At 61.2% G+C, this 111,699-nt stretch carries 117 protein-coding genes, 1 tRNA gene and 1 pseudogene (2 of these 119 running past the window's edge); 77 read left to right on the forward strand and 42 right to left on the reverse strand.

Going from position 1 to position 111,699, the window contains the following annotated elements:
• Window positions 1-839, reverse strand: the beginning of a protein-coding gene (gene alaS / locus OIM99_RS09765) for an alanine--tRNA ligase (protein ID WP_311850145.1). It extends 1,843 nt beyond the left edge of the window; 839 of the gene's 2,682 nt are visible here — the first part of the coding sequence; its start codon is at window positions 837-839; the stop codon falls past the left edge of the window.
• A 463-nt stretch (window positions 840-1,302) separates the two neighbouring features.
• Complete coding sequence (gene recA, locus OIM99_RS09770) at window positions 1,303-2,370, reverse strand: recombinase RecA (protein WP_311850146.1); 1,068 nt, start codon at window positions 2,368-2,370, stop codon at window positions 1,303-1,305.
• 276 nt (window positions 2,371-2,646) lie between these two features.
• On the opposite strand from recA, the gene OIM99_RS09775 reads away from it, so the two are divergent.
• From OIM99_RS09775 to OIM99_RS09790, 4 genes are all read left to right on the forward strand, one after another.
• Window positions 2,647-3,135 carry a hypothetical protein gene (locus OIM99_RS09775; RefSeq protein WP_311850147.1) on the forward strand — a complete coding sequence of 163 codons (489 nt, stop codon included), beginning with the start codon at window positions 2,647-2,649 and terminating at the stop codon, window positions 3,133-3,135.
• 119 nt (window positions 3,136-3,254) lie between these two features.
• Window positions 3,255-3,737: a hypothetical protein gene (locus OIM99_RS09780; protein WP_311850148.1), complete on the forward strand. Its 483-nt coding sequence runs from the start codon at window positions 3,255-3,257 to the stop codon at window positions 3,735-3,737.
• Between the two features lie 78 nt (window positions 3,738-3,815).
• A complete protein-coding gene (locus tag OIM99_RS09785; protein ID WP_311850149.1) occupies window positions 3,816-4,118 on the forward strand; it encodes a hypothetical protein in 303 nt (100 codons plus the stop codon).
• A 161-nt stretch (window positions 4,119-4,279) separates the two neighbouring features.
• The gene (locus OIM99_RS09790) at window positions 4,280-4,768 is read left to right on the forward strand and encodes a MarR family winged helix-turn-helix transcriptional regulator (protein ID WP_311850150.1); all 489 of its coding nucleotides are present in this window, start codon (window positions 4,280-4,282) and stop codon (window positions 4,766-4,768) included.
• 7 nt (window positions 4,769-4,775) lie between these two features.
• Here the strand turns inward: OIM99_RS09790 and OIM99_RS09795 are convergent, their stop codons facing one another.
• The 4 genes from OIM99_RS09795 to cckA all read right to left on the reverse strand — a co-directional run bounded on the left by OIM99_RS09795 (window position 4,776) and on the right by cckA (window position 9,970).
• Window positions 4,776-5,759 carry an aromatic ring-hydroxylating dioxygenase subunit alpha gene (locus OIM99_RS09795; RefSeq protein ID WP_311850151.1) on the reverse strand — a complete coding sequence of 328 codons (984 nt, stop codon included), beginning with the start codon at window positions 5,757-5,759 and terminating at the stop codon, window positions 4,776-4,778.
• Between the two features lie 6 nt (window positions 5,760-5,765).
• The gene (locus tag OIM99_RS09800; RefSeq protein WP_311850152.1) at window positions 5,766-6,749 is read right to left on the reverse strand and encodes an ABC transporter substrate-binding protein; all 984 of its coding nucleotides are present in this window, start codon (window positions 6,747-6,749) and stop codon (window positions 5,766-5,768) included.
• A gap of 165 nt (window positions 6,750-6,914) precedes the next feature.
• Window positions 6,915-7,277, reverse strand: a complete 363-nt coding sequence (locus OIM99_RS09805; protein ID WP_311850153.1) for a hypothetical protein — start codon at window positions 7,275-7,277, stop codon at window positions 6,915-6,917.
• 113 nt (window positions 7,278-7,390) lie between these two features.
• The gene (gene cckA / locus OIM99_RS09810) at window positions 7,391-9,970 is read right to left on the reverse strand and encodes a cell cycle histidine kinase CckA (RefSeq protein ID WP_409371490.1); all 2,580 of its coding nucleotides are present in this window, start codon (window positions 9,968-9,970) and stop codon (window positions 7,391-7,393) included.
• A 299-nt stretch (window positions 9,971-10,269) separates the two neighbouring features.
• Here cckA and OIM99_RS09815 point away from each other — a divergent pair, with 299 nt between their 5' ends.
• Window positions 10,270-11,217, forward strand: coding sequence for a flagellar biosynthetic protein FliO (locus tag OIM99_RS09815; RefSeq protein ID WP_311850154.1), 948 nt, complete (start codon window positions 10,270-10,272; stop codon window positions 11,215-11,217).
• An 84-nt stretch (window positions 11,218-11,301) separates the two neighbouring features.
• Here the strand turns inward: OIM99_RS09815 and dksA are convergent, their stop codons facing one another.
• Both dksA and OIM99_RS09825 read right to left on the reverse strand, forming a co-directional pair.
• A complete protein-coding gene (dksA, locus tag OIM99_RS09820) occupies window positions 11,302-11,724 on the reverse strand; it encodes an RNA polymerase-binding protein DksA (protein WP_311850155.1) in 423 nt (140 codons plus the stop codon).
• A 161-nt stretch (window positions 11,725-11,885) separates the two neighbouring features.
• Window positions 11,886-13,100 (reverse strand): NADP-dependent isocitrate dehydrogenase, encoded by a 1,215-nt coding sequence (locus OIM99_RS09825; RefSeq protein ID WP_311850156.1) that lies wholly within the window; start codon window positions 13,098-13,100, stop codon window positions 11,886-11,888.
• Window positions 13,101-13,386: 286 nt separating this feature from the next.
• Here OIM99_RS09825 and OIM99_RS09830 point away from each other — a divergent pair, with 286 nt between their 5' ends.
• The 6 genes from OIM99_RS09830 to OIM99_RS09855 all read left to right on the forward strand — a co-directional run bounded on the left by OIM99_RS09830 (window position 13,387) and on the right by OIM99_RS09855 (window position 21,895).
• Complete coding sequence (locus OIM99_RS09830) at window positions 13,387-14,961, forward strand: ABC transporter substrate-binding protein (RefSeq protein ID WP_311850157.1); 1,575 nt, start codon at window positions 13,387-13,389, stop codon at window positions 14,959-14,961.
• Window positions 14,962-15,197: 236 nt separating this feature from the next.
• Entirely contained in the window at window positions 15,198-16,748 is a 1,551-nt protein-coding gene (locus OIM99_RS09835) for an ABC transporter substrate-binding protein (RefSeq protein WP_311850158.1), read from the forward strand.
• Between the two features lie 99 nt (window positions 16,749-16,847).
• Window positions 16,848-18,398 carry an ABC transporter substrate-binding protein gene (locus OIM99_RS09840; RefSeq protein WP_311850159.1) on the forward strand — a complete coding sequence of 517 codons (1,551 nt, stop codon included), beginning with the start codon at window positions 16,848-16,850 and terminating at the stop codon, window positions 18,396-18,398.
• A gap of 274 nt (window positions 18,399-18,672) precedes the next feature.
• Window positions 18,673-20,151, forward strand: coding sequence for a DEAD/DEAH box helicase (locus tag OIM99_RS09845; protein WP_311850160.1), 1,479 nt, complete (start codon window positions 18,673-18,675; stop codon window positions 20,149-20,151).
• Window positions 20,152-20,265: 114 nt separating this feature from the next.
• Window positions 20,266-21,144: an RNA methyltransferase gene (locus tag OIM99_RS09850; RefSeq protein WP_311850161.1), complete on the forward strand. Its 879-nt coding sequence runs from the start codon at window positions 20,266-20,268 to the stop codon at window positions 21,142-21,144.
• Between the two features lie 25 nt (window positions 21,145-21,169).
• Window positions 21,170-21,895 (forward strand): alpha/beta hydrolase, encoded by a 726-nt coding sequence (locus OIM99_RS09855; RefSeq protein WP_311850162.1) that lies wholly within the window; start codon window positions 21,170-21,172, stop codon window positions 21,893-21,895.
• Between the two features lie 144 nt (window positions 21,896-22,039).
• Here OIM99_RS09855 and OIM99_RS09860 read toward each other — a convergent pair whose 3' ends face one another.
• Window positions 22,040-22,273, reverse strand: a complete 234-nt coding sequence (locus OIM99_RS09860; RefSeq protein WP_311850163.1) for a hypothetical protein — start codon at window positions 22,271-22,273, stop codon at window positions 22,040-22,042.
• A 200-nt stretch (window positions 22,274-22,473) separates the two neighbouring features.
• Here OIM99_RS09860 and OIM99_RS09865 point away from each other — a divergent pair, with 200 nt between their 5' ends.
• Window positions 22,474-22,926, forward strand: a complete 453-nt coding sequence (locus OIM99_RS09865; protein ID WP_311850164.1) for a DUF805 domain-containing protein — start codon at window positions 22,474-22,476, stop codon at window positions 22,924-22,926.
• Here OIM99_RS09865 and murD read toward each other — a convergent pair whose 3' ends face one another.
• Entirely contained in the window at window positions 22,927-24,234 is a 1,308-nt protein-coding gene (gene murD / locus OIM99_RS09870) for a UDP-N-acetylmuramoyl-L-alanine--D-glutamate ligase (RefSeq protein ID WP_311850166.1), read from the reverse strand.
• Window positions 24,224-25,576, reverse strand: coding sequence for a hypothetical protein (locus OIM99_RS09875; RefSeq protein WP_311850167.1), 1,353 nt, complete (start codon window positions 25,574-25,576; stop codon window positions 24,224-24,226). Before OIM99_RS09875 ends, murD begins: the two co-directional genes overlap by 11 nt.
• A 156-nt stretch (window positions 25,577-25,732) precedes the next feature.
• Between OIM99_RS09875 and OIM99_RS09880 the strand changes: the two genes are divergently transcribed.
• Window positions 25,733-26,179, forward strand: a complete 447-nt coding sequence (locus OIM99_RS09880) for a DsrE family protein (protein WP_311850168.1) — start codon at window positions 25,733-25,735, stop codon at window positions 26,177-26,179.
• Window position 26,180: 1 nt separating this feature from the next.
• A complete protein-coding gene (locus OIM99_RS09885; protein WP_311850169.1) occupies window positions 26,181-27,182 on the forward strand; it encodes an NADP-dependent oxidoreductase in 1,002 nt (333 codons plus the stop codon).
• A 1-nt stretch (window position 27,183) separates the two neighbouring features.
• Here the strand turns inward: OIM99_RS09885 and OIM99_RS09890 are convergent, their stop codons facing one another.
• A complete protein-coding gene (locus OIM99_RS09890; RefSeq protein ID WP_311850170.1) occupies window positions 27,184-27,696 on the reverse strand; it encodes a helix-turn-helix domain-containing protein in 513 nt (170 codons plus the stop codon).
• A 94-nt stretch (window positions 27,697-27,790) separates the two neighbouring features.
• Here OIM99_RS09890 and OIM99_RS09895 point away from each other — a divergent pair, with 94 nt between their 5' ends.
• Window positions 27,791-28,363, forward strand: coding sequence for a dihydrofolate reductase family protein (locus OIM99_RS09895; protein ID WP_311850171.1), 573 nt, complete (start codon window positions 27,791-27,793; stop codon window positions 28,361-28,363).
• Between the two features lie 10 nt (window positions 28,364-28,373).
• A complete protein-coding gene (locus OIM99_RS09900) occupies window positions 28,374-29,027 on the forward strand; it encodes a glutathione S-transferase family protein (RefSeq protein WP_311850172.1) in 654 nt (217 codons plus the stop codon).
• Between the two features lie 210 nt (window positions 29,028-29,237).
• On the opposite strand, the gene OIM99_RS09905 is transcribed toward OIM99_RS09900, so the two are convergent.
• Entirely contained in the window at window positions 29,238-30,290 is a 1,053-nt protein-coding gene (locus OIM99_RS09905) for a hypothetical protein (protein WP_311850173.1), read from the reverse strand.
• Window positions 30,291-30,660: 370 nt separating this feature from the next.
• On the opposite strand from OIM99_RS09905, the gene rpsD reads away from it, so the two are divergent.
• Complete coding sequence (rpsD, locus tag OIM99_RS09910; RefSeq protein WP_311850174.1) at window positions 30,661-31,278, forward strand: 30S ribosomal protein S4; 618 nt, start codon at window positions 30,661-30,663, stop codon at window positions 31,276-31,278.
• 60 nt (window positions 31,279-31,338) lie between these two features.
• Here the strand turns inward: rpsD and OIM99_RS09915 are convergent, their stop codons facing one another.
• Window positions 31,339-32,022, reverse strand: a complete 684-nt coding sequence (locus OIM99_RS09915) for a TetR/AcrR family transcriptional regulator (protein ID WP_311850175.1) — start codon at window positions 32,020-32,022, stop codon at window positions 31,339-31,341.
• 95 nt (window positions 32,023-32,117) lie between these two features.
• On the opposite strand from OIM99_RS09915, the gene OIM99_RS09920 reads away from it, so the two are divergent.
• Genes OIM99_RS09920 through OIM99_RS09935 form a run of 4 tightly spaced genes read left to right on the forward strand, consistent with a single transcriptional unit; the run spans window position 32,118 to window position 35,597 of the window.
• Complete coding sequence (locus tag OIM99_RS09920; protein WP_311850176.1) at window positions 32,118-33,203, forward strand: amidohydrolase family protein; 1,086 nt, start codon at window positions 32,118-32,120, stop codon at window positions 33,201-33,203.
• A gap of 29 nt (window positions 33,204-33,232) precedes the next feature.
• Window positions 33,233-34,093 carry an alpha/beta hydrolase gene (locus OIM99_RS09925; RefSeq protein ID WP_311850177.1) on the forward strand — a complete coding sequence of 287 codons (861 nt, stop codon included), beginning with the start codon at window positions 33,233-33,235 and terminating at the stop codon, window positions 34,091-34,093.
• A 36-nt stretch (window positions 34,094-34,129) separates the two neighbouring features.
• Window positions 34,130-35,092: a tripartite tricarboxylate transporter substrate binding protein gene (locus tag OIM99_RS09930; RefSeq protein ID WP_311850178.1), complete on the forward strand. Its 963-nt coding sequence runs from the start codon at window positions 34,130-34,132 to the stop codon at window positions 35,090-35,092.
• A 34-nt stretch (window positions 35,093-35,126) separates the two neighbouring features.
• The gene (locus OIM99_RS09935; protein ID WP_311850179.1) at window positions 35,127-35,597 is read left to right on the forward strand and encodes a cupin domain-containing protein; all 471 of its coding nucleotides are present in this window, start codon (window positions 35,127-35,129) and stop codon (window positions 35,595-35,597) included.
• A 190-nt stretch (window positions 35,598-35,787) separates the two neighbouring features.
• Here the strand turns inward: OIM99_RS09935 and OIM99_RS09940 are convergent, their stop codons facing one another.
• The gene (locus tag OIM99_RS09940; RefSeq protein WP_311850180.1) at window positions 35,788-36,243 is read right to left on the reverse strand and encodes a cupin domain-containing protein; all 456 of its coding nucleotides are present in this window, start codon (window positions 36,241-36,243) and stop codon (window positions 35,788-35,790) included.
• Window positions 36,244-36,323: 80 nt separating this feature from the next.
• Window positions 36,324-36,977: a glutathione S-transferase family protein gene (locus OIM99_RS09945; protein ID WP_311850181.1), complete on the reverse strand. Its 654-nt coding sequence runs from the start codon at window positions 36,975-36,977 to the stop codon at window positions 36,324-36,326.
• Between the two features lie 101 nt (window positions 36,978-37,078).
• On the opposite strand from OIM99_RS09945, the gene OIM99_RS09950 reads away from it, so the two are divergent.
• Window positions 37,079-38,290 (forward strand): polyhydroxyalkanoate depolymerase, encoded by a 1,212-nt coding sequence (locus OIM99_RS09950; RefSeq protein ID WP_311850182.1) that lies wholly within the window; start codon window positions 37,079-37,081, stop codon window positions 38,288-38,290.
• On the opposite strand, the gene OIM99_RS09955 is transcribed toward OIM99_RS09950, so the two are convergent.
• The 4 genes from OIM99_RS09955 to OIM99_RS09970 form a co-directional block, all read right to left on the reverse strand.
• Window positions 38,287-39,003, reverse strand: a complete 717-nt coding sequence (locus OIM99_RS09955) for a cytochrome c biogenesis CcdA family protein (protein WP_311850183.1) — start codon at window positions 39,001-39,003, stop codon at window positions 38,287-38,289. The genes OIM99_RS09950 and OIM99_RS09955 overlap by 4 nt on opposite strands.
• Window positions 39,004-39,016: 13 nt before the next feature.
• On the reverse strand, window positions 39,017-39,415 hold the full coding sequence (locus tag OIM99_RS09960; RefSeq protein ID WP_311850184.1) for a thioredoxin family protein: 399 nt from the start codon (window positions 39,413-39,415) through the stop codon (window positions 39,017-39,019).
• A gap of 107 nt (window positions 39,416-39,522) precedes the next feature.
• Window positions 39,523-40,530: a hypothetical protein gene (locus OIM99_RS09965; protein ID WP_311850185.1), complete on the reverse strand. Its 1,008-nt coding sequence runs from the start codon at window positions 40,528-40,530 to the stop codon at window positions 39,523-39,525.
• Window positions 40,531-40,563: 33 nt separating this feature from the next.
• Window positions 40,564-41,115, reverse strand: coding sequence for an alpha/beta fold hydrolase (locus tag OIM99_RS09970; RefSeq protein WP_311850186.1), 552 nt, complete (start codon window positions 41,113-41,115; stop codon window positions 40,564-40,566).
• Window positions 41,116-41,237: 122 nt separating this feature from the next.
• On the opposite strand from OIM99_RS09970, the gene OIM99_RS09975 reads away from it, so the two are divergent.
• A complete protein-coding gene (locus OIM99_RS09975; protein WP_311850187.1) occupies window positions 41,238-41,678 on the forward strand; it encodes an HPP family protein in 441 nt (146 codons plus the stop codon).
• Between the two features lie 21 nt (window positions 41,679-41,699).
• Here OIM99_RS09975 and purB read toward each other — a convergent pair whose 3' ends face one another.
• Window positions 41,700-43,007: an adenylosuccinate lyase gene (gene purB / locus OIM99_RS09980; protein ID WP_311850188.1), complete on the reverse strand. Its 1,308-nt coding sequence runs from the start codon at window positions 43,005-43,007 to the stop codon at window positions 41,700-41,702.
• 388 nt (window positions 43,008-43,395) lie between these two features.
• Between purB and carB the strand changes: the two genes are divergently transcribed.
• The 3 genes from carB (at window position 43,396) to OIM99_RS09995 (ending at window position 48,617) form a co-directional block, all read left to right on the forward strand.
• Complete coding sequence (gene carB / locus OIM99_RS09985; protein WP_311850189.1) at window positions 43,396-46,896, forward strand: carbamoyl-phosphate synthase large subunit; 3,501 nt, start codon at window positions 43,396-43,398, stop codon at window positions 46,894-46,896.
• A 219-nt stretch (window positions 46,897-47,115) separates the two neighbouring features.
• A complete protein-coding gene (greA, locus tag OIM99_RS09990) occupies window positions 47,116-47,589 on the forward strand; it encodes a transcription elongation factor GreA (RefSeq protein ID WP_311850190.1) in 474 nt (157 codons plus the stop codon).
• 68 nt (window positions 47,590-47,657) lie between these two features.
• The gene (locus OIM99_RS09995; RefSeq protein ID WP_311850191.1) at window positions 47,658-48,617 is read left to right on the forward strand and encodes a mitochondrial fission ELM1 family protein; all 960 of its coding nucleotides are present in this window, start codon (window positions 47,658-47,660) and stop codon (window positions 48,615-48,617) included.
• A gap of 3 nt (window positions 48,618-48,620) precedes the next feature.
• Here OIM99_RS09995 and OIM99_RS10000 read toward each other — a convergent pair whose 3' ends face one another.
• Window positions 48,621-49,295: a 2OG-Fe(II) oxygenase gene (locus OIM99_RS10000; protein ID WP_311850192.1), complete on the reverse strand. Its 675-nt coding sequence runs from the start codon at window positions 49,293-49,295 to the stop codon at window positions 48,621-48,623.
• A gap of 203 nt (window positions 49,296-49,498) precedes the next feature.
• Between OIM99_RS10000 and OIM99_RS10005 the strand changes: the two genes are divergently transcribed.
• Complete coding sequence (locus OIM99_RS10005) at window positions 49,499-50,431, forward strand: alpha/beta hydrolase (protein ID WP_311850193.1); 933 nt, start codon at window positions 49,499-49,501, stop codon at window positions 50,429-50,431.
• Here OIM99_RS10005 and OIM99_RS10010 read toward each other — a convergent pair.
• Window positions 50,425-52,080, reverse strand: a complete 1,656-nt coding sequence (locus OIM99_RS10010) for a thiamine pyrophosphate-requiring protein (RefSeq protein WP_311850194.1) — start codon at window positions 52,078-52,080, stop codon at window positions 50,425-50,427. The two genes, OIM99_RS10005 and OIM99_RS10010, sit on opposite strands and share 7 nt — an antisense overlap.
• Window positions 52,081-52,134: 54 nt before the next feature.
• Window positions 52,135-53,337, reverse strand: a complete 1,203-nt coding sequence (carA, locus tag OIM99_RS10015) for a glutamine-hydrolyzing carbamoyl-phosphate synthase small subunit (RefSeq protein WP_311850195.1) — start codon at window positions 53,335-53,337, stop codon at window positions 52,135-52,137.
• Between the two features lie 159 nt (window positions 53,338-53,496).
• On the opposite strand from carA, the gene OIM99_RS10020 reads away from it, so the two are divergent.
• A complete protein-coding gene (locus OIM99_RS10020) occupies window positions 53,497-53,946 on the forward strand; it encodes a GatB/YqeY domain-containing protein (protein WP_311850196.1) in 450 nt (149 codons plus the stop codon).
• 30 nt (window positions 53,947-53,976) lie between these two features.
• Here the strand turns inward: OIM99_RS10020 and OIM99_RS10025 are convergent, their stop codons facing one another.
• On the reverse strand, window positions 53,977-54,276 hold the full coding sequence (locus OIM99_RS10025) for a hypothetical protein (protein WP_311850197.1): 300 nt from the start codon (window positions 54,274-54,276) through the stop codon (window positions 53,977-53,979).
• Between the two features lie 250 nt (window positions 54,277-54,526).
• On the opposite strand from OIM99_RS10025, the gene dnaG reads away from it, so the two are divergent.
• From dnaG to OIM99_RS10055, 6 genes are all read left to right on the forward strand, one after another.
• Window positions 54,527-56,467 (forward strand): DNA primase, encoded by a 1,941-nt coding sequence (gene dnaG / locus OIM99_RS10030; protein WP_311850198.1) that lies wholly within the window; start codon window positions 54,527-54,529, stop codon window positions 56,465-56,467.
• Window positions 56,468-56,633: 166 nt separating this feature from the next.
• Window positions 56,634-58,688: an RNA polymerase sigma factor RpoD gene (gene rpoD, locus OIM99_RS10035; RefSeq protein ID WP_311850199.1), complete on the forward strand. Its 2,055-nt coding sequence runs from the start codon at window positions 56,634-56,636 to the stop codon at window positions 58,686-58,688.
• Between the two features lie 72 nt (window positions 58,689-58,760).
• Complete coding sequence (locus OIM99_RS10040; protein WP_311850200.1) at window positions 58,761-59,036, forward strand: HlyU family transcriptional regulator; 276 nt, start codon at window positions 58,761-58,763, stop codon at window positions 59,034-59,036.
• A gap of 198 nt (window positions 59,037-59,234) precedes the next feature.
• Window positions 59,235-59,651 carry an acyl-CoA thioesterase gene (locus OIM99_RS10045; RefSeq protein WP_311850201.1) on the forward strand — a complete coding sequence of 139 codons (417 nt, stop codon included), beginning with the start codon at window positions 59,235-59,237 and terminating at the stop codon, window positions 59,649-59,651.
• 213 nt (window positions 59,652-59,864) lie between these two features.
• A tRNA-Ile gene (locus OIM99_RS10050) sits at window positions 59,865-59,940 on the forward strand.
• A 376-nt stretch (window positions 59,941-60,316) separates the two neighbouring features.
• On the forward strand, window positions 60,317-60,604 hold the full coding sequence (locus tag OIM99_RS10055) for a hypothetical protein (RefSeq protein WP_311850202.1): 288 nt from the start codon (window positions 60,317-60,319) through the stop codon (window positions 60,602-60,604).
• Between the two features lie 89 nt (window positions 60,605-60,693).
• Here OIM99_RS10055 and OIM99_RS10060 read toward each other — a convergent pair whose 3' ends face one another.
• On the reverse strand, window positions 60,694-61,629 hold the full coding sequence (locus OIM99_RS10060; protein WP_311850203.1) for a flagellin: 936 nt from the start codon (window positions 61,627-61,629) through the stop codon (window positions 60,694-60,696).
• 225 nt (window positions 61,630-61,854) lie between these two features.
• On the opposite strand from OIM99_RS10060, the gene flgB reads away from it, so the two are divergent.
• From flgB to OIM99_RS10215, 31 genes and pseudogenes are all read left to right on the forward strand, one after another.
• A complete protein-coding gene (flgB, locus tag OIM99_RS10065; RefSeq protein ID WP_311850204.1) occupies window positions 61,855-62,268 on the forward strand; it encodes a flagellar basal body rod protein FlgB in 414 nt (137 codons plus the stop codon).
• Window positions 62,269-62,270: 2 nt separating this feature from the next.
• Complete coding sequence (gene flgC, locus OIM99_RS10070) at window positions 62,271-62,693, forward strand: flagellar basal body rod protein FlgC (protein WP_311850205.1); 423 nt, start codon at window positions 62,271-62,273, stop codon at window positions 62,691-62,693.
• Between the two features lie 23 nt (window positions 62,694-62,716).
• Entirely contained in the window at window positions 62,717-63,028 is a 312-nt protein-coding gene (locus tag OIM99_RS10075) for a flagellar hook-basal body complex protein FliE (protein WP_311850206.1), read from the forward strand.
• 8 nt (window positions 63,029-63,036) lie between these two features.
• The gene (flgG, locus tag OIM99_RS10080; RefSeq protein WP_311850207.1) at window positions 63,037-63,825 is read left to right on the forward strand and encodes a flagellar basal-body rod protein FlgG; all 789 of its coding nucleotides are present in this window, start codon (window positions 63,037-63,039) and stop codon (window positions 63,823-63,825) included.
• A 25-nt stretch (window positions 63,826-63,850) separates the two neighbouring features.
• A complete protein-coding gene (flgA, locus tag OIM99_RS10085) occupies window positions 63,851-64,312 on the forward strand; it encodes a flagellar basal body P-ring formation chaperone FlgA (protein WP_311850208.1) in 462 nt (153 codons plus the stop codon).
• Window positions 64,312-65,409, forward strand: a complete 1,098-nt coding sequence (gene flgI / locus OIM99_RS10090; RefSeq protein WP_311850209.1) for a flagellar basal body P-ring protein FlgI — start codon at window positions 64,312-64,314, stop codon at window positions 65,407-65,409. The genes flgA and flgI overlap by 1 nt, the downstream gene beginning before the upstream one ends.
• Before the next feature lie 203 nt (window positions 65,410-65,612).
• Window positions 65,613-66,305, forward strand: a complete 693-nt coding sequence (locus tag OIM99_RS10095) for a hypothetical protein (RefSeq protein ID WP_311850210.1) — start codon at window positions 65,613-65,615, stop codon at window positions 66,303-66,305.
• Window positions 66,289-67,026 carry a flagellar basal body L-ring protein FlgH gene (gene flgH / locus OIM99_RS10100; RefSeq protein WP_311850211.1) on the forward strand — a complete coding sequence of 246 codons (738 nt, stop codon included), beginning with the start codon at window positions 66,289-66,291 and terminating at the stop codon, window positions 67,024-67,026. The genes OIM99_RS10095 and flgH overlap by 17 nt, the downstream gene beginning before the upstream one ends.
• A gap of 14 nt (window positions 67,027-67,040) precedes the next feature.
• Window positions 67,041-67,547: a flagellar basal body-associated FliL family protein gene (gene fliL / locus OIM99_RS10105; protein WP_311850212.1), complete on the forward strand. Its 507-nt coding sequence runs from the start codon at window positions 67,041-67,043 to the stop codon at window positions 67,545-67,547.
• A complete protein-coding gene (gene fliP, locus OIM99_RS10110; RefSeq protein ID WP_311850213.1) occupies window positions 67,544-68,287 on the forward strand; it encodes a flagellar type III secretion system pore protein FliP in 744 nt (247 codons plus the stop codon). Before fliL ends, fliP begins: the two co-directional genes overlap by 4 nt.
• A 182-nt stretch (window positions 68,288-68,469) precedes the next feature.
• Window positions 68,470-69,399, forward strand: a complete 930-nt coding sequence (locus OIM99_RS10115) for a flagellin (protein WP_311850214.1) — start codon at window positions 68,470-68,472, stop codon at window positions 69,397-69,399.
• 125 nt (window positions 69,400-69,524) lie between these two features.
• Window positions 69,525-71,177, forward strand: coding sequence for a flagellar basal-body MS-ring/collar protein FliF (fliF, locus tag OIM99_RS10120; protein ID WP_311850215.1), 1,653 nt, complete (start codon window positions 69,525-69,527; stop codon window positions 71,175-71,177).
• Entirely contained in the window at window positions 71,174-71,797 is a 624-nt protein-coding gene (locus tag OIM99_RS10125; protein ID WP_311850216.1) for a hypothetical protein, read from the forward strand. The genes fliF and OIM99_RS10125 overlap by 4 nt, the downstream gene beginning before the upstream one ends.
• 8 nt (window positions 71,798-71,805) lie before the next feature.
• Window positions 71,806-73,143, forward strand: coding sequence for a flagellar motor protein MotB (locus OIM99_RS10130; protein ID WP_311850217.1), 1,338 nt, complete (start codon window positions 71,806-71,808; stop codon window positions 73,141-73,143).
• The gene (locus OIM99_RS10135) at window positions 73,140-74,303 is read left to right on the forward strand and encodes a hypothetical protein (protein WP_311850218.1); all 1,164 of its coding nucleotides are present in this window, start codon (window positions 73,140-73,142) and stop codon (window positions 74,301-74,303) included. The genes OIM99_RS10130 and OIM99_RS10135 overlap by 4 nt, the downstream gene beginning before the upstream one ends.
• Window positions 74,300-75,850: a flagellar hook-length control protein FliK gene (locus tag OIM99_RS10140; protein WP_311850219.1), complete on the forward strand. Its 1,551-nt coding sequence runs from the start codon at window positions 74,300-74,302 to the stop codon at window positions 75,848-75,850. The genes OIM99_RS10135 and OIM99_RS10140 overlap by 4 nt, the downstream gene beginning before the upstream one ends.
• Window positions 75,851-75,932: 82 nt before the next feature.
• Window positions 75,933-76,394: pseudogene (locus OIM99_RS10145) on the forward strand (transglycosylase SLT domain-containing protein); the annotation flags it as partial.
• Between the two features lie 55 nt (window positions 76,395-76,449).
• Window positions 76,450-77,703 carry a flagellar hook protein FlgE gene (locus OIM99_RS10150; RefSeq protein ID WP_311850221.1) on the forward strand — a complete coding sequence of 418 codons (1,254 nt, stop codon included), beginning with the start codon at window positions 76,450-76,452 and terminating at the stop codon, window positions 77,701-77,703.
• Between the two features lie 128 nt (window positions 77,704-77,831).
• A complete protein-coding gene (flgK, locus tag OIM99_RS10155; protein ID WP_311850222.1) occupies window positions 77,832-79,304 on the forward strand; it encodes a flagellar hook-associated protein FlgK in 1,473 nt (490 codons plus the stop codon).
• A gap of 4 nt (window positions 79,305-79,308) precedes the next feature.
• Complete coding sequence (locus OIM99_RS10160) at window positions 79,309-80,355, forward strand: flagellar hook-associated family protein (RefSeq protein ID WP_311850223.1); 1,047 nt, start codon at window positions 79,309-79,311, stop codon at window positions 80,353-80,355.
• 29 nt (window positions 80,356-80,384) lie between these two features.
• Window positions 80,385-80,732: a flagellar biosynthesis regulator FlaF gene (gene flaF / locus OIM99_RS10165; protein WP_311850224.1), complete on the forward strand. Its 348-nt coding sequence runs from the start codon at window positions 80,385-80,387 to the stop codon at window positions 80,730-80,732.
• A 7-nt stretch (window positions 80,733-80,739) separates the two neighbouring features.
• Window positions 80,740-81,165: a flagellar biosynthesis repressor FlbT gene (gene flbT / locus OIM99_RS10170; protein WP_311850225.1), complete on the forward strand. Its 426-nt coding sequence runs from the start codon at window positions 80,740-80,742 to the stop codon at window positions 81,163-81,165.
• A gap of 37 nt (window positions 81,166-81,202) precedes the next feature.
• Complete coding sequence (gene flgD, locus OIM99_RS10175) at window positions 81,203-81,598, forward strand: flagellar hook assembly protein FlgD (protein WP_311850226.1); 396 nt, start codon at window positions 81,203-81,205, stop codon at window positions 81,596-81,598.
• A 1-nt stretch (window position 81,599) separates the two neighbouring features.
• A complete protein-coding gene (locus OIM99_RS10180; RefSeq protein WP_311850227.1) occupies window positions 81,600-81,872 on the forward strand; it encodes a flagellar biosynthetic protein FliQ in 273 nt (90 codons plus the stop codon).
• A 75-nt stretch (window positions 81,873-81,947) separates the two neighbouring features.
• Window positions 81,948-84,038: a flagellar biosynthesis protein FlhA gene (gene flhA, locus OIM99_RS10185; RefSeq protein ID WP_311850228.1), complete on the forward strand. Its 2,091-nt coding sequence runs from the start codon at window positions 81,948-81,950 to the stop codon at window positions 84,036-84,038.
• Entirely contained in the window at window positions 84,038-84,790 is a 753-nt protein-coding gene (gene fliR / locus OIM99_RS10190) for a flagellar biosynthetic protein FliR (RefSeq protein ID WP_311850229.1), read from the forward strand. The genes flhA and fliR overlap by 1 nt, the downstream gene beginning before the upstream one ends.
• 66 nt (window positions 84,791-84,856) lie before the next feature.
• Complete coding sequence (locus OIM99_RS10195) at window positions 84,857-85,195, forward strand: hypothetical protein (RefSeq protein WP_311850230.1); 339 nt, start codon at window positions 84,857-84,859, stop codon at window positions 85,193-85,195.
• A gap of 59 nt (window positions 85,196-85,254) precedes the next feature.
• Window positions 85,255-85,752, forward strand: a complete 498-nt coding sequence (locus OIM99_RS10200; protein WP_311850231.1) for a rod-binding protein — start codon at window positions 85,255-85,257, stop codon at window positions 85,750-85,752.
• 23 nt (window positions 85,753-85,775) lie between these two features.
• Complete coding sequence (locus OIM99_RS10205) at window positions 85,776-86,195, forward strand: flagellar protein FlgN (RefSeq protein ID WP_311850232.1); 420 nt, start codon at window positions 85,776-85,778, stop codon at window positions 86,193-86,195.
• Window positions 86,192-86,644 carry a hypothetical protein gene (locus tag OIM99_RS10210; RefSeq protein ID WP_311850233.1) on the forward strand — a complete coding sequence of 151 codons (453 nt, stop codon included), beginning with the start codon at window positions 86,192-86,194 and terminating at the stop codon, window positions 86,642-86,644. Before OIM99_RS10205 ends, OIM99_RS10210 begins: the two co-directional genes overlap by 4 nt.
• Window positions 86,645-86,669: 25 nt before the next feature.
• On the forward strand, window positions 86,670-87,122 hold the full coding sequence (locus OIM99_RS10215; protein ID WP_311850234.1) for a hypothetical protein: 453 nt from the start codon (window positions 86,670-86,672) through the stop codon (window positions 87,120-87,122).
• A 63-nt stretch (window positions 87,123-87,185) separates the two neighbouring features.
• Here the strand turns inward: OIM99_RS10215 and OIM99_RS10220 are convergent, their stop codons facing one another.
• Window positions 87,186-87,716 carry a hypothetical protein gene (locus OIM99_RS10220; protein ID WP_311850235.1) on the reverse strand — a complete coding sequence of 177 codons (531 nt, stop codon included), beginning with the start codon at window positions 87,714-87,716 and terminating at the stop codon, window positions 87,186-87,188.
• Between the two features lie 407 nt (window positions 87,717-88,123).
• Here OIM99_RS10220 and OIM99_RS10225 point away from each other — a divergent pair, with 407 nt between their 5' ends.
• Window positions 88,124-88,816 carry a response regulator transcription factor gene (locus tag OIM99_RS10225; protein ID WP_311850236.1) on the forward strand — a complete coding sequence of 231 codons (693 nt, stop codon included), beginning with the start codon at window positions 88,124-88,126 and terminating at the stop codon, window positions 88,814-88,816.
• 166 nt (window positions 88,817-88,982) lie between these two features.
• On the opposite strand, the gene OIM99_RS10230 is transcribed toward OIM99_RS10225, so the two are convergent.
• From OIM99_RS10230 to OIM99_RS10245, 4 genes are read right to left on the reverse strand one after another with little or no spacing between them, the layout of a single operon-like run.
• Window positions 88,983-89,498 (reverse strand): hypothetical protein, encoded by a 516-nt coding sequence (locus tag OIM99_RS10230; RefSeq protein WP_311850237.1) that lies wholly within the window; start codon window positions 89,496-89,498, stop codon window positions 88,983-88,985.
• Window positions 89,499-89,524: 26 nt separating this feature from the next.
• Window positions 89,525-90,889 (reverse strand): flagellar protein export ATPase FliI, encoded by a 1,365-nt coding sequence (fliI, locus tag OIM99_RS10235; protein ID WP_311850238.1) that lies wholly within the window; start codon window positions 90,887-90,889, stop codon window positions 89,525-89,527.
• Window positions 90,886-91,611, reverse strand: coding sequence for a flagellar basal-body rod protein FlgF (gene flgF / locus OIM99_RS10240; protein ID WP_311850239.1), 726 nt, complete (start codon window positions 91,609-91,611; stop codon window positions 90,886-90,888). The genes fliI and flgF overlap by 4 nt, the downstream gene beginning before the upstream one ends.
• 2 nt (window positions 91,612-91,613) lie before the next feature.
• Complete coding sequence (locus OIM99_RS10245; RefSeq protein ID WP_311850240.1) at window positions 91,614-92,399, reverse strand: DUF1217 domain-containing protein; 786 nt, start codon at window positions 92,397-92,399, stop codon at window positions 91,614-91,616.
• Between the two features lie 131 nt (window positions 92,400-92,530).
• Between OIM99_RS10245 and motA the strand changes: the two genes are divergently transcribed.
• The 7 genes from motA to OIM99_RS10280 all read left to right on the forward strand — a co-directional run bounded on the left by motA (window position 92,531) and on the right by OIM99_RS10280 (window position 98,158).
• Complete coding sequence (gene motA, locus OIM99_RS10250; protein ID WP_311850386.1) at window positions 92,531-93,400, forward strand: flagellar motor stator protein MotA; 870 nt, start codon at window positions 92,531-92,533, stop codon at window positions 93,398-93,400.
• 6 nt (window positions 93,401-93,406) lie between these two features.
• Window positions 93,407-94,342, forward strand: a complete 936-nt coding sequence (locus tag OIM99_RS10255) for a FliM/FliN family flagellar motor switch protein (RefSeq protein ID WP_311850241.1) — start codon at window positions 93,407-93,409, stop codon at window positions 94,340-94,342.
• A gap of 45 nt (window positions 94,343-94,387) precedes the next feature.
• Window positions 94,388-94,696 carry a flagellar motor switch protein FliN gene (gene fliN, locus OIM99_RS10260; RefSeq protein WP_311850242.1) on the forward strand — a complete coding sequence of 103 codons (309 nt, stop codon included), beginning with the start codon at window positions 94,388-94,390 and terminating at the stop codon, window positions 94,694-94,696.
• A gap of 42 nt (window positions 94,697-94,738) precedes the next feature.
• Complete coding sequence (locus tag OIM99_RS10265; protein WP_311850243.1) at window positions 94,739-95,725, forward strand: flagellar motor switch protein FliG; 987 nt, start codon at window positions 94,739-94,741, stop codon at window positions 95,723-95,725.
• A gap of 43 nt (window positions 95,726-95,768) precedes the next feature.
• A complete protein-coding gene (flhB, locus tag OIM99_RS10270; RefSeq protein ID WP_311850244.1) occupies window positions 95,769-96,884 on the forward strand; it encodes a flagellar biosynthesis protein FlhB in 1,116 nt (371 codons plus the stop codon).
• A gap of 64 nt (window positions 96,885-96,948) precedes the next feature.
• Window positions 96,949-97,290 (forward strand): hypothetical protein, encoded by a 342-nt coding sequence (locus OIM99_RS10275; RefSeq protein ID WP_311850245.1) that lies wholly within the window; start codon window positions 96,949-96,951, stop codon window positions 97,288-97,290.
• Window positions 97,291-97,708: 418 nt separating this feature from the next.
• Window positions 97,709-98,158, forward strand: coding sequence for a hypothetical protein (locus tag OIM99_RS10280; protein WP_311850246.1), 450 nt, complete (start codon window positions 97,709-97,711; stop codon window positions 98,156-98,158).
• A 180-nt stretch (window positions 98,159-98,338) separates the two neighbouring features.
• On the opposite strand, the gene OIM99_RS10285 is transcribed toward OIM99_RS10280, so the two are convergent.
• Complete coding sequence (locus tag OIM99_RS10285; protein ID WP_311850247.1) at window positions 98,339-99,247, reverse strand: dienelactone hydrolase family protein; 909 nt, start codon at window positions 99,245-99,247, stop codon at window positions 98,339-98,341.
• Between the two features lie 201 nt (window positions 99,248-99,448).
• Window positions 99,449-100,186, reverse strand: coding sequence for a helix-turn-helix domain-containing protein (locus OIM99_RS10290; protein WP_311850248.1), 738 nt, complete (start codon window positions 100,184-100,186; stop codon window positions 99,449-99,451).
• Window positions 100,187-100,419: 233 nt separating this feature from the next.
• On the opposite strand from OIM99_RS10290, the gene OIM99_RS10295 reads away from it, so the two are divergent.
• The gene (locus OIM99_RS10295) at window positions 100,420-101,409 is read left to right on the forward strand and encodes a tripartite tricarboxylate transporter substrate binding protein (RefSeq protein ID WP_311850249.1); all 990 of its coding nucleotides are present in this window, start codon (window positions 100,420-100,422) and stop codon (window positions 101,407-101,409) included.
• A gap of 210 nt (window positions 101,410-101,619) precedes the next feature.
• Window positions 101,620-102,969 (forward strand): NADP-specific glutamate dehydrogenase, encoded by a 1,350-nt coding sequence (gene gdhA, locus OIM99_RS10300; protein WP_311850250.1) that lies wholly within the window; start codon window positions 101,620-101,622, stop codon window positions 102,967-102,969.
• A gap of 1 nt (window position 102,970) precedes the next feature.
• On the opposite strand, the gene OIM99_RS10305 is transcribed toward gdhA, so the two are convergent.
• The 9 genes from OIM99_RS10305 to soxY all read right to left on the reverse strand — a co-directional run bounded on the left by OIM99_RS10305 (window position 102,971) and on the right by soxY (window position 110,027).
• Window positions 102,971-103,252, reverse strand: a complete 282-nt coding sequence (locus OIM99_RS10305; protein WP_311850251.1) for a hypothetical protein — start codon at window positions 103,250-103,252, stop codon at window positions 102,971-102,973.
• Between the two features lie 54 nt (window positions 103,253-103,306).
• Window positions 103,307-103,699 carry a c-type cytochrome gene (locus OIM99_RS10310; RefSeq protein WP_409371492.1) on the reverse strand — a complete coding sequence of 131 codons (393 nt, stop codon included), beginning with the start codon at window positions 103,697-103,699 and terminating at the stop codon, window positions 103,307-103,309.
• A 138-nt stretch (window positions 103,700-103,837) separates the two neighbouring features.
• The gene (locus OIM99_RS10315) at window positions 103,838-105,109 is read right to left on the reverse strand and encodes an NAD(P)/FAD-dependent oxidoreductase (protein WP_311850252.1); all 1,272 of its coding nucleotides are present in this window, start codon (window positions 105,107-105,109) and stop codon (window positions 103,838-103,840) included.
• A gap of 20 nt (window positions 105,110-105,129) precedes the next feature.
• Window positions 105,130-105,420: a c-type cytochrome gene (locus tag OIM99_RS10320; RefSeq protein ID WP_311850253.1), complete on the reverse strand. Its 291-nt coding sequence runs from the start codon at window positions 105,418-105,420 to the stop codon at window positions 105,130-105,132.
• Window positions 105,421-105,449: 29 nt separating this feature from the next.
• Window positions 105,450-106,127 carry a cytochrome c gene (locus OIM99_RS10325; RefSeq protein WP_311850254.1) on the reverse strand — a complete coding sequence of 226 codons (678 nt, stop codon included), beginning with the start codon at window positions 106,125-106,127 and terminating at the stop codon, window positions 105,450-105,452.
• A complete protein-coding gene (soxC, locus tag OIM99_RS10330) occupies window positions 106,111-107,385 on the reverse strand; it encodes a sulfite dehydrogenase (RefSeq protein WP_311850255.1) in 1,275 nt (424 codons plus the stop codon). Before soxC ends, OIM99_RS10325 begins: the two co-directional genes overlap by 17 nt.
• 43 nt (window positions 107,386-107,428) lie before the next feature.
• Window positions 107,429-109,126, reverse strand: a complete 1,698-nt coding sequence (soxB, locus tag OIM99_RS10335) for a thiosulfohydrolase SoxB (RefSeq protein WP_311850256.1) — start codon at window positions 109,124-109,126, stop codon at window positions 107,429-107,431.
• 87 nt (window positions 109,127-109,213) lie between these two features.
• The gene (soxZ, locus tag OIM99_RS10340) at window positions 109,214-109,540 is read right to left on the reverse strand and encodes a thiosulfate oxidation carrier complex protein SoxZ (RefSeq protein WP_311850257.1); all 327 of its coding nucleotides are present in this window, start codon (window positions 109,538-109,540) and stop codon (window positions 109,214-109,216) included.
• A gap of 22 nt (window positions 109,541-109,562) precedes the next feature.
• Entirely contained in the window at window positions 109,563-110,027 is a 465-nt protein-coding gene (soxY, locus tag OIM99_RS10345) for a thiosulfate oxidation carrier protein SoxY (RefSeq protein ID WP_311850258.1), read from the reverse strand.
• Between the two features lie 271 nt (window positions 110,028-110,298).
• Here soxY and soxA point away from each other — a divergent pair, with 271 nt between their 5' ends.
• Together soxA and soxX are read left to right on the forward strand one after the other, a co-directional pair.
• On the forward strand, window positions 110,299-111,063 hold the full coding sequence (gene soxA, locus OIM99_RS10350; protein ID WP_311850388.1) for a sulfur oxidation c-type cytochrome SoxA: 765 nt from the start codon (window positions 110,299-110,301) through the stop codon (window positions 111,061-111,063).
• A 14-nt stretch (window positions 111,064-111,077) separates the two neighbouring features.
• Window positions 111,078-111,699 carry the 5' portion of a sulfur oxidation c-type cytochrome SoxX gene (gene soxX / locus OIM99_RS10355; protein WP_311850259.1) on the forward strand. The gene runs 8 nt beyond the window's last position, so 622 of the gene's 630 nt are visible here — the first part of the coding sequence; it begins with the start codon at window positions 111,078-111,080; its stop codon lies beyond the right edge, outside the window.

The following is a 111,699-nucleotide window of genomic DNA, read 5'->3' on the forward strand; positions in this document are numbered from 1 at the left end:
AGATGGTCGGCGATGACGCGGTGGCTCGCCTGCTGCGGACCATCGGGATCGACGCCCGTCGCATCGGCGACGGCGCGAATCAGCGCCCGCATCAGGTCGATGTCGTAGTTGGAATGGACGCCTTGCAAGATCGCGGCGATGCGCTCGAGGCCCATGCCGGTGTCGATCGAGGGGCGGGGCAGCGGCACGCGATCGCCGGGCGCGATCTGGTCGTACTGCATGAACACCAGGTTCCAGAATTCGAGGAAGCGGTCGCCGTCCTCATCGGGCGAACCCGGTGGTCCACCTTGCAGGGCCGGGCCCTGGTCGTAGAAGATTTCCGAACACGGACCGCAGGGGCCGGTGTCGCCCATCTGCCAGAAATTGTCGCTGGTCGGGATGCGGATGATGCGATCGTCGGAGAAGCCGGCGATCTTGCGCCACAGCGCATGGGCCTCGTCGTCGGTGTGATAGACGGTGACGAGCAGGCGGCTCTTGTCGAGGCCGAATTCTTTCGTGATCAGCTTCCACGCCAATTCGATGGCGTGTTCCTTGAAATAGTCGCCAAAAGAGAAATTGCCGAGCATTTCAAAGAAGGTGTGGTGGCGCGCCGTATAGCCGACATTGTCGAGGTCGTTGTGCTTGCCGCCGGCGCGCACGACCTTCTGACTGCTGGTGGCGCGGTTGTAGGGCCGCTTCTCGACGCCGGTGAAGACGTTCTTGAACTGCACCATGCCGGCATTGGTGAACATCAAGGTCGGGTCGTTGCGCGGCACGAGCGACGACGACGGAACGATCTCGTGACCATTCTTGGCGAAGTAGTCGAGGAAGGTCGACCGGATTTCGTTAACGCCGCTCATCTTGGGAAACTAAACCTCACCCGTCGTTGCAATTGGCTGCGGCCCCAAGCAGGCGGCATGCCGGGCGGGCTTGCGCTGATCATGGTCGCAGGGGTGCTTGGCGGAGCCTGGCACCGCCGGAAGCGGCCCGTTCTAGCGTGGTTTGGAGGAAAATGAAAAGGCCGCTGTTTCGGGGCTGTTTGCCGGGGAAGGCTGGACCCGATGGCTTTCAGAAAAGCCGCGATTGCAGCGCCCGTGAGCAGGCAAAAAGGCCGAGGGGCTAAAAAAGGGGGGGCGAAACGGGAGCACGCCGGACATACGCTCCGGCGACGCGCTCCCGTTTCGCAAGACGGGTGGGACAGGGAGGGGCCTGTAGAGGGGACCGTTCCACAAAACCGATGCGAAAACGTGTTGGCGGCACTGCTTCACGTTTTCGATGCGACCCTGCCCGCGCCCGTATTCAGCGCAAAGAGGGATCTTTGCCTTATTCGTCGTCTTCCTCGGCAGGGCCAGCGTCGATCTGCTCGGCGATCAGACCGGCATTTGCCCGAATGGCGGCCTCGATGCGGTTGGCGACATCGGGATTGTCCTTCAGGAAGGTTTTGGCGTTCTCGCGGCCCTGGCCGAGGCGCTGGGAATCATAGGAGAACCAGGCGCCGGATTTCTCGACCACGCCGGCCTTGACGCCAAGGTCGACCAGTTCGCCGTTCTTCGAGATGCCTTCGCCATACATGATGTCGAATTCGACCTGTTTGAACGGCGGGGCGACCTTGTTCTTGACCACTTTGACACGGGTCGAGTTGCCGATGACCTCTTCGCGGTCCTTGATGGCGCCGATGCGGCGGATATCGAGGCGCACCGAAGCGTAGAATTTCAAAGCGTTACCACCGGTGGTCGTTTCCGGGCTGCCGTACATCACACCGATCTTCATGCGGATCTGGTTGATGAAAATGACCATGGTCTTGGAACGCGAGATCGAGCCGGTGAGCTTGCGCAGCGCCTGGCTCATCAGGCGCGCCTGCAGGCCGGGCTGTACCTCGCCCATTTCGCCTTCGATTTCGGCGCGCGGCGTCAGGGCCGCCACCGAATCGATGACGAGGACGTCGATGGCGCCGGAGCGCACCAGGGTGTCGGTGATTTCGAGCGCCTGTTCGCCGGTGTCGGGCTGGGAAATCAGGAGATCGTCGAGCTGCACGCCGAGCTTACGGGCATAGACTGGGTCGAGCGCATGTTCGGCGTCGACGAAGGCGCAGACGCCTCCGCGCTTCTGCGCCTCGGCGATGACATGCAGGGTGAGGGTGGTCTTGCCGGACGATTCCGGACCATAGATTTCGACGATGCGGCCGCGCGGCAGGCCGCCGACGCCGAGCGCCACGTCGAGGCCGAGCGAACCGGTCGGCACGGTCTCGATTTCGACCGCCTGCTGGTTCTTGCCCATCCGCATGATGGAGCCTTTGCCGAAGGCGCGCTCGATTTGGGAGAGGGCGGCGTCCAGCGCCTTAGTTTTGTCCACGGAACTACCTTCCACGAGGCGGAGATTGGCTTGGCTCAAGGGTCTGCTCCTTCTGGCACGATGCCGGCAAACAGCGCAACGGCGGGCGTTTCTTTGTCTGTGGAGGAGAGTGTACGCTGTTTGTTCTCACTCGCAAGTTCTTTTTTTGTTCCTGCCACTTGCTCCTGACAGGAAGTGTCAGGATATGGTTAAGACTTAGCTGGTGAGCATTCATCATTCGGGATCATTGCAAGGCTCTGTTAGGCACGTCTTCTTGCTTGGCTGGCATGTGCGCGAGACGTCACCCACATTAGGTCGTGAACCGAGGTTGCTCTCGTGGATGAAACTGGCTTCAAGCTCTTCGACTGGCTGTTCAAGTCTCTGCTGCAGGACGCGCTCTGGTATTGCCTTAAACGTCCTTGGCTGCCGGCCATCATTTTTTTCCCGCCGGTGATTTTTGGCGACCGGATTTTCGCGAGCGGTTTCAGCACTGCCTTGTATTTGAGCGGAGTGGTGGTCCTCATCGTCTGGAACTGGTGGCGGGAGAAGCAGCAACGGGCACCACACGCTACAGGGCCAAGTCGAACAAATTCCAAGCGCTCCTTCGCTCATCTCTTAGCCGAAGTGGTCGGAAGCGCCTTTGCTCTGGTTCTGATAGGCCTTGCGATCGTCTATCTCGACCCTTGGACGATGGTGGGAATCCTGGGCCTGCCCTTTGTGGCTTTATTGATCTGGGGGTATTGGCAGCAGCGTCGTGCCGAGCAGCGTCTTGCCAATCGGCCGCCGCTCGACAATGCGATCCGGCGATCCGTCGATGAAAGATAGGTCAAATTTTGCGACCGCTTCTGCGGACCAATGGTAACTCGGTCTTAGGCAAATCGGGGCATGGCGCTAGATTGAGGGCCGAGGATCTTCACTGTTCCAGACTTGGCTGGATTGCTTGGATGCGAGCACTGCTTAAGTACCTCACAGGCCGTCCGGCTCTGCTCTGGATCGTCTTTGGTGCGCCTGTCTTCTTTGCCGTTACGCAAATGCTGCCGGCCTCGACCATGGGAACGGCCATCATATGGGGCGCATGGGGGCTCGTCCTTGTGGGCTGTATCGTTGGGGCTCGTGTTGCGAAGCTCGATAACGCCGATCTCGTCGCGTTCAATCAGCACTACATCGCCAAGCGATTTCCTCGGCTCAACGCGGTTGTAGATTGGGGAATGGACTTCGCGATTATCGGTTTTGGTATCTACTATCTTCTAAGCGCAGCCGAGCGTGGAGTGATTGGTGAACTTGGTCGTGGGGGCCACATTGAAGTGATGTTCCGGGACCATCCCATTGAGTTCTTGTTCACCTTTGGTTTGTTGCTTCTTTTCATCTTGCTTGGAATTTGGAGATTTGTCCGTTTGTTCCGGCGGCGATCGGAAGAAAAGCAGTGAAACGTTTGCAGGCCACGTGATCGCCATCGACGCAGGCAAAGAAAGACGCAGTCCCTGTTGATCGCATCGAGGCTTGGTATGGCTTTGTTGAAATATATCGCCGGGCGTCCCTACCTGATGCTCTTCATTGGGATCGTTGTACTCGTGGTGTTCTTTGAAATGCAATCGGTGCCACGCCCGTTTGCGGCTCTGATCCTTGCGATGTATGCCGTTGTGAGTGTGGCAAACATTTTAAAGATGCGCCCGCCGAGCACGGCGACCTTCTTTGATCACATTGTTACCTTCGTCAATCGCAATGGTTTCATCACTGGATTGATCATCGCTTGCGTGTTTGGTGTTGTTATATGGCTAACCGGCGCATTCAATGGGCCGCTCCGATAAGCGCGATTAGGCGGCGTTGGCTGAAGCCAAGAGAAAGGGCGCCTGTCGTGTCCCACCGAGAAAGACGTCTCGCTTAATCTTCAATCCGCACAGCCCGATCATATGATATCCAGTTGCTTCTTTTAGTCTTGAGTCTGACCGTTCTTTCCATGGTGGGAAACATGTACGCCCGCACTCGCTCGCTCGGCTTCGTCGTCAATCAGGCCGCCCGGCTCATGCATAAGGTCATGCGGGCGCAGCTCGATATGAAGGGCATGCAGCCGGCCTTCGTGCCGGTGCTGCTGTGGCTGTCGGAAAGCGACGGGCTGACGCAGATGGAGCTGAGCCGGCTTGCTGCCGTCGAGCAGGGCTCGATGGCCGAGATCGTCAAGCGGATGGAGAGCGAGGGCTTCATCGAGCGGCGGCAGGACAAGAGCGACGGCCGCAAGCAGACCCTTCATCTCACCGTGCGGGCGAAGCGGCTCAATCCGAAGGTGAAGGACTGGCTCGATGCCAATAATGCGAGCTTGGCTGTCGGCGTGTCCGAGAAAGATCTCGACACCTGTTTCGACGTGCTGGGCCAGATCATCGGCAATCTCGAAGCGCAGCTTCCCACCGATGCCGGCAAGGCGAAGACGGTGCGCAGGCGGCGCGCCTCCTCGGCCGATTAATCCGCCATCAGTTTGATTTGTGCCGTTCGGCCATGATCGCCTGCGCGCGGGCGATGGCCTGATCCTGGCGCAGGTTCATGTCGCGCATCTCGGGAAAGGCCAGAATGGTCTTGTGCTGCGCTTCGACCATATCGCGATCCTCATCATGCACTTTGGCGTTTTCCGCATCGAGCTTTTGGGTGAGTTCGGCATCGTCGATGAGGAAGTTGCGCGAGATGGCGACGAAATAGTGATGGCTCGTCGCGCTCTCCGGCGTGATGAAATGATCGAAGCGCAGATCGAGCGCGCCGTCCGCATCTTCATTGCGCACGAGGATCAGCACATTGCCGGGCGGCTGCCATTCGGAGATAGAGCTGCGATCGACGAGGCCCTTGAAGTCACGCCAGATGCGGTGCGCCGGCGGCGGCTCGACATCCTTGAAAATGCGCGTGCAGCGCACGCGATCGGCAAAAGCTTCGACGACCAACGGGTCTTCGGCCAGGCGGTTTTGCGCGAAGGCGATGGTGCGCGCATGGACAAAGGCGACATGGGAGAGATCAAGGAGATTGTTGGTGACGAGTTCGCCTGGTGCGCGCACATGCAGATATTGCGCGAGTTCGGCATTCCACGTCTCGTCCTCGCGCCACGGCAGCGCTGGGAGATCGGCATCCGGTTCGCCCGCATCCGGCCAGATCCAGATCAGGCCGTAGCGTTCGATCACCGCATAGGCGCGAGCTTTCAGCGTTGAGGGAATGCGGCTCTGCGCGGGAATATGTTCGCATGTGCCGTCGCCGGAAAATTGGATGCCATGATAGGGGCAGGCGATGGTCTCGCCGATGACATGGCCCATCGACAGCGGTGAGCGCCGATGCGGACACACGTCGGCCAGCGCCGCGACGCGCCCCTTTTCCGTGCGGAAGAGAACGACAGCTTCGCCGAGAAGAGTGCGCGCCAGCGGTTGGTTGGTGAGTTCGCCGCTGGTGGCGGCAACATACCAGTAGTTCTTCAACATGGGGCTTCAACCGCCGACGAATTGATTGGTGAAGAGATCAGCGACCGGCGTCGTCTTCTCGATCAGGCCATTGGCGAGATAGAACTCCTGCACTTTGGCGACGCGGGCCGGATCGAACTGGCCCAAGGGAATGCCGTTGCTCGCCGGATAGACTTTCTGCGCATAGAAGTTGAGGATTTTGGCGATCGAGGGCAATTCGCTGTCGGGGCGGCCGATTTCCTTCAGGTAAGTCGCGGCGCCGTCCTGCGGATTGGCGGCGACGGCAGCGACGCCTTTCAGCACGGCGCTGACGAAACGGCGCACGAGATCAGGCCGCGCCTTGATCGTCGCGTCGCTCGTCAGAATGGCTTGCGCCATCGCCGGGAAGGCGCTGTCGATTTGATAGGTTTCGATTTCGACCGCATTGTTCTCGAGCGTGACGGCCCATTCGGGCGCACCGACGATGGCGTGCAGATTGCCGCTCGCCATCAAGGCGGTGATGCCTGTCGGCCCCACAGCCTGAATATCCGCGGCGCTCTTGTCGAGGCCGACACTCGCGAGCACGCCAAGCAGATTGTAGAACGAGGTATCCTGATAGCTGACGACGCCGAGCTTCTTGCCCTTCAGATTGGCGAAGGTGCGGATGCCTGCATCCTTGCGCACGATGAGTTGATGCAGGGCGCGGCCGCCCAGCAGCGCCACGGCGCGCACGGGAATGCCGTTCGGGCGCAGGATGATCGAGGTATCACCGATGCCGCCGGCGAGATCGGCATTGCCGGCGCCGACCTGTTTGGCGCCATCGACACCGCCCTTGGCCGCCTGGAATGTCACGTCGAGATTCTCGGCAGCGAAGAAACCCTTGGCCTTGGCCACCTGAAAGGGCGCGAAGGCCGGCAAAGTCGGGATCGTCGGGAACAAATAAAGCAGTTTGTCGGCGGCGAAAGCCGGCCGCGTGCTGAGGCAACCCGCGGCCAGGAGGCCGCCCGTGAATGTTCTTCTGTTCAGGTTCATGACGCAGCCTCGAAAAGCGGGGAGGCTTGAAGGTGATCATGAGACTAAATCTAAGTCAATAGGACCCTATGTATTTTGGCCGACGCCAAATCCCATGCGGCTGCGGCGGCGTTTCACCGCTATGTAAAGGCGCGTCAAAGCGTGAGAGGCCGGAAGACAGCCCCGTTAGCGGCCGGTTTTGACTTCCCGGAAGCCGACATAGTCCTGTGGCGCGGCGCGTTCGATTTCGCGAAACGTGCCTTGCGGGGGCTGTTGTTGCGGCGGGTGCTGCACGGGCATCGGGCGGATCGAGCCGACCGGGATGGGATCGGGGCTCCGGTTCGCTGTCGCGGTGGAGGCCGGCACGGGAATGAGTTTGATGGTGTGCCGGGTTGGCCCGTTGGCTGGTGTCGGGCGGATCAACAGGAGGGCGGTGACCGTGCCCAGCACCGCGAGACTGATCAGCACCAGTCTTGCCCGGGCGCCGGGCTGCTGGCGGCGACGATAGCTCTGGCGAGGTCGGGGCAATTCCTGAAAGAAAACGGGCAAGGTGCTCATCCTGGCGGGGCGTGTGACACGCAGGCCGCCACAGCTTCCCGCAACATGGTGAACAAAGCCTTGCCGAAAGCGCCGCGCAAAATCTTGGGCGGCGCGAAATCGCGCTAGCCCATCGCTGCCTTCACCGTTTCGATGAGCTGTTTCAGCGGGAAGGGTTTTGGCAGGAAGCCGAAATCCTCGCCGGCCGGCAGGTTGCGGGCGAAGGCATCTTCCGCATGGCCGGACATGAAGACGATTTTCGCCGTCACGCCGCGCTTGCGCAGTTCGCCGAGCATGGTCGGCCCGTCCATCACGGGCATCACCACGTCGGAAACGATCAGATCGATCTGGCCGCCGACCTCGCTGACGATGTCGAGCGCATCCTCGCCATTGCTGGCTTCGTGCACCGTATAGCCGCGCGAGGCGAGCGCACGCGACGCGAAGGCGCGCACCGCCTCCTCGTCTTCGACCAGCAGGATGGTGCCGTGGCCGGTGGCATCGGCCGCCGGGCTGCTGTTCGCCTTGGTGTCCTCGCGCCGCGCGTTCTCTTCCTCGGCGGTCGGGATGTGACGGGGCAGGTAGATGCGAAACAGCGCGCCCTTGCCGGGTTCTGAATCGCAGAAGATGAAGCCGCCGGTCTGTTTGACGATGCCATAGACCGTCGACAGGCCAAGGCCGGTGCCCTTGCCCACTTCCTTGGTGGTGAAGAAGGGCTCAAACATCTTCTCCTTCACCTCCGGCGGAATGCCGGCGCCGGTGTCCTGTACTTCCACCACCACGTAATCGGCGGGCACGAAGCCGGGCTCGGTGACATTAGCCGCTTCGGCGGCGGTGACGTTCTTGGTCGCCAGCATGATCTTGCCGCCATCGGGCATGGCATCGCGCGCATTGACGACGAGATTGACCAGCACTTGTTCGAACTGGTTGATGTCGGCCTTGACGAACCACAGATCGCGGCCGTGGCGCACGTCGATCTCGACTTTCTCGCCGACCAGGCGGCGCAGCAGGATTTGCAGGTCGGACAGAGCGTCGTTGAGCTGCAGCACCTGCGGGCGCAGGGTCTGGCGCCGCGAGAAGGCCAGGAGCTGCCGCACGAGGCCGGCGGCGCGATTGGCGTTCTGCTTGATCTGCATGATGTCCTGGAAGGACGGATCGGTCGGCCGGTGGCGGGCGAGCAAGAGATCGGAAAAGCCGATGATCGCCGTCAGCACGTTGTTGAAGTCATGCGCGACGCCGCCGGCGAGCTGGCCGATTGCCTGCATCTTCTGCGCCTGGGCGAAGCTTTCCTGCAGGGTCTTCTGTTCGGTCGTGTCGAGCGCGAAGATCACGGCGCTGGCGTCATCGTTGCTGTCTTCGCCGGGCGTGACGAAGAAACGGGCGGACCGTGGCGGTTCGCCGCCGAGGCCCGCGTCGACCGGTTCGGTGTCGGTGCGATGGGCGAGGGCATCGGCGATGGCCTTGCGCAAGGTCTCGCGGTCGCGATCGACGACGCTGGAGAAGATCGAGCGGCCGGTGTCGGTCGCGCCCGACACCGCCTGCGGCATCAGGCGGGCGAAGCTGGCATTGGCGTTGAGAATGGCGCCATCGCGATCGACGGTAGCAATGGCCATCGGCGTCTGGTTGAAGAAGCGGGCGAAGCGAACTTCCGCGGCGCGCAGATTTTCCGCCGGCTCTTCGCCGGGCGCGCGGTTGATCACCAAGGTGCGCGAAGGGCCTTGCGTGCGGTCCTGGGCGAAAGCGACGCGATGGATGACGCGCACCGGCAGGCTCTGGCCGTTGCGACGCTTGAAATCGACGTCGAAGGTTTCAGTGCGCACTTCGCTGGCGCGGCCGGCCACGGTGCCGATCAGATGGGCGCCGTCGCCGGCGACGATATCGGCCAGCCGCAGGCCGCCGGAGCCATATTGGGCGAGATCGTAATCGAGCCAGCCGGCGAGGGTGGCGTTCATATAGTTGATCTTGCCGTCGGCGCCGCAGGAGAAGAAGCCGGCCGGCGCGTGATCGAGAAAATCGATGGCGTGTTGCAGTTCCTGGAAAACGTTCTCGTGGCGGGCGCGCTCGCGGGTGACGTCGGCGACGGTCCATAGCGTGGCGCGCTTTTGCCCGAAGCGTTCGAGGGGGCGCACGCGGATGCGATACCAGCCGACGGCACCTTCGCCCGACAGCGGCGGGCTCAGGCGCAGTTCTTCGGAACCGCGTTTGCCGTCGCGTGCCGCCTGGGCCAGGCGATAGATCGCCTCGGAGACTTCAGGGGTGCCGGAGAACAGGCGCTCCACCGTGCGCAGATCGGCCAGGTCGTTGGCGCCGGCGAGCGCCATATAGGCTTCGTTGGCATAGAGAACGCGGGTGTCGCCTTCGGTCACCAGCATGCCCTCGACGCCGGTGTCGGAGACGAGCTTGGTGATGTCGTTCTTGGCGGCTTGTCCCGACAATTGCAGGAAACCGACCGCATAGGCGAACAAGCCGATGACGCCGATGATCGCCAGAAGGGCGAGCAGGCCCAAAGTGAGGCGGCCGGCGTCTTCCGGGCTCAGAAAAGAGAAGGAGGCAGCGGTGCCGACCAGCACCAAGGCCAGCACGAGGACCATGCCGGGGCTGCCGGTCCGCTCTGTGCGGTCGACGACGCTGCTCGAGGCGTTCGGCGCGGCATTGGCCGCAGGGCTCGGCGAAGCGCTTGGGGTGGATCCCTGGCTAACCTGGGTCATGAAGGCTCGATCTGGCGCAGCCCGTCCGCCGGGATGACAGTTGGAGAATCAGGCCGGAATAGTGCGAATTCAAGTTAATTGCACGAAAATCGAATGAAATCATCAGGGCGTTGTTTCCACGGGCCGGCTACGGTTCTATGGACATCAGCCAACGGTCATCGTGGTTAACCATTTCTTAACGTCGCGAAATATCGCGTTGTCAGCCGTGCTAAAGTATTGGCAGATGATAAGGCCTATGGCTTTGGTTGGTTGATTTTGGTTTTGGTTGTTTGCTTGGGGCGAGCGGAGTGTAGGCGGCGATGCAGTATCTGACCACTCTTTTGGGCGACGGAAAGCCGTTGCTGCAAATCGTATTGGGCCTTGCCGCCGCGCTTCTGGTGCTGCTGATCGCCGTGGCACTCTATCGGGCGATCCTTGGGCGGCGCATTCGCGGAACCGCCGGCGGACGGGCGCGGCAGCCGCGTCTGGGTGTTGTCGATGCCTATGATCTCGATCGGCAGCGCCAGCTCGTGCTGATCCGGCGCGACAATGTCGAACATTTGGTGATGATCGGCGGTCCCAACGACATTCTGATCGAATCGACCATTTCCCGTGTGCCGGTGGCGGCTGATCTGCGCCAGCCGAAGGAATTCGCCACCGCCGAGCCGATTGGCGATCTGCCTGCCCCGCCGATGACCCCACCGGTGATCGCCGTGGCCCCCGTCGCCCCGGCGCCCGCACCGGTTGCTCCGGCGCCCGCGCCGCCGCCCGTCGTCCATACGCCGCCGCCTCCGCCCGCCCGTCCGGCTCCGGCCGCCCCCGCGGTGACCCCGCAGGCTCCGGCGCCCCAGGCCTCCACCGCCCCCGCCGTCGCGCCGCCCTCGACACGTCCTCCGGGTCCGTTCGTGCCGCCGCCCCCGCCGCAACCGCGCCCGCTGACCCCGCGCCCGCTGACGCCGTCGTCCGTGTCGCGCGCCGGGCCGACCTTGCCGCCGCGGGTCGATCCGGCTGCCAAGCCCGCTCCGGCGCCTGTGCCGCCTCCCGCGGTCAAGCCCGCGCCGATCGTGCCGCCGCCGCCGCCCAAGCCCGAGGTGAAGGCCGAGGCGAAACCGGTCGCGCCGCCCGAACCCAAGCCCGTTGCCCCGCCGCCTCCTGAACCGAAGCCTGCGCCGCCGCCGGCCCAGGCCGCGCAAAACGAGCCCGATCCGCTCGATGCGCTGGAAGAGGAAATGGCGAAGCTGCTCGGCCGTCCGACGGAAAAGAGCTGATCGGCGCTGCGTTCGAAGCATCGCAATGAGCAATAAAAAAGGCCCGGATGACGGGCCTTTTTCAATGGAGCTATGTTTCGGGCTTCAGTCGTCGCGATAGACTTTTTCGCGCTTCTCGTGGCGCTCTTGCGCTTCGATCGACAAAGTGGCGATCGGTCGTGCATCGAGCCGCTTCAAGGAAATCGGCTCGCCGGTCTCTTCGCAATAGCCGTAGGTGCCGTCATCGATCCGGGCGATGGCCGCATCGATCTTGGCGATCAGCTTGCGCTGGCGATCGCGAGCCCGCAACTCGATGGCGCGATCGGTCTCCGAGGAGGCCCGGTCGGCGATATCGGGATGGTTTTCGCTTTCGGTCTGCAAGGTGGCCAGCGTTTCGCGAGCCTCCTTCAGGATGTCGTCTTTCCAGGTGAGAAGTTTGCGGCGGAAATATTCACGCTGGCGCTCGTTCATGAACGCCTCGTCGTCACTCGGACGATAGTCCCCGTCGATGATGTCCGCTGAAGCCATGCGTATCACACTGTCTCCGATTGGATCGGAGCGGCTTATAGCGAAACGGTCTAGCCTGGACAATGGCGCCGTTGGGGCTATCCCACACCAAATAAAACGGGCGCGAAGATCGCGCCCGTTACTTTATTACCGTTCTGGATGGCCTTGCGGCCAATCAGCTATCAGGCGGACATGGCCTTTTTCAGGTTTTCGTCGATCTTGTCGAGGAAACCGGTGGTCGACAGCCACTTCTGATCGGCGCTGACCAGGATAGCCAAATCCTTGGTCATGAAGCCCGATTCGACCGTGTCGACGCAGACCTTTTCGAGGGTCTGGGCGAACTTCATCAGCTCGTTGTTGCCGTCAAGCTTGGCGCGGTGCATCAGGCCGCGGGTCCAGGCAAAGATCGAGGCCATGGAGTTGGTGGAGGTTTCCTTGCCCTGCTGGTGCTGGCGGTAGTGGCGGGTGACGGTGCCATGCGCCGCTTCCGCTTCCACCGTCTTGCCATCCGGGGTGGCCAGAACCGAGGTCATCAGGCCGAGCGAGCCGTAGCCCTGGGCGACCGTGTCGGACTGGACGTCGCCGTCGTAGTTCTTACAGGCCCAAACGTAGCCGCCCGACCACTTCAGGGCGGCGGCGACCATGTCGTCGATCAGACGGTGCTCGTAGGTGAGGCCGGCGGCCTTGAACTTGTCCGCGAATTCCGTGTCGAACACTTCCTGGAAGATGTCCTTGAAGCGGCCGTCGTAGACTTTCAGGATGGTGTTCTTGGTCGACAGATAGACCGGATAGTTGCGGTTGAGGCCGTAGTTCAGCGAGGCGCGGGCGAAGTCGCGGATCGAATCGTCGAGGTTGTACATCGACATGGCGACGCCGGCGCCCGGGAACTTGAACACTTCCTTCTCGATGACCGTGCCGTCCTCGCCTTCGAACTTGATCGTCAGGCGGCCCTTGCCGGGGATTTTCAGATCGGTGGCGCGATACTGGTCGCCATAGGCGTGGCGGCCGACGACGATCGGCTGCGTCCAGCCCGGAACGAGGCGGGGAATGTTCTTGCAGATGATGGGCTCGCGGAAAATTGTACCGCCGAGGATGTTGCGGATCGTGCCGTTCGGCGATTTCCACATTTCCTTGAGGTTGAATTCCTTCACGCGCGCTTCGTCGGGGGTGATGGTCGCGCACTTCACGGCGACGCCGTATTTCTTCGTCGCTTCGGCGGCGTCGATGGTGATCTGGTCGTTGGTCTCGTCGCGCTTCTCAACCGACAGATCGTAATACTTCAGGTCGATGTCGAGATAGGGATGGATGAGCTTGTCTTTGATGAGCTGCCAAATGATGCGGGTCATTTCGTCGCCGTCCATTTCGACGACCGGATTGGCGACCTTGATCTTCTGCATGAGGCGCGACCTTTCAAATTCAGGACAGCTAGTGGATGGGCCGGAACGGCCAGATGAATTCCTGTGCCGGGCGGCCCGTCCCTTAAAGAGGGCTACCCGGTCGGCGCGCCCCCTTAGCATGGGTGGCCGAAAGGGCAAATATGGCGTTTTCGACAGGCCCGGCAAAAATTCGCAGGGACTGGCGGGAAGCGACAAGCTGCAATATCGTGCAAATCCTAGGGGGAGCGCCTAAACGTCCGGATTCTTAGCCGGCTCATCCATTCGCGCTCTGAGAGGGAGGGAAAGCATGCACGCTAAGCGTGGCTTCGAACGTCGACTCATGCGTCGATTTGGACTGGCCGCCGTTGCCGCCGCAGGGCTTCTGCCGCTGCCGGCCCTGGCCCAGAAGGCCCAGGATACGTTGCGTATCGGCGTTTATCAGCCCATTTCGATCATCGATGCTCTGTATGACCCGCAACCGCAGACCAATCTGATGGATCGGGTCGTCTTCGATACGCTGGTCCAATACGATTCCGACAAGCGCGAAGTGGTGCCGGGTCTGGCTGAGTCGTGGAAATTCATCAACGACACGACGGTCGAGTTCAAATTGCGTCAGGGGGTTAAATTCCACGACGGTTCCGACTTCGATGCCGACGACGTGGTCTATACGGTGAATTTCGTCATCGATCCGTCGAGCAAGTTCCGTTTCAAGGAAACCCGGTTCGGCCTGTTCGATTCGATCGAGAAGGTCGACCAATATACGGTTCGCCTGAAGATCAAATCGCCTTATGCGTCGCTGTTGACGCGCATGGCCTCGACCCTGCCCATCTATCCGTCCGACGTGCACGGCAAACTCGCCGACAAATCGACCTTTGGGCGCAACCCGGTGGGCACCGGCCCCTATAAGGCGACCCTCGTCGATCCGAGCCGCGGCGTCGTCTTGGAGAAAAACCCGCTCTTCAAACAGGTCAATGCCGGCCAGCCGGCGGCGAAGATCGGCAAGATCGTCATCATGCCGATCCCCGATCAGCAGACCCAGCTCGCCAAGATGATGATCGGCGAACAGGACCTGATGTATGACGTGCCCACCGACATCGCCGACATGATGAAGGGCAATCCGAACGTTCAGATTTCGGTGCGTCCCAGCATTTCCTTCACCTATCTGGCGCTCGATGCCGCCAACCGTTCCGGCTTCGACAAGTTCAAGGACATTCGCGTGCGTGAGGCGATGTTCCGGGCCATCGATCGCAAGGCCCTGGTCAATGCCTTGCAGCCGAAGGAAATCGCGGCTCAGCCGTTGCAGCAGGCGATGTGCCATCCCTGGCACTATTCCTGCGCCTCGTCGATCGATCCGCCGTCCTATGATCCGGTCAAGGCGAAACAATTGCTGAAGGAGGCGGGCCTGGAGAACGGGTTCAACGTGACGATCGCCACCTGGGGCGCGGCTCGGCCCGTCGCCGAGGCGGTGGCCGGCCAGTTGCGCAAGGTCGGCATCACCGCCGCGCTCGACAGTCTGACGTCGACCGGTTTCGTCACCAAGCGCGCCGCCGGCCAACTGCAGGCCTATATCGTGTTGTGGGATAACGGCGGCGGCACGCCGGACGTCGAGTCGACCGTCAATTTCTTCTACGAGAAGGGCGATCGCAACTACAATCAAGACCCGACGCTGGAGGACCTGCAGAAGAAAGCCTTGTCGGAAATGGATCCGAAGAAGCGCGAAGCGATCCACAAGCAGATCTTCGACCGCGCGACGACGCAGCGTTACTCGATGCCGATCACGCCGCTCGCCGCCGTGATCGCGCATAGCAAGGACGTGAAAATTCCAGTGAGCGGCACCAAGAAGCCGGAAGGCTTCATGTTCAATCTGCTCGAATGGAAGTGATCTTATCGGCGTGAAGTTAGGAGGCGGCGCCTGAGCAAGGCGCCGCCTTTGTTTCAACCGTCATTGCGAGCGCAGCGAAGCAATGTAGGGGCAAAATGTAGAGTTGTAGACGTATGTCTGCACCACAGGCATTTGTTGACGTTCTACCGCTTGCTCCTAGATTGCTTCGTCGCTGCGCTTCTCGCAATGACGGTTCGGCGTTTGGGCGAACTATGCGCTACGGAAGGAAAGGCTTGATGCCTATCAGACATCGTTGCCTGCGCTGGCTCGGATTGGTCGGCCTCATTCTGGCGCTGCCGGCCTTGGCACAAAAGGCGCAGGACACGGTCCGTATCGGCGTTTACCAGCCGATTTCGGTGATCGACGCTTTTTACGATCCGCAGCCGCAGACGGCGCTGATGGATCGCATGGTGTTCGATACGTTGGTGCAATACGATTCCGACAAGCGCGAGGTGGTGCCGGGCCTGGCTGAATCCTGGCGTTTCGTCGACGAGCGCACGATCGAATTCAAACTTCGTCACGGCGTCAAATTTCATGACGGGTCGGATTTCGATGCCGACGACGTGGTCTATACGGTCAACTTCATCCTCGATCCGGCGAGCAAATTCCGGTTCAAGGAAACCCGATACGGTCTGTTCGAGTCGATCGAGAAGATCGACCAGTTCACCGTGCGTCTGAAGATCAAAATACCCTACGGGCCGATCCTGTCGCGCCTGTCGACGAGCCTGACGATCTATCCGTCGAACGCGCACGGCAAACTGGCCGATAAGGCGACCTTCGGGCGCAATCCCATCGGCACCGGGCCTTACAAGGCGACGATGGTCGATTCGGCGCGGGGCGTCGTTCTGGAAAAGAATCCCGATTTCAAGGAAATCAATGCCGGGCAACGGGTGGCGAAGATCGGCAAGATCATCGTCATGCCGATCCCCGACCATCAGACGCAACTCGCCAAGATGATGATCGGCGAGCAGGACATCATGTATGATGTGCCCAGCGAAGTTGCCGATCTCATGCGCGGCAATCCCAACATTCAGATTTCGGTGCGTCCGAGCGTTGCCTTTACCTATCTGATGCTGGACGCCGCCAATCGCTCCGGTTTCGACAAGTTCAAGGACAGGCGCGTGCGCGAGGCGGTGTTTCGGGCCATCGACCGGCGGGCGCTGGTTAATGCGTTGCAGCCGAAAGAGATCGCGGCGGAACCCTTGCAGACGGCGATGTGCCATGCCTGGCACGATGGCTGCGTCGCGACGCTGACCCCGCCCGAGTTCGATCTCGAGCGATCGAAGCAATTGCTGAAAGAGGCGGGGGTGCCGAATGGATTCAGTCTGACGATCGCCACGTGGGGAGCGGCCCGTCCGGTGGCGGAGGCGGTGGCGGGGCAATTGCGGCGCATCGGCATCACGGCCGGCATCGAAAGCCTGACATCGACGGGCTTCGTCACCAAACGCGCCGGCGGCCAGCTCGCCGCTTATCTGGTGGCGTGGGATAATGGCGGCGGCAATCCGGACGTGGAATCGACGGTGAATTTTTTCTATGAAAAGGGCGATCGCAATTACAACCAGGACGCGGAACTGGAGCGATTGCAGAAAGAGGCTCTGGCGGAAACCGATCTGAAGAAGCGCGATGCGATTCACCAGATCATTTTCGACAAGGCGACAGCGGAACGCTATTCCATGCCGGTCACGCCTTTGGCTTCGGTGATCGCGCACAATAAGGATCTGAAGATCCCTGTCGGCGGCACCAAGAAGCCGGAAGGATTTTCCTTCAATCTGCTGGAATGGCGTTGAGAGCGCGGCAATTTGCGGCGGTCTACGATCGGCTCTTTGCTGGCGGGATGGCCAAGGTTGCCATATCGTGCGCGCGGGAAACGTCCGTGGGAGAGCGTCATGCGCGCCAGATCATTTTTCAGTTTGGGTTTCGTGCTGGCCGTCGGTCTGTCGCCGCTGCCGGCTCTGGCGCAGAAGGCCAAGGACACATTGCGCATCGGCGTCTATCAGCCGATCTCGATCGTCGACTCGATCTATGATCCGCAGCCGCAAACCGATCTGATCACGCGCTCCGTCTTCGATACGCTCGTTCAATATGACGCGCACAAACGCCAGATCCTGCCGGGGCTGGCGGAATCGTGGACCTTCGTCGACGACAAGACGATCGAGTTCAAACTGCGCCAGGGCGTCAAATTCCAGGACGGTTCGGACTTCGACGCCGACGACGTGGTCTATACGATCAATTTTGTCATGGATCCGGCCAGCAAGTTCCGCTTCAAGGAAGCGCGCTTTGGCCTGTTCGAGTCTGTCGAGAAGGTCGATCAATATACGGTGCGTCTGAAGCTGAAGCAGCCGTTCGCGCCGATCCTGGCGCGTTTGACCACGACCCTGCCGATCTATCCCTCCGACGTGCATAGCAAGCTGGCCGACAAGGCGCTCTTCGGCCGCAATCCCATCGGCACGGGTCCTTACAAGGTGACGATGGTCGATCCGAGCAAGGGCGTGGTTCTCGAAAAGAATCCCTATTTCAAGGAAGTGAATCTCGGCCAGCCTGCCGGAAAGATCGGCAGGATCGTCATCGCGCCAGTTCCCGATCAGCAGACCCAGCTCGCCAAGATGATGATCGGCGATCAGGACTTGATGTATGACGTGCCCAGCGACATTGCGGGCATGATGCAGAGCAATCCGGCCATCGAAATTTCGGTGCGCCCCAGCGTGTCCTTCACCTATCTGATGCTGGATGCGGCCGATCGTTCGGGGTTCGGCAAGTTCAAGGACATTCGCGTGCGCGAGGCGATGTTCCGCGCCATCGACCGCAAGGCCCTGGTCAATGCGTTGCAGCCCAAGGACATCGCCGCCTTGCCGTTGCAGCAGGCGATGTGCCCGCCGCAGATCATGGGCTGCGCCTCGTCGATCGATCCGCCGGGCTACGATCTCGCCAAGGCGAAGCAATTGCTGAAAGAGGCGGGCCAGCCGGATGGTTTCAACCTGACGATTACCACCTGGGGCGCGGCGCAGCCCGTGGCCGAGGCGGTGGCCGGCCAGTTGCGCAAGGTGGGCATCAACGCCAGCATCGATACCCTGACCTCGACCGGCTTCGTCACCAAGCGGGCGGCCGGCCAGCTCCAGGCCTTCATCGTGCTGTGGGACAACGGCGGCGGCTCGCCCGACGTCGAGTCGACGGTCAATTTCATGTATGAAAAGGGCGACCGGAACTACAACCAGGATCCGCAGCTCGAGGACCTGCAAAAGCAGTCCCAGACGGAAATGGACCCGAAAAAGCGCGAAGCGCTGCTGAAGCGCATTTTCGACCGGGCGACCAGCGAGCGCTATTCCATGCCGATCACGCCGCTGGCCTCCGTGATCGCCCATAGTGCCGAGGTGAAGATCCCGACGGGTGGCACGCTGAAGCCGGAAGGCTTTCTGTTCAATCTGTTGGCGTGGAAATGATCTGATTGCGATGAAGGGCGCGCCCGAAATCGGGTGACGCCCTTCTTTTTACGGCAGTTTTTGGAATTCCTTTGACTTAGCTTCGGTTTCGCACTATTTGAGGCACGCTGCATCGCAGCAAAAGGCGCTCCGGTCGCGTTAAGCCGCTTGTCCGGCTCCTCCGTTGAGCGCCTCCGTCGAAACCCCACGACAGCCCGGATACGCGGGGCGCGTCCCCCAAACCAGCCTTCGGGCGGCGCGAAAAGCCGCGTCCGGGGCCAATGAAAGATTCATCGTGACTGATTTTGCGGCTCTCGGCGTTGCCGAGACCATCCTCCGTGCTCTGCGCAAGGAGGGCTATGAAACGCCGACGCCGATCCAGGCGCAGGCCATTCCCCATCTCATCAAAGGCCATGATCTGCTCGGCATCGCCCAGACGGGCACCGGCAAGACGGCGGCCTTTGCTTTGCCGATCCTCACCCGCTTCGCCGCCGAGCGGAAAGTCGCTGAGCCGCGCCGGGCGCGTGCTCTGGTGCTGGCGCCGACGCGCGAACTGGTGGCGCAGATTGCCGAAAGCTTTCGCGCCTACAGCCGCTTCATGGGCATCCAGGTGGCGGCCGTGGTCGGCGGCGTCTCCTATGGCGCCCAAGTGAAAGCGCTGACGCGCGGCGTCGACGTGCTCGTCGCCACACCGGGCCGGCTGCTCGACCATATGGACTCCGGCAATATCAGCCTGGCGACCACGGATATCGTCGTGCTCGACGAGGCCGATCACATGTTCGATCTCGGCTTCATCGTGCCGATCCGGAAAATCCTGGCCAAACTGCCCAAGCAGCGCCAGAGCCTGTTTTTCTCGGCCACCATGCCGAAGGAGATTGCCACCCTGGCCGCCGAATTCCTCAAGAATCCGGTGCAGGTGGCGGTGACGCCGGTGGCGACCACCGCCGAGCGCGTGCGCCAGGAGGTCATCATGGTCGATGGCGGCGCCAAGCAGAACATCCTCATCGAGCTTCTGAAGAACGACGAGTTCCAGCGCACCATCGTCTTCACCCGCACCAAGCGCGGTGCCGATCGCGTCAGCAAGGCGCTGGACATTTCGAAAATTCCGTCGGCCGCGATCCATGGCAACAAGAGCCAGGGGCAGCGGGTGCGGGCGCTCGACGATTTCAGGCAGGGGCGCATCCGCGTTCTGGTCGCCACCGATATCGCGGCGCGCGGCATCGATGTTCCCGGCGTCACGCATGTCATCAACTTCGAACTGCCGGAAGTGCCGGAGAGCTACGTGCACCGCATCGGCCGCACGGCGCGTGCCGGCGCCGAGGGCGTTGCCGTCTCGCTGTGCGAGAACAGTGAGCGCGCGCTGCTGCGCGGCATCGAGAAACTGACGCGCATGGCCATTCCGGCTGTCGAGCGGCGCACGTCGCCGCCGCCGTCGGGCACGCCTTATGCCGAGCGCCAGGCCAAGAAACCGCATCGCAAGGGTCAGAATGCCGGTCCGCGCGGCGGACAGCATCCGCAAGGTCATCGTCAGGATCAGCGTCAAGACCAGCGTTCTGCCGGTCCGCGTGGGCCCGCGCCGGTTCGGGGCGAACCGGGCGTGCAGGCCACCCATGCGCCGGGCGGCAAGCCCTATGCGAACCCTCATGCCGGCAAGCGCCATTTTGGCAAACCGGGTTCGGGCAAGCCGGGCTTCGGCAAGCCGAATGGCGGCCAACAGGGGCAAAAGCGCTGGGCCGGCGGCGATCGCGGCCGGGGCCAGACGGCGGCGCCGTAATCCGAGACAGATTTTTGGCACGGGCGGCTTTGGCCGCCCGTTTGCTTTCGTGGCGCTTGCCGTTGCCCGAGCAAGGACTATGGTGCGCCGCCTTGAGAGGTAGCGGAGTTTTGGGTGGTCGGCGCAGGCACGAATAAAACGCAAACCAATATTGCCGGCGGCCCGGCCGTCATCCTGGTGCGGCCGCAGCTTGCCGTTAACATCGGCATGTGTGCGCGGGCGATGGCCAATTTCGGCCTCGACGATCTGCGCCTGGTCAATCCGCGCGAGGGCTGGCCGCGCACCGGCGCTTTGCGCAAGGGCGCCAATGCGGCCGCTGCCGGCGCGGTGCATCTGCTCGAAGGTGCGAAACTCTACGACAGCCTGGAAGCGGCGGTCGCCGATCTCAATTTTGTCTGGGCGACGACCGCGCGCGAACGCGGCCAGGGCAAGCGGGTCGAAGCGCCTGAGGTCGCCATGCGCGAGACCCAGGCGGGTGTCGTCACGGGCGCCAAGCACGGCATTCTCTTCGGCCCCGAGCGCACCGGGCTCGACAGCGACGAGGTGGCGCTCGCCGATGCGATCATCACCTTCCCGGTCAATCCGGCCTATGCTTCGCTGAATCTGGCGCAGGCGGTCTTGCTCACCGGCTATGAATGGTTCCGCGCCGCCCATGGCAGCGCGATGCCTTTCGCCACGCCGGAACGCTCGCATCCGGCAACGCGTGAGATGATCGTGTCCTTCTTCGCCTATTTCGAGAGCAAGCTCGAAGAAGGCGGTTTCTTCCGGCCGGCGAGCAAGAGGCCGAGCATGCAGCGCAATCTGCGCAACATGTTCCACCGCATGCAATTGACCGAGCAGGACGTGCGCACGCTCTGGGGTGCCATCGTGCGCATCGCCGAGGGGCCGCGGCTCGAAGCCAAGACGCGGCGGCGGCAGAAACAGGCCCAGCAGGAAGAGGCCGAGGCTGGTCAAGAGGCAGAGAGCGCGGTAGGCAAGCTGCGAGACGAATAAACAGCAAACCGCAGGGAGGACATCGATGACCATTCTCTTGGTGCATGGCGCGTGGGCAGGCGCGTGGTCGTGGCGCGATACGGCACGGCTTTTGCGCAAGCAGGGGTTCGATGTCTATGCGCCGTCGATGACGGGCATTGCGGAGCGCTCCCATGTCGATCCCCGCCAGGTGACGTTGTCGACGCATATCGCCGATATTTCAGGCCTGATGCGCTATGAGGAATTGGAAAACGTTCTGGTCGTCGGGCACAGCTATGGTGGCATGGTGATCACCGGCGCGGTCGATCGCGAACCGCAGCGTGTAGCCGGCATGGTTTATCTCGATGCCTTCTTGCCCAAGAGTGGGCAGGCGCTGTGGGACCTGGTCGGCGAACAGGGGGCCGATCTGCACAAGAAGGCAGCCCTCGCCCATGACGGTGGCTATTCAGTACCTCGCCCCAATGTGCCGCCGATGCCGCCAGAACTGGCGGCGCAATGGGCGCCGTTGTTCACGCCGCAGCCGGTCGACACCTTGTCGGAAAAATGGGTTTCGGTGCGACCTGAAGCGCAGCGCACCTGGCCCAGACGGCATTACATTCTCTGCACGACCAATAAAAGCTCGCCCTTCCATCAGTTCGCCGACGAGGTGAAGGGCAAGCCCGATTGGGATTACAGCGAATTCGACGCGCCGCATGACGTGGTGCGTTCGCACCCGGAGATGACGGCCAACCGCATTGCCGAGATCGCGCGAGGGTGGGGCGTCAAGGAATAAGGGTCTCACCGTCATTGCGAGCGTAGCGAAGCAAACCAGGGGCAAACGGTAGAACGGTGAAACCGTGATTTCGTGCCGTGGCCCTGGATTGCTTCGTCGCTATGCTCCTCGCAATGACGGCTTGAAGCGCATCCGTCAGTCCAATCAGCAGACGATGATGCGCTGTCCGTTACGCAACTCCCGGTGGCAAGGCGCGGGGCGCCAGCCGCCGTGCGGCCCCCATCCGCCATAATAGGTCTTGGCTTGATAGCTCTGCGACGGACTTTGATTAAAGACGAAACCATGGCCGCCATGGAAGCCTCTGGCGGAGGCGCCGGTGGCGGCCAGGCCGATGGACGCGAAGGTTGCGAGCGTAAGCGCGAGTGCGAGCTTTGGCATGATGCATCTCCTGGTGGGAAGGCAGGCATCCTTGTGGTGCCAAAGGCCTCGACCACGGGTGAAAGCCCGCATAGTCCGCGTGGGGACGGCGTGTCCTGGGACACAGGTCGGATTTGTCCGCCGCCATGAGTGGCTCTCGCCGCGAAAATCAGAGATACTAAGTCAGGTGTTCCTGGAGCAGGCTTTGAGGGAGAAAGCCGATGACGCTTGGAGCAAGGCTCGGATCGCATTTCTCTGTCAGCGGTCGCATGAGTGGCCACGAATATCGGCGCCTTATGTTACGCCTCATCTACCTGTCGGCCGCCGTCATGGTGGCTGGGATATTCCTGGCATCACTGGGCGTTCGCTTTGCAGGCTATGCGGCGGTGGCAATGATAGCGGCGATCTGGCTGGTCAATGGCGCTGCGTTTGTGCGTCGATTCCATGACCGAAATCGAACGGGTTGGTGGTTGTTATTTGCGATCCTCACGTTTTTCCTGGCGCTTTATTTCGAGGGACTGGACAAGGCCAAGGGGATCGGGCCGACGGGCGTCCTGCTGTTCCAATTGGCCGTCATCCTCGTCAATCTCTGGCTCATCGTCGAGCTATACGTGCTCAAGGGAACGGCCGGCCCTAACCGATTCGGTTCTGATCCACTGGACGAGGAGCTGTAACTAAGCGGTCGTCGCCAATGCTTTGAAGCGGTCGCCACGTTCCTCGAAATTGCGGAACTGGCCGAAGCTCGGTGCCGCTGGGGAGAGCATGATGACGCCATCTTGCGGCACGCGCGCCATGGCTTCGCGCACAGCCTGCTGTAAATCATCGACCGGCACGATGGGGAAGGGCCAGTCGCGCCCCTGCATCTCCTCGGCGATGCGCCGGCCGGTATCGGGCAGCAGCAGTAATGCCGAGAGGCCTGCGCCCGGCAGATAATCGAGCAGCGCCGCGTGGTTCTGGCCGCGATCGTTGCCGCCGAGAATGAGCACGCAGGGCAGACCGCGATAGGCTTCGAGCGCGACGAGGGTGGCTTCCGGTACGGTCGAGATCGAATCGTTGACGCAGAGCACGCCATTGTTGGCGCGGAACTCTTCCTGGCGGTGGCGCAATTGCGCGAAGTCGGGAATGGCGACGCGTTCGCACAATCCCGTCACGCCGAGATCATCGGCCACCGCGCAGGCGGCGGCCAGATTTTCCAGATTGTGATTGCCGCGCAGAGGGAACTGGCTGGTGTCGACTTTCTGCTGCCGGAAGAACAGCGCACCGTCGCGCACATGGAAGCCATCGTCGCGATTGTACCACAGGACGTTGGCGCGCTCAGCCGCATGCGTGCGCAGGCCTTCGTTGCCGTGGTTGAGGACGGCGCGCGTCTTTGGATCGGCGATCAAGCGCAGTTTATCGGCGTGATATTGCGCGATCGAACCGTGCCAAGGCACATGATCGACATAGAGATTGGTGATCACCGCCATCGAGGGCGCAGAGCCAAGATCGGCGATCTGATAGGAGGAGAGTTCCAGCACCGTATGATCGCGGCCGGCTTTCTGGCCAAGCGCTGCGACGCCGACATTGCCGAGCAACGCCACATCGCGCCCGGCTTGGCGTAGGATGTGATCGATGAGGCGCGAGGTCGTGCTTTTGCCCTTGGTGCCCGTGACGGCAATGGTGTGGGCACTGGCATTTTCCTCGAACCACAGATTGGTGGCCGAGGTGATTGTCGCGCCAAGCGCGCGGGCGGCTGTTGCTTCCGGTCGATAGAGGCTGATGCCGGGGCTTTTGACGATCAGGTCGAAAGGCTCGCTGCGCAGCGCTTGTCCCGCCGCTTCGCCGGTGACGGTGCGAACATCCGCCGGCGGCGGGGTATCGAGGGGCGTGTCGTTGAGAACGGTAAACATGTCCGTCGGATGCAGCGCCTGCAAATGGGCGAGTGCCGCCTGGCCTTCGCGGCCATAGCCCCAGATGGCGATGGTGTGCGGCTTAGCGGACATAGGCATCGAGCATGGCGGCATAGCGAGGCGGCAAGGCGTGGTCGGGCGACGGTGTCATCAGCTCGTCCCAGATCTCCTGCCAATTTGGCATCAAGGGTTTGAGGCGTGGCGCCAGCGCGCGAATGACGGCGGCGTCCTGCCATTCGGGCCGTTCGGCGAGACGCAGCAATGCCGCGCCGGACTCGGCGATCTCGCCGACGCATTCCCAGGGCTTGTGGCCGGAGAGACCCATCAATTCCTCATAGCCCTGGATCTGCGATGGATCGTCGAGCATGTTCTTGCCGAGAATGCCCTCGATGCGCGGCTTCTCCATCGCATTGGCGAGGATGAGAAAGGTGAAGCGGCATTTCGGGCAATCGCCGCACCAGCGCTTCGGCTCCTGTTTTGGATTGATCTGAAAGGCGCGGTTGCAGGAGGTGAAGGCGTGGTCGTAGCGGCTCACGCGCGCCATCAACTGGCCGATATGGGCTTCCGATAAAGGCCGCAACAGCGAGAAATAGCTCAAGTTCTCGTCGATATGGCGTGCCACATAGGCTGAAAGATCGCGCTCTGCGCCGGTGGTCTTGGAGAACTGATGGTTGATGTCGCGGCCGTCGACGCTGACGTTGCCTTGGTCGGCGGAACGCTCGTTCGACAGGATCACCGCATCGAAGCCGTAGACGAAACTGGCGGCGAGCGCGATGAAGCTGACGATGGCGGTGATCGGCACATGGCCGTTGAGCGCGCCTTTCTCGTTCAGTTCGAACAGCAGCGGGTCGAGCTTGCGTGTCACCTTGGCGAAGGGCAGGCCGCTGGCGGCGGCGGATTCGAGAATGGGCTTTTTCGGATTGACGGCGAACAGGCTCATCGGTTCGCCGCCGGCCCGCAGCATTTCGACCGAGACGAGCGAATCCTTGCCGCCGCCGATCAGTACGGCAGCGCGGCGCGTCAGCGGCGCATGGCCGGCCTGGCGCACGGGACGGGTGTCTTCGAAACGCGCATTGAGGAAATCGACGCGCGAAGCGACGTCGAGCTTATTGCGCACGCCGAATTCGCCGAGCCCGTCGACATAAAGGGTCTGGAAGAAGCGGCGCTGTTCATCGTCGAGGCTAGTGCCGCGGACGACGAACTGACGGGGCAGGCAGGTCTTGTAATAGGAGACGCCGGCCAGGATATGCAGCGCCTCGAGCGCTGCCTCGAAACCGGGGCGCAGCGGCGAGCCGGCTGAGGGCAGCGGCGCCTCGAAGGTCAGGCGCTCGGTGAAAGCGATCGTGTCGCCAAGCCGGTAGTTCAGCGCCACTTCGCGCGCCGTCTCGTCGATGGCGAAACCGTCGAAAGTGAATGTGTCGGGCCAGTCAGTCATGGGGTCTTGCATGAGGGCTGTTGGGTGGCCCGCTTCGGCCGCGCCGTCAAGTCCGGTCTTTTGGCCTTGTTTCCAGGGCGATTGCGGAGAACAGGCTGTGCTTCCCCCGCCGAAGTGCTAGCCTGCCGGCTCGATCGAGCGACGTGGGAGCGAAACATGCATAGGCGCAATATCTTCAAGGCCGCGGCAGCAGCCGTTGGCGGCGTGTTTGCCACCAAGGCTATAGCTCAAGGCGCGGGCGGCGCGGCGAAAGTCTCCGCCAATAAAGTGGCCTATCATCTTTCGGACGCCGACAAGGTCGCTTTCGTGCTCGGCAATATCCAGAACCACCTCGATGGCGGCCCGAAGGGCGTCGAGATCGTGCTGGTGGTGCACGGGCCGGCGCTGAAGGGTTTTCATGCCATGTCGGCCGATCCGGCCGTGTCGCAGAAGGTCGAGAATTTCTCCAAGGCCGGCGTCAAGTTCGATGCCTGCGGCAATACGTTGAAGGCGCAGAAGGTGGAGCTCGCCGATCTGGTGCCGGGCTTCAAAGTCGTGGAAGAGGGCGGTGTCGTGCGCCTCGCCGAACTGCAATCCCTCGGCTACGCCTATCTGAGGCCGTAAGATGCCGCAGAACAAGGCGTTCATTCTGGCCTCGCGACCGTCGCGCGAGGTACCGGCGGGGCCGCACAATTTCCAGCTCGTCGAGCGCGAGGCCGCCGCGCCTGGAGAAGGCGAAGTGTTGGTGCGCCATCACTATCTGTCGCTCGATCCCTATATGCGCGGGCGCATGAACGACGGCAAATCCTATGCGCAGCCGCAGCCCTTGGGCGAAGTGATGATCGGCGGCACGGTCGGCGAGGTGGTGGCCTCGCGCAATCCGCGCTTTGCCGTCGGCGATCGCGTGGTCGGCACCGGCGGCTGGCAGCTCTATGGCCTGAGCGACGGCAAGGGCCTGCGCAAGATCGAGCCGGGCACGCCGATCCAGGCGTGGCTCGGGCCGGTCGGCATGCCCGGCGTCACCGCCTGGTATGGTGTCACCCAGATCATCGCGCCCAAGGCCGGCGAAACCGTCTTGGTGTCGGCGGCGACCGGGGCTGTCGGTTCGGTCGTTGGGCAATTGGTGAAACTGGCGGGGGCGCGGGCGGTCGGCATCGCCGGCGGCCCGGAGAAATGCGCCTTCGCCGTCAGCGATCTTGGCTACGATGCCTGCGTCGATCATCGCGATGTTGATTTTCCGGCGCGGCTTAAAGAGGCGGTGCCTGATGGCATCAACGGCCTGTTCGAGAATGTCGGCGGCGAACCGTTTCGTCAGGCGATGCGGCGGCTCAATCCGTTCTCGCGCATCGCGCTCTGCGGTCTCGTCTCATCGGGCTATGACGGCACGCCGACGCCTTTGCCCGACGTGCGCGTGCTGCTCGATACGCGTTCGCGCCTCGAAGGCTTCATCGTCTCCGATCATTTGTCCGTGTGGCCGCAGGCGCTCTCGGAACTCGCCGGCCACGTGGCCGCCGGGCGGCTACGCTGGCGCGAAAGCGTCGCTGAAGGACTTGAGGCTGCGCCGCAGGCGTTTTTCGCCATGCTGAAGGGCGGTAATTTCGGCAAGCAGTTGGTGAAGCTGATCTGAGCTACTTGGCGGCGGTGGTCTGCGCGTCGCGCTGCGCCACCGCTTCCAGATAGGCGGTCTGCAATTGCGCGAAGACCGAGCGTTCGGGCTTGGGCGCATCCAGATGCTGATGGCGCAGTTCGTCCATGAAGGCCTGCCACAGCGACGGGCCGCCTTTCTCCAGAATTTCGGCGCGGATCGACAGTTCCGGTGACACGCGCGTGTGGCGGCGGCCCCAGGCGCCCATCTGCGCCAGCAAAGGCACCAGTTCGATCGACGGTTCGGTGAGGCTGTAGATCGCTTTCTGCTTATGAGTGGGGTCGTCGCGGCGCGACAGCAGGCCGGAGGCAACCAGCCGCTTCAGACGGTCGGCCAGGATGTTCGAGGCGATGCCTTCCTCAGAATGATTGAGCAGTTCGCGATAGTGCCGCCGATTGCCGAACATGACATCGCGAATGACGATCAGGCTCCAGCGATCGCCCAGCATTTCCAAGGTCAAATTGATCGGACAGCCAGAGCGTTGGCCGGATTCCATGACAAGCTCTCCAAAACTGCTTGCAATATAGGATCAGTTATGGCATCTCACAACTGCTTGCTATTTGAAAGCAGTTTTGATTGAGGAGGTGTCAATGGCCAAGCTGATCGTATCGATGGTGACGAGCGTGGACGGCTATATCGAGAAGCCGGGCGGCCAATTCGTGCCGCCGCCGTGGTCCGACGAGGTCGAGCGTCATTGGTCGCGCTATGCCCTCGACCGAGCGGAGCACCTGGTCTACGGACGCGTCAATTTCTTCAAGATGAAGGATTTCTGGGCGCCGGCCGACACAGATCCGACGAGCATCGCGGCGGGCATTTCCTATGCGAAGACGATGAACCGTCTGCCGAAGACTCTGGTCTCGCGGTCTTTCACCGGCGATCCCGGCTGGAACGGCACGCTCGCCAACGGCGATCTCGCCGGCACGATCGCGGCGCTGAAAGCGAATGTGAAGGGCGACATCTTTTGCTTCGGCGGCGCAGGACTCATCAACAGCCTGGTGGCGCTCGACCTGCCCGACGAATATCGATTGATGGTCGCGCCGGTGTTGTTCGGTTCTGGCAAGAAACTGTTCGAAGAGGGGCGGCCCGACCTGCCGTTGACACGCACGGAATGTATCGCGCTCGGGACCGGCTCGGTCATTCTGCACTATCGCCGCGACCGTTGAGGAGAAAACGATGTCGTTGACGCTCTATGGCCATCCGTTCTCGTCCTATTGCCAGAAGGTGTTCATCGCCTTCTACGTGAACGAGACGCCATTCGATCTACGGATTCTCGAAGACAAGGTCGCCTTGGCGGAATTCTCCGCGCTCTGGCCGCTGAAGCGCATGCCGGCCCTGGTCGACGGCGACAAGACCGTGGTCGAGTCGACGGTTATCATCGAATATATCGACGTGCATCACGGAGGCCGCGTGCGCCTCGTGCCTGAGGATCCAGCGGCGGCGCTCGACGTGCGCATGCTCGATCGCTTCTTCGACAATTACATCATGACGCCGATGCAGAAGATCGTCCTCAACCAGCTTCGCCCGGTTGAGGCGCGCGATGGCTATGGCGTTGAGGAAGCACGCGGCATGCTCGACACGGCCTATGGCTGGCTTGAGGCGCATCTGACGGGGCGCCCTTGGGCGGCCGGCAGGGACTTCACTTTGGCCGACTGCGCCGCGGCGCCCAGCCTGTTCTATGCCGACTGGACCCATGAAATCGCGTCGCATTTTCCGCAGGTGCGGGCCTATCGCGCGCGTTTGCTTGAGCATCCCGCCGTCAAACAGGCTGTCGACGGCGGGCGGCCATATCGCTCCTATTTTCCGCTCGGCGCGCCGGATCGGGATTAAGCGTCACGGTGCAAGGCGTGGCAGACCGCCAGCATAATTCCGCCGCCCTTCCTGCGTATTTTGCGCCGATTGCACTGCGGTCCGCGAAGCGAGACCCGGGTAGAGGAGGGGGTGTTTCATAATTTTGAGGAACAACCCCATGCAAGGGCACTTTCCGGGGTCTCAAGCCTGTGCTTGGGCGCGTTGGCAATAACGCCTTAGCCTTCGTCATTACTTCGCGTTCAGCGCTTCCTTGAGCTGGCCGATGAGTTGCGGCGAGGTGGTGTAGAGTGTGGCGACGATCTGCTGCAGTTCTTCGCCGGTCTGCGGCACCGCATCGGTACGCTGCTTGGCGGCATCGGCCTGCAATTCGGGATCGCGCATCGTGTCGATGAACGCCTTGCGCAGGGCGGCCACGCGTTCTTGCGGGACGCCCGGCGGCAAAGCGAAGGGCCGCGTGATGACGCCCTGGGTATAGAACAGATTCAGGATCTGGCGCTGCTCCGGCGTCTTGGCGAAGTCGACGGTGAGCGGAATGTTCTTGCCGGCGAGTTCGGGATGCGGCTTCACGTCCTCCAAGGCCAGCACTTTGACGAGGCTGCTCGGCTCGAACAGATCGGGATATTGCAGTTTTGCCGATGACCAGCCGAGGCCGCAGATGCCCTGCAATTCGCCTTGCTGAACGGCGAGGCTCACCTCGCGCGAGCCCTTGTAGCCCGAAATGATCTTCAGCTTCGCGCCGAGCAGATTGCGGATGACGACGGGATAATCGACCAGCGTGCTGCCGGGGCCAGTGGCGCCGATGACGAGTTCCTTCTGGAAGACATCGCCATAGGTCTGCACCGGCGCATCGCGACGGGTGATGCAGACCACCGCTTCGGAATTACCGTTGCCGATGAAGTTGAGCTTGGTCGGATCGAAACTGGCGCGCTCGGTGGTGCCGAACAGCGGTTCGAAAATCGCGCCCGGCAGGAAGATGGCGATATGGGTGCCGTCCTTCGGGGCGACCGTATAAAGATGTTTAGCGGCGATCAGCGAGCCGGCGCCGGGCATATTGGTCGCCACCACGGCGGGATTACCGGGGATGAAGCGCTGCAGGTGGCGGGCAAGCAGGCGGGCATAGACATCGAGCCCGCCGCCGACCGACGAGCCGGCGACGATGGTGACCGTTTTGCCGCGGTAGAAATCGGCGATCGGGTCTTTGTTATTTTGCGCCATGGCTGGCGCTGTGAAAGCCAACAGAGCCGACAGGGCTGCGATGCGCCGGGCGCGCGAGACGATCATTCGTTTCCTCCCTTGTTTTTCCTCGATTTCCCCCGGGATGCGTGACCGCTCCCGTTTTCCCTGGTTTCCTTCCTAGAGGATTGACCGGCGGCCATAAAGTCGGAAGGGATTTGACTTTTAGGGGTATGGCCCCTAGAGAACCCCGGTCCGGGCGCCTTTGGCGCGCGGATTATGCACCCGTGGCCGTTCCCAGGCCGGATCTTCCGGCGCGGTGAGCAGCCTGTCGGCCTCTTATGAGGCAGAGGAGGGCGCTTTCCTTCCCATGGCGGAAGGATCGCGGACGAGCGACGCGCCGGAAGTCCTTTAAGGCTCCAGTGCGGGCGCAGGCCTTGGTCCTTTTGCCGATATGACACGGTTTTTGAGGACTAAGATGACCAAACGCGCAGAATCCAAGTACAAAATCGATCGCCGTATGGGCGAGAACATCTGGGGGCGCCCGAAGAGCCCGGTGAACCGCCGCGAATACGGCCCCGGCCAGCACGGCCAGCGCCGCAAGGGCAAGCTCTCCGACTACGGCACCCAGCTCAAGGCCAAGCAGAAGGTCAAGGGCTACTACGGCAACATCTCCGAGAAGCAGTTCCGCAAATACTATCAGGAAGCGGTGCGCATGAAGGGCGACTCGGGCGACAACCTGATCGCGCTGCTCGAGCGCCGTCTCGACGCGGTGGTCTACCGCGCCAAGTTCGTGCCGACCGTTTTCGCGGCCCGCCAGTTCGTCAACCACGGCCACGTCAAGGTCAACGGCCGCAAGGTCAACATCGCCTCCTACCTGGTGAAGGTCGGCGACGTGATCGAGGTGAAGGAAGCTTCGCGCCAGCTCACCATCGTTCTGGAAGCGAGCCAGCTCGCCGAGCGCGACGTGCCGGATTACTACGAAGTCGATCACGGCAAGATGACCGCCAAGGTCACCCGCATTCCGCTGCCGTCGGAAGTTCCCTATCCGACCGTGATGGAACCGAACCTGGTTATCGAATTCTATTCGCGCTGATTTAACCTCAGTCGCGCTATCGCAATCGTCAGGCCGTCGCACCCCGTGCGGCGGCCTTTCTCATTGCGGTTTACGTTTTGTCGGCGCGCGGCCTTTGGCCGTTTTCTTCCTGCCGGCAGAGGTTTGGGCGATGCTCAGAATGCCAGCTTCGATGAAAGCAACCAGCCAGGCCGGCGGCGATGGATTTTTGCCGCCCGATAGCCGCGCGGCGCGATCGGTCTGCAGTTCCGCCTGCCGGCGAATGCCGAGCGCATAGAGATAGCACCAGGTGGCGGCGGCCTTCGTCAGTTCCGGCACGGCGGCCATGAAGGCGTCGATGAACTGTTTCGAAATGCCGTCGTAGCAGCTTTTGACGAGGGCGACCGAGCGCGTGTCGTGGCCAACGGAGACGGCGGCGGCCATCTGCTGGTAGCTCTCATAGTTCTGGCGCGGATCGTCGAACATGTCGGGCGCCGGCAACGCGAAGACTTCGACCACGGCGCGCAGATCGAACGCGCCCTTCTTGCGCAGTTCCTGCAGCCGCGCCTGGCGCCTGTCGTTGATGAGCTGCGAGCGCTGCTCGAAGATCGCGACGTAAAGCGCTTCCTTGGTCTTGAAATGATAGTGCAACAGCGCCTGCGCGACCTTCGCTTCCATGGCGATCTCGCGCATCGAAGCGCCATGATAGCCAAGCTCTCCAAACACCCGTTCGGCCGCCCGCAAGATTGCATCTCTCGATGAGTTTTTAGCGGTGACGGCTTTCATTCTGGTTCTCTTGACTGATCGATCAGTCAAATTTAGCATGCCTGAATAAAATGGCGAACGGAAATCGCCGATTTCAACAAGAGCGGAGGAAACGGATGGCGAGCCGGCGGCAATTTTTGAGCGGTTTCGGCGGTGTTGCGTTCTGCGCCGCCTGCGGCATGCGGCCCGCCTGGGGCCAGGGCGCGGCGCCGCGACGCAAGGTCTCCGTCGGCGGCCGAGCCGTGCGCACGGTTGACATCCATTGCCACTGCGTCGTGCCGGAAATGATGGACGTCCTGTCAGGCACGCCGCTGGAAAAGCAGGCGCGGGCGACGATCAACAGTCCGACCAATAATCCCTCGATGAAGGATCGCCTGGCGATCATGGATGCGCAGGGCATCGACGTGGAGGCGATGAGCATCAATGCGTTCTGGTACGGCGCCGATCGCGACACATCGCGGCGGCTGATCGATCTCCTCAACCAGAAGATGGCGCACATGTGCCAACAGGCGCCGGATCGCTTCGTCGGTTTCGGCGCCGTGGCCTTGCAGTTTCCCGAACTCGCCGCCGAGCAGTTGGAGGCGGCGATGAAGCAGCATGGGCTGAAAGGCGCAGCCATTGGTGGCAGCGTCAACGACAAGGAATTGTCCGACCCGATGTTCGATGCGTTCTGGAAGAAGGCGGAGGAACTGCAGGCGGTCATCTTCATGCATCCGCAGAGTGCCGAGATCGTCACAGGCATCGATCGGCGCGTGCAGGGCAATGGCATGCTGCGCAATGTCATCGGCAATCCGCTGGAAACGACGATCGCGCTCTCGCATATGATCTTCGAAGGCACGTTCGATCGCTTCCCTGGCTTGAAAATCTGCGCCGCCCATGGCGGTGGCTATCTGCCGTCTTATGCGGATCGATCAGACAATGGTTGCCGCACGCTTAAGCAGTGCTCCGGGGCTTATCCGAAAAAGGCGCCAACCGAATATCTCAAGGATATCTATGTCGACTCGCTGGTGTTCACGCCGGAAGCGCTGCGCCATCTGGCGGCGGTCGTCGGCCCGCGGCGGATCATGGTGGGCACCGACTACGGCTTCCCGTGGGTAAGCAATCCGATCGATCACGTTCTCAATACGCCAAGTCTGACGGACGAAGACAAGATCGCCATTCTCGGCGGCACGGCCGCCGAACTGCTGCGCCTGCAAGCTTAAAAATCGTTTATTGAAGAGGGAGGGCAGGGATGCCTGAAGCTATTATCCGCGGAGTGCCGCTGAATTATCTCGTGGTCGGCGATCAGGGGCCTTGGGTGGCTTTCACGCCGGGCAGCCGCAGGCCTTACGGCGAGCTTGTGCCTTTGGCGCAGGCTGTTGCGGGCGCCGGCTATCGGGTGCTGCTGCATGATCGGCGCAATTGCGGTGCGTCCGGCGTGGCGATCGAGCCGATTGGCTCCGAACATGAGATCTGGGCCGACGATCTGAAAGAGCTGAGTGCCTCGCTGGGTATCGATCGCATCTATGCGGGGGGCTCGTCGGCCGGCGCGCGCTTGGCGCTGCTGTTCGCGTTGCGGCACCCCACATTGGTGCAGGGGCTGCTGTTGTGGCGCGTCACGGGTGGTCGGCACGCAGCCGAGAAACTGGCCCATCAATATTACGGGCAGTTTCAGGACCTGGCGCGCAGCGGCGGCATGGAAGCGGTTTGCACCTCGGAACATTTCGCCGAATGCATTCGCGAACGTCCCGCCAATCGCGAGCGTTTGATGGCGATGCGGGTCGATGATTTCTGGGCGACGATGGAGATGTGGCGCAAGCGCTTCCTGGCCGATGCTGATCTGCCGGTCGTCGGCGCGACGGAAGAACAATTGCGCGCGCTGAAAGTGCCGGCCTGCATCTGCGCCGGCAATGACATGATCCATACGCCGGAGACGGCGCGCAAGGTCGCCGGTCTCATTGCCGAGTCGCAACTCTACGACGATCTGGTTTCAAAGCGCGCGGACGACGATCTGCTCGAGACCTGGGACGTGGCGGAGTGGAAGGTGGCGGAGCCGCGCCTGGCGGCGATCTTCACCGACTTCATGCGCCAGCGCGGAGTGCGAGCGGCCTGAACGCACGGCCATCAAAAATCGAGTGGAGGAACGATCATGAAAGCAGCCTGGTTTGCCGCGCTGTTCTGTGGCGCGCTGTCTCTAACACCCTCAGTCCATGCCGCCGATTATCCCGATCATCCCGTGAAGTTCATCGTCGGCTTCGCCGCCGGCAGCGGTCCCGACGTCATCACACGCACCGTCGGCACGCAGTTGACGACCGATCTGGGGCAGGCGTTCTACGTTCAGAACCAGGCGGGCGCCAATGGCACGGTGGCCATTCGTGCTGTGGCGACATCGCCGGCCGATGGCTACACCTTGCTCTATTCCAGCGCGTCGATCGCCTCCGTTCCCTATCTCTATAAAAATCCCAATTTCGACGTCCTGAAAGATCTCGTTCCGATCGCGACGTCGGGCGTGCTCGACGGCAATCTGGTGCTGGTGCAGCCTTCGCTTCCGGTGTCGGACATGAAGGAATTCGTCGACTACGCGCGCACCCATAAGCTGTTTTACGGCTCTCCGGGCTATGGCAACGGCCTGCACCTGGCGACGGCGCTCTTCAACGAGCGCGCCGGCATCGAAATGGATCATGTGCCGTTTCGCGGCGCCTCTGAGGTGACGGCGGCGCTCCTGGCCGGCAATGTTCAAGTGATGTTCGTGACGCCGCCGTCGGTGATCGCGCTGGTGCAGTCGGGCATGCTCAAGGCGATCGGCTACACCGGCGCGAAGCCGTTTCCCGAATTGCCGAAAGTGCCTTTGGTGAAGGATTCGGTGCCAACTTATCCGGTGCAGGGTTCCTGGGGCATTTTCTTTGCCCCCAAGGGCACGCCGAAGGAGATCGTCGACAAGCTCAACGTGGCGATCCGCGCGGCGTTGAAACAGCCGGCCGTTGCCAATGTCGTGCAGAAGTCTGGTTACGAGCCGGACGAACGTTCGCCCGAGGCGACGGCAGAGTTTTTCAAGGCGGAAATCGAGGCGACCGCCGAAGCCGTGAAAGCGGCAAAAATCAAGCCTGAATAAACAGCCGAATTGAGTGAAAGGACAATCGATGACTATGAATCTGAGACGTGTCGTTACCGGGCACGACAAGGCCGGGCGCGCCGTCGTCAAGATCGATGAAATCTCGACGAACATCAGGAACAATCGCCCTGGTGCGACCTCCTACGTCATCTGGTCGACGAACGCCTGGCCGATCAGCAGCGATGATGAGACCGATCCCACATTGCGGGTCATCAGTACGACGGAAGAGAACGGAACGGTGTTTCGCATCATCCGCTACGATCCCGGTGTCGTGCCGCGTCGCCATCGCACCGATTCCATCGACTATGCGGTCGTGCTGTCGGGCGAGATCGACATGGAGCTTGACGGCGAGACGGTGCATCTGCGGGCAGGCGACACGCTCGTTCAGCGCGCCACGGTCCACAACTGGGTTAATCGCGGATCAGAGCCCTGCATCATCGCCTTCGTTCTGGTCTCCGCCAAGTCGCCAACCGTCGACGGCAAGCCGCTTGAGGCGCATGGGTGAGAAGAGACCGAAGCCTAGGTGTCATCCCGGACACGCGCAGCGTGATCCGGGATCCAGGGGCGTGCGGTAAAACATGTGGGATAGAGAGCCACGGCGTAGAGGCTTTCAAGATTCAAGCGTTTGCTCTGGATCCCGGATCGCGCTTTCAGCGCGTCCGGGATGACACAAAGGCCGCAGCGTACTATCGAGTTCACTTCCAAGGCGTCGGTGCCGGCACTTCGGCCGGACCTTCCTCGACATCGATACTGCCGAAATCGGCTGGACCGACGATTTCGAGATATTCCATGTCGGGCGAGTAATCGTAGAGATAATGCACGATGCCCGGGCGCTGGTGGACGCAGTCGCCGGCTTCGACGAGGGTGATCTTGTCCTCGTACATGAATTTCGCCCAGCCCTTGGTCATCAGCACGATCTGAAAATCGGCGACGTGAATGTGCCAGCCGGTGCCTTTCTCCGGCGGCAGATTGGCCTTCACCAGATGGGCGATGACCTTGCCATTGGTCGCCTTGGCGATGCCAAGGTCCTTATAGAGAAAGAAGTCGCGCAGGCCTTCGCCGCGCCATTGCGTGTCGGCGGGCTTGGTGTGGGAGAATTCCGTCGCAGAGGCGGAAGTGGTGTCAGGCTCGGTAGTGGGCTTGTCCAACATGGCATGCTCCTTTCGCCACGCTTCAAACACGGCTGACCTTCGTCGCTTGCCTTGGCCCCGGGATCTCCCTTCGCGCTTTTTTAAAATTCGACTTCGAGTTCCTCGATTTCCTCCGGTTCCTCCAGGGCGGCGTCGGTCCATTCCTGCATCGCCGGCCAGGCGAGAATGCGGTCGCGATAGCCGGCGCAGGTGGCGTCCAGCTTGACGTCATAGGTGACGAAACGGGTGGCGACGGGCGCATACATGGCGTCCGCTATGGAAAACTCGCCGAACAGAAACGGGCCGCCATAGGCGCGCAGGCATTCGTTCCAGATGGTGGCGATGCGCGCGATATCGGCATCGGCTTTCGACCAGACTTTGAAATTGGGGAAACGTGCCCGCAAATTCATCGGCAGGGCGGAGCGCAGCGCGCTGAAGCCGGAGTGCATTTCGCCGGAGATGGAGCGGCAATGGGCACGCTTCGCCCGATCTTTGGGCAGAAGGCCCGCATTTGGGGCGATCTCGTTGAGAAATTCACCAATCGCCAACGTGTCCCAGATCTTGATGCCCTCATATTCCAGACAGGGCACCAGGATCGACGGCGAGAGCAGCAAAATCTCGGCGCGGGCATCGAGATCGTCAGGCGCCAGCATGATTTCCGTGAACGGTACGCCCGACTGTTTGGCCATCAGCCAGCCGCGCAAGGACCAGGATGAGTAATTCCGACTGCTTAAGGTAATGGTGGTACGCGCCATGCTCCCCGCCTGTTGGGCCGCGATCATTTGCAATATCAATGCAATCGCTATGCCATGGCATATGCCTTGCTTCGGTCTCGGCATAACCGGGTGCCGTGGCGATGTATCAATATTATCAAGCCTACGCCGATCTCACCGATCCGGTCCGGATGCTGGCGGCGAATGCCGAGCGCATCCTCACCGCCTGGGGCAGCAATGCGACGGCTTCGCCGATCAAGCGCATGGCCGCCTATTACGAACTGGTGACCTTGGCCGGCTTCACCCATACGCGCCCCGACTATGGGATCAAGACGGTCGACGTCCGGGGCGAGACGAAGATGGTCACCGAAACGGTCGTGCTCGACACGCCGTTCTGCTCGCTGCTGCGCTTCACCCGCAAGGGCGGCGAGGACGCGCCGAAAGTCTTGCTGCTGGCGCCGATGTCCGGCCATTTCGCGACATTGCTGCGCGGCACGGTGCGCACGCTGCTGAAGGATTACCAGGTCTATATTTCGGATTGGAAGAACGTACGCGATATCCCTGTGTCGGCAGGGCCGTTCGACCTCGACGATTTCATCGATCATGTGATCCGCTTCATCAAATTCCTCGGCCCGCAATCGCATGTGATGGCGGTCTGCCAGCCGACGGTGCCGACGCTCGCTGCCGTCGCCTTGATGGCGCAGGATAAGGATCCCGATCAGCCGGCGAGCCTGACCTTGATGGCCGGGCCGATCGACACGCGCATTTCGCCGACCGTGGTCAACAAACTGGCGACCGACCATCCGTTGGAATGGTTTCGCGACAAGCTCGTCGGCATCGTGCCGGGCACGCTCAAGGGCAGCGGCCGCCTGGTCTATCCTGGCTTTTTGCAACTCGCCGCCTTCATGAGCATGAATCTCGAACGGCACGCGAAATCCTTCGCCGATCTGTTCAAGCATCGTCTCGAAGGCGAGTTCGAGAAGGCCGATACGATCCGCGATTTCTACAAGGAATATTTCGCCATCATGGATTTGAGCGGCGAGTTCTATTTGCAGACGATCAAGAGCGTGTTTCAGGATGCGGCGCTGGCGCAAGGCCAGCTCACCTATCGCGGCCGCCTCATCGAGCCGAGAGCGATCAAGCGCACCTTCCTGCTCACCGTCGAAGGCGAGCGCGACGACATCTGCGCCATCGGCCAGACTTTAGCGGCGCATGATCTCTGTTCCGGCCTGCGGCCCTATATGAAATCGCACCATATGGAGCCGGGCGCCGGGCACTATGGCGTGTTCAATGGCAAGCGCTGGGACAATCGCATCTATCCCAAGGTGCGCGACCACATTCAAGCGAGCGTTTAAAAGCGTGTCGTCAGATCGGTGAGCCATTGCGGCGAGACATTCACCAGGAAAGTCTCGATGCGTTTGTCGAGGCCGGTCAAGACGGCGAGACCCGCTGCAACCAGCAGCAGGCCGAAACCGATCTTGAGGGCAGTGCCGCTGCCGCGCAGGCGATCGCGCCAGGCGAGCAGTGACGGGCGCGAGACAAAGCCGAGCAGGGCGAGCGGCAGGGCGGCGCCGATTCCAAACACGATCATGGTCAGCGTCACCATGCCGAGATTTTCGCCGCGCGCGGCGAGAATGCTGGCGGCACCGAGCGTCGGGCCGACACAAGGCGACCAGACCGCGCCGAGCAGCAGGCCGACGCCGAACTGACCGCCGAGGCCCGACGTCGAAAAATTGCCAAAGCGGTTCTCTGCCCAGGTAGAGATGGGGCCTGCGGCGGTGGCGAGCCGCATCTGCGCTGCCGGCAGCATCAAGACGAGGCCGATGACGATGAGCAAAACAGCAGCGACCTTGCGGAAGAATTCGGCGTCGATGTCGAGAGCGAAGCCGAACAGCGCGACGAACAATCCGAGCACGGTGAAGGACAGGGCCAGCCCGGCGGCGAGCGCCAGCGGTCCCCATCGATGTTGCGATGTGGCGGCACCGAGCACGACCGGCAGCAACGGCAGCACGCAAGGGGAGAGAAGCGTCAGCAGGCCAGCGATGAAGGCAAGCGCGAGCGTGGTCACGCGGCCTCCTCGTTCAGAGCGCGGTCTGGAGCAGGGCCTCCAACGACATCGGATCGGTGATGCCGGTGGAGCGCTGCATCTCATCCGTGCCGGTGAAGCTGATATAGGTCGATTGGCGGGTGACGCGGAATTTCTTCAGCACGTCTTTCTGCGTGTCGAAGTCGACGGCGAAGATCAGCAGTTTGTCGAACTCGGGCTTCTTCTCCAATTGCTCCATGACGACCTTCTGCTTGGCGCAGATCGGGCACCAGGGCGCATGGACTTCGACGACGATCGACCGCCCGGCTTTCTGGGCGGCGAGAAAAGCCGCTTCCGTATAAGGCTGACGCTCCGTCGCCCAGGCGGGCATGACGCTGGCGAGGAGGCCGCAGGCGGCCGTGGCGATGAGAATGCGGCGTGACAGGACGATCATGTTTCCTCGCTTGATCCCCTCAAGATAAGCAGGCGGCTGTGGCCCGTCCAGGACGCACAGGCGTCGTTCAAGCGATGTTGAATGATTCGGTTGGCGACGCTCCAGCTTTATTCGACCAGCTTTTTCAATCGTTCGGCCAAGGGCTTGGGTGTGGCGAGCGCCGATGTCACGATGGCTTGCAGGTCTTGGCCGATGATCGGATCGATTTCGATCTTGAGGTTCTGGGCTTCGTGGCGGAAGTCCTCGTCCTTGAAAAGCGCGCGATAGGCGTTGATCAAAGCCGCCAGCCGTTCAGGTGGAATGCCGGGCGAACCGACGAGGGGACGGCCTAGTTCGGAGCCGGTGGCAAGCAAAGCGAAAATCCTGCGATCATCGTCATTGCGAGCGAGATCGGTGAGCAGTGGGGCATCGGTCACGCCGTGGGATGTCTTCAGCGCCGACTGCACGAGGAAGACGATGTTCTTATTGGCGATCCAATTGGGATTGGTCACCTTCCAAGATGACAGCGTATTCCAGCGGCCCATGGATTCGCCGCGTTCCATCGCGAGATTGATCTGCGCGCCACCGGGATAGCCGGGTACGATCTTGATCCTCGTGCCGAGCAGCGCGTTCATCACCGTCGGCACCATGACGCTTGGCGATCCCGCACCGCTGGCGCCGAGAACAAATTCGCGCTTCGTCATCTCGTCCCAGGTTTTGACGCCGGTGGTGTGCCAGGCGACGAGACATTCCTGCGTCGGCGCGATCGTGCCGATCCAATGGAAGCGGCCGGCATCGAAACGCACTGCGGCATCGCCCAGTACCTGCGAGAGCGGCAGGCTCGACACCATGATGCCGAGCGTCGTGCCGTCCTTCGGCGCGACATTGTAGAGATAGTTGGCGGCGACGAGACCGCCGCCGCCGGTCATCGTCTGATGCAGCACGGTGGGCTGGCCGGGCAGATGGCGGCCCAGGAATCTGCTCACCAGTTTGCCGTGAATGTCGTATTCGCCGCCCGCCGATGCCCAATTGATGATGCGGATGGTGTTGCCGCGATAGAAATCGGCAATGGGATCGGCTTGCGCCGCTGTTGCCGTCATCGCAGCCAAAAGCATGGCTCCGCCGTGAAGACGCATGGTTTCCTCCCAACTTTATCGTTGGGGGAGAGCTTAGAGAGTCTTCAGAAAGCCGGCAAACCGCATCAGGCCCTCGGGCCAGGGGCCATGGCCGGATTCGTTGTTGATGTGTCCGGCATTGCCCGCATCGGCGATGGTTGAGCCCCAGTCGCGCGCCATCGCTTCGCTTTCCTCATAGGTTGCGTAGGGATCGTCGCGGCTGGCGACGAGGACGGAAGGAAAGGGCAGTGGCGTGGAGGGAATGTCGCTGAAACGGGGATCGATCTCGGGAATGGTGGCGAGGACGCGCTGCGACGGCGGCGCGACGAGAAAGGCCGCGCGCGCGCCCATATCCGCAAGCAGAGGCGCGGCGTGGACGATGGACAGCGCGCCAAGCGAATGGCCGACCAGAACGATGGGCCGCTCGGTCTTACGCGCATGGTCTGCGATCTGGGCGATCCAATCGTCATAATTGGGCTCGTTCCAATCGGCCTGTTCGATGCGCCGCGCTGTGGAGAGTTTGTCCACCCAACGCGCATACCAGTGGTCGGGGCTGCCGCCGCCGTGGCCGGGGGCGATCAGGATATCGAGATCGGAGACTTTCATGGGCCTATATCTGGGCACCTGATGGCCGCGGGTCAACCATAACCGTGGTGACCGACCAGGCCCGCTTCTTGTATGAGGTGTTATGGCCGCTCCATCGGTCGTGGTGATGGGATTGTCCGGTGATGCGCAAGATCTTGGTGGCGGCGGTTGGTGGCGGGCTTGGCATTCTGATCATGATCCTCCTCGGTCATGAGGTCGGGCTGGAGCTGGCGCTGGTGCCGTTCACCACGTCCATCGTGTTGGTCATGTCGGCGCCCGAAACGCCTTTCGCCAAGCCGCTCAATATTTTCGGCGGCCATGTGATTTCGGCTCTGTGCGGACTGCTGGTGGTGAAACTGTGCGGCCAGAATGCCTGGTTTGCCGCGCTGGCGGTGGGGCTTGCCATCGCCGCCATGCTGGCGACGGATACGATGCATCCGCCGGCCGGCATCAATGCCTTGCTGATGGTGGTGGCGCACCCGCCCTGGACCTTCGTGCTGATGCCGGTGGCTTCGGGTGCGCTGATCCTGGTGGCGTTCAGTTGGGCTTATCAGAAGGCGACGAAGGCTGTCGCTGGCGGCTAAGCCGCCAGCAGCTTCTCTCTTTTAAGCGGTGCCGAACACGCGTTTGAAGATCGTGTCGACGTGCTTGAGGTGGTAGCCGAGGTCGAACAGGTCCTCGAGCTCCTTGGCGCTCAGCTTCGCCGCCACGTCCTTATCGGCCTTGAGCAGGGTGAGGAAATCGCCCTCGCCGCGCCACACCGGCATGGCGTTGCGCTGGACATAGGCATAGGCATCCTCGCGCGACACGCCCTTCTGGGTCAGCGCCAGCAGTACGCGCTGCGAATGGATCAGGCCGCCGAGACGGTCGAGGTTCTTCTGCATGTTCTGCGGATAGACGATCAGCTTGTCGACCACGCCGGTGAGACGCGCCAAGGCAAAGTCGAGCGTCACCGTGGCGTCCGGGCCGATCATTCGCTCGACCGAGGAATGCGAAATATCGCGCTCGTGCCACAGCGCGACGTTTTCCAGCGCCGGGGTGACCATGCCGCGCACCAGCCGGGCCAGGCCGGTGAGGTTTTCGGTGAGCACCGGATTGCGCTTGTGTGGCATGGCCGAAGAGCCCTTCTGGCCCTCGGAGAAGAATTCCTCGGCTTCCAGCACTTCGGTGCGCTGCATATGGCGGATCTCGATCGCCAGCCGCTCGATGCAGGAGGCGACGACGCCGAGCGTGGCGAAGAACATGGCGTGCCGGTCGCGCGGGATCACCTGGGTCGACACCGGCTCGGGGACGAGGCCCATTTTGGCGGCGACATGTTCTTCGACGCGCGGGTCGATGTTGGCGAAGGTGCCGACGGCGCCGGAAATGGCGCAGGTGGCGACTTCCTTGCGGGCGGCGACGAGACGCTCGCGGCAGCGGGAGAATTCCGCATAGGCCTGGGCCAGTTTCAGGCCGAAGGTTACCGGTTCGGCATGGATGCCGTGCGAGCGGCCGATGGTCGGCGTCATCTTGTGCTCGAAGGCGCGCTTCTTGATCGCGGCGAGCAGGGCGTCGACGTCGGCGATCAGCAGGTCGGCTGATCGCACGAGCTGGACGTTCAGGCAGGTGTCGAGCACGTCGGACGAGGTCATGCCCTGGTGGACGAAGCGCGAATCAGGGCCGATGAATTCGGCCAGATGGGTGAGGAAGGCGATGACGTCGTGCTTGGTCACCCGCTCGATTTCGTCGATCCGGGCGACGTCGAAGGTGACGTTGCCGGCCCGGTCCCAGATCGCCTTGGCGCTCTCCTTGGGGATGACGCCGAGGTCGGCGAGGGCGTCGCAGGCGTGGGCCTCGATCTCAAACCAGATGCGGAACCGGGTCTGCGGGTCCCAGATTTTTACCATTTCGGGGCGCGAATAGCGGGGGATCATGTCGAAAGGCCAGCCTTGGCTAGGGGCGTCACCGGGACGCGGAAGGGGCAAAAAAGGTCGCCTAACACGGTCCAAAGGCCGGCGAAACCCCGTCAGACCCCGCCAGGCTGGCCAAAGGGTTGCCAGGCGGGGAAAGAACCACCACCTTTCCGTGGCAAAACGCCTCGCAAGGCTTCCCCCGGCGCCGATATTGGGCTAATCAACCGCCACTTTCGAGCCGGGCGGCCCTGCTCGAAGCCCCATCAGGGTTCACGCCCATAGCGGGATTTCGCGAGGACGCGCTCCGGTCATTTGGCCGATAGCGCGGCCTTTTTTTGTGTGTGCAGATTTGGCCCCCAGGGGCCACCCAGTGCGCCGAGGCCGGCGCGCGGGAGCCAGACGGACGGACATGCCGAAGCGCCAGGATATTGAAACGATCATGATCATCGGCGCCGGGCCGATCATCATCGGTCAGGCTTGCGAATTCGACTATTCGGGCACCCAGGCCTGCAAGGCGCTGCGCGAGGAAGGCTATCGAATCGTCCTGGTCAATTCCAACCCGGCGACGATCATGACCGATCCGGACATGGCCGACCGCACCTATGTCGAGCCGATCACGCCGGAGATCGTCGCCAAGATCATCGAGAAGGAGCGCGGCGACCGCTCCAAGGGTTTTGCTTTGCTGCCGACCATGGGCGGCCAGACGGCGCTGAATTGCGCCCTGTCGCTGAAGCAGATGGGCGTGCTCGATACTTTCGGTGTCGAAATGATCGGCGCGACGGCTGAGGCCATCGACAAGGCCGAAGACCGGCAATTGTTCCGCGAGGCGATGACCAAGATCGGCCTGGACACGCCGCGCTCGCGGCTCGCCAATGCCTCCGATCTCAAGAAGGCCGACAAGGACGAATTCAATCGCCAGCAGGCGGCGGTGGCCGCCCAGCATAGCGATCCGACCGAGCGGCAGCGGGCGGTCGAAGCTTTCGCGCGCGAGTGGCAGTCGAAAAATGCCGAGCGCAAGCGCCGCTATGTGTCGAAAGGCCTGCAGGAAGCGTTGGAAGCGATCGACGATGTCGGTCTGCCGGCGATCATCCGGCCATCGTTCACGATGGGCGGCACCGGTGGCGGCATCGCCTATGACCGGGCCGAATATATCGACATCGTGCAGGGCGGTCTCGATGCTTCGCCGACGACGGAAGTGCTGATCGAGGAAAGCGTTCTCGGCTGGAAGGAATATGAGATGGAAGTGGTCCGCGACAAAGCGGACAACTGCATCATCATCTGCTCCATCGAAAATCTCGATCCGATGGGCGTGCATACGGGCGATTCGATCACTGTCGCGCCGGCGCTGACCCTGACCGACAAAGAATATCAGATCATGCGCGATGCCTCGATCGCGGTGCTGCGCGAGATCGGCGTCGAAACCGGCGGCTCGAACGTGCAGTTCGCGGTCAATCCCGAAAACGGCCGCATGATCGTCATCGAGATGAACCCGCGCGTGTCGCGGTCCTCGGCGCTCGCCTCCAAGGCGACGGGCTTTCCGATCGCCAAGGTCGCGGCCAAACTCGCCGTCGGCTATACGCTCGACGAGATCGCCAACGACATCACCGGCGGCGCCACGCCCGCGTCGTTCGAGCCGACCATCGACTATGTCGTCACCAAAATTCCGCGCTTCGCCTTCGAGAAATTCCCCGGCGCCGAGCCCTATCTGACGACGGCGATGAAATCGGTCGGCGAGGCCATGGCCATCGGCCGTACCTTCGCCGAATCGCTGCAGAAGGCGCTGCGTTCGCTGGAAACGGGTCTGTCCGGTCTCGACCCGATCGAGATCGACGGCATCGGCCGTGGCGATGACATGAATGTGCTGCGCCGGGCGCTCGGCACGCCGACGCCCGATCGCCTGCTCGTCGTGGGACAGGCACTGCGCATGGGCATGTCCGTCGAAGACATCTATGACGCCTGCCGGATCGACCGCTGGTTCCTGGAACGGCTGGCCGAAATCATCGCGCTGGAAAAGCGCGTCGCCGCCCACGGCTTGCCGCAGGACGCCGATAATCTACGCATGCTGAAGGCAGCCGGCTTCTCCGATCTGCGTCTGGCGTCGCTGACCAACGGCCACGAGGAAGACGTGCGCAAGCTGCGCCACGGTCTCGGCGTGCGCCCGGTCTATAAGCGCATCGACACCTGCGCGGCGGAATTCGCTTCCCCCACCGCCTATATGTACTCGACCTACGAGACGCCGTTCGCCGGCCAGCCGGCCTGCGAGGCGCGTCCGTCCGACAAGGAAAAGGTCGTCATTTTGGGTGGCGGTCCCAACCGCATCGGCCAGGGCATCGAATTCGACTATTGCTGCGTGCACGCCTGTTTCGCGCTGTCGGATGTCGGCTACGAAACCATCATGATCAATTGCAATCCGGAGACGGTGTCGACCGACTATGACACGTCGGACCGGCTGTATTTCGAGCCGCTGACGGCCGAAGACGTGCTTGAGATCATGGACAAGGAACGCGAGAACGGCATTTTGAAAGGCGCTATCGTGCAGTTCGGCGGCCAGACGCCGCTGAAACTGTCGCATGCGCTGGAAGATGCCGGCATCAGCATTCTCGGCACGTCGGTCGACTCGATCGATCTCGCCGAGGATCGCGACCTGTTCAAGCGGTTGCTCGAGCGGCTGCGGTTGAAGCAGCCGAACAATGCCATCGCCTATTCGGTCGAACAGGCGCGGCTTGTCGCCACCGAACTCGGCCTGCCGGTCGTGGTGCGCCCGAGTTATGTGCTCGGCGGTCGCGCCATGGCGATCATCCGCGACGAAGCGGCTTTCGACGACTATCTGCTCGGCACCTTGCCGAGCCTGATCCCATCGGACGTGAAGGCGCGTTATCCCAACGACAAGACCGGCCAGATCAACACGGTGCTGGGCAAGAACCCGCTGCTGTTCGATCGCTATCTGTCGGATGCGCTGGAAGTCGACGTCGACTGCCTGTGTGACGGCAAGGATGTCTATATCGCCGGCATCATGGAACATATCGAGGAAGCCGGCATTCACTCCGGCGATTCCGCCTGTTCGCTGCCGCCGCGCTCTCTGCCGCGCGAGACCCTGGCGCTGCTCGAAGAGCAGACCCGCAAGCTTGCCTTGGCGCTCAAGGTCGGCGGGCTGATGAACGTGCAATATGCGATCAAGGACGGCGAAATTTACGTGCTCGAAGTCAATCCGCGCGCGTCGCGCACGGTGCCCTTCGTCGCCAAGGTCGTCGGGCACCCGATCGCCAAGATCGCCTCGCGAATCATGGCGGGCGAATCTTTGGCCTCCTTCGGCCTCAAGCCGGCGGAACTGAAGCATGTCGGCGTCAAGGAAGCGGTGTTCCCCTTCGCCCGCTTCCCCGGGGTCGATACGGTGCTCGGTCCGGAAATGCGCTCGACGGGTGAGGTCATCGGCCTCGATCGCAATTTTGAGATTGCCTTCGCCAAGAGCCAGCTCGGTGGCGGCACCAAAGTACCGACCAGTGGTACAGTGTTCGTCTCGGTCAAGGATGCGGACAAGCCGCGCGTGCTCGATGCGCTGAAGCTCTTGTCGAGCAACGGCTTCAAAGTGCTGGCGACGAGCGGCACCCAGCGCTTCCTGGAAGCCGGTGGGGTGCCTGCCCAACGGATCAACAAGGTCTCGGAAGGGCGCCCGCACATCGTCGATGCGATCAGCAACGGCGGCGTCCAACTGGTGTTCAACACCACGGAAGGGGCACAGGCGCTGCTCGATTCGCGGCCGCTGCGCCGGGCGGCGCTCCTGCACAAAGTGCCCTATTATACAACTCTGGCGGGCGCCTTGGCGGCCGCCCAGGGAATCAGGGCCTATAAGGGCGGCGACCTGGAGGTTCGAGCCTTGCAGGACTATTTCGAACCTGCGGCTGCATCGTAACGGCGGAAAAGGCAACTTTTCGTTCCGCTTGACGTTCAGCCCGCAAGAGGTTCCCATAAGCCGGAACTGAGCGGATTTGCGGGTGGCGTGGCCGTTGAACTGGCCACGCCTCCGCCATATCGTATTGCCATGATTTCATGTCGGACTCATGGCCGGTACGGCAGAACCAACTAGGGAAATGTCTGTCCCGCGCAGCGGGAGAATTGAAAGAGAAGCATGATGGAAAAGATTCCGATGACCGAGGTCGGTTACCAGTCGCTGGAAACGGAGCTGAAGCGCCGCCAGCAGGAGGATCGCCCGCGCATCATCCAGCAGATCGCCGAAGCGCGTTCGCATGGCGATCTGTCCGAAAATGCCGAATATCACGCGGCGAAGGAAGCCCAGTCGCTCAACGAAGGCCGGATCGCCGAGCTTGAGGACAAGCTGTCGCGCGCCGAGGTCATCGATCTGACGAAGCTGTCGGGCAATACCATCAAATTTGGCGCCACCGTCACGCTCATCGACGAAGATACTGAAGAAGAGAAGAAGTATCAGATCGTCGGCGAGCCGGAAGCCGACGTGAAGTCGGGCCGTGTCTCGATTACCTCGCCGATCGCCCGCGCGCTGATCGGCAAAAAGGTCGGCGACACCGTCGAGGTGAACACGCCGGGCGGTGGCAAGAGCTACGAAATTCTGAAGATCAAATTCGGCTGATCAGCCAATTGCGATCCGAAAGCCGCGCTTTAAGCGGCTTTCCTTCCTCCCACCGACAGAGTACGGGCATGCAGGCGCCGCTGTTGTCACCTGCGACACGGGTGCTGGTTTTCGGGTCCGGTCTCGCCGGCCATGAAGCCAATGCCGTCGGTGTCGCCGGCGCCTTGGTGCCTGGCTATGCGACCTTGCGCGTTGCGCCGCGCAGCTTGTTCGCGGCCGCCGCGCCTTGGGGCCTCGCCGACCCAAGCGATTTCGCCCGCGTGCCCGAGGTCGATATCGCCATCGCCTGCGGCCGCATCACGGTGCCTTATTTGCGCACCATCAAGCGGCGTTCGGGCGGGCGCACCTTCACCGTTTTCCTGCAGGATCCGCGCGCCTGGCGCGGCTCGTTCGATCTGATCTGGGTGCCGGAGCACGACAAGCTGCGCGGCGCCAATGTGATGACGACGGCAGTGTCCCCGCATGCGGTGTCGCCCGGCATTCTCGCTTATGCGCGCGACAATCCCGATCCACGATTGGCGTCCTTGCCGACGCCGCGTGTTGCCATGATTCTCGGCGGTGACAGTGGCGCGCATCGCTTCGAGCCGAAAGACATCGCCACGCTGGCGGAGATTGCCGGTGAGATCGCCGCGTCTGGCGCGGGGCTGATGGTGACGCCGTCACGGCGCACGCCGCAGGCGTTGATCGCCGCCATCCGCGCGGCGGTGGGCGGGGCCGACAATGTTTTCGTCTGGGACGGTTCGGGCGAAAACCCCTATCGCGCCATGCTGGCCTTGGCGCAGTCGATCATCGTCACCGGCGACAGCGCCAATATGTGTGGCGAAGCCTGCGCGACCGGCGTGCCGGTGCACATCTACGAGCCATCGGGCGGGTCGCCGAAGTTCACCCGCTTCATCGATGGCCTCGTCGCCCACGGCGCGGCGCGCCGTTGGGCCGGGCAGTTGGAAAGCTGGTCCTATCCGCCGCTCGATGCGACTGGTGATATCGCGGCGGAAGTGGCACGGCGCTATCGGGCGCGCCGGCCGTAAGCCTTACAGCCGGATCGGCTGGTCGGCGAAGGACAGTTGTTCACGCGCGCGCCAGTCATGCGTCACATAGTTGAGAATGACCGATTTGCGCACGCCATGGATCGGGCGGCGCACGAAGCCGTGGTAGGTGTTGTCGCCAGGCACGAAGACCATCGCCGTATTGGGGATGAATGGCGAGCGGCTGTGGTGGGTCTTCTCGTCGACATAGATGTCGGTGCCGAGATCCTCGTGTCCTTCTTCGTGCGACAGGTAGATCAGGCAGGTGAATTTCTTCACGCCGAGATCGGTGTGGGGCTGCAGCCAGAAGCCGTCGATGTCGAGGGCATATTCGAGACGCAGCAAAGTGTCGTCGATTGGCGCGCCGAATTTTTGCGCGATGGCGTGCGTCACGCCCTGGCTGTGCAGCGCCTTCGCCACTTCCTTCATCACCGGGAAACGGGCCATGTTGGCGTCGTCGAAATAGGAGCGTGTGTCGTTGTGCAATTCGCGCTTGCCGGACACGCCTTCCACGGAAGGCGCCTTGAAGGGCAGGGTGTTCAGCGCTTCTGAGACACCGGCTGGAAACAGCTCGTCCATCAGGAAGTGGCGATAGGGGTCGTCAAACGGACGCGCGGCATCCACCGATGCGCAGAACGTCTTGACGATTTGGTCGGCCGAAGCCGGAGAAGCTGCTGTCATCAACCTTGCTTTCTAAAACGCGCGTGTACGCGTTCGTTTCTGCATGTGCCCCGAAGCGCCGGCACCATAAAGCCCGGGGCCAGGAGCCGCAAGGAAATGCTTGGCAAATCCATTCGCGAGCGGTTGGCGGCTTGGCAAAACCATGTTCGAATTGGTCTTTCTCCAGTTGGGGCTGGAAGGCGAGGGAAAACAGGGAGGCTGCTATGAGGAATGCAGGAAAAGCGGCGTGGATGTTGGCGGCGTGCCTGCTGTTTGCAGCGGTTCAAGCCAGCGCCCAAGTGCCGCAGGACATCGCCGCCAAATTGAAAGACATCGGCCGGGTGGTGGCGCCACCACCGACCGCCGCGCTCTATGTGCCGCTGCAAGGCACCGATCCCTATTCCGGCATGGAGGTGAAGCGTGACCTCAAATACGGCACCGATCCACGCCAGACCCTTGACGTCGTCACCGCGCCTGGCGCCGCCGGTGCGCGGCCCGTGCTCGTCTTCGTTCATGGCGGCGGTTTCATTGGCGGTAACAAGACCGTGCCGAATTCGCCTTTCTACGGCAATGTGGCGACATGGGCGGTGAAGAACGGTTTCGTCGGCGTCAACATGACGTATCGATTGGCGCCGCAAAATCCTTGGCCGGCGGGGCGTGACGATGTTGCGTCGGCGATCCGCTGGGTGCGCGAGAACATCGCCGCGTCTGGCGGCGATCCGCAGCGCATTTTCCTGATGGGCCATTCGGCTGGCGCCATCCATGTGGCGAGCTATGTCGCCGATGTAGCGGAGAAGGGTGAGAGCCCGATTGCGGCTGCGCTGATGGTGTCGGCGCTTTACGACTTCACGCCTGAAAACATTAGCAATGCGGAGCGCGCCTATTTCGGCGAGGATCGCGCGCGCCTGGCGGAAGGGTCTTCGCTGTCGCATCTCGCGAAAGCGAAGTTTCCCTTGTTCGTCGCGCATGGCGAACTCGATCCACCGAATTTCGTCGGGCAATCGGAACTGGCCAACAAGACGCTCTGCGCGCCGCAGAAATGCCCGCGCTTCGTGCGGCTCGCCGATCACAGTCACATGTCCGAAATCTATGCGGTCGGCACGGCGGACGTGTCGCTGACCAGGGAGATATTGGCGTTTACGCGTGGTGTTCAATAACGCTGGTCTGTCGCTTTCAACGGATAGCGCGATACCGATGTTTCCAGCGAGGTGATGAATTCGAGCAGGACCGGCGTGCCTTCCTTCGTCTTCTCGATGCCGCGCTTGATTGCCGGAATGATCTGCGCGGGATCGGTGATGCGTTCGCCATGGCCGCCGAGCGCGCGGGCGAAGTCGGCATAATGGCCGGAGATGTCGGTGGCGCGATAGTCGCGTGTCGACACCGGCATGATGTCGAGTTCGCAGGCCATCGAGAAATTGTTGAACAGGATCGACAGGATCGGAATTTTGTAGCGGGCGGCGGTTTCGAAATCCATGCCGGTGAAGCCGATGGCGGCATCGCCCCAGACGTTGATGCAGAGCTTGTCGGGCGCCGCAAGCTTAGCGCCCATAGCGAGACCCAGGCCATAGCCCAATTGCGTGGTCTTGCCCCAGCCGAGATAGGACAAAGGCGTCGTCGAAACCCAGAAGGGCGAAAGCTGATCGCGCGGTGAACCAGCGTCGTGGGTGATGATCGTATTGGCGACGTCGACCGTGTTCATCAGATCGTTGATGACGCGATAGGGCGTGATCGGCGTTTCGTTCGAGGTCAGCTTGGCGCGCCACTGCGCCAACCAAGGATCGCGCACGGCGGCGATCGCCGTGGCCGTGGCCTTCTGATCACGTGGCGTACGCACGCGGTCCGCAAGCTCTTCGAGCAGAGCGTTGAGGCTCAGCGCCGCATCGCCGATGAGGCCGCAAACGACCTCGACATCTTTGTTTAGATGTTTGGGATCGAGCGTCGCGTGAATGAAGGTCTTGCCTTTCGGCATGGCGACACCGAAAGCCGTTTCGCCGAACGAACAGCCGATACCGAAGATGACATCGGCATTGTCGAGGAATTCGCGTACGGCGCGCGGCACGGCGGCCCCGCCCGAACCCAAGGCCAGCGGATGATTTTCCGGAAAGGCGCTCTTGCCTTCGAGCGAGGTGCAGACGGGGGCCGCCAGCAGTTCGGCCAATTGGCGCACCTGGGGCCAAGCCTGCGCGTAATGCACACCCTGGCCGACATAGAGTACCGGCCGCTTGGCGTTGGCGAGCAATTCGGCGGCTTGCGTCACTGCCGCCGGGTCGGGGCCGTAGCGCGTCGCGATCACCGGCTTGTAGTCGAAATTCTCCGGCACGCTTTCATCCCACACGTCCTTGGGAATTTCGACGACGCAGGGACCGCCACGGCCGTTGCGCAATTGCGTGAAGGCGCGGCGGAAGACGGCGTTGATGTCGCTGCCCGAGGTGAGCTGTTCCACCGATTTGGTGATGTGCTGCATGCCTTTCGGCGCGCTGAAATTGGGATCGACATGGGCGAGGCGACGATCGTAACCGCCGGGCAGAATGAGGACAGGTACGGATTCGCTGTAGCACTGGGCGATGGCGCCGAGCGTGTTCTCGGTGCCGGGGCCGTGCTGCATGGCGAAGACGCCGATCTTCTTGCCCGAGGTGACGCGTGCCACCGCATCGGCCATATGCACGCCGATGCGCTCCTGGCGCACGGTGATCGGCCTGATCTTGGCGGCAGCGGCGCATTCGAACATGCGGTTCACCGGATAGCCGAACAGCGTATCCACGCCTTCGCGCTTCAGGATTTCCGCGATTGCGTCGCCAACCTTCATGAGCTTTCCTCCGCTGTACCGGGCCGCCTGCGCGGCGGCCCATCGGAGGACTATTTAAGCGGCTTTTTTCGACTTCTGCATCAGGTCGACGAAGCGCTTGAACAGATAGTGCGAATCCTGCGGGCCGGGGCTCGCTTCCGGATGGTGCTGCACCGAGAAGGCCGGGCGGTCATCGAGCGCAATGCCGCAGTTCGAGCCGTCGAACAGAGAACGATGAGTTTCCTTGGCGTTCTTGGGCAGCGTCTTGGTGTCGACGGCGAAACCGTGATTCATCGAGACGATTTCGACCTTGCCGGTGGTGTAGTCCATCACCGGATGGTTGGCGCCATGATGGCCCTGATGCATTTTCTCGGTCTTGGCGCCGACAGCGAGCGCCATCATCTGATGGCCGAGGCAAATGCCGAAGGTCGGCACTTTCGCATCGAGCAGCGACTTGATCACTGGCACGGCATATTTGCCGGTTTCGGCGGGATCGCCAGGACCGTTCGACAGGAAGACACCGTCGGGCTTCATGGCGAGAATGTTTTCCGCCGGCGTCGTTGCCGGCACGACGGTGACGGCGCAGCCCGCTTTGGCAAGCAGGCGCAGGATGTTGCGCTTGACGCCATAATCGATGGCGACGACGCGATATTTCGGATCGGTCTGGCGGCCGTAACCCTTGCCCAGTTCCCAGGTCGTCTCGTCCCAGTCGTAGCGCTGGGCGGTGGTGACGTCGGGCACCAGATCCATGCCATCGATGCCCGGCCAGGCCGCCGCCTCTTTCTTCAGCGCGGCGAGATCGAACTTGCCATCCGGCGCATAGGCGATAACCGCGTTGGGCATGCCCTTTTCGCGGATCAGCGCGGTGAGCGCGCGCGTGTCGATGCCGCTGAGGCCGATGATGTTGCGGGCCTTCAGCCACTGGTCGAGATGGCGCGTGGCGCGGAAATTCGACGGGTTGGTCACCGGGGCGTGGACGATCACGCCGCGGGCGCCCGAGGAGGCCGCCATGTTGACGGTCTCGATGTCCTCTTCGTTGGTGCCGACGTTGCCGATGTGCGGGAAGGTGAAGGTGATGATCTGGCCGGCGTAGGACGGATCGGTGAGGATTTCCTGGTAGCCGGTCATGGCAGTGTTGAAACAGACTTCGCCGATGGCGTGGCCAGGGGCGCCCAGGCCGTAGCCCTCGATCACCGTGCCGTCGGCAAGCACCAGGAGGGCGGTCGGCGCAGGTTTGGTCCAGCCGGTCGTCTCCGGCTTTGCTTGAACGTTGGTCATGGTCGCTTTACACCGTTCGCGCGTGCCTGTGGGCGCGCTGACGCGCCGATCTGGCCGCGGACATGGGATTGAATTGGCGCGCACGCTAGCGCATGAGCCGCGAAAACGGAAGCGGCCGCGTGAGAAGTTCGCCAGATTACACAAAACAGGAGCAGGGGCATGCGCGAACAGTTCACCACGGTCATGAAAGAGGCGATGAAGGCTGGCGACAAGCGCCGTCTGGCCACGGTGCGCCTGATCCAGGCCGCCCTGAAGGACAAGGACATCGAGGCGCGCGGGGCCGGCAAGACCGTCTCCGACGACGATATTCTGGCGCTTTTGCAGAAAATGGTGAAAAGCCGGCAGGAATCGGCCGATATCTACGCCAAGGCGGGCCGCCCGGAGCTGGAAACCCAGGAGCGCGAGGAAATCGCCATTATCAATGAGTTTCTGCCCAAACAGCTCGGCGAGGACGAGGTCAAGGCGGCGATCGCGGTGGCGATCAGCGAAACCGGTGCCACGTCGATGAAGGACATGGGCAAGGTCGTGGGCGCGCTCAAAGCCAAATACACCGGCCAGCTCGATTTCGCGAAGGCCAGTGCCTTGGTTAAGGGTATGCTGGGCGGCTGATCACCGCCGCCCAGAGGCTTGTGGACGCAATCAGGCTTTCTTGGTGGCGTTCATGATCATGCCGACGACCGCCGTGACGATGGCGCCGGAGACGCCGCCGCCGACCAATTGACCCGCTGCAGCAGCGAGATCGAAGCCGCCGGCTCCGCCCGCCAGCATTGGAATCAGCGACGACAGCAGGCTGCCACCGGCCAAACCGCCGATGGCGCCGGCAATGGTGTTGCCGGTTGAGCCAAGGCTGGCATTCTTCATCGCGCCGGCAATACCATTACCGCCGATCACGCCACCTACGATTTGCAGGATGAGGTTGATTAACATTGCGCCGGTCATAAAAACCCCCTTCGCAAATGCCGTTTCGCTTCGCACAGAAGCGAAAGCGGGAACGAAGCCAAATGGCCCCACGTTGATTTGACACGCAAATTTGGCTTTACCGCAAGTATTTCCGTCGTCGCTGCTTAATATCGCAGGGGAAAGAAACTTCCCGATGACGGATTTGCACCGCTGGAAAGCGGGGAAAAGCGCACAATATGAGGACTCTGCGGATGCAAGGCTTTATCCTGGCCAGGCGAGACCAGCGCTGATGCGATTTACACCGTCCCTGCTCGAGGAGATCAAGGCGCGGCTTCCTGTATCGGAAGTCGTGCGTAAACGCGTGCAGTTGAAGAAATCTGGCCGTGAATTCAGTGGTTTGTCGCCGTTCACACAAGAAAAGTCGCCGTCCTTTTTCGTCAACGACCAGAAAATGGCCTGGTTCGATTTCTCGTCGGGCCAGAACGGCAACATTTTCGACTTCGTCATGCGCACCGAAGGCCTGACCTTTCCCGAGGCGGTGGAGCGTCTGGCGGCGGAAGCGGGCGTCGCCCTGCCGAAATCGACGCCGGAAAATATCGAGCGCGAGAAGAAAAGAGCCACGCTGCAGGAGGTTTTGGAGCTTTCGGCCAAATTCTTCGAGGAGCAGTTGCAGGCGCGCGGCGGCGCCAAGGCGCGTGGCTATCTGGCCGGGCGCGGCATGGGCGCGTCGGTGCAGAAACAGTTCCGGCTCGGCTATGCGCCGGACGAAAAATTCGCCCTGCGTGACTATCTGGCCGGTAAGGGCGCCACCGCCGAGACCATGATCGAAGCCGGCATGCTGATTCACGGTGAGGATATCGCCGTGCCCTACGATCGGTTCCGCGACCGGGTGATGTTCCCGATCTGCGACCGTTCCGGCAAGGTGATCGCCTTCGGCGGCCGGGCGCTGGAAAAGGATGTTCCAGCCAAATATCTGAATTCGCCGGAAACACCGCTCTTTCACAAGGGTTCGGTACTCTACAACCATCACAATGCCCGTAAGGCCGCCCATGATGCCAATGGCCAGGTGATCGCGGTGGAGGGCTATGTCGACGTCATCGCCATGACCGGCGTCGGCTTCGGTAATGTGGTGGCGTCCTGCGGTACGGCGCTGACGCCTGACCAGTGCGAACTGCTGTGGCGCATGGCCGAAGAGCCGATTCTGTGTTTCGACGGCGACAAGGCCGGGCGCAAGGCGGCCTATCGGGCCATCGACACGGCTCTGCCCTTGATCGGACCCGGCAAGAGCCTGCGCTTTGCCTTTCTGCCTGATGGGCAGGATCCGGACGATCTTGCCCGCAGCGGCGGCCAGGAGGCGGTCGCCGCCGTTCTGACGGCGTCGCGGCCTTTGGCCGAGGTGCTGTGGACACGCGAGAGCGAGGCGGGGCCGCTCGACACGCCCGAGCGCCGTGCGGCGCTTGAACGCAGGCTCGACACTATCGTCCGCTCGATCGCCGATGAGACCTTGCGGCGCTATTATCTCGACGAAATGCGGGCGCGTCTGAACGATTTGCTCGGGCCGCGCCGTGGCGGCGGGCGGGCGCCGTTCCAGCCGGGCCAGCGCCGTGGCGCGACCGGGCGGGCGCAGGGTGGGCGGTTCCAGCCGCCGGGAACCCCTCAGGGCTACCGCTTTCAGTCGCCGGGGGTGAGTTCCGGCATCGCAAAATCAGTGCTTTTCACCCGGACGGGGGGCATTCCGGCCCGGGAAGCGACCATTTTGCTGCTGCTTGCCAATCATCCGGACCTGCTCGCCCGGCATATCGAGGATTTGGCTGGCCTGGAATGTACCAGCAAGGACGCTGGCCGCCTGCGCGATGCCTTGGCGGCGCTCGCGGCCGACCGGCTGGAGAGCGACATTGAGGTGCGGGCCGCCCTGAATGACATGGGCTTGGCAGGGGATCTGCATAAGGCCGAGGCCATGGTTGGCGTATCCTCCGTCTGGGTCCTGAAGCCGGAAGCGGCCCTGGAGGACGCAGAAGTGGCTCTGCAGCAGGCGCTGGTCTTGCATCGGCGGGCCTTAGCGTTAAATAGAGAGCTGAAATCGGCTGAATTAGCGCTTGCCGAGGACGCCACCGAAGAGAACGTCGCCCGCCTCAGGGAAATTCAGTCGGAGCTTTCAACCATCGACGGCCGTGAGGCCGCACTGGAAGGGTTCGGTTTCATGTCCGGGCGATTGGGCCGGGCAGTGTAATTTGCGTCCACGGATAGCGCGTGGAGTTGTGGTTAAGGCGGGCTTAAGTCCGCATCAGGAATGGTGAATGGAGCGAATCGCCTGCAAAGGCGATCCCGATGTGGAATTTTCCGTGAGATTGTCCCGCGCGCATGTGAATGCGGAAGCGGTGTGATTGGAGTGCGAGATGGCAAAGAAGGACGAAGAGAAGCGCGAAGGCGAAACCGCAGTCGTTGAGACGACCGACAGTCCTTTGCTCGATCTCTCCGACGCCGCCGTCAAGAAGATGATCAAGGCCGCCAAGAAGCGCGGCTTCGTCACCCATGACGAGTTGAACGCGGTGTTGCCGTCGGAGGAAGTGTCTTCCGACCAGATCGAAGACATTTACGCGATGCTCAATGAAATGGGCATCAACGTCGTCGATTCCGAGGACGCCGAAGAAGGCGAGAGCGAGGAAGGGGGCGAAGAGGAAGCCGATGGCGGCGACCTCGTCGAGACCGCGCGCGCCACGGCCGTCGTCGCGACGACCAAGGCCGAGCCTGCCGATCGCACCGATGATCCGGTGCGCATGTATCTGCGCGAAATGGGCTCAGTGGAGCTGTTGTCGCGCGAAGGCGAAATCGCCATCGCCAAGCGCATCGAGGCTGGCCGTGAAGCGATGATCGCGGGTCTCTGCGAAAGCCCACTGACCTTCCAAGCGATCATCATCTGGCGCGACGAACTCAACGACGGCAAGGTTCTGCTGCGTGACATCATCGACCTCGAAGCGACCTATGCCGGCCCGGACGGCAAGAACACGCCGAAGATCGACATGACGGCGCCGGGCGCCCAGGAAGCGCTTGCCGCGCGCCAGCAGGAACAGCAGCAGGCCGCCGCCAATCGCGCCGCGCAGCGTGCCGCTTCCGGCGACGACGAGGAAGGCGAGAAGCCGGCGGGCGAAGAGTCCTTCGATGACGAAGACGATATGGAAAATTCCGTGTCGCTGTCGGCGATGGAAGCGGAGCTGAAGCCGAAGGTGCTTGAGACGTTCGACCGCGTCGCTTCGGCTTATAAGAAGCTGCGCCGCCTGCAGGATCAGAACGTCGAGAACAAGCTCAAGAACGAAGCGCTGACGCCGGCGCAGGAGCGCAAGTACAAGACGCTCAAGAAAGAGATCGTCGTCGACGTCAAATCGCTGTCGCTGAACCAGAACCGGATCGAGGCCCTGGTCGAGCAGCTCTATGACATCAACAAGCGGCTCATCGGCCTTGAACTGCGGCTGATGCGTCTGGCCGAGAGCCATGGCGTGGGCCGCGAGGATTTTCTGCGCAATTACCAGGGCGGAGAACTCGATCCGAAATGGGTGCTGCGCATCTCCAAGCTCGGCGGCAAGGGCTGGAAGGGCTTCGTCGCCGTCGAGAAGGACCGCATCAAGGATATGCGCGCCGACATCCACAATCTGGCGACCGAGACGGGCCTGGAAATCCAGGAATTCCGCAAGATCGTGCAGATGGTGCAGAAGGGCGAACGCGAAGCCCGTCAGGCCAAGAAAGAGATGGTCGAGGCCAATCTGCGCCTCGTGATTTCGATCGCCAAGAAATACACCAACCGTGGCTTGCAATTCCTCGACCTGATTCAAGAAGGCAATATCGGCCTGATGAAGGCGGTCGATAAATTCGAATATCGCCGCGGCTATAAGTTCTCAACCTATGCGACCTGGTGGATTCGTCAGGCGATCACCCGTTCGATCGCCGATCAGGCGCGCACCATCCGCATTCCCGTGCACATGATCGAGACGATCAACAAGATCGTTCGTACCAGCCGGCAGATGCTGCATGAGATCGGCCGCGAGCCGACGCCGGAAGAACTGGCCGAAAAGCTTGCCATGCCGCTCGAGAAGGTGCGCAAGGTGCTGAAGATCGCCAAGGAGCCGATCTCGCTCGAAACGCCGATTGGCGACGAGGAAGATTCGCATCTCGGCGATTTCATTGAGGACAAGAACGCGATCCTGCCGATCGATGCGGCGATCCAGTCGAACCTGCGTGAGACGACGACGCGCGTGCTCGCTTCGCTGACGCCGCGCGAAGAGCGCGTGCTGCGCATGCGCTTCGGCATCGGCATGAACACCGACCACACGCTGGAAGAAGTCGGCCAGCAGTTCTCGGTGACGCGCGAACGCATCCGCCAGATCGAAGCCAAGGCGCTACGCAAGCTGAAGCACCCATCGCGCTCGCGCAAGCTGCGCAGCTTCCTCGACAACTAAAGCAAATCGCGCAACGCGATTTGCCGTTGTGAACCGGTGGTCAGTCGAAAGTGCTAGCGTGAGGCTCTTCCCATGTCGCTTTTGAAAAAGCTCTTCGGCATCGGCGGCGCCAGCGATAAGCCGCCGGCGCCGGCTCAGGAGATCGAGCATAGCGGCTTTACCATTCGCGCCACGCCGTTTGAGAACGGCGGGCGCTATCAATTGTGCGGCGTCATCGTCGGCAGCGATGGCACGGAAGAAAAATTCATCCGCGCCGATGCCTTTGGCTCGATGGAAGAAGCGGTCGAGATGACCTTCTTCAAGGGCAAGCAGATCATCGACCTGCGTAATGCCCGGATGCCGCTCTAAAGTCTTTCACCGTTTCATTGAAACGGTGAAAGACTTCCGGCTCCTGTTTTGACGCGTTTTCTTCACGCGAACCGGTATCCATTTCGCTCGAAAACGCTCTAAGTCCAGCGACGTTTTACCGCTTGCTGATTTCTTGCGCTTGATCGGCTGGCGCCGATCGGCACAATCGCCTCTGGCGATTTCCGCCCGGAGCAGACCATGACGGCCCCCACTTCCTCCAAACAGCCGAAGCAGACAGCGCCGACCGGGCAGCTCACCGTGCGCACCATCGCCATGCCGGCCGACACCAATGCCAATGGCGATATTTTCGGCGGCTGGGTCATGTCGCGGATGGACCAAGCCGGCGGCATCGCCGGCGTCGAGCGGGCGCAGGGCCGCGTCGTTACCGTCAAGGTCGATTCGATGGTCTTCATCGCGCCGATGAAGGTCGGCGACGTACTTGAAATTTATCACGAGATCGAAAGCATCGGCCGCACGTCGATGAAAATCCGCATGGAGGCCTGGGCGCAGCGTTTCCAGACCACGCAGCGCGACAAGGTGACGGAAGCGACCTTCACCTTCGTCGCCGTCGACGATAATGGCCGGCCCCGCCCGATTCCCAAGCATGACGGCTGAGGCGTTTTCGAGCGAAGTGGATTCCGGTTCGCGTGAAGAAAACGCGTCAAAACAAGAGCCTGAAGTCTTTCACCGTTTCAAAGAAACGGTAAAAGACTCTAAGGCATCGACCACCTGATTTATACGGATGATTTACAAGATAATTTGCTTGCTGCGCGCAATCGAATATACCTGCGGCGCACCCGTGGGCGCGGCTTGATAGCCTTGCTCTCCGGGCCGATAGCTCAATGGTTAGAGCCGGCCGCTCATAACGGTCTGGTTGCAGGTTCGAGTCCTGCTCGGCCCACCACTCACCGCATCGGTGATTCTCACTTTGGCTCGATTTGAATTTGTCGGTGCCCGAGCAGACTGCCGTTGGATGACCCAAATCCGCCCATTTGGTGCGCATCTTTTACCAACACTTCCACGAGCTTAGTTAGAGAGGCAAAGCCTGCCTGATGATTGCGCTTGATACGCGCGGCTTCGGCTGGTCAAATCATTCTCAGAAGAGATGGAAACGTGGAGCGGGCGAACTTGTTAACGTGGCTTGTGCAGTGCCGGGTTGGTGGCGTTCATTGTTAATTTTTATTATACGGAAGGCCTGAACTTTTCCTGTTGCGCGTTGTTTATATACTAATTTGATTGCAGAGGGGCCTATCTATATGCCATTCGCTTGTATCTCTGATTTGCAATCCATAAAGGGCCCAGAGCGCGAGCATCTGCAGCACATCGACGACGCGCTGACCAACGTCGTCCGTGAGAACGCTCTTTTGGCCCGCGATGGCGCCCTCAATCTGGATGTGATTTCCAACGCGACCGTGACGTTGCTGCTGACCGTGGCAGCGCGCGAAGCGCTTGTCGTCGCCGAACAAACCGGTCAACGCATCGACAGCGCGACCTTCGAGCGGTTGGCGAAGGAAGCCTTGAGCTGGGCGGTCCGCCGGAGCGGCGCCAGCGAGAAAGAAGTCCATTAAAAAGAAAATCGCGTTTCAGGAGAAACGCGATCGTCGTGTCACCCATTGGCCCGCTGGTGCCAATGGGTTTTATTTTAGGTGCCTGGCTCTTAGCCGTTGCCGAACAGTCTCAGGATCAGCTGCGTGCTCTGGTTGGCGAGCGACAGCGACTGAACACCCAATTGCTGCTGCACCTGCAGAGCCTGCAGCTTGGTCGATTCCTTGTTCATGTCCGCATCGACCAGCGAGCCGACGCCGCTGGTGATAGCATCCGACAATTGCGAGATGAAGGTCTGCTGCGCCGAGATGCGCGATTTGACCGATCCGAGGTTCGAAGCGGCGGTCGTCACGTCATCCAGCGTCTCGTCGGCGATCTTGATATAGTCCGCCAGGGTTGCGCTATCGGCGGCGGAATCGGTCAGCGCCGAGACGTCGAGGGTGGCGAGGTTGGCGGTGGTCGTGCCGACGGTGCGGTCCTTGTCGAGAATGCCGCCGGTGGCGCCCGAGGTGGCGGCGTCGAAGAGCGCGATGTTCGTGACGTCGATGTCGATCGTGCCGAGTGTCAGCGTCCCGCTTGTGTCGCGGGACATCGAGGCCAACGTGCTCTTGACCGGATTGTAGCCGGTGGCGGCGGAATCGACGGAAACCCAGTTTTGCCCGGAGACGGCGGCGGAGTCCGAGACGCTCTTCAACTGCTTCTGCAACTGCGCGATATCGGCCTGCACGGCGGTGCGGTCGACGCCCGGCTGAGCGGCGGTGACGAGCTTCGCCTTGATCTGCGAAATCAAATCCTTCGATGAATTCATCGCTGCGATGGCAACATCGATCGTCGAGCTGCCCAGGTTGAGTGCGTCCGTGATCGACGAATTCACATCGTTGTCGGACTTCATCTTGGTGGCGATCGTCCAGTAGGCGGCGTTGTCGGCGGCGCTGGTGACGCGCAGGCCCGTCGAAATGTGCGATTGCGTCGTGGTCATGTCCTTCGACGTTTGCGTCAACGTCTGCAGGGCGATCATCGCGGCATTGTTGGTCAGTATGCTGCTCATGGTCATATTCTTTCGTTTCTGGCGCAATCACCGAAGCGCCTTGGCCCAACTAGGGCTGGAAGGCGCGCCTCCACGACGGCCTGGCATGAGGTGTCCAAACACGCCCCAGCTTAGTTAGGCTACTCAAGCTTTCGTGGAGCTTGCGTCGGCTTTCCCGCCTGGCGCGGGGACTGGGGCTGGCGCCAGCCTCGGGCAAGTTTGAGCGGACATGCTCATGGTGCTGATATGGAAGAGGCGCGAGGCTCGTATAGTATGACAACGGAGGCACTCCAGTTATTCGCGCTGGCTTCGCGGCGCAACGAATGGTTGACCGCCCGCCAGGCCGCGATCTCGACGAACATCGCCAATGCCAATTCGCCCGGTTATCGGGCGGTCGACGTGCAGCCGTTCTCTGACATTCTTGAGAAAATGGATGTTGCCGTCGCCACCACCAAGCCGGGACATATGTCGACCGGCTCGTTCGCGACGCAGGCGTCGGCGGCGAGGGCTTCATCGGGAGCCGACGTCACGGTCTCGGGCAATTCGGTCAATATCGAAGAAGAGATGGTCAAAGCCGGCGCCGTGAATCGCGACTACGCTTTGAATACCAACATTGTGAAGGCATTCCACAAAATGCTGCTCACCTCGATGAAGGCATAATCATGATTGATCCGTTGCAGGCGTCTTTCAAAATCGCATCGAGCGGTTTGCAGGCGCAATCGAACCGGCTGCGCGTCATTTCCGAGAACGTGGCGAATGCGGAATCGACCGGAAATACTCCCGGCGCCGATCCTTACGCTCGCAAGACCATCACCTTCGAGAGCGAATTGGACCGCGCTTCGGGCGCCTCACTGATGCGCACCAAGAGCATTGGTGTCGACAATTCGCCGTTCCGGCTGGAGCGCAATCCGGGCCATCCGGCGGCCGACGAGAACGGCTACGTCAAGCTGCCCAATGTCGATCCGCTGATCGAAATGGCCGACATGCGTGAAGCCAACCGGTCCTATCAGGCCAATTTGCAAACCTACAAACAGTCGCGGGAATTGTTCTCGATGACGATCGATCTTCTGAAGAGTGGGGCGTAATCGTGGCTGTTGGAACTCCTTTTGTGAATTCGGTAACGGGCTTCGGCAGCGTTGCGACGCCGAATGCCTTGGGCGGCGCCGATGCCGTCAAACAGGTGACGGAAGGGCAGGCTGGCGTTTCCGACTTCGGTCAATTGCTGACGCAGCTTTCCGGCGAGGCGGTGCAGACTCTGAAGTCGGCGGAACACGTGTCGGTCGCCGCGATCGGCAATAAAATCTCCGCTCAGCAAGCGGTCGAATCCATTCTCGCCGCCGAGCGGACGCTGCAGACGACGGTCGCCGTGCGCGACAAGCTTGTGAGCGCCTACCAAGAAATTAGCCGCCTCTCGATCTAGGAGTTCTCATGCGATCCCTCGCCATTGCCGCCACCGGCATGAATGCGCAGCAACTGAACGTCGACGTCATCGCCAACAATATGGCGAACATCAATACGACCGGCTTCAAGCGCGCCCGCGCCGAATTCACCGATCTGCTGTATCAAACCGAGCGCTTGCAGGGTGTTTCCAGCCGCGGGCGGGACAATATCGTTCCCGAAGGCGCTTCAGTCGGTCTTGGCGTTCGTACTGCCGCCATCCGCAACCTGCACGTTCAGGGCAGTCTGGCGGCGACGGGCAACAAGTTGGACCTTGCCCTGACGGGGCGCGGCTTCTTCCAGATCACCGGCCCTGACGGCGAAATCCTCTACACGCGATCGGGCGCCTTCAATACCAACGCCACCGGCCAGCTCGTCACCCTCGACGGCTATACGGTGTCGCCGACGATGGTCATTCCGACCGATGCGGTGGATGTCACCGTTTCCGATTCCGGCATCGTCAACGTGACGCTCAGCGGCCAGACGGCGCCGCAGCAGTTGGGTCAATTGACGCTGGCCAATTTCGCCAACGAATCCGGTCTGGCGCCGCTCGGCGGCAATCTCTATCGCCAGACGGTGGCGTCCGGCCAGCCGGTGACCGGCGTGCCGGGTGATCCGGGCTTCGCGACCATCAAGCAGGGCTATCTCGAGGGCTCGAACGTCGATCCGGTGCGTGAAATCACCGAACTGATCTCGGCGCAGCGTGCCTATGAAATGAATTCGAAGGTCATTCAGGCTTCGGATGAAATGGCCTCGACCGTCTCCAAGGGCATGAGGTAAGCGGATGTCTGTTGGGCGCTCCCGCGTGACCCGTCGGATCGGAGCGGCGGCTTTGCTCGCCGCGTTTCTCGCCGCCGGCATCACTGTTTGCGCGGCGGACGATATCAGTGTTCCGGTTCCGACGATCGTGATCTATCCGCGCGACGTCATCAAAGAAAACATGCTCGAGAACCGCTCCATTTCCCATCGGCCGCAATCGGGCGCGATCGCGGAAACGCGGGCCCAGCTTGTCGGCAAAGTGGCGCGGCAAACCTTGTTGCCGGGCAACTTGATTCCAACCGCCGCGGTCGAAGAGCCGCGGCTGGTGACCATCGGGCATCAGGTGCGGCTGGTCTACAACTCCGGCGGCATCGTCATCGTTACCTATGGTCTTTCGTTGCAGTCGGGCACGGCTGGCGAACTGGTCAGGGCGCGTAATATCGACAGCGGCGTCAATGTCTCCGGAGTCGTGCAATCGGACGGATCGCTGCTGGTCGGGGGGCTTTGATGCGGCTGTTCCTCATGGTGCTGGGGCTCTGCCTGTTCGCCATGCCGAGCCAAGCGCTGGTTCGCATCAAGGATGTGACTGCGCCGCAGGGTTTACGTGACAATCAGCTCGTTGGTTATGGCTTGGTCGTCGGCCTGCAAAGCAGCGGCGATACGCTGCGCAACTCGGTGTTCACCGAGCAGTCCCTGCAATCCATGCTCGACAGGATGGGTATCAATATTCGCGGCTCGGTGCTGCGCACCCGCAACGTCGCCGCCGTGATCGTGACGGCTGATCTGCCGCCCGCCATCGGGCGGGGCGGTCGTGTGGATGTGACGGTGTCCTCGCTTGGCGACGCGACGTCGCTGATGGGCGGAACGCTGATCATGACGCCGCTGAACGGCCCGGATGGCCAGACCTATGCGGTTGCCCAAGGCGCCCTGATCGTCACCGGTATGGCGGCTGTCGGCCAGGCCGAAACCGTCACACAGGGCGTGCCGACGGCGGGGCGTATTCCCAATGGCGCCACCATCGAGCGCGAAGTGCCGGGCCAGCTGTCGGATTTTTCGCAGTTGAGCCTGACATTGAAAAATCCCGATTACGCCACATCGGTGCGGGTCGCCGATGCCATCAACGCCTATTCGTTGCAGCGCTATGGCAAGCGGACGGCACGCGAGAAGGATTTTCGGACGGTCACGCTGGTCCGGCCACCGCGCACCACCACCACGCGCTATCTCGCCGAGATCGGCGATCTCGTCATCGAGCCCGATACGGTTGCCCGCATCGTGGTGGATGCCCGTTCCGGCACCATCGTGATCGGCCAGGACGTGCAGATTTCGACGGTCGCGGTCACGCACGGCAATCTGTCAGTGCGGATCACGGAAGCGCCGGTCGCCTCGCAGCCGGCCCCGCTGTCACGTGGGCAGACGGTGGTGACGCCGCAAACCAATATCGACGTCAATGAATCCGGCGGCCAGATTGCTCTCGTTGGCGGCGCGACCCTGAAGACGTTGGTGCGCGGGCTCAATCAGATCGGCGTGAAACCCACCGGCGTCATCGCCATCCTGCAAGCGATCAAATCTTCGGGCGCATTGCAGGCCGAGCTCGTCGTTCAATAGCGCTGCGGGATTTCACATCGCAATTCCCGTCTTGCATTCGACAGTCTTGCACAAGCTTGAAACGCGATACCTTCGATATGACGCTGCCGCATCACAGCCCAAAGCCTTCTCATTCACGGTGGATTGCCGCATTCTCCGGAGCCTGTCTGCTGGTCTGCGGGCTTTCTTGGTCCGGCCCGGTATTGGCGCAGGACCAGGCGCGCGTGGCGGCTGGCCGGCCTCTGGATCTGTTGCGCGGCGGAAAGCCGGCGATCAGCGCCGCACAGGCGCGCGCAAGGGCCATTCAGAGAGCGGAGGCCGCCGCCAATCGTCGGGCGGCACGGCAGCCAAAAGCCGTAGCGAGCGGCACTCAGCCCGTGCCGATGCCGCAAGAGCAGACGGCGACGCTCGTCGAGCCTGTGGCGAAAGCAACGGTGCCGGCGCCTGCGCCGAGCCCGGTCGTCGCGGCGCTAGAGCCGCGCGCCGCAGCGGTCGAACCGGTTGCCGCCAAGCCGGTCCGGCCGACATTGGCGCAAGATTACTGCGCCAACATTTCCAACGCGGCCTCGGAATTCAGGTTCGCCTGGCAGATGCAGCAGCTCACCGATCTCGAAAGCCAGATCACCAAGCGCATCGCCGAACTCGATGCCCGCCGGGCGGAACTGGCGCTATGGCAGGAAAAGCAGGACGAGTATCGGCGCCGGGCCGAAGAGAGCGTCGTGGCGATCTATTCGCGCATGCGGCCGGACGCGGCCTCGTCTCAGCTCGCTGTCATGGAGGAAGCTGGGGCGGCCGCCATTCTGTCCAAGCTCAGCCCCAAGACGGCAAGCCTGTTGCTCAATGAAATGAATGCCGTGAAGGCTGCGAAGCTGGCGGATTTGATGACGACGGGATCAATCGATGCCAGCAAGAAATGAATGCGCGCTTGTGAAAGGCTCGTTTCTGGCGCTCGCGCTCGCGGCGTTGGGCGGCTGTGCGACCGATATTCACGACTTTGGTCGCGAGCCCAGGATGACGGCGGTGGGCACCGGGCTTGAGCAGGATATCGCGACGTCGTCCATTTATACGGTGCCGTACCCGCAGCCCTCGCTCGCCTATGGCAGCCGGTCGCTGTGGGCCAGCGGGCGGGGCGATCTGTTCCGCGATCAGCGTGCGATGCGCGCCGGCGACGTGTTGACCGTCAATATTTCCATCAACGACAAGGCAACGCTCGGCAATACGACCGATCGTTCCAAGGAAGCCAAGATTTCCAACAATATGGCCGCGCTGTTCAGCCTGTTCGGGTGGACGAAGTCCGGCACTTTGGATGTGGAGGTCGACTCGAAGTCGTCGACGAAGGGGCAGGGCAATATCGATCGCTCCGAAAAGATCCAGCTTTCGGTGGCGGCGATCGTCACTCAGGTTCTGCCCAACGGCAATTTGCTGATTTCCGGGTCGCAGGAAATCCGCGTCAATTATGAACTACGCCTGCTCAACCTGGCAGGCATCGTGCGGCCGACCGACATCGCCCGCGACAATACGATCTCCTACGACAAAATCGCCGAAGCGCGTGTGTCCTATGGCGGGCGTGGCCGCGTGATGGAAGTGCAGCAGCCCAATTGGGGACAGCAGATCTACGATCTGGCGCGCCCGTTTTAGGTGATGACCGGCTCATGGCCAAGAATGTCGCGAAAGTAACGGTCAAGGAAGGGGAGCCGAAACGCGGTCCTTCCGGCATCATGTTCATTCTCGGATTGCTTGTTATCACGGCGGCGGCGCTGGGCGGGGGATGGCTCATCAGTTCGCAGATCCAGACGATGGCCAGCCATGAAGTGGCGAAATCGCCGAAGGCGGAAGACGCCAAGCCGCGGCCCGCCAGCCGGGCATTTTCGAACCTGGTGGAATTGGCGCCGATGGTGACCAATTTGGGCGCGCCGGAAGATGCCTGGATCCGTCTCGAGGCCGCCGTGGTCATGGATAATCCGAGCCAGCCAGATACGGACGTGCTGGCGCGCGAGATCACCGGCGATTTCCTGGCCTATCTGCGCACCATTTCCATTGCTCAGGTCCAAGGCGCCATCGGGTTGCAGCACTTGCGGCAGGATCTGGCCGAGCGTGCGGCTATTCGGTCCAAGGGACGTGTCCGCGAACTCATCATTCACACCATGGTCATCCAATGAAGCGTCTGGTCGCGCCGCTCCTGCTGTTGACGCTTTTCTTGCTGTATGCTGCGGATGCGCAGGCGCAAACGCTGGATCTCGACAAGCTGCTGCCGGGTGCCGGTAGTTCGGTCAGCGGGCGGATGATCCAGATCTTTGCGGTGCTGACGGTCCTGTCAGTGGCGCCGGGCCTGCTCATCATGGTGACCAGTTTCACGCGCTTCGTCGTCGCGCTGTCGTTTCTGCGGTCGGGGATCGGCCTGCAAAGCACGCCATCCAATATTATCCTCATCAGTCTTGCGCTCTTCATGACCTTCTATGTCATGACGCCGACATTCGACCGCGCCTGGGAAAATGGCGTGCGTCCGCTGATGGAAAACAGCATCACGGAACAAGAAGCGATGGTTCGCATCTCGACGCCGTTCCGCGAATTCATGCTGGCGCAGGTGCGCGAGAAGGATCTCAAGCTGTTTTCCGAACTCGCGCGCGAGAAATTTAAGGTTACCAGCGAAGACGTGGTCGATTTCCGTATTCTGATCCCGGCCTTCATGATCTCGGAACTGCGCCGGGGATTCGAAATCGGTTTTCTCATCGCCATTCCGTTTCTGGTCATCGACATGATCGTGGCTACGCTTACCATGTCGATGGGCATGATGATGATGCCGCCCTCGGTGATCGCCTTACCGGTGAAAGTGTTGTTCTTCGTCCTGATCGACGGCTGGAACATGCTGGTGGGCAGCCTGGTCCGATCGGTCGTATGAAAAACTCTCAGAGCGGCTCCGATCCGCGTTGAGGACTTATTAAGACTCTGATACGTACTCTGCGCAGATAGCAGGTTGTGGCTCCTGGATGAATCCGGGCCCAAAGGCATGATGTCGCCCTGCTATACCGGTGCAAGTCCGGAATGTCCCCCACGTTAGTTCAGTTCAAAGGGACATCAGTTATGGCTAGCCTTCTCACCAACAATTCCGCGATGATCGCCTTGCAGACGTTGACGCAGACGTCCAAGGACTTGGCCACGACCCAATCGCACATTTCGACCGGTCTGCGCGTCACCAGCGCCGCTGATAACGCTGCTTATTGGACGATCGCCACCAAGATGAAGTCCGACAACGATGCGAATTCGTCGGTTACGGACGCCTTGAACCTCGGCGCCGCGACTGTCGATGTCGGCATGGCGGCTCTGAACTCGTCGAAGGATCTGGTTTCGCAGATCAAGGCGAAGCTCGTCACCGCTTCTCAGCCAGGCGTCGACCGCACCGCTGTGCAGGCCGACATCGCGCAGCTGCAGAAGCAGCTGAAGAGCGTTGCCGATTCCGCCGCCGTTTCCGGTCAGAACTGGGTTTCCGTCGACTCCGGCGCGACCGACTACAGCGCGACCAAGAAGACCATCGCTTCCTTCACCAAGGACAGCACCGGCGCCGTTTCGATCGGCACGATCGATCTCGACGCCTCGAAGACCGCGCTTTATGACGCTGCCGCCACCGGCGCGACCGGCGGCATTCTCGATAAAGAGCGGACCATCGGCACCGACACCACCTCGATCGCCACGATGGACATCTCGGCTCTGACCGATTCGACTGCCGACCAGGCGACGATGGCCAACTACATCAAGATGGCCGACACCGCGTTCGGCGAAATCACGGCCGCCGCTTCGACCATGGGTTCGGTCAAGACCCGTATCTCGATCCAGCAGACCTTCGTGTCGCAGCTGTCGGACGCCATCACCAGCGGCATTGGTTCGCTCGTGGATGCCGACATGAACAAGGAATCGACCCGCTTGCAGGCCCTCCAGGTCCAGCAGCAGCTCGGCGTTCAGTCGATGTCGATCGCGAATCAGAACACCCAGATGATCCTGAGCCTCTTCCGCTAAGATCGCTGACTAAACCAATAGAAAGCCGCGCTGGAAACAGCGCGGCTTTTTCAGTTTCAATCCTCGCACAAGCTTCAGCGTGAACTGTCCAACAAGATCGTTTTACCAGCAGGTGGAATCGGCTTGTGAATGGGGTCACGGAACAGGTTGAACGGCTGTGGAACAGCCTTTTGGGGCTCGGCCGACGCCGGTTGATCGCGCTGGCCATGGTCGGCGCGTCGGTTTTCATCGCCACGGGGCTGGTCGGCTACCAGATGAGCCGCCCTTCGTTCGAAGTGCTGTATGCCGGTCTCGATCGGCAGGACGTCACCCGAATCAGCACGGCGCTCACGGAAGCCGGGATCGGCTTCGACATCGGCTCCGATGGGACGACCGTCTATGCACGTTATGGCCAGACGGCCCGGGCGCGCATGCTGCTGGCCGAAAAGGGTCTGCCGAGCGGGGCCAACGCCGGTTATGAGCTGTTCGACAAGGTCGGTTCCTTCGGCCTGACCTCGTTCATGCAGGAAGTCACCCGCGTGCGCGCGGCCGAGGGCGAACTCGCCCGAACGATCCAGTTCATGCGCGGGGTCAAGGCGGCCCGGGTGCATATCGTCATGGGCGACGAAGGCACCTTCCGGCGCGGCCGGCAGACGCCGTCGGCTTCCGTGGCGATCCGCACCGACGCGACCAATGACGCGGCCATTGCCGCCGCGATCCGTCATCTGGTGGCCGCTGCCGTTCCGGGCATGCTGACCGAGCATGTCACGGTCATCGACAGCGACGGCACCGTGCTGACATCGTCTGAAAGCGAATCCGATGCGGCGCCGGGGCGCCTGCGCGGCCTGGAGCGGTCCGTCTCGAAGGAAATTCAGGACAATATCCGCAAGACGCTTTCGCCTTATCTGAGCCCGAAGAACTTTCAGATCAGCGTCTCAACGCGGCTGAATACCGACCGGCGCCAGACCAACGAAACCGTCTACAATCCGGAATCGCGGGTGGAGCGCTCGGTCCGCGTCATCAAGGAAAATCAGCAGTCGCAGAATTCGACCAGCCAGCAGCAGGCGACCAGCGTCGATCGCAATCTGCCGCAACAGCAGCAGGATCGCGGCCGCAACGGCGACAACAAACAGTCGAACGAAGAAAATCAGAAGCGCGAGGAACTCACCAACTATGAGATTTCCTCGAAGACGACGACCACGGTCAGCGGCGGCTATACGGTCGATGCCTTGTCGGTTGCCGTCGTCATCAACCGCGCCAGTCTGGCTGGTGATGGCAAGCTGACGGCGGAACAAATCGCCGCCCGGGCGGCGGAAATCGAACAGATCGTCGCTACGGCTTCGGGCGCTCGGCGCGATCGCGGCGACACGGTGAAGGTGAGCGTCGTCGATTTCGTCGCCATCGATCGTGATCTCGATCCTGGAACCAGTGGCCAGGGGGTGATGGATATTCTGGGCCGATATGCCGGTACGCTTATCAATTCTCTCGTCACGCTGCTGGCGATCGGGTTGGTTCTGTTCTTTGGCGTGCGCCCGGCGACCCGTGCCTTGCTGGCGGTTGCCGAACCGGCGGAGGAACCGCAGACGCCGCTTCTGACCAATGAAGCGAGCCAGATGCGGATCGAGGATCGAACGATGGCCTCGTCGGTGCCGACGCTGGATCTGGCGCCGCCTTTGCCCGATCCGATGGCTCAGCCGATCCATGCGGCCCGTGCGCGGCTGGAGCAGATCATCGCGCTCGACGAAACCCAATCAGTGGCGGTTCTCAAACAATGGATGAACCATAGGGTGGCGGCGTGAAGACCGTGCCGGTGGCGCTTTATCTCAGTCGCATGGAATCCGTGCCCGCCCGTCCAAGTCTCGTGGACCTAGCGATGGCGTTGAAGGAAACCGCGGCAGGAATTTCCGAGCAGGATTGTGCCTTGCGCGTCGCCGAAAGCCGCGAGCAGGGTTTGCTGGAAGGGCGCACCGCGGCCTTGCAGGAGGGCGAACAGCTTCTCGCCACCGAGCGCGCGCATTTCGAGGAACGATTGGCGGATGAACGCCGGCGCTGGGTCGAGGAAGAGGCTGTGGCGATGCGAACAGCCATTTTGGGTGGGCTCGACCGGATGTCGGGGCATATTTCGTCGAAAGTGGCGGACGCGCTGAAGCCGGTCATCGTCGAAGCGGTTCGCGCCAATATGCAGGCTGCGCTGGTCGACAAGCTGACCCAGTTGATGGGAACCGATGGCACGACGCGGATCGAGATCAGCGGGGCGGCCGATCTCGTTGCGGCCATCTGCGCCGCACTTCCTGAGCATTTAAACGTGGTGCGCGGTGACGCGCATGACGGGGTCGACGTTCGGATTGCGGTTCAGGATACGGAGCTGCAAACGAGCATCGGCGCCTGGATTTCGGCTTTTCAGCATTCGGGTTCGTGAGCTTCTCCATGGCGGAACAGGAAAGACCTCACGAAATCGTCATTATCCGGCGCGGTCGCCACGACGATGACGATCATCATCATGGTGGCGTCTGGAAGATCGCCTTCGCCGATTTCATGACCGCCATGATGGCGTTTTTTCTCGTTCTCTGGATCGTCAATTCCTCCAGCAAGGAAACGCGTTCCTCCATCGCGCTCTATTTCAATCCGGTGCAGCTTTCCAACAGCACGCCGGCGCGCAAGGGCCTTCAGGATGCCAAGCGGCTGGATTCCGACGCAGACCATACGACGGAGAACAATGCGCCGGGGGATGTGAAGGGCGACGACAAGAACGTCGGCGTGCCGCCGGCGGGCGGTGGTCCGCATCAGACGCAGCGGCTTGAGGCCGAGCCGGAGCCGTCGCCTAGTGATGCGAAAAAGCCGAAAAATGCTTCGGACGTGAAAGAGAAAATGCCGGCCCGCGCTGGCGTCGAGGCCAGCGGCGCCGCGCAAGTCGCACCCCGACAAGGCGCTCTCAACGACACGGCTTTGTTCCGTGATCCTTACGCCGTTCTCTCCGAGATCGCGGCGTCGCGGGACGAGGGCGGGTTGAAAAAGGAAACGCGGGAGCGGCCTCCGGAAGCGACCAGCGGCCGGCCGGGTCTCAATGCCACCGAAATTTTCCGCGATCCGTTCGAGCCGGTGCTTCCCGTTCTGCGGCCGCAGCCGTTGGACACGTCCACCGCCAACCGGATCGCCAATACGCCCGACGTGTTGGCCCAGCCGCCGCAATCGATTGCCGGAGAGGGAAGCGTTCCGGTCAATGCCGCCAATCCGCCACAAGCCGGTCCTGCTCCCGCCAAATCGGCGGCGGCCCCGGAGACGGCAGGAGAGAATGCGGATCCGACGGCGAAATTGAAGACGTTGCTCGATCAGGCGCTGCGCGACGAAGTGGATGTCAAGAAGGCGCCGCGGATCGAACTCAAGACGACGCCGGAAGGCACGTTGATCAGCCTGACCGACGATCTCGAATTCGGCATGTTCAAAATCGGATCGGCGGAACCGGATCCAAAGACAGTCCGCGTGATGGCGAAAATCGGCACGATCCTGAAGTCCGTGCCGGGTTCCGTGGTGGTGCGCGGTCACACGGATTCGCGCTCCTATCGCAGCGGTGGATCGGGCGACAATTGGCGTCTATCGTCGTCTCGCGCGCAGATGGCTTTCTATATGCTGGTGCGGGGCGGATTTGACGAGAAGCGTTTCGATCGTGTCGAAGGGCATGCGGACCGGCATTTGAAGAACGCCGCTGCTCCCTTCGCGGCGGAGAACCGCAGAATTGAAATTCTGATCAAGAAGGACAAATCGTGAGAGCGGCCGCGATCGGTTTCGCCCTATCGATGTCGGCTTTAACGAGCGCCTTTGCGCAAGCGCCGGACAGCCCGGAGCCGTTCCAATTGATCCGGTCGCTGCAGATCATTCAGTCGCAGATCGCCACGGGCAGTCAGGCTGCTTACATGGCGCAGCCAAAGCTGATGAGCCAGATCGCCGACGATTTCCTGCGAACGCCGATGAGTGTGTGGCAGGAAGAGCGTAACGCACAGGCAGCCGCGACCTATCTCTTCAGCGGCGGTTCGGCCAGCGTCATCCGGCCCCTGGTGCAGGCGAATGCGATTCAAGAGCCGAGCCGGGCACTGGTGCGCGGTGCGCTCGCCTATGTCGAGGGACGTGCGCAGGAAGCGATGACGCTGCTGATGAGCATCGATGCGCGGTCCGTCAATCCCAATCTCGGCGGACATCTTGCTCTGGTGCAGGCTGCCTTGGTCGGTGCGAAAGATCCGGTTGCGGCAAGCGGCTTTCTGGATACGGCTCGTCTGTTGATGCCGGGATCTCTCGTCGAGGAAGCGGCTCTGCGCCGGCAGATCTTCATGACGGATGCCAATACGAGCCTCGATAAATTCTTCCTCATGGCGCGGCAATATTTTCAGCGCTACCGCAATTCCGTCTACGCCTCCAATTATTGGCCGCAGTTCACTCATCTTCTTTCGCATTCGACGCTGTCGGCACAGGAAGGGGATTTCGAAAAGATCGAGACGTTCCTCGCCGATTTCAAACCGCTCGAACAGCGCGACCTCTATCTGAACATGGCTCAGTCGGCGATCCGGCAGGGGCATGCCAAAAACGCGCAACGATGGGCGCGCAATGCGCGGAACCTGTCGGCGACCGGTAGCCCGGAGGCGGTCAGGGCCGAGCTTTATGATGGCGCGGCGATGATCGCGGACAATCGGCTGACCGAGGGGCTACGGAAGTTGCAGACATTGCCCGAGAGGGAGCTCTCCGGCGAAGACCGAGAGCTGGGCGTTGCGGCGAAAGCCTTGGCGGCGAAATTGCGCGCGCCGATTGCGCCGCTGAACCAAGCCTCGATCGACCGTTTGGCGCGGACGCCGGTCGAGCCACGCCCGGTCTTTCTCGCTGCCCAACAGGCGATCAGCGAAGCCGACAAGCTTCTCAACAAGGACGCGCAGAAATGACCGATCTGTCCATCGCTTCCTCTGCTGCACAGGCGCCTTATGCACCGCGTGAGCGGACGGCTGACGCGGCGACGACAGGTCGAGAAGGCGTCAAGACCGGCTCTTTCGCCGAGATGCAGGAACGGTTCGAAAAAGGACGAGGTGCGAAGCCGGATCAAAAGACGGATCGGCCGACGTCTTCAGCGCGCGACACAACAAGCCCCGGGGCTGGCGGGCGAGGGGAGCCGCATGATGTTGCTTCGGCGGAGCCCAGGGGACCACAGCAGACGGTTGCTCAGGGGACGACGCCGGCCACCGATGCAAGGAGCAATCCGCTGGCTTTGCTCATCGGTCTTGCGGCGCCTGTTCCATCGCAGGCCGGAGATCGGCGCGGCGGGCAAGCGTCCGAACAGGAAAACACAGATATGACGGATCTGCCTCTAGCCGCTCGGGTTCCGCAGGTGCCAGCCGCACCGCGCGATCGTACGGCCGATGTCGATGGCAAGGGCGTCGAGATCGGCGCTTATGCTGAGATGGCGGAGCGGCCCGAAAAGACAAGTCTCAAGCCGGAGCAGACAGCCGAGCGATTGGTTCTTTCGGCCCGCGAGCTGATGATCGCCGTGGCGGGTGGGCGGCGGGACATACGCGACGCCGGCACCACGGAGCCGGATGACACGTGCTCAACGACGGGCCAGGAGGCCGCACCGGCGATCCCCGCGAAGAGCGACCCGATTGCTCAGCTCATCGGTGTCGTGGCCGCGCCGGTGTCGCCGGTCGAACCACAGCGCGCTGCGCCTTCCCCCCCGTCGTCGCGCCCGGCTTCGCTGTCGGATGCTTTGTCATCCGAGGCGCGGGTGTTGCCGGATGTTCATCCGGCAACGACGAAACCGGTGGATCAGGGTCCGCGCGAAGGTCGCCCGCAGGGACGGGACGCGTCGATATCCGTCAACACCGAGGGTTCTGGCATTGGTTTGAAGGTGAGCGAGATCGTCGACGTGGACAGTGCGTCGCATTTCGCGCCGGCCGGTTCCGCGCTTCAGCAGGTGGCCACGGCGGTGCGCGAAAGTCTTGGTCCGGCGCCAAGCACGCCCGTGAAGCCTGGGCCGGAGGCTACCGTCGCACAGGAGACGACTGCGCCTTTGCAGGTTTTGAATCTGAAGCTGCAGCCGGAAGCTCTCGGCAATGTTGCCGTTCATATGCGCCTGTCGGGCGATATCCTGTCCATGCACATCAAGGTTTCCGACGCCGCGACCCTAGCCTCCTTCCAGTCGGGATCGAACAAGCTCGAGGACCTTCTGAAAGCCTCCGGATATCAGGTCGACAAACTGACGATCGTGGCGGCGGCGCCAACCCCCGCCACGGATCAGGCGCCGTCAGGCGATGCCGGAGCGCGGCGCGATGGCAACGCTTCGACGATGACGCCGTCAGGGGAACAGTCGCAGGAACGCAGCGGACAAGCACAGGACGGGCAAAGGGGTGCGGAAAGGCAAGGCGGGTTTAAGGGAAATGGTGGTCAATCGCATGAAGCTTCGGCTCCTCGCACCACTCGCGCTGGCGTTTATCTGTAGCTCAAGCGCGGTTCTGCAGGCGCAGATCAACGCACCCGCGACGGCGGCGACCTGCGAACGGGAAATGCTGCGCGCGTCGCAAAAGTATAAAGTGCCGCTGGCCGTTCTCTATGCGGTGGGGCTCACGGAAACCGGCAAGAAGGGCTCCATGCAGCCCTATGCGATGAATGTCGATGGCAAGGCGGTGTTCTCCCGGTCCTTGGTGGAAGCACAAAGCAAATTCCAGGGCTTCCTGAGCAGCGGTGCGAAATTCATCGACGTCGGCTGCATGCAGATCAACCACCGCTTTCACGGCAAGCAGTTCCGCTCCCTGGCGCATATGTTCAACCCGCCCGACAATGTCGACTATGCGGCGCGTTTCCTCGTCGAGTTGAAGGCGCGCGAGCAAACCTGGACGATGGCCGTGGCGCGTTACAACGCCGGTCCCAACAACAATCCGGCGCAGAAGCGATATGTCTGCGCCGTCATCACCAACATGGTCGCCAGCGGGTTCGGAACCTGGACTCCGGCGGCCAAAAGCTTCTGCTCGAGCGGGGCCGGGTAAGCCTCGCACAAGCCGTAGCCAGTCCAATAGAGAAGGTTGATCAGGAGCCTGCGACATGAGTCTATTCGGAACAATGCGAACCAGTATCTCCGGCATGGACGGGCAATCGACCCGGATGAGCACGGTCGCCGACAACATCGCCAACGTCAGCACCACGGGCTACAAGCGGGCGTCGACCGAGTTCGAAACGATCATCGGCAGCAACAACGTCAGAAGCTATACGTCCGGCGGCATTTCGAGCCTGGTTCGCTACAACATCAGCGAACAGGGGGGATTGACGGGCACGACGAGCACGACCGATCTCGCTATTCGTGGCGAGGGATATTTCCTGGTCTCCCGGGACAACGGTCCGGCCTATCTCACCCGCGCCGGCTCGTTCGTGCCCGATGCCTCGGGCTATCTGGTCAATACGGCCGGCTATTCCCTGATGGGTTATGACCTGTCCAATGCCAGCGCCTCTTCGGCGAATGGGCTGTCGGGGCTGACCAGAATCAACATCAACCAGACCGCGCTCGTCGCCAGCCCGACGACGGCCGGCTCCATCTCGGCCAATCTGTCTTCTACCGCCACAGCGGTCACCGACCCCGACAAGCTGCCCTCGGCAAACCAGGCGGATGCGACCTTTACCAGCAAGACGTCGCGGGTGACCTACGACAATCTGGGCGGCAAGGTCGAACTCGATATCTATTTCACGAAGACGGCCGATAATACCTGGGAAGTGGCGGTCTATAACAAGGCCGATGCGGCAGCGGGCGGCGGCTTTCCCTATGCGTCAGGCCCTCTTGCGTCGGAAACCCTGGACTTCAGCCCGACCAATGGTGCGTTGACGAGCGGTTCGCCTTTGTCGATCCCCATTCCGGGCGGCCAGACGATGACCTACGATCTCAGCAGTTCGACGCAGCTCTCCTCGCCGTTCCTCATCAGCAATGCGACGGAAAACGGCAATGCCCCGAGCGCGCTGGATCATATCGAGATCAGCAACGATGGCATTCTGTCGGCTGTCTATCAGGACGGTACCCGGATCGCGAAATTCCTGATCCCGCTGGCGACGGTGGCGAGCCCTGACAATCTGCGGCCGATTGACGGCAATGCTTTTGCCGATACGGCGGCATCCGGCTCGATCCTGGTCGGCAACGCGCGGCAGGGAACATTCGGGTCCATCGCCTCCTCGTCACTCGAAAATTCCACCGTCGATCTCGGTTCCGAGCTGACGACGATGATCGAGGCGCAGCGCTCTTATGCGGCGAATTCGAAAGTCTTCCAGGGTGCGTCCGAGATGATGGACGTGCTCATGAATCTGAAAACCTAAAGTTCTCGTCCAATCCAGGGGCAATTACGCTTCGGTCGAAACGCGATTGCCCTGAGTTCCCATTTTTGATGCGTCTTTGTGAGGTTTGGCCAGGTCAAACCGCAAACCGCTATAGTTGAGGATATGGGATGACGCTCACAAGCGCTCTCAACAGTGCGAAAACGTCGCTTGCTACCGCTGCTCTCCAAACCAATGTGACCTCGCGAAATATCGCGGGGGCTTACGATTCTTCCTATTCGCGTAAGATCGTCAATGTCGTCACAAGCCTGGACGGTACGGGCTATGTCGCCTCCGTCACCCGCGCGACCAGCGCGGCCTTGCAGAGTAAGGTGTGGGGCGCGACGTCCAGTGCCGCTGCCAGTTCAGCGTTGTCGTCCGGGCTCAATCAGATCTCGCAAACGATCGGTACGTCCACGGACGGCCGGTCGGTGTCGTCGCAGATCGCCAGTTTGAATACGGCGCTCCTGACCGCCGCCGCCAGTCCGAATTCGCAAAGCACGTTGCAGGACGTGCTGCGGGCGGCACAGGATCTGGCCTCGGCGCTGAATGACGCCACCACCTCGGTTCAGGGGATTCGCAAACAGGCGGATTCCGACATGGCCGCATCGGTGGCGAAGATCAACGACCTGCTGGCGCAGTTCAAGAGCGTCAACGATGCGATCGTCAGGGGCAGTACCTCCAATACGGATATCACCGACCAACTCGATGCGCGCGATCGCATTCTGACGTCGCTTTCGCAGGAAGTTGGCATCTCCGTCGTGACCGGCCCAGACAATGGCATGTCGATCTATACGGATAGCGGCGTTGCCCTCTTCGACAAGGATCCACGGCAGGTTACGTTCCAGCCGACCTCCGCCTTCTCGGCGGGCACGACGGGCGGCGCCGTATTCATCGATGGCGTCGACGTCACGTCGCAATCCTCAAACATGGGCATCAAGTCCGGCAATCTGTTCGGGTTGGCGCAGTTGCGCGACGACGTCACCGTGCAGTACCAGAAGCAACTGGACGAGACGGCGCGCGGATTGATCAATGCTTTCGCCGAAAGCGATCAGTCATCGTCCGGCGGCCCGACGCAGGCGGGTCTGTTCACATGGTCCGGTGCGCCCGGCATGCCGCCGGCATCGCTCACCGACGGTCTGGCAGGCAGTATCAGTATTGCGGCCAGCGTCGATCCGGCGCGGGGCGGGAATTTGAACCTGCTGCGCGACGGCGGCATTTCGGATCCCGGCAACCCCGACTATGTTTATAACAGAACGGGCGCGGCTGGCTATTCCGGCCGCCTGCAAGGGCTTGTCGACAATCTGTCTGGCAATCAGACGTTCGATCCCGCCGCGGGGATCAACACTTCCAGCAGCGTATCGACCTTCGCGACATCGTCCGCGGCATGGCTTGAGAGTTTGCGGAAAAATGCCTCCGACAAGGCCGATCAACAAGGCACCATTCGCGATAGCGCCACGCAAGCGCTGACGAGCGCCACAGGCGTCAACATGGATGACGAACTGTCGCGCATGCTGGATATCGAACATTCCTATCAGGCTTCGGCGAAACTGATCTCCGCGATCGATCAAATGTTCACCGTCCTGTTTCAGGCGATAGGCTAAACCCATGGCGAACATGATTTCAGGTCTGGCCGGCTCCGAGGCGATGCGGACCGCGATCCAGAAGATTCAGCTGCAATTGGCCAAGGGACAGAAGGAGCTGGCGTCCGGAACCGTCGCGGATGAAGGCCTGGCGCTCGGCTCGAAAGTGGGCCAAGCATTTTCGCTGAGCAACCAGCAGAGCCAGCTCACCGCGATCCTGGAGACGAACAAGCTGGCGTCGACGCGGATGCAGGCCCTGCAGACGTCGATGACGTCCATTATGTCGAGCGCGAAGGATTTCAGCACTCAGCTCATGGCTTCGCGCAGCAGCACTGACAATGCTTCGAACATCGCGACGGACGCCAAGACTCTTCTCACGAGTTTCGAGGGGATTCTCAACACGAGCGTCAGCGGCGAATATATTTTCGCGGGAGAGAATTCGAGCGAGAAACCGGTCGCGAGCTATTTCTCGACGCCTGCCTCGGCGGCGCAACAGGCGATCGATGCCAGTTTCCAGGCGAAGTTCGGCTTTCCGCCTGGCGATCCGCAGGCGAAGAATATTTCGCAAGCCGATATGCAGAGCTTTTTGGACAACGAGTTCCAGTCGGCTTTCGATGCCGCGAATTGGTCGGCGACGACGAGTTCGGCTTCCGACACGCCGATCAAGAGCCGGATATCACCGAACGAAAGCGTCGATACGTCCGTGACGGCGAACGAGCCAGCCATGCGCAAGCTTGCGATGGCATACACCATGGTTGCTGGCCTCGGTGTCGATCAGATGAACAGTGGCGCCTATCAGGCGACCATGGAAAAGGCGATCAGCATGATTGGCGAGGCCGTGTCTGATCTGACATCGGCACAGGCAAAAGTTGGATATGCGCAGCAGAGGGTGAGCGCGGCGAACGATCGAATGACGCTTCAGAGCAATATGCTTGAGAGTTCTTTGGGTGATCTCGTCGGCGTCGACTACAACGAAGTCACGATGAGAATTCAAAGCCTCACCACGCAGATGGAGATGGCCTATACGGTCACCGGGCGCATTCAACAACTGTCGCTGCTGAACTTTTTGTAACGGACTGTCTGTAGGGTTTGGGAGCGGGCATGTATCAGTTTCTCTATTCCGAAGTGCTTGACGATGATCCGGACGAGGCGCGGCGCCGCGAGCGCGAAGCTTTCGACCAAGCGTTGAGCCTGCTGCGTACGGCGGAGGAAAAAGGCGTCGGCTCCATTGAAACGGTGCGGGCGCTGCATTTTCTGCAAATGCTCTGGTCCATCCTGATCAAGGATCTGTGTGCGCCGGAGAACGATTTACCCAAGGATCTGCGGGCGGGTATCGTGTCGATTGGTCTGTGGGTCGCGAAGGAAGTAGACGCCGTTCGCAGTGGAACCGCGACATCCCTCGCCGATCTGATCGAGATCAATCAGATCGTCCGCGACGGATTGAAATGAGGTCGAAATGATCATCTCCCTGAAGCCGAAATCGAAATTCTACCTCAACGGCGCGGTTGTTCAGGTCGATCGTAAGGTCAATGTTCAACTTCTGAACGACGCGGTTTTTCTGCTCGACATTCATGTCATGCAAGAGGCCGACGCCCGCACGCCGCTGCGCCAGCTCTATTTCGTGCTGCAGGCCGCCCTCATGGATCCCAAGAGCGCGCCGGCGGTGCATGGCCTGCTGGCCTCGATGCTGCCGGCCCTCAACAGCTCGTTTGAGAATTCCGAGGTGCTGGCCGGTCTCCAGGTCGTCGCCAAGCAGATCGGATCGGAACGTTATTTCGACGCGATGAAGACGATACGCGGGCTGTTTCCGATCGAGGACAACATTCTGCGTCCTAAATCCACGGAATCTGTCGAAACCATCGCAACGGTCAGCGCCGCGTAACCTTCGTCGTAGAGCGTCGTTAGCCGGAGAGAATCGCATGCAAGTCAATTCCACTACCCAGACATCTTCGACGACGACGTCCACGACAACGGCTTCGGCGCCGACCGTGGATTATAACGCCTTCCTTAGGCTTCTCGTCGCGCAGATGAAAAACCAGGATCCGACGAAGCCGACGGATTCGACCGAGTTTCTTTCGCAGCTCGCGTCCTTCTCCAATGTGGAGCAGGCCGTGCAGATGAACAATAAGCTGAACGCCTTGCTGACCAATTCGGCGCTCTCTCAGGCGGATGGCATCATCGGCCGGACATTGACCTCGGCGGATGGCACGATCACCGGCAAGGTCAATTCGGTCACCTTGCAGTCCGGTGGTCTCGTCGCGCTTCTCGACAACGGGACCAAGCTCGCGGTCACCGATGGTGTGATGGTCAGCTGAGATGAACGAAGCCGACGCGCTCGATATCGTCGATGCCGCGATGTGGGCCGTTCTGTTCGGAGCCGGTCCCGCGGTGGCGGCCGCGATGCTCATCGGCATCGCCATCGCGCTTTTCCAAGCCTTGACGCAAGTACAGGAAGCGACGCTCACTTTCGTTCCGAAGATCGTCGTCATGGCAGTCGTCATCGCGTTCTCGGCGCCCTTCGTGGGCGCCAAAATGTATGTGTTCAGCGAGTTTGTTTTTTCTCGCATCGAATCCGGCTTCGTTCACTAAGACGCCGGCCAGCGGATCAGGCAAATCAGGCGCCTAGCGCCGCCCCGTTCATAAGACGCAGGAGTAGACGTAAAAATGGCCGGGACCATTGCCGCAAGCCGGATTAAGGCCGGCCCGACCAGCATGCGGGATATGGCGTTCGCGGCGTCTATCGTCTTCATTCTCTGCATCTTCTTCCTGCCGATTCCGCCGCTTCTGATCGACATCGGACTGGCGTTTTCGATCGCTTTCTCCGTTCTGATCCTGATGGTGGCGCTCTGGATTCAGAAACCGCTGGAATTTTCCGCCTTTCCGACCATTCTGCTGGTCGCGACATTGCTGCGCCTGGCGCTGAACATCGCGACCACGCGTCTCATCCTCTCGCATGGGTCGGAAGGCGTTACGGCTGCCGGCTATATCATCGGCGGATTTTCGAAACTGGTGATGAGCGGCGATTTCGTCATCGGCATCATCGTCTTTATCATCATCATCACCGTCAACTTCCTGGTCATCACCAAAGGTGCCACGCGTATCGCCGAAGTGGGCGCCCGTTTCGCTCTCGATTCGATCCCGGGCAAGCAGATGGCCATTGATGCCGATCTGTCCGCCGGTCTGATCGACGAGAAAGATGCGCAATTGCGGCGGCGCGAGCTGGAAGAAGAAAGCTCGTTCTTCGGTTCGATGGACGGTGCCTCGAAATTCGTGCGCGGCGATGCGATCGCCGGCATCATCATCCTGATCGTCAATATTTTCGGCGGCATCATTCTGGGCGTGACGCGACACAACATGCCGATTGGCGACGCGGCGGACATTTTCGTCAAGCTCTCCGTCGGCGATGGTCTGGTGTCGCAGATCCCGGCGCTGATCGTGTCGCTCGCCGCCGGCCTGCTGGTTTCCAAGGGTGGCACGCGCGGTTCGGCCGAACAGGCCATCATGGGACAGCTCGGAAAATATCCGCGCGCTTTGTTCGTGGCGGCGAGTCTCATGATGCTCCTGGCTTTGGTGCCTGGCCTGCCGTTTCTGCCGTTCGCTTTTCTTGCCGTGCTCCTCGCCTTCATCAGCTATTCGATCCCGCGTCGCCTGAACGCGGCGAAGGTCGCGGCCGATAAAGAGAAGGCGGAAGCCGATCTGCAGGCGGAAGTCGAGTCCAAGCAATCGGTGAAGGAATATCTGAAGACCGCTGAAATCGAACTGTGCCTCGGCAAGCAGCTGGCGGCGAAGCTCGCGACGTCGCACGACGATATCGGACACCGAGTGGCGAAAATGCGCCGCCGCTTTGCCCAGCAATATGGTTTCGTCGTGCCGGAAATCAAATTGTCGAGCAATATGAACACCGGGCCGAAGAGCTATCAGATCAAGATTCATGGTACGGTGGTTGCCGCCCATGAATTGCGGCTCAACGAGGTGCTCGTGGTGCTGGGGGACGGCCGCCGGCCGGATTATCCTGGCGATGAAGTGCGCGAACCGTCGTTCGGCATGAAAGCGATCTGGATTCCCGAAACCTTCGCCAACGATTTGCGGCACGACGGCTTCACGCCTGTCGACAATATTTCGACCATGCTGACCCATGTCAGCGAGGTGGTAAGGAACAATTTCGCGCAATTGCTCTCTTATAAGGACATGCGGAAGCTTCTCGATCGTCTGGAGCCCGAATATAAGCGGCTGATCGACGATGTCTGCCCGGCCCATATTTCCCATTCCGGTTTGCAGGCGGTGTTGAAGCTCTTGCTGGCGGAGCGTGTCTCCATCCGCAATCTCCATCTCATTCTTGAGGCGATCGCCGAGATCGCGCCGCATGCGCGCCGCGCCGAGCAGATCGTCGAACATGTGCGCATGCGCATGGCGCAGCAGATCTGCGGCGACGTGAGCGAAGACGGCGTTCTGAAAGTTCTGCGGCTGGGCAATCGCTGGGATCTGGCCTTCCATCAAAGCCTCAAGCGCGACGGCAAGGGCGATATTCAGGACTTCGACCTCGATCCCCGCATGCTCGAAGAATTCGGTGCCGCCGCCACCTCGGCCATCCAGGCGCGCATGGACGAGGGCCATCACTTCGTTCTCGTCTCGCCGGCGGAATCGCGGCCCTATGTGCGCATGATTACCGAGCGGCTATTCGCGGCCTTGCCGGTGCTGTCGCATCTTGAGATCGCCCGTGGCATCGAGATTAAAAGTCTCGGTACGATTTCATGATGGCTCTCGGGGCAGATATTGTCCTGGTCGCCTTGGTCGTCTTCTGCCGCATCGGCGCCTGCCTCATGATCATGCCCGGGTTTTCGAGCCCGCGCGTGCCGGTGCGCGTGCGCCTATTCATCGCATTCGGCATGACCTTAGTGCTCACGCCCATCCTGATGGATACGGTTCGCCCGACTGTTCCACCGGAGCAGGATTTGCGTTTTATCGCTCTTCTCGTCACCGAAACCTTGATTGGTGGCATGATCGGCGTCATGGGCCGGTGTTTCTTTGGTGCGCTGGAGACCATGGGGACGGCGGCCGGCATGACGATCGGCATTACTCTTAATGTCGGCGCACCCGTCAACGAGGACGAACCGCTGTCGCCGCTCGCCACGCTTTTGATGCTGGCGGCGACCATGATGATGTTCGCTGCCGATCTGCATCTGGAGCTGATCCGTGCGCTGGTTTCGTCCTATACAACCATGCCGGTCGCCGACGGGTTTCGGCCGCGCTTTGGTCTCTTGCAGGTGACGAGTGTCCTGGCGCGCGCTTTCCTTATTGCTTTGCAATTGTGCAGCCCGTTCATCATCTTCGGCATTATCGTCAATCTCGCCTTCGGCCTGTTGAACAAGCTGACGCCGCAGGTGCCGGTCTATTTCCTGGCCCTGCCGTTCACTCTGGCAGGCGGACTCATTTTGTTCCTGTTTACGGTCAAGTTCATTCTGACCGGCTTCATCCAGTCCTTCGGCGCCTGGCTCACCACGGGGTAGCGTGACGTGTCTGATCGTTTGAAAAGCCTCGAACGGATCGAACAGGCGCAATCCTGGCGCCATCGCATGCTGGAGGCGCGACTGTTCCAGCTTCAGCGCCGCGAGGCGGACCTCGAACGGCAGCAGCTCGAGCTGATGGCGAGCGTCAATGAATATATCGGTGGTTATGGACAGTTCGTCGAGCTTCTGGCGGCGAAAAGCCGTCGCTTGGAAGAAGAGCTGGCGCATGTCCGGCAAAACAAGCTGCGGTTTGCCGCACGCCTGCAGGAGGAAGCCCGTCGTCTGAAGCTGTTTGGTCGGCTGCGTACGCGGGTCGCGACCGTCGTCCGGCGGGAGGAGGAGGCCAAGGATCTCGATCGGCTGATCGATCTTATTGGCGGCAAACAGGCCGCAAGGCTCCCATAAGCTTCAGCGAGGAAAGTCCGGACGAGCAGTCATCAGGGTTTATTTCCAAGGTTTATCTCATGGCGATCAAGCCGCCTTCCGACATCGTCCTGGACGTCGCCCGTTCGGCCGATCCCGCAAGGCTGAATGTCGCGGTCCGAAAACTAGCCGAAGCCGGGTCACGGACGGGTGCGACCGATTTCGCCGCGGATCTTGCTGCCCTGGCCGGTGACAAGAACGCTGTTGCCGGGTTTGCCAATATCCGGGCGCATCTGCCCGTCGCCACGCCGACGACCGGCACGGCGAGTCCCGGCGCACAAAAGACGGCGAAAGAGTTCGAGGCCGTTCTGCTGCAAAAGAGCATCGAAGTGATGTTGCCCAACAGCAGCAAAATCTACGGCAAGGGCAATGCCGGCAGCATCTGGAAGTCGATGCTGGCGCAGGAACTGGCCAATCAGCTCGTCAATCGCGGCGGCATTGGGCTGGCGTCCTATGTCGCGACCTACATTGATCAGAAGGCGGCGGCGGTCGCCGCCACCGCCGCCGCCGACACCAATCAGAAAACCGGGAAAAGTTGATCCCAGACAACGCGAGGCATCACATGGATTTACAGGGCTCCGATCTGCAAGCCCCCCACATGCAAGGCTCTCGTCTTGCGCTCGATCCGTCGTCGCAGGCGGCCTTTCGCAATGCGGTGACGCGCTTGGAACAAACGCTCGTCCAGGAGATCGAGAGCCTTTCGGGGAACGATCTTTCGCAATTGCGGGAGTTCAACGACCGTAAAAGCCGTGGCCTGCTCGATCTGATGCGGGTCACCCGCTCGGTCGGGATCGAGGACCTGGACGGCGAGAGCATCGACCGCCTGAAGAGCCTGCGGGCCATTCTGGATGAGAACCAGCGGGTCATCACGAACCATCTGGTCGCGGCGCGGGAGATTTCCGATGTTCTCGCTCAGGCGATGGAATCCGTGGAATCCGACGGGACCTATTCGGAACGGATAGGCCGCGAGCGGAAAGGATGATCAAGATCGTTCTCGCGGGCATTTGGGGATGCGCGGTGGTGATGGCGTCGAGCTACGGCTTCACCTATTGGCAAACGCAGCATGGCAAAGTGTCCGCGAGCGAGGAGGCGCCTGGCGGCACCGAATATAAGAAGGTGCGTCCGCTGAGCGTTCCGGTCCTGAGTGACGGCGTCATTCAGGGCTATATCGTCGTGCAGTTCGTCTATAAGGCGGATGCGAAAACCGCGAATGACGCGTCTGTTCCCCTCGAAATCTATCTGCTCGATGAGGCGTTTCGTCTGATCTATTCGGATGAGGCGCTCAAGTTCAGACACACCGAGCGGTATGATCTCGCCCGCCTCACCAAGACGCTGACGGAAAAGCTGAAGGTGAGACTGAACGGGGATCTGGTGAAAGAGGTTCTGGTGGATCAGTTCAACTACGTGGCGAAGACGGACGTACGGAAATGATCTGGAGCATCGGGGATTCCTGTCCATGAGAGTCTGGCTGGGTGCCACGGGCGTCGTTCTCATCTTCTTGGGGTGGGCCATCCTGTTCTTGGCGATGATGGACCCTGGGCCGGCGGCCGGGCTGGTTCAGCGCAGCCTCGCGTGGGTGAACGGCTATAATCTCGGCACACTCGGCCAGAGCCTGATCCTGACCGGATTTGGCTGCGTCATCGTCCAGACGCTCCGGGAAGGCTTTGGCGCGCTGCAACGCTTTTTTGATGCCATTCTGACGCGGACCGCCAGGCCATCGGTGGCGCCGCCGCCCGCACCCGAACCGCCCGTCGATGAAGAAGACAAGCACGACGTGATTGTCGACCGGGGCTGGATCAAGGATCGGCCCTATGTCGTCTATGCCGATGGCAGCACGGAGATCGAGACCCGCATCGGCATGCGCCGCTTCAAATCGCATCAAGATGCGCGGGCTTTTGTGGGCGGGTAGAGCGTTTCACAGTTCGGCTTAGCCGAACGCCATGAAGACGCGTCAAAATAAGAACCTAAGCGGTCAGTCGTTGACGGCGTAGTATTTGGCGCCGAGCGAAGCGCAGGGATGCCTGGTCGCCCGAGCGCTTTCCCATGTATCGCGCAGGACCACGCCGACCTCGCCATTGCCGGACCAGACCTGGCAGACATCGACGACCTGCTTGTCGAGGTCGTCGTAGAGGCGAAACGACGGCGGCAAGGCGATGGGGCGTACCGGGCGCAGGCGGATACCCTGGGACGAACGGTCGATGATGACGCATTCGGACAGGAATTGATTGTCGGCATCGACGATCTTGCCGGCCCGCAGCCGGGTGCGGCGACGGGGTGTGCCGCGCTTCTCGGCGTTGGCGTCGACCCAATAGGTCACATCGAGCAGGTCGGTCGTTTGCGGTTCGGCGCTTCGGCTGTCTTGCAAAGACCAGAGACGGGACAGCCAATGCGACCGGGCTTTGGGGGTGTTGGTGCCCTGGGGTTTGGGCGCGGCGATCTTGCCGGCTTCCAGGAGAGGGGCGGCCTTGCCCGAGAAGGGAGATTGAGAAGAGCGGTCCGCCATGCTCGTCGTTCCGGCGCCAGTGTCTTGCGAGCCCATTTCTAACCCGAGCGCCGGCCGGTCACTACGATGAGTTCGAAACATGATGAACAAGCATGGACTCCACAACACGCAAAGGTGTGCTCGTGCTGTCCGACGATGGCAACGCGTCGGCTAAGCTGAAGAGTCTGACGCGTTGGGATGTCGCGTGTCGGTTGTTTTCTGACTCATCAAGCGGTCGCTCCGCATGAATTGGCGATGCAAGTTGATTCAATTTGGGACGATTGAATCGAAAAATGTGGCAACTGAGTCACTTCAATGGCTAATCGTTCAAAACATTCAATTTGCTTACTTTATGGTAAAGATTTCAGTTGGCGGGATCACGAGTTTGACCGAGAATCGCCACAATGTGATTCGACTTCGGGTGACCAATGCTGGTGATCATCGACGAGCGACAAGTTGTCCTCAGCGCTTATGCCTCCGGCTTCGGCGAAGCTGGGGTCAGCACGACAAAATTCTCGCCGTCCGATTTTGGTGAATGGGTTGATGCGGCCACGGGCGCCGATTTCGAAGCCGTTGAAGGTTTCGTCATCGGCAACTGCAGCGAGCAGAACAGCTTTCCGACGATGATCCGCCGGCGTTCGCGGGCGCCGGTCATCGCGCTGAGCGAGTATCAATCGCTGGAGCATACGCTGGCGCTGTTCGATGCGGGCATGGACGATGTCGTCCGCAAGCCCGTGCATGTCCGCGAAATCCTCGCCCGTATCGAAGCGATCCGGCGGCGGGCCGCCGGCGAGCGGCGCGTCAATACGGCCAGGGGCAATCTGCGGGTGTTCTTCGACGGGCGCGATCCGTTGATCGACGACACGCCGTTCATTCTGCCGCGCCGCGAACGGCGTATCCTCGAGTTTTTCGTCTCGAAGGCTGGCAAACGCGTCACCAAAACGCAGATTTTCAACGCGGTCTATGGGCTGTTTGACGAATGCGTCGACGAATGCGTGGTGGAAAGCCATGTCAGCAAGCTGCGCAAGAAGCTGCGTCAGCGCCTGGGCTATGATCCGATCGATTCAAAGCGCTATCTGGGATATTCCTTCGAGCTCAACGAGCAGATTTCGCAGGGCTGATTGCCCGCGAACGTGCCTTTTCCAGGCGATATGAAGACAGGGGAGGCACCGATGCCTCCCGGGCCGCCTGGCTCCAGCACATCCATTTCATGAAATGACGGGTTGGACATCGGCGTGATCGGGCCGGACGTTTCCGGCCGTCCGACATAGGCAGACAAGCCTTCGGCTATTTGCCGCTTTCAAGCGTGCCGAGTGGCGTCTGTATGATCCAGCTTCCGCCGCGGTTTTGAATCGACTGGATCCGGCCGACGCCGGGAATGGCCTCTCCCGCCGAGACGAGCAGGTAGCCAGACGGTCCCTGCAAAAGCGCCTTGCCGTTGAACACGCCTTGCAAACTATAGGAACTCAGGGTCGCGGGTTGGGGTGGCGCGACCTCTGCCGACCGTGCGGCCGTGCGGGCAGGTGCGCTCGCCGTCGCTTCGGCGGTGGAGGGGCGCACCGTGCCGGTGACGACGGGGTCGAACTCCATCTCCTTGCGCGCGGGCGTCGGTTCGCTGGCCTTGGTAGGAAGCCGGCCGCCCGACGGCATGGCAAAGATGCGCAGATGTTCCGCGCCGGGGATCGGCGGTGCCGTCGATGCGGTGATCTTGCTGACGGCGAAGTTGACGGAGAGGACAGCGCATAACACGCCCATCACACAGAGCGCCGCGTCGGTCTTCCAGGCTGTTTTGCGTTTGCGCATGACGTGGTTTTCCACCTCTGTCATCCTCAACCGGGCTCGCGAAGTTTTTCGGCGAGATCGCGGAAGGCCTCGTTGCTGAGCGGTTGTCCCGGCGATTGCCGCAAGGCGTCATAAAGCCTCGGCACCATGCGGACGGCCTGATCGAGTTCCGCATCGCTGCCGGGTGCATAACCGCCCATGGATCTGAGGTCGCGCGTGTCTTCATAGCGCGCCACGATCGCGCGCAGCTTGCGCACCAGCTCCATCTGCTCGGGCGACCAGACTTGCGACGACAGGCGCGAGATGGATGAGAGGACGTTGATGGCCGGATAGCGGCCTTCATCGGCGATGGACCGATCCAGAACGATATGCCCGTCGAGCGTGCCGCGAATGCTGTCGGCAACCGGATCGTTGTGATCGTCGCCATCGACCAGAACCGAGAAGATGCCGGTGATCGATCCTTTGCCCGAGGCTCCTGGTCCGGCGCGCTCAAGCAGTTTCGGCAGATCGCTGAAGACGCTGGGCGCATAGCCGCGCGCCACCGGCGGCTCGCCCGCCGCCAAAGCGATGTCGCGGGAGGCATGGGCGAAGCGCGTGACGGAATCGACGATCAGAAGCACGGAGGCGCCGTCATTGCGGAAATACTCGGCTATGGTCATCGCCGTCAGCGGCGCCTGCTTGCGCATCATCGGGCTTTCGTCGCCGGTGGCGACGACGATGATGGCGCGCTCGGCGCCCTCGGCCAAAGAATCTTCCAGGAACTCCCGGACCTCTCGTCCGCGTTCGCCGACCAACGCGATGACGACGATGTCGAAGCCCTTTGCCTGCGCCAGCATGCCAAGCAAGGTCGATTTGCCGACGCCAGAACCGGCGAAAATGCCGATGCGTTGGCCCGCGCACAGGGGCGTGAAGACATCGATGGCGAGAACGCCGGTTTTGACGGCTTCGCTGACGCGGTCCCGGCTCATGGCGGGCGGCGGATCCGTGTCCGTGGCGAAGGGCAGGGTGCCGACTGGCAGTCGTCCCTTCCCGTCGACAGGCTGGGCGAGCGAATTGATGACGCGGCCCTGCCAGGCTTTGTCGGGCGCGATGCGCAGGGGGCCGGCGAGCCAGGCGCGCGTGCCAAGGCCCACGTCCATCCGCGCCTGAAAGGATTTGACGAGAACCTGTTCGTCGATGCGAATGACTTCGCCAAAGGCGGCTTGCCCCGTCGTATCGAACAGAACCTGATCGCCAAGACGGGCGAATTTCGAAAGGCCGGAGACGGAGTAGGTGCCGGCGGCGACGGATTGGACGAGTCCGCCGATACGGAGCGCCGAATGTTCGGCCGCCGTAGCGGCAACCGTGGCCGCCAAGCGATCAAGGGCCGACGGGCTGAAATCCATGCGCGCTTCGGAAAACGCCGTCGTCATACGCCTGAGCCGAGCGTCTTGATTGCGTCGGTGAACGAGGACTCGGAGGATTCCATTGTGTTCGTCATTTCCTCAAACGAGCGCTGGACCATCACGAGGCGGCTCATTTCCATGACCGGGTTCACGTTGGAGTTTTCGGTGAATCCCTGCATGAAGCTGTGGAATCGAAAATCGATGATCGGCACCGCCGGGCGATCGGGGATCACACCGGAATTGTCCGTCCGGGTCAGCTTGGCGCCCTGGTCGATGGAAAACAGACCGAGTGCGCCGACCTGAATACCGTTCTGCGTGATCATGCCGTCGCGCGAAATGGAGACCGGGCCATCGGCGGGATTGAGGCGGATCGGGGCATTGCCGGCATCGAGAATGGAATAGCCATTGACCGATTGCAGCAGTCCGTTCTCCGCCATCGTCATGCGGCCGTCGCGCGTATAGATGGTGCCATTCGGCGTTTGCAGGGCCAGCCAGCCGTCGCCGGAGATGGCGACATCGAGCGGATTGTCCGATTTGACCATCGAGCCGGAGCGCTGCTGGACATAGGTGTCGCCGGCCGAGGCAAAAGAGACATTCCTGTCGCCGGCGGAGGAGATCAGTTGTTCGAAGCGGATTTCATCGGCGCGAAAGCCGGTCGTATTGGCGTTGGCGACATTGTTGGCGATCGAATCAAGTTGCCGGCGTGCAGCGATCTGTGCGGAAAGTCCGACATACAGGCTTGATTGCATCCCTATCGTCCCAGCTTGAGGGTTTGCAGTTTCATCATCAGGTCGGTGCCGATGCCGATTTGCGACGACTGACCGGTGAAGGCGGCCAGTATGGGAGAGGTGGTGGTGGGGTCCGTGTTCTGCAGGTCGTACATGCTGGTGAAGCGCTGCAGGAACTTGTCGAGTTTCTTGGGATCCTGCAGGTCGGCGACCTTCAGCCGCTTGTCGATCTCCTTGGCCTGGGCGTCGATATCCGCCGCCGACATGGCCGAGGGCAGATTGAGCGCCGTTTGCACCACTTTCAGAAGGGCCGCGTCCGCGAGGATGCTGTAGGAACTGGTGATATTGCCGGCGCTGCGCTTGAAGTAGAGGGCGAGCCGGACGCCGGCATTGTCCTGGCCAGCCGATTCCTCGAGCGTCTGCTGGTTGTATTTGGCGACCGTTTCGCTCTGCGTCGCGGCGAAGGTGGTGGTCAAATAGCCATAGCGGGCGAAATTGAAGGCCGTGGCGAAGGCCTTGTATCTGGGGTCCGCCAGCCTGTTGGCCAGGCTCGATGTGCTCTCCACGCCTTCCTGCAGCACTTTTTTCATCATGCCTTTGGCGTAGGTCATGTCCGAGAGGCCGAAAGCCTTCATGGCGTAGGAGAAGAGCTTGTCGTCCTTGAGGAAGTCGTCGATGCTTTTGACCTTTTCGATATTGGCCAAATAGTAGTCGGTCGCCCGCTTGTTGATCGGCTCCGAAGCGATACGATCCAGCGAGCGGGTCATGTCGGAATTGATGATCTTGTAGCTCTGATACGTCGACAGCATCACCGCACCTTAAAACTGCACGGCGTTTTCTAAGCTGCCAGCCTTGCGCCAGACTGATGCTGGCGACGAAAGCCCCGCGCAAGGTTGACATCCGCAAAACAGGCACTGACACAGCAGTGAAAGGCCTCGCTTTGAGTTTCGCCATCGGTCTTACGATAACTCTGGGATGCATGCTGGGTGGCTTCGCCGCGTTGGGCGGACATCTGATCGTCCTGTGGCAACCCTGGGAATTCGTCATTATTTGCGGGGCGGCCTTCGGCACCTTCATCATCGCCAATCCGGTCTCCACCATCAAGGATACCGGGCGCGCCATCGTCGACGTGCTGATGGGCAAAAGCACCAAGGCGGAAGATCACCTCGATGTGCTCGGCCTCATTCATGCGCTGATGCGCGAGCTGCGCGCCAAGGGGCGCAACGAAGTCGAAGCGCATGTCGACAATCCGGAAGAGTCCGCCATCTTCAAGCAATATCCGAAGGTTCTGGCCAATACGGGATTGCTCACTTTCATCTGCGACTATCTGCGTCTGATCATCATCGGCAATGCGCGGACCCATGAAATCGAAGCACTGATGGACGAGGAACTGCACACTGTGCGCCACGACTATCTCAAGCCTTACACGGCGCTGACGACGGTGGCGGATTCTCTGCCGGCGCTAGGTATCGTCGCTGCCGTGCTGGGGGTGATCAAGGCGATGGGTGCTCTCGATCAATCGCCGGAATTGCTGGGTGGCCTGATCGGCGCGGCGCTCGTCGGTACGTTCCTTGGCATTTTCATTTCCTATGGCATCGTCACGCCGATCGCGAATAAGATCAAGATTTCCCGCGAGAAGAAGCATCGGGCCTATATTGTCGTCAAACAGTCGCTTCTCGCTTTTATGAACGGCGCGATGCCGCAGATCGCCGTCGAGCATGGACGCAAGACGATCTCTTCCTATGAACGGCCAACCATTGACGAGGTCGAGAATGCGACCGTCTCGGCTGGCGTGAAAGAGGCTGCATAACAGGACATGACCGTAGCCCGGACCGATTACAACGAAAGTCCGTCAACCGCCCACAATCCATTGTCCGGCGGGCCCAATCTGGCACGCCTGCCGATGGTTCCCGTCGTCTTCGATCGGGTCTCGGCGCAGCTCGCTCTCGAACTTCGCCAGCTCGACGAGGCGGTGAACGTTAGCATCGCCGACATTTCGTATGAAGCGGCGGAGAAAGTTCTGGCGCGTTCGGAGCCCAAATTTCTCGCCGGCGTTTTCAATGTCGGCGAATGGAATGAGCGTATCGTCGTACTGCTGGATGTGCCTTTTATCCTGACCATGCTCGAGCGCATGTTCGGTGGAACCGGTGCTCGAACGGCGCCCGATCCGGAACGGCCTTTGTCCAATCTGGAAATCCGCGTCGCCAACAGCCTGTTTCAGACGCTCGCCGGTGTCATGCAGACGGGCTTCTCGATCCTGCGGCCTTCTTCCTTCCAATTCGAGGGGACCGAACGGCGCCTTGAGCGGATCGAAATCGGCCGGCGTTCCAATCCATGCCTGTGCGCCAAGATCAAGATCGCGGCCGGATCGATGGCCGTATTCACGACGATCGTCGTTCCACTCGGCGCTTTGTCCGTACTGCGATACGATCTTGCACAATCGCCGAAAGATCCACGTGCGAAGACGGATCAAGACTGGAGCCATCAGTTCGGCGAGGAACTGGTCAAGACAGAAGTTTCGCTGCGGGCAGTTATCAGCGACAACAGTCTGACGCTTGGCGAAATCTCCCGTCTTAAGGTCAATCAGACCCTTTATCTGGAAACGACGATCGACGCGGGTGTCGTGCTCGAATCAAATGGCAAGCCGCTTTACGAATGTCAGCTTGGACAATCGAATGGCGTGTATACCGCGCGTATCAATCAGTTCATCGGTAGTAAACCGAACGAGATGCTGCGCCCGATCGCCGATTGAAGAGCGATCTGGCCGACAAATTGAAGCGAGAGAAGAAGGTCCGAAATGCGCGAAACATCTGACGTCGGGATCAATCCGCCGGCTGGCGGTCCTGATCAGGGCAGCATCGATCATATCCTGCAAATCCCCGTCAAGGTCGACATCGTCCTGGGGTCGACGACCATGCCGGTCACGAGCTTGATGAAGCTCGGACGTGGCGCCGTGGTCCATCTCGATCAGCGGGTCGGCGATCCTGTCGATGTCGTCGTCAACGGCCGCATCGTGGCGCGCGGCGAACTCGTCGTCGCCGAGGAGAATGGCTCGCGCATCGGCATTTCCCTGACCGAGATTGTCGGTTCTTCCACTTCCATCTGATTCCTACAGGGCGAGAGAATGGCCGTCAGGGAAAGCATAAGTATGGGGCCGCCCGTTTCCTGGCTTCGCGGCGTCGACAAGGTCGCTGCGCTGCTGTTGACGATGAACAAGTCCGACGCCGGCCGTCTGCTGAAGCACTTCAATCCGCAGGAATTGAAGGACATCACGCGATCCATCTCCAATCTTCGCGAAATTTCGCCTGACGTCGTGCAGCGTCTGGTTGACGAATTCGCCGCCGATTTCTCGTCGGGCACCAATCTTGTCGGATCGACCGGCGACGCCGAAAAGCTGTTGGCGGAAGCTTTGCCTGCTGAACAGGTTTCCGAACTGATGTCCGACGTCTTGGGCAGTTCGAATCAGAGCCTGTGGGATCAGATTTCCCGTGTGGCGGAAGATGATCTGGCGAACTATCTGGCGGGCGAGCATCCGCAAACCGCGGCCTTGGTGCTTTCGAAGATCAGTCCGATCGCAGCCGCCGGCGTGTTGCGCCAACTGCCGGAAGGCTTGCGCAACGACGTGTCGTTCCGGATGCTGGAGATCCAGCCCGTTTCGGATGCCGCGCTGCGGTTGATCGGTCTGGGGCTGCAACAGGATCTGTTGTCGGGCACGCCCGGCAAGAGCGCGGGAAAAGCCAATACGCAATTCGCCGACATCATGAATCGTTTGGAACGCGACCAGATGGAAGGCATTTTGCAGACGATCGCGGAGACGCGGCCGGAACAGGCGCAAGCCATTCGCAATCAATTGTTCTCGTTCGAAGATGTGACGAAACTGTCGACCAAGGCGCGTTTGATCCTGTTCGAGAAGGTTCCGGTGGAGACTGTGATCCTGGCTTTGAACGATACAGAAGCGTCCTTCAAGGAACTGATCCTGTCGTCGTTGTCGTCGCGTGCCAAGCGCATGGTCGAGCAGGAATTGGCAAGCGCTCAGGGCGTTTCCAAAAAAGATATCGCCCAGGCGCGGCGCAAGATCGCCGAGACAGTCTTGGCTCTGGCGGAGCGCAACGAGCTGGAAATTCACAGCGAATAGGCGGAGCCCTCCGCCGGACATGCACTTTTAGGAATGGGCGGTCATGTCCGAACAGCCGGATGCCGATTCAAAAACCGAAGACGCAACCGAAAAGAAAATTCAGGATACGATCGAGAAAGGCAAAACGCCTTTCTCCAAGGAGGCCGGGGTTTTCGCTTCTCTGTGCGGCCTTCTGATCGTCAGCGCCTTTCTGGCGGTGCCTGGCGCACGGGCCTTGTCGCAAATGCTGGCTCAGATGATGGACAGCCCGGACGAGTGGACCATTCGCAATGGTCTCGACGTCTTTCAGGTTTTGGCGCCCATTGGCTTGCAATCGGCGATTTTCGTTCTTCCTGTGGTTGGCATCTTTCTACTGTTCGGCGTCGCCTCGTCCGTGGCACAGAACATGCCCAAAGTATCCTTCGATCGGATCGCGCCCGAACTCTCCCGCATTTCGCCGCAAGCCGGTTTCAAACGCCTTTTTGGGCTTTCGGGACTGGTCGAATTTGGAAAATCGATCGCCAAACTTCTGGCGGTGGGCTGTGTCGCGGTGATCGTTTTGAAGTCGGAAACGGGAATGTTCATCGATTCCGTTTTCGTCGATCCCGGCTCCATTCCAACGCGCACGCTGACCATCGCCATCAAATTGATCTCCGCTTTGACGATCGGCGTCGGCGTGATCGTCGCGGCGGATCTTCTTTGGGTCAGGTTCAAGTGGTATCGCGATCTGCGGATGAGCCGCCAGGAAATCAAGGATGAGATGAAGGAATCCGAGGGGGATCCGATCGTCAAATCCCGCCTGCGGTCGCTGGCGATTTCACGGGCGCGCAAGCGCATGATCGCCGCGGTTCCACGCGCCACGATCGTGATCGCCAATCCGACGCATTATGCGATCGCGCTGCGCTATGTCAGCGGCGAGAGTGCCGCACCCCTCGTTCTGGCCAAGGGAAAGGATCTCATTGCACTTAAAATCAGAGAAATTGCCGAAAAGAATGGCGTTCCCGTCGTCGAAGACAAGGCTCTGGCAAGGTCCATGTTCGACGCTGTCACGGTTGATCAATTGATTCCTGCCGCCTTCTACAGGGCCGTGGCCGGACTGATTCATATTTTACGAACTGAAGGCCAGGAAGGTCTCAGAAGGCGAAAGGCGGACGACATTGCTCCCTTCCCAGAAAGCTGAACTCTCATATTTTCATGAGAAAATTCTTGCGGATGGAATCGTCGATGTCGCATCCGAACTGCGCATGGTCGATATCAGCGACTTTATATACCATATCAAATCTGAGAATTACGCGAATGTCGGCGATCTCATCAATTCGTCGGCCGAGCTTTATTTCAAGCCGGGGACGATCACGTTCAATTGGAGTGCTACGCTGCGCGTCGACTGGAAGGCGCCGCCTGCCGTGGCCTTCGATCTGGAATTCAAGAATGCCGGGGTGACCGCACTCTTCAGCCTCGAACTGCAGAACGATCGCGCCAGCGTGGATATCCGCAGCATCACTTTCGAGAATCAGGAAAACGGATCGCTGCGGAATACCGAGATGTTCTACGACGCGATCCTCAGCGCCAAACAGACGATCGGATAGATACGTTTCAACGTCGAGGCGAAAGGCCGGGCAGTGCGCAGACGCTGTCCGGCCTTGCTGCGCGACGGGATGGATGAGGCGTCCGAGGAAATCGGGTTACGAAAAATTCCTTAAGACGTTTGAAACTTTTTGAGCTTAGTTTGGCGCCACGACTTGCTGTTTCCAGCTTTGTTCTGGATCAAGCAGAGGCATGATGCCGCCAAGTCGTGCCGGTTTCAGTCCGGAATCTTCCCTCATAGAGCGCTGTTCAAGCCTTTGGGCTGCAACAACGGTTTCTAGCCTTGGCCGCGCAGTTTCGACTGCCGGGAGGCTTTGCCGTGAACCTGCGCGAGGGACATCACAAGATCCTTGGCCGTCGGCCGCGTTCAGTCGCGGATCGAACGGTGAACTTGCGACTGAAAAACATCGGGCGGTAGCAATGGGGATAAGTTGCAAGAACGTTCTGATCGCAGAAATGCTGCTGGGCGTCGGCTATCTGATTGGAACGGCGACCAGGCAGCCGACGGTGGTGGCGATCTCGGCACCGACTTCGCTTCAGGACGCGGCGGCGGATATGGCCAGCCGGGGCGGCTCGATGGCGCCCTGGCTTTTGTTTGCCTGTTCCGTGCTGGTTCTCGGACTGTGCATGATCGGCCGGAAGAAAGAGAAGAGTCCGGATTCCATTGTCGAGGAAAGCCTGAGCGTTCCCGATTGGGCGTTACGGAAACGGGAAGCCGCGACCTGGGCGACGGCGGTGGCGAGAATGGCCGGCGTTCCAACCGAGCCCCCGCAGAAGGCGCTCGCCTACGAACATGCGCATTTGAATTTCGAAGACCGGGTGCAGGTGTTGGCGCGCCCGGCCCTCAAGGGTGATCGCATCATCACATAATTAAAGTGCTTACGGGGGCGCTAAGCCAGAGCGCAGGGGCAGGAGCGAACGACGGTGCCTATAGCGCTTCTGCTTTTGATGGGATCATCAAAAGCAGAGAAGACGCGTCGAAACAGGAGACTTAAGCAAAATCACGTTTCTATCGAAACGTGATTTGCTCTATGGCACCGTCGTTTTTGTTCAGGCGAGATTTTTCTTCAGAAACGCGATCGTGCGCTCCCACGACAGTTCCGCAGCAGCCTTGTCGTAGCGGGGCGTCGTGTCGTTGTGGAAACCGTGATTGGCGTTGGGGTAGATGAAGGCCTCGAAGGTTTTATGGTTGGCCTTCAACGCCGCTTCATAGGCTGGCAGGCCTTCGACGAGCCGCTTGTCGAGTTCGCCATGCTGGATGAGGAGCGGCGCCTTGATGCGCGGCACGTCTTCCGCTTTCGCCGCGACGCCATAATAAGGAACGGCAGCGGCGAGATCAGGCAGCAGTACGGCCATTTGATTGACGACACTGCCACCGAAGCAGAAGCCGATCGCGCCGATCTTGCCGTTGATGTCAGGATCTTTCTTCAGCCATTCAAAGCCGGCAACGAAATCCATGAGCAACTTGCTGGCATCGAGTTTGGCCTGCATCTCGCGGCCTTTATCGTCGTCACCGGGATAGCCGCCGAGCGAGCTCAGCCCATCGGGCGCCAGAGCAATGAACCCGGCCACGGCGAGCCGCCGCGCCACGTCCTCGATATAGGGATTGAGACCACGGTTTTCATGCACCACGACAACGGCGCCATGCTTGCCGCCGGCGGCGGGCTTGGCCAGGAGGGCTTTCGTCGGCCCATTGCCCTTGGGTGATTCATAAGTGATCGTCGTGGTCTTGATACGGGGGTCGTTGGGCTGCACTTGCTGAGCCAGGGCGTAGTTGGGCATCAACATGCTGACCAAAGCCGCCGCGCTCATACCGCTGCCGGCAAACTTGCCCGCACCGGCGAAAAACTGACGACGGTCGATCCGGCCGTGACAATAATCGTCATAGAGATCGAGCAGGCGTTGATCGAAATCGGCGGCGCTTTTGCGAGAAGCCGTTCCTCGAAATTCTACTCCCATGGGCGTTCCCCTCCTTTCAAATCCGTTGGCGAATACTTCTGTTCATCCGTTTTCACATCATGGATCTGTTCATCCAACGGGCGGGACTGTAGCAGCAATTGCGCAGTGGTCTTGGAAAAAAGGCGCGAGAAGCGGCGCGTCCGGCATAAGGTGTCGCCGTGGAACCGGACATATTGCCGGATGCAACCGTGCGATGATTGATTATTGACCGCGCAGCCGTGTGCGAAGTTCGCGTGCATGGGCCATGACCGTGGCGGTCAGGCCGTTTACGTCGGCTTGTCCAAGGGTGACGACACCAAGGCTTGCTTCGAACTTGAACGATGGATCGTCGTGGAGATGCAGCGGGCAGGCGACGCCGACGGCGCCGGTCTGCAGCTGTCCACGCGTGATGCTGAAACCATCGCTGCGTGCGGCGCGCACATCTGCTGGATCGGCGCGCCGTTCAGGGCGGCCGGAGAGAATGGCGATGCCGGCCGCGCCGCGCGTCAGGAGATGGCGGCTGCCGATGCGATAGGCGACACGCAACAGTGTATTCTTCGGTTCGGCCGACATGATGGCGACGCACTCTTCGCCTTGGGGAACGGAGACATGCGCGGCAGCGCCGGTTTCATCGGCCAATCGTTCGAGCAGAGGTTGCGCGGCATCGCGCAATTGGGGTTCGAAGCGCGACGACAGAGCGACGATACCGGCGCCAAGACGCAATTGTCCTTTCGCACCGCGCATCACCAGGCCGTGGCCTTCGAGTGTCGCGATCAGGCGATAGACGATGGTGCGATGGATGGCGAGACGTTCAGCCAATTCGGCGATGGACAAGCCCGCGTCATGCTGGGCGATCACGGTCAGGGCATGCAGGCCACGATCGAGCGTCTGCAATGTGGTCGATGACATTGTGGAGCCGGCATCGTCCTTTCCCCGCTCGGCGACTGGTTTCGCTGCCACGTCCTGCTCCCACTTCTAATGGCTAAGACCACCGGTTCTTGACTCAGGAATAGCCCGAATTTAGATTTTATAGCACATATTTGTGCGATAATCGATAATTTGTCGATATTGAGATGGTAGGGACTGCCGCCGAATTGGGTCACCGAGTCGAATGTCGCGCTGGCCGCGTCGACTTGTCTTCGCCAATCTCGGTTCGACAGGGATGTCGATGATCGCGACTTGAGGAGGGGAAGATGGAGGATATGAGGATCACGCGTCGTGCCGCGCTGGCAGGGCTTGCCGCGACAGGCGTGTTGCCGGCTTCAAACGTCTGGGCGCAGCAATATCCAACGCGGCCGATCAAATGGCTGGTCGGTTATCCGGCTGGCGGTGGCACCGATGTGCTGGCGCGCCTGCTCGGCGCGGCGATGGCGCCAGCGATCGGCCAGCAGTTCGTGATCGAAAATCGCCCCGGTGCCGCGACCAATCTGGCGGCTGGCGAAGCGGCGCGGTCCGAGCCGGATGGCTATACGGTTTTCACCGGCGGCAACGAGACCCTCGTCTACAATCCAGCGCTCTATAAGAAATTGTCGGTCGATCTGGTCAATGATTTCCGGCCGGTCGGTTTGAGCGCGCGCTTCCATCTGGTGTTGTCGGTCAAGAAGGATTCACCCATTCAGACCGCGCGTGAGCTGATCGACAAGGCAAAGGCCGCACCGAGCAAGGTCGATTATGGTTCCCCGGGTCTCGGTTCGCCGCACCATCTCGCTATGGAGCGGCTGATGCGCGAGACCGGCACGAAGATGACGCACGTGCCTTATCGTGGCATGGCGCCGATGATGAACGACATGATGGCAGGCGTTCTGGAAGCGGGCATCGTCGATGTCGCCGCCGGTGGCAGCCAGTTGCAAGCCGGCACCATACGGCCGCTCGCGGTCTGTTCGGCGACGCGGCTCAGCACGTTGCCGAATGTGCCGACGGCACAGGAGGCGCTCGGGCTCAAAGGGTTCGAGGCCTATGCTTGGCAGGGCGTCGTCGTACCGGTGAAGACGCCTGATGCGGTGGTCAACCGTCTGAGCGAAGCCCTCGCCACGGCTTTGAAGCAGGATACGGTGCGTGCGCGCATGGGCGAAATCGGTCTCGATCCACTGTCCGGCGGCCCGGCTGAGTTTCAAGCCTTGCTCAAATCCGAGCGCGATGTGTGGTGGCCGGTGATCAAGGAGCTCGGTTTGACCTTGGAATGACGGCCTGAGGCCGATTGCTCATCTGACCGCGCGAATTTCTAATTTTTCAGGCGAAACCTGCGGCGGTTTCGCCTGAATTGCGTTTAGCGGAGTCGTCATGCGGCTATTTGGCCGCTCTTCGCGCTAGACGCAGCCGTCATCGGGCTGCTATGCGATTGCCCAAAATATAGGCAGCGTAGAGCTGCCTCCGCAAAGACTGGGGGTGACCAATTGGTCGTTATCGATGAGAAGCTTGAGCCCATTCTGAATGAAGTGCTCCGCCGTAATGCCGGCGAACAGGAATTTCACCAGGCCGTCCGGGAAGTGTTGGAGAGCCTTGGCCGCGTCGTCGCCAAACATCCCAATTATGCCAACAACGCCTTGATCGAGCGGCTCTGCGAGCCGGAGCGGCAGATCATCTTCCGCGTGCCTTGGGTCGATGACAAAGGCCAGGTGCAGATCAACCGCGGGTTCCGGGTTCAGTTCAATTCGGCGCTCGGTCCCTATAAGGGCGGCATCCGCTTCCATCCGTCGGTCAATATCGGCATCATCAAATTTCTCGGCTTTGAGCAGATATTCAAGAATGCATTGACCGGAATGCCGATCGGTGGCGGCAAGGGCGGTTCAGACTTCAATCCGCGCGGCCGTTCCGATGGCGAGATCATGCGCTTCTGCCAGTCGTTCATGACCGAGTTGCATCGCCATATCGGCGAATATACTGACGTGCCGGCGGGTGATATCGGCGTCGGCGGCCGAGAGATCGGCTATATGTTTGGCCAATACAAGCGTCTGACCAACCGCTACGAAGCCGGCGTGTTGACCGGCAAGGCGCTGTTCTACGGCGGTTCGCGGGCGCGCACCGAGGCGACCGGCTATGGCGCCACTTATTTCGTCGAGCGCATGCTGGCGACTAAGCAGACAACCTTCGAAGGCAAGCGCACCGTCGTGTCGGGCTCCGGCAATGTCGCCGTCTATACGATGGAGAAGGTGATCGAGTTCGGTGGCAAGGTCGTCGCCTGTTCGGATTCCAACGGCTATGTGGTCGACGAGAAGGGCATCGATCTCGATCTGGTGAAGGAGCTCAAGGAAGTCCGCCGCGCGCGCATTTCCGAATATGCGCGATTGAAAGGCGCAGGCACTCACTATGTCGAAAGCGGTTCGATCTGGGATGTGCCATGCGACATCGCCATGCCGTCAGCGACGCAGAACGAGCTGACGGGCGCCGATGCGAAAACCCTGGTGAAGAACGGCGTGAAGGCCGTGGGCGAGGGCGCCAACATGCCCTCGACGCCGGAAGCGGTGCGCATCTTCCAGGAGGCCCGGGTGTTGTTCGCGCCGGGCAAGGCGGCCAATGCGGGCGGTGTCGCCACATCGGCGCTGGAGATGCAGCAGAACGCCTCGCGCGATAGCTGGAGCTTCGAGCAGACCGAGGCAAAGCTCGCCACGATCATGCGCAACATCCATGATCTGTGCGCGCAGACGGCCGACGAATATGGCGCGCCCGGCGATTATGTGCTGGGCGCCAATATCGCCGGCTTCGTGCGTGTCGCCGAAGCGATGGATGCGCTGGGGGTGATTTAGGTCAGCGGCAGTTGCGGGCTAAAACCTCTTCGATGTCGCCAAGCGAGGCGACCATCTGGCCGACATTTTCGTCGCGGTCGCGGCCGGTCATGCAGCGTTGCATGATCTCGGTCGCGGCGCGCATGTCCAAGCGGTTCTGCCGGAGGACAGCGCAAACCGCAGCCTGATCATTCCGTCGTGGTGGCGATTTGTACGTGCGGTTATCGACCGCCTGGATCAGCGCATTGGCTTGAGCCAGATCTGTCCGGCATCGCGGCGTATCGACCATGCCGGCGGACGTCACCGTCGCGCTCGCAAAGCTCAAAGGCAAAGCGAGCGCGAAGGGCCTCATCGGCGATTACTGCTGCTTACCGTCGGCGGCGAACTTCTTGAGATAGGCGATCAGGTTTTCGACCTGCGTCTCGTTCTTCAAGCCGGCGTAGGCCATTTTCGTGCCGGGGATCTTGGCGCGCGGATTGGCGATATATTCCTTGAAGACCGCCTCATCCCAAGTGATGCCGGAATTCTTGTTGGCTTCCGAATAGCTGTAGCCCTCGACCGAGCCGGCCTTGCGGCCGAACAGGCCGTTCAGCTCGGGGCCGACCAGGTTGCGGGCATTCTCGCCGACCTGATGGCAGGGGCGGCATTGATTGTAGACGGTCTGGCCGGCGGCGGCGTCCTGGGCCTGAACGGCGGCGGGCGCGAGCGCGAACAGCATCGATGCGGCGACGGGCAACAGGTTCAGCTTCATGTCGTGATTTCCGTTAACAAGGCGGCGCGGGGAGCGCCGCCAATTTCCTCGGTCTCTTATTATGAGACTAATTAGAGCAGGATTCTTGCAAAAAAGCGGCATTTCACTTTGTCGCATCCGCTCACAAACAGCTTACTTTCAGGCGAAAACGTCGGCCACGAAGGCCGAATACCAGGCCATATTCTCCGCCTGGGTCTGTTTGCGCAGGTCCGCCATCTCGCCCGTCTGGGAAATGAACGTGCTGGCGGCAGCGATCTTGCCGTCCTTGGGTTCATAGGCGCCGCCGACCTTCACCGCATCGTCGGTCTCGATCAGGCTCCAGCAGGTGTTGGCATAGCGGGCCGGGAAGGTGCGCGCGCCCGTCAGATCGCCACGCACCATCATCGCCGCCACTTTCGCCTGGCTGTTGGCCGAGAAGGCCGACTTCGGCATGTCGCCGGCAATGCAGGCGTCGCCGAGAATGAAGATGTTGGCATCCTGCGCCGATTTCATGTTTTCGGGATTGATCGGGCAGAAGCCGGTCTGGTTGGCGAGGCCGGCATCGCGGGCGATCTTGCCGGCGGTTTGCGCCGGAATGACATTGACCAGCGCCGCATCCTTATAGGTTTCGAAGCCGGTGACGACCGTGTTGGTCTTGGGATCGACCGACTTGATGCCGTCGTGAATCTTCGGGCCGATCCATTCGATCATGCCGGGATAATATTTCTCCCAACCCTCCTGGAAGAGCGCCTGTTTGGAGAAGTTCTCCTTGGGATCGACGATGATGATCTTGGCTTTCGAGCGGCCTGTCGATTTCAGCACATGCAGCATCATCGATGCGCGCTCATAGGGGCCGGGCGGGCAGCGATAGGGATTGGGTGGCGCCACCATGACAATCAGGCCGCCATCCGGCACCGCATCGAGGCGGCGCTTCAGCAGTTGCGTTTGCGGACCGGCCTTCCAGGCATGGGGCATGGTCTCTTCAAACTCCTGGCCCCAGCCGGGAACGGAGTCATACTTCAAGTCGATACCGGGCGAGACGACGAGCCGGTCGTAGGGCAGGCGCGAGCCATCGGCGAGCACGACCTCCTTCTTGTCGCGATCAATGGTGTTGGCGAACTGGTGATTGAGGCGCACGCCATAGGGCACCAATTTGTCATAGCCGTGCGTGATCGAGGCGAAGTCGCGGTAGCCGCCGAGATAGAGATTGGAATGGAAGCAGGTGGTGAATTCGCGCGTCGGTTCGACCAGAACGACGTCGATCGCTCCTTGTGAATCCTTAGCGATATATTTGGCGGCGGTGGCACCGCCCGGACCGCCGCCGATGACAACGGCACGCGGTTTTGCCTGACCGATCACGGCCGGTGCCGCGAGCGCCAAGGCGCCAAGACCGACGCCGCCACGAATGACCTGCCTACGGTTGATATTCATTTTTGGACCCTCCGGTGATTTTATTTCCGACTAAGGCTACCAAAATAATCAGCTAATGCATCCATGTCAGCATCAGAAAGACCGGACGTGAGCGAATTCATAATTTGATGTTCGCGTGTCTTGTCTCGGTAGGCTTTCAGCACGGCGACGAACTGATCACTGGGCCAGCCGGTGATCGAGGGAATGCCTTCCGCCGATTGGCCGTCCGGTCGATGGCAGCTCACGCATGTGGCCGACAGATATTCCCCCAAAGCTCGATCGCCGGCTGCTTGTGCTTGCGGCACAATGAAAACGAGCGACAGGCCAAGCATGAAGTTTCGCAGGATCGGCACGGTCTGCGCTATTCGACCTTGGGACCGGCTTTGGAGTCCGGCGTCACGTCGATCACGCGGGCACGGTTCAGCACGGAGACCTCGGGCTTACAGTCCTTCATGCAGGGATTCTTCTTCCAGAACGCTTTCTCGGTGGTTTCCCGATCGTCATCATAGAAGCCGCCGACGTTCGGCATTTTCAACGAGGAGAAATTCTCCCGTGAAAGTACGAAGTCGTCTTTGACGATGTCGTTCATGTTGAGCAGAAAGGCGGTCAGCGCATAGACCTCGTCCGGCGTCAGCGATTGCGCATTGCCGAAGGGCATGGCGCGGCGGATGTAGTCGAACGTCGTCGAGGCGAATGGCCAGTAAGAGCCGATCGTCTTGTCCGGATTGTCTTTGTCGAGCGTGCCGCGTCCGCCGACCAGAACCGGCCAGCGGCCGGCGCCTTCGCCGAATTCGCCATGACAGGCGGCGCATTGATTGAGGAAGACCTCTTCGCCTTCCTTGACGCTGCCTTTGCCCGGCGGCAGGCCCTGGCCATCGGGGCGGATGTCGATATCCCAGGCGGCGATTTCCTCGGGCAGCGCGATGCGGCCAAGGCCGATCGGCTTTTTGGCTTGCTCTGCTTGCAACGGCCCGCTGGCGAAAGCCAACAGTGCGCCCAGCATGAGTCCAGAGAGGAGACTGTTACGAAATCTCGACATTCTCGGTCTCTCCGTTGCTGCGCACGAGCCAGGTCTGAATGCCATTGTTGTGGTAGATGGAATTGACGCCGCGCACCTTGCGCAATTCTTCCTTCGTCGGCTGCACATAGCCGGTCTCGTCCATGGCGCGGGACTGGATCAGCATTTCGCGGCCGTCCCAGTCGAAGTCGAGATAGAAACGCACCATCGAGAGCGGCATGTTGGGCCCATCGAGCCGAGCGGTCGTCCAGTTCTTGCCGCCGTCGATGGTGACATCGATGCGCTGCATGCGTCCGCGACCCGACCAGGCGATGCCGGTGATGACATTCGGACCTTTCTGGACGAGCGGCGCTTGCGGTGATGGCGAGGTGACGACGGATTTGGCGTCCATGATCCAAGTGAAGCGGCGGGCGCGGCCATCGGCGAGGAGATCGGTATATTTCGAGGTCTCTTCGCGCTGTTCCCATGGCTCGTCGCCGACTTCGAGGCGACGCAGCCATTTCACCCACATATTGCCTTCCCAGCCGGGCACGACGAGGCGCAGCGGATAGCCTTGTTCGGGGCGCAGCGCTTCGCCGTTCATGCCCCAGGCGACCATGCAATCCTTGAGCGCTTTCTCCATCGGGATCGAGCGGGTCATGGCGGCGGAATCGGCGCCTTCTGCCAGAAGCCATTTGCCCTTCGGCTTGACGCCGGCCTCGTCGAGCAAGGTTTTCAGGGGCAGGCCGTGATACCAGACATTGTGGATCATGCCGTGGGTGAACTGGCAGCCGTTGAGCTGCGCGCCGCGCCATTCCATGCCGGAATTGGCGGCGCATTCGAGAAAATAAGCGTGGTTGATGCGGCCGGGAAAACGCTTCAGGTCTTCCATGGTGAAGACCAAAGGCTTGTCGACCAGACCATGGATCATCAGCCGATGTTTGGCCGGATCGACCTCGGCAACGCCGGAGTGATGCCGCTCAAAACACAGGCCCGAGGGCGTGATGACACCGTCAAGCGCATGCAGCGGCGTGAAATTGACGGAGGATTCGCGGCTCGCCGTCAGCCATTCGACGTCCTGCCGGATGATGTGCTTTTCGAATTTCGATGGGCTGCCATAGGGCGCGTTTTGCACGCCGGGGCCAAGATAACGCGTCCAGTCGGGCACTTCGGTAATGGCGGGATCGGGCTTGGGCGTCTGCGCTTGCGCCGCGCCGGTGGCGAGACCAGCGCCAGCGAAAGCTGCCGTTCTCAGGAACGACCGCCGGCTTGCCGCGGTGGGTGAGGAATTGTCGGTCACTGCTTCCCTCCGTCGATCCTATGGACTTGCGTGCCGAATTGGCTCACGCGCCGCGCACGATCACCGATGTGTTGGGCTCAAGCCGCACGGTCTTCACATCGCTCAAATGTTTCTCGACGACGTCCCAGATAGGCGGGCCTTCCGTCGCCTGATTGACGCTGGCCCAGCCGGCGACCTTGTAATTGCGCGACGGATCGATCGGTTGACCTGTCTTGAGGAAGGTCATGTCCGAGATGCGGCTGTTGATCGGCTGGGAGACGTCGATCGTATAGCCCATGCCACCGATGCGCACCATGTCGCCACCGCCTTGAAAATAAGGATCGGGGTGGAATATGTTGTCGGCGACATCTTCGAGAATGGCCTTGAGCTGCGCACCGCTCATGTCCATGCGGTAGCAGGCGGGATAGGTCATGGCGGTGGCATTGGCCAAGGCCTCGAAAGTGATGGCATCGCCCGGCACCAGAGAGCCGCCCCAGCGGAAGCCGGGCGAAAGGGAGATTTCGGCATCGCGCTGCGTCAGCATGGCGTTGCAGATCAGATCGTCGAAGGTGCCGTTGAAATTGCCGCGCCGGTAGAGCAGGGACTCGGTGCGACCGAGTTCACGCTGCAAATCTTTCTCATGCGGCGCGCGCAGTTTCTGCACCAGGGCCTGCATGTCCGCATCGGCTGATATGGCGTCGGAGAAGACCGGCATCAGCTTGAAGCGATAGCCGTTGACCTTGCCGCCCTGCACGTCGAGATCGAGGCGCGAGAGGAATTTGCCATGCGAGCCAGACGCGATCAGCACGGTCTTGTCGACAGTGATGGCGCCCGGCATGGCGTCGTGGGTATGGGCGGTCAAAATGACGTCGATGCCTTTGACGCGGCTCGCCAGCTTGCGGTCGACATCGAAGCCATTGTGCGACAGCAGCACGACGACTTGAACGCCTTCAGCGCGCGATTCATCCACCTGCTTTTGTAGATCTTCCTCGCGCAGGCCGAATTCCCAATCGGGAATCATCCAGGCGGGATTGGAGATCGGCGTGCGCGGAAAGGCTTGACCGATGACGGCGATCTTGACGCCGCCCTTTTCGAACATGCGGCGGGCGTCGAAGACCGGCTCCTGCCATTCCTTGTCGCGGATGTTTTGGGCGAGGAAAGCGAAGGGCGCTTTGCCGATGATTTCCTTCACCCGCTCGGCGCCATAGGTGAATTCCCAATGGGAAACCATGGCCTCGATGCCAAGCGCCCCTTGCACGTCGACCATGTCCTGGCCCTTGCTTTGCAGCGAGGTCCAACTGCCTTGCCAGGTGTCACCGCCGTCGAGCAGCAGCACCTTGTCGGCACCGCGTTCCGCGCGGATGGCTTTGATGAGCGTGGCCAACCGATCGACACCGCCCATGCGGCCGTAGTTGCGCGCGAGTGCTACGAAATCATCGCTGGTCAAGGCATATTGATCAGCCGAGCCGGTGGCGATCTTGAAATAGTCTCGGAAGGCCGCATCGGTGAGATGCGGCGGCAGCCCTTTGTCGGCGCCGACGCCGATATTGACCGAGGGTTCGCGGAAATAGAGCGGCACGAGCTGCGCATGGATATCGGTGACATGCAGGATTGTCACCGTGCCCAAGGGGTCGAAGCGCAGAATGTCGTTCTGGCTCAGGCGTTGCTGGGCGGCGACGCGCCCGAGCGGCCCCAATCCGGACGCGGCCACGATGGTCGAAGCCGATGCGCTTGCTTGCAGAAAATGCCGCCGCGAAATCATGTGATCATCCATCCCTGCGGCCAGCCGCCCGCATTCGGCGGCACGCCGTTATTCACTCCACGTTGCACGTGATGCCAGAGCGGCGGCTTAGCCGACCGTCAGCTTGTTCTTCGCCTCATAGGTCGAGCCGTCGTCATCCTTCCAGGCGAAGACGAACTCGCCGCTCTCCTTGGCCTTGTAGAAGAACGACTGGTACGGATTGGCTGAAATCGCCGGGTTCCAGTCTGCTTCGAAGACAAGCTTGCCGTTGAACGTGGCCGTGAACTTGTTGATGATCTTGCGCGGGATGATCTCGCCCTTGGAATCGCGGCGCTGGCCGCTTTCCATCTCATGCGAGATGAGGGTCTTGATCTCGATCAGTTCGCCTGCCTTGGCTTGGGCCGGGACGCGAACGCGCGGTGTGGGGTTTGCCATATGTGCTTTCCTTCCCGGATGTCTAGCCGCCGCAGCCGCCGATGGTCACTTTGATCTCCGATTTGACGGAGTAGAGCGAACCATTCGACATTTCGGCGACGCAGACGATGTTCTGGGTCTGGGCCAGGCGCATGCGCGCGGAGGCATTGGCCTTGCCGCACTCGGGCGTGAACCGATAGGTCAACACGTTGGGGAGCGGATTGCCGTCGGCGAAGACGTGTACGGTCTTGACGTAGTCGGCATCGGTCATCGGGCTTTCCACCTCGACGGTGATTGGCACGACCAGACCGTTCTCGGCGATCTGCGGCACATCGAGCTTGATCTTGCCCGATTGCAGAGTCTTGTCGCCGTATAGCTTTTTGATTTCGGCTTCGACGGCCTTGACGTCGGCCAACGCCATCGATGGGGCCAGGATGGCGGCAAGGGCCGCGATCGATCCCGTTTGCAACAAATCCCGCCGCGATGGCGCAGCGAATGCGGTCGCCATTCCTCACTCCTCGTTCTTTCGACCAGGGGCATATCCCTTGGCGATCACCTTATCTGGTTGTGCAAACTTATTCCCGCGATTTTTGAGCAATGCAAATTCCCAATGTACTCTAAAAAAATGTAATTTTTAGATGGCCGATGCGCTGCTATGGAACAGGGAATCTGCCTGCGAAGACGTTCTATTTGAGATTGGGGGGAGCATGAGAAACGTCCGTTTCAGAGGACTATTTGCAGCCGCGTTCGGGGTGCTCGCATTGAGTTCGGGCCTGGCGATGGCGCAGGCGCAGCAAGATGATGCGGAGAAAGAAATCGAGCGTTATCGCGCGATGATCAGCGATCCGATGTCGAATCCAGGCTTTCTGGCCGTCGATCGTGGTGAAGTGCTCTGGGCCGCCAAGCGTGGCAAGAAGGACGTTACGCTCGAGACCTGCGATCTTGGCGAGGGACCCGGTAAGCTCGATGGCGCCTATGCCAAGCTGCCGCGTTATTTTCAGGACGCGGATCGGGTGATGGATATCGAACAGCGCCTGCTGTGGTGCATGGAAAAGATCCAGGATCTCGACACGGCCGACGTGCGCCGCCGCCGTTTCGGCGGTCCCGATTATACGTCGGACATGCAGGATCTCGTGGCCTTCATCGCCAACAAATCGTCGGGCATGAAATACCAGCCGCAGGAGAGCCATCCGAAGGAAAAGGAAATGCTGGCGGCGGGTGAAGCCTTGTTCTTCCGCCGTGCCGGTGTGATGGATTTCTCCTGCGCCACCTGCCATGGCGACGATGGCAAGCGCATTCGTCTGCAAGCCCTGCCGAACTTCTCGAAGGCCGGTAAGGATGCGCAGGATACGATGGGCGGCTGGCCGACCTATCGCGTGTCGCAGAGCCAATTGCGCACCATGCAGCACCGGTTGTGGGACTGCTATCGGCAGATGCGCATGCCGGCGCCCGAATATGCTTCCGACGGTATCACCGCTTTGACGGCCTATATGGTGAAAATGGCCGCCGGTGGCGAAATCACCGTTCCCTCGATCAAGCGCTGAACGGAGTGACAGTCATGAAAGCCCTGTTCATTGCTTCCAGTTTGGCCGCAAGTCTGGTCGTCCTGTCCGGTGCCGCTCATGCGCAGCAGGCGGCCCCGACCAAGATCGACCCCGCCGTTGTCGACAAATATGTCGAATCCATGTGGGCTAAGGCGCCCGATCCCTGGAAGACCGTGCCGGTTCAGGACGAAACGCAGCGCATCTGCACCGAGACACGCAACAATCCTTCGCAAGCCGATTTCACCAAGATCATGGAGCGGGAAAAAGCCAGCGTCGTCTTCCCGGCTGATGGCAAGGTGATCGGCGATTGGAAGGCTGGCGAGCGTGTCGCCAATACTGGCACTGGCGGTCAGTTCACCGACGGTCCGAACACGCCGCGTGGGGGCAATTGCTATGCCTGCCATCAGATGGCGCCGACGGAATTGAGCTACGGCACTTTGGGGCCGAGCCTGCAGAACTACGGCAAGGATCGCAAATTCGATCCGGCCGAGGCGCGCAATGCCTATGCCAAGATCTACGATGCGCAGGCGGTCTTTCCCTGTTCGCAGATGCCGCGCTTCGGCCTGCACAAATTCTTGAGCGAACAACAGATGAAGGATGCGGTGGCCTATCTGTTCGATCCAGAATCCCCGGTCA

Origin of the sequence: Methylocella sp. CPCC 101449 (genome assembly GCF_031921685.1) — a bacterium.
Lineage (GTDB): Bacteria > Pseudomonadota > Alphaproteobacteria > Rhizobiales > Beijerinckiaceae > Terripilifer.

Bases quoted from the DNA above. Each gene is read 5' to 3' on its own strand.
- OIM99_RS09780 (WP_311850148.1), top strand. From the start codon at position 3,255: ATGCGAGCACTGCTTAAGTACCTCACAGGCCGTCCGGCTCTGCTCTGG.
- OIM99_RS09785 (WP_311850149.1), top strand. From the start codon at position 3,816: ATGGCTTTGTTGAAATATATCGCCGGGCGTCCCTACCTGATGCTCTTC.
- OIM99_RS09790 (WP_311850150.1), top strand. From the start codon at position 4,280: ATGTACGCCCGCACTCGCTCGCTCGGCTTCGTCGTCAATCAGGCCGCC.
- OIM99_RS09795 (WP_311850151.1), bottom strand. From the start codon at position 5,759: ATGTTGAAGAACTACTGGTATGTTGCCGCCACCAGCGGCGAACTCACC.
- OIM99_RS09800 (WP_311850152.1), bottom strand. From the start codon at position 6,749: ATGAACCTGAACAGAAGAACATTCACGGGCGGCCTCCTGGCCGCGGGT.
- cckA (WP_409371490.1), bottom strand. From the start codon at position 9,970: ATGACCCAGGTTAGCCAGGGATCCACCCCAAGCGCTTCGCCGAGCCCT.
- OIM99_RS09815 (WP_311850154.1), top strand. From the start codon at position 10,270: ATGCAGTATCTGACCACTCTTTTGGGCGACGGAAAGCCGTTGCTGCAA.
- dksA (WP_311850155.1), bottom strand. From the start codon at position 11,724: ATGGCTTCAGCGGACATCATCGACGGGGACTATCGTCCGAGTGACGAC.
- OIM99_RS09825 (WP_311850156.1), bottom strand. From the start codon at position 13,100: ATGCAGAAGATCAAGGTCGCCAATCCGGTCGTCGAAATGGACGGCGAC.
- OIM99_RS09830 (WP_311850157.1), top strand. From the start codon at position 13,387: ATGCACGCTAAGCGTGGCTTCGAACGTCGACTCATGCGTCGATTTGGA.
- OIM99_RS09835 (WP_311850158.1), top strand. From the start codon at position 15,198: ATGCCTATCAGACATCGTTGCCTGCGCTGGCTCGGATTGGTCGGCCTC.
- OIM99_RS09840 (WP_311850159.1), top strand. From the start codon at position 16,848: ATGCGCGCCAGATCATTTTTCAGTTTGGGTTTCGTGCTGGCCGTCGGT.
- OIM99_RS09855 (WP_311850162.1), top strand. From the start codon at position 21,170: ATGACCATTCTCTTGGTGCATGGCGCGTGGGCAGGCGCGTGGTCGTGG.
- OIM99_RS09860 (WP_311850163.1), bottom strand. From the start codon at position 22,273: ATGCCAAAGCTCGCACTCGCGCTTACGCTCGCAACCTTCGCGTCCATC.
- OIM99_RS09865 (WP_311850164.1), top strand. From the start codon at position 22,474: ATGACGCTTGGAGCAAGGCTCGGATCGCATTTCTCTGTCAGCGGTCGC.
- murD (WP_311850166.1), bottom strand. From the start codon at position 24,234: ATGTCCGCTAAGCCGCACACCATCGCCATCTGGGGCTATGGCCGCGAA.
- OIM99_RS09875 (WP_311850167.1), bottom strand. From the start codon at position 25,576: ATGACTGACTGGCCCGACACATTCACTTTCGACGGTTTCGCCATCGAC.
- OIM99_RS09880 (WP_311850168.1), top strand. From the start codon at position 25,733: ATGCATAGGCGCAATATCTTCAAGGCCGCGGCAGCAGCCGTTGGCGGC.
- OIM99_RS09885 (WP_311850169.1), top strand. From the start codon at position 26,181: ATGCCGCAGAACAAGGCGTTCATTCTGGCCTCGCGACCGTCGCGCGAG.
- OIM99_RS09890 (WP_311850170.1), bottom strand. From the start codon at position 27,696: ATGGAATCCGGCCAACGCTCTGGCTGTCCGATCAATTTGACCTTGGAA.
- OIM99_RS09895 (WP_311850171.1), top strand. From the start codon at position 27,791: ATGGCCAAGCTGATCGTATCGATGGTGACGAGCGTGGACGGCTATATC.
- OIM99_RS09900 (WP_311850172.1), top strand. From the start codon at position 28,374: ATGTCGTTGACGCTCTATGGCCATCCGTTCTCGTCCTATTGCCAGAAG.
- OIM99_RS09905 (WP_311850173.1), bottom strand. From the start codon at position 30,290: ATGATCGTCTCGCGCGCCCGGCGCATCGCAGCCCTGTCGGCTCTGTTG.
- rpsD (WP_311850174.1), top strand. From the start codon at position 30,661: ATGACCAAACGCGCAGAATCCAAGTACAAAATCGATCGCCGTATGGGC.
- OIM99_RS09915 (WP_311850175.1), bottom strand. From the start codon at position 32,022: ATGAAAGCCGTCACCGCTAAAAACTCATCGAGAGATGCAATCTTGCGG.
- OIM99_RS09920 (WP_311850176.1), top strand. From the start codon at position 32,118: ATGGCGAGCCGGCGGCAATTTTTGAGCGGTTTCGGCGGTGTTGCGTTC.
- OIM99_RS09925 (WP_311850177.1), top strand. From the start codon at position 33,233: ATGCCTGAAGCTATTATCCGCGGAGTGCCGCTGAATTATCTCGTGGTC.
- OIM99_RS09930 (WP_311850178.1), top strand. From the start codon at position 34,130: ATGAAAGCAGCCTGGTTTGCCGCGCTGTTCTGTGGCGCGCTGTCTCTA.
- OIM99_RS09935 (WP_311850179.1), top strand. From the start codon at position 35,127: ATGAATCTGAGACGTGTCGTTACCGGGCACGACAAGGCCGGGCGCGCC.
- OIM99_RS09940 (WP_311850180.1), bottom strand. From the start codon at position 36,243: ATGTTGGACAAGCCCACTACCGAGCCTGACACCACTTCCGCCTCTGCG.
- OIM99_RS09945 (WP_311850181.1), bottom strand. From the start codon at position 36,977: ATGGCGCGTACCACCATTACCTTAAGCAGTCGGAATTACTCATCCTGG.
- OIM99_RS09950 (WP_311850182.1), top strand. From the start codon at position 37,079: ATGTATCAATATTATCAAGCCTACGCCGATCTCACCGATCCGGTCCGG.
- OIM99_RS09960 (WP_311850184.1), bottom strand. From the start codon at position 39,415: ATGATCGTCCTGTCACGCCGCATTCTCATCGCCACGGCCGCCTGCGGC.
- OIM99_RS09965 (WP_311850185.1), bottom strand. From the start codon at position 40,530: ATGCGTCTTCACGGCGGAGCCATGCTTTTGGCTGCGATGACGGCAACA.
- OIM99_RS09970 (WP_311850186.1), bottom strand. From the start codon at position 41,115: ATGAAAGTCTCCGATCTCGATATCCTGATCGCCCCCGGCCACGGCGGC.
- OIM99_RS09975 (WP_311850187.1), top strand. From the start codon at position 41,238: ATGCGCAAGATCTTGGTGGCGGCGGTTGGTGGCGGGCTTGGCATTCTG.
- purB (WP_311850188.1), bottom strand. From the start codon at position 43,007: ATGATCCCCCGCTATTCGCGCCCCGAAATGGTAAAAATCTGGGACCCG.
- carB (WP_311850189.1), top strand. From the start codon at position 43,396: ATGCCGAAGCGCCAGGATATTGAAACGATCATGATCATCGGCGCCGGG.
- greA (WP_311850190.1), top strand. From the start codon at position 47,116: ATGGAAAAGATTCCGATGACCGAGGTCGGTTACCAGTCGCTGGAAACG.
- OIM99_RS09995 (WP_311850191.1), top strand. From the start codon at position 47,658: ATGCAGGCGCCGCTGTTGTCACCTGCGACACGGGTGCTGGTTTTCGGG.
- OIM99_RS10000 (WP_311850192.1), bottom strand. From the start codon at position 49,295: ATGACAGCAGCTTCTCCGGCTTCGGCCGACCAAATCGTCAAGACGTTC.
- OIM99_RS10005 (WP_311850193.1), top strand. From the start codon at position 49,499: ATGAGGAATGCAGGAAAAGCGGCGTGGATGTTGGCGGCGTGCCTGCTG.
- OIM99_RS10010 (WP_311850194.1), bottom strand. From the start codon at position 52,080: ATGAAGGTTGGCGACGCAATCGCGGAAATCCTGAAGCGCGAAGGCGTG.
- carA (WP_311850195.1), bottom strand. From the start codon at position 53,337: ATGACCAACGTTCAAGCAAAGCCGGAGACGACCGGCTGGACCAAACCT.
- OIM99_RS10020 (WP_311850196.1), top strand. From the start codon at position 53,497: ATGCGCGAACAGTTCACCACGGTCATGAAAGAGGCGATGAAGGCTGGC.
- OIM99_RS10025 (WP_311850197.1), bottom strand. From the start codon at position 54,276: ATGACCGGCGCAATGTTAATCAACCTCATCCTGCAAATCGTAGGTGGC.
- dnaG (WP_311850198.1), top strand. From the start codon at position 54,527: ATGCGATTTACACCGTCCCTGCTCGAGGAGATCAAGGCGCGGCTTCCT.
- rpoD (WP_311850199.1), top strand. From the start codon at position 56,634: ATGGCAAAGAAGGACGAAGAGAAGCGCGAAGGCGAAACCGCAGTCGTT.
- OIM99_RS10040 (WP_311850200.1), top strand. From the start codon at position 58,761: ATGTCGCTTTTGAAAAAGCTCTTCGGCATCGGCGGCGCCAGCGATAAG.
- OIM99_RS10045 (WP_311850201.1), top strand. From the start codon at position 59,235: ATGACGGCCCCCACTTCCTCCAAACAGCCGAAGCAGACAGCGCCGACC.
- OIM99_RS10060 (WP_311850203.1), bottom strand. From the start codon at position 61,629: ATGAGCAGCATACTGACCAACAATGCCGCGATGATCGCCCTGCAGACG.
- flgB (WP_311850204.1), top strand. From the start codon at position 61,855: ATGGAAGAGGCGCGAGGCTCGTATAGTATGACAACGGAGGCACTCCAG.
- flgC (WP_311850205.1), top strand. From the start codon at position 62,271: ATGATTGATCCGTTGCAGGCGTCTTTCAAAATCGCATCGAGCGGTTTG.
- flgG (WP_311850207.1), top strand. From the start codon at position 63,037: ATGCGATCCCTCGCCATTGCCGCCACCGGCATGAATGCGCAGCAACTG.
- flgI (WP_311850209.1), top strand. From the start codon at position 64,312: ATGCGGCTGTTCCTCATGGTGCTGGGGCTCTGCCTGTTCGCCATGCCG.
- flgH (WP_311850211.1), top strand. From the start codon at position 66,289: ATGCCAGCAAGAAATGAATGCGCGCTTGTGAAAGGCTCGTTTCTGGCG.
- fliL (WP_311850212.1), top strand. From the start codon at position 67,041: ATGGCCAAGAATGTCGCGAAAGTAACGGTCAAGGAAGGGGAGCCGAAA.
- fliP (WP_311850213.1), top strand. From the start codon at position 67,544: ATGAAGCGTCTGGTCGCGCCGCTCCTGCTGTTGACGCTTTTCTTGCTG.
- OIM99_RS10115 (WP_311850214.1), top strand. From the start codon at position 68,470: ATGGCTAGCCTTCTCACCAACAATTCCGCGATGATCGCCTTGCAGACG.
- OIM99_RS10130 (WP_311850217.1), top strand. From the start codon at position 71,806: ATGGCGGAACAGGAAAGACCTCACGAAATCGTCATTATCCGGCGCGGT.
- OIM99_RS10140 (WP_311850219.1), top strand. From the start codon at position 74,300: ATGACCGATCTGTCCATCGCTTCCTCTGCTGCACAGGCGCCTTATGCA.
- OIM99_RS10150 (WP_311850221.1), top strand. From the start codon at position 76,450: ATGAGTCTATTCGGAACAATGCGAACCAGTATCTCCGGCATGGACGGG.
- flgK (WP_311850222.1), top strand. From the start codon at position 77,832: ATGACGCTCACAAGCGCTCTCAACAGTGCGAAAACGTCGCTTGCTACC.
- OIM99_RS10160 (WP_311850223.1), top strand. From the start codon at position 79,309: ATGGCGAACATGATTTCAGGTCTGGCCGGCTCCGAGGCGATGCGGACC.
- flaF (WP_311850224.1), top strand. From the start codon at position 80,385: ATGTATCAGTTTCTCTATTCCGAAGTGCTTGACGATGATCCGGACGAG.
- flbT (WP_311850225.1), top strand. From the start codon at position 80,740: ATGATCATCTCCCTGAAGCCGAAATCGAAATTCTACCTCAACGGCGCG.
- flgD (WP_311850226.1), top strand. From the start codon at position 81,203: ATGCAAGTCAATTCCACTACCCAGACATCTTCGACGACGACGTCCACG.
- OIM99_RS10180 (WP_311850227.1), top strand. From the start codon at position 81,600: ATGAACGAAGCCGACGCGCTCGATATCGTCGATGCCGCGATGTGGGCC.
- flhA (WP_311850228.1), top strand. From the start codon at position 81,948: ATGGCCGGGACCATTGCCGCAAGCCGGATTAAGGCCGGCCCGACCAGC.
- fliR (WP_311850229.1), top strand. From the start codon at position 84,038: ATGGCTCTCGGGGCAGATATTGTCCTGGTCGCCTTGGTCGTCTTCTGC.
- OIM99_RS10195 (WP_311850230.1), top strand. From the start codon at position 84,857: ATGCTGGAGGCGCGACTGTTCCAGCTTCAGCGCCGCGAGGCGGACCTC.
- OIM99_RS10200 (WP_311850231.1), top strand. From the start codon at position 85,255: ATGGCGATCAAGCCGCCTTCCGACATCGTCCTGGACGTCGCCCGTTCG.
- OIM99_RS10205 (WP_311850232.1), top strand. From the start codon at position 85,776: ATGGATTTACAGGGCTCCGATCTGCAAGCCCCCCACATGCAAGGCTCT.
- OIM99_RS10210 (WP_311850233.1), top strand. From the start codon at position 86,192: ATGATCAAGATCGTTCTCGCGGGCATTTGGGGATGCGCGGTGGTGATG.
- OIM99_RS10215 (WP_311850234.1), top strand. From the start codon at position 86,670: ATGAGAGTCTGGCTGGGTGCCACGGGCGTCGTTCTCATCTTCTTGGGG.
- OIM99_RS10220 (WP_311850235.1), bottom strand. From the start codon at position 87,716: ATGGCGGACCGCTCTTCTCAATCTCCCTTCTCGGGCAAGGCCGCCCCT.
- OIM99_RS10225 (WP_311850236.1), top strand. From the start codon at position 88,124: ATGCTGGTGATCATCGACGAGCGACAAGTTGTCCTCAGCGCTTATGCC.
- OIM99_RS10230 (WP_311850237.1), bottom strand. From the start codon at position 89,498: ATGCGCAAACGCAAAACAGCCTGGAAGACCGACGCGGCGCTCTGTGTG.
- fliI (WP_311850238.1), bottom strand. From the start codon at position 90,889: ATGACGACGGCGTTTTCCGAAGCGCGCATGGATTTCAGCCCGTCGGCC.
- flgF (WP_311850239.1), bottom strand. From the start codon at position 91,611: ATGCAATCAAGCCTGTATGTCGGACTTTCCGCACAGATCGCTGCACGC.
- OIM99_RS10245 (WP_311850240.1), bottom strand. From the start codon at position 92,399: ATGCTGTCGACGTATCAGAGCTACAAGATCATCAATTCCGACATGACC.
- OIM99_RS10255 (WP_311850241.1), top strand. From the start codon at position 93,407: ATGACCGTAGCCCGGACCGATTACAACGAAAGTCCGTCAACCGCCCAC.
- fliN (WP_311850242.1), top strand. From the start codon at position 94,388: ATGCGCGAAACATCTGACGTCGGGATCAATCCGCCGGCTGGCGGTCCT.
- OIM99_RS10265 (WP_311850243.1), top strand. From the start codon at position 94,739: ATGGGGCCGCCCGTTTCCTGGCTTCGCGGCGTCGACAAGGTCGCTGCG.
- flhB (WP_311850244.1), top strand. From the start codon at position 95,769: ATGTCCGAACAGCCGGATGCCGATTCAAAAACCGAAGACGCAACCGAA.
- OIM99_RS10275 (WP_311850245.1), top strand. From the start codon at position 96,949: ATGGTCGATATCAGCGACTTTATATACCATATCAAATCTGAGAATTAC.
- OIM99_RS10280 (WP_311850246.1), top strand. From the start codon at position 97,709: ATGGGGATAAGTTGCAAGAACGTTCTGATCGCAGAAATGCTGCTGGGC.
- OIM99_RS10285 (WP_311850247.1), bottom strand. From the start codon at position 99,247: ATGGGAGTAGAATTTCGAGGAACGGCTTCTCGCAAAAGCGCCGCCGAT.
- OIM99_RS10295 (WP_311850249.1), top strand. From the start codon at position 100,420: ATGGAGGATATGAGGATCACGCGTCGTGCCGCGCTGGCAGGGCTTGCC.
- OIM99_RS10310 (WP_409371492.1), bottom strand. From the start codon at position 103,699: ATGAAGCTGAACCTGTTGCCCGTCGCCGCATCGATGCTGTTCGCGCTC.
- OIM99_RS10315 (WP_311850252.1), bottom strand. From the start codon at position 105,109: ATGAATATCAACCGTAGGCAGGTCATTCGTGGCGGCGTCGGTCTTGGC.
- OIM99_RS10320 (WP_311850253.1), bottom strand. From the start codon at position 105,420: ATGCTTGGCCTGTCGCTCGTTTTCATTGTGCCGCAAGCACAAGCAGCC.
- OIM99_RS10325 (WP_311850254.1), bottom strand. From the start codon at position 106,127: ATGTCGAGATTTCGTAACAGTCTCCTCTCTGGACTCATGCTGGGCGCA.
- soxB (WP_311850256.1), bottom strand. From the start codon at position 109,126: ATGATTTCGCGGCGGCATTTTCTGCAAGCAAGCGCATCGGCTTCGACC.
- soxZ (WP_311850257.1), bottom strand. From the start codon at position 109,540: ATGGCAAACCCCACACCGCGCGTTCGCGTCCCGGCCCAAGCCAAGGCA.
- soxY (WP_311850258.1), bottom strand. From the start codon at position 110,027: ATGGCGACCGCATTCGCTGCGCCATCGCGGCGGGATTTGTTGCAAACG.
- soxA (WP_311850388.1), top strand. From the start codon at position 110,299: ATGGCGCAGGCGCAGCAAGATGATGCGGAGAAAGAAATCGAGCGTTAT.